The following is a 115,343-nucleotide window of genomic DNA, read 5'->3' as shown; positions in this document are numbered from 1 at the left end:
GAAACCCGCAACGTGCCGCTGGCTGGACCACCGTTCGGCGCTGATGTCTCGCCCGATTCGCCGCTCTCCGAGCTACAGGCGGCGAGGAAGGACGGACCGAGAGCCAGCGCCGCGGCGGCCGCGGCACCGCCGCCGATGAACCGCCGACGTGAGGTCCGGTTGGCGGCGAGCCGGGCGGCCAGTTCGAGGTCAATGTTCGTGGATGGCATGGCGACTGTGCCTTTCGTCGATGTGAAAGAGGGGACGGGCGAACGGAAACGGTCGATCAGGAGTCGTCGAGCATCTCTTCGAGATCTTCGGCCGTGGGGATGTCCGCCGCAGGCAATACCAGCGAGGCGTCCGGTGCCCATGACACGTGGACGCCGTCACCGGGCCGCAGCATCGGCAGGTCCTGTTCGGGACCGACGTGGGCGATGATCGTCGAATCGTCGGGCGCCACCAGCATCAGCCGCACCACCGGACCCTGGAACGTCAGATCCTTGACCGTCGCGGCCACGGTCGCGACATCTCCGGTCGGCGCGTCGACCGAAACCCGGACTCGTTCCGGCCGCACCATCAGCGTCGCGTGACCGCCTGGTTCGATCGCCGTGTCACCGGGGCGGGCCTTCAGCGTCGTCCCGAGCACTTCGACTTCGACGAAGTCGCGGTTGGTGCGGCCGGTCTGGCGGCCCGCCCACAAGTTCGCCTGTCCGATGAAGCTGGCGACGAACACCGTCGAGGGGCGGTCGTAGATCTCGGTCGGCGTGCCGATCTGGTCGACGTTGCCTGCGTTCATGACCGCGATGCGGTCACTCATCGTCAGCGCCTCTTCCTGGTCGTGGGTCACGTAGATGAACGTGATCCCGACCTCGCGCTGGATGCGCTTGAGCTCGAACTGCATGGCGTGGCGCAGCTTGAGGTCAAGCGCGCCGAGCGGTTCGTCGAGTAACAGTGCGCTCGGGTAGTTCACCAGCGCACGAGCCAGCGCGACACGCTGCTGCTGACCGCCCGACAGCTGGGCGGGCCTGCGCTCGGCGAAGTCGGTCAGGCGAACGACCTCGAGCAATTCGTCGACCCGCTTGCGCACCTCGGCCTTGTCCTTCTTGCGGCTGCGCGGTCCGTACGCAACGTTGTCCCACACGGACATGTGCGGAAAGAGCGCGTAGTGCTGAAAAACCGTATTGACGTTCCGTTTGTGCGGTGGCACCCGCGAGACGTCGACCCCCTCGAGCCGAATGGCTCCCTCGGTTGGGCTCTCGAAACCCGCGATCATCCGCAGCGTCGTCGTCTTTCCGCAGCCCGATGGACCGAGCAGCGAGAAGAACTCGCCCGAGGCGATGGAGAAGTCCGCCTCGGCGACCGCTACGTAGTCCGAGAAGCGCTTGGTGACATGGTCGATCTCGATGACCGGACCGCCCTTGGTGCGGTCGGCTGCGTGTTGTCCCGTCGATTGATCCACGGCGGTGGTGCGTGAGCCGGTCAGAGCGGATCCTCCTCAAAAACCCCCGAAGCTGTGGATAAACAATCGCCGATCATGCTGACCTTCGCAAGCGATTCCGCAACGAATTTACATTCCGACAATGGAATCCTTCGTCAACTAGGCCCGGAACCAAAAGAATCCGCTGAAACGCGCGTGCGGACCCGCGGCTGGGCGGTCTGAGCAGCCGGCTGTGTAGGTCGCGAGGATGCGCTCATGATCAGTTTCGCAGCCGTCGGCCGCGGGGTCGGGGAAATCTGATGACTCGTTTATCCCGGTGGCTTGCCCGGGTAGTGGTGAGGCATGGCAACGGTGGATGTCTCGGTTTCGTCTGATCTCAGCCCGGAGAAGGCGTGGGAGTTGGCGTCGGATCTAAGCCGGTTCGACGAGTGGCTGACCATCTTCGGCGGCTGGAAGAGCGCGGTGCCGACGGAGGTCGAGGTCGGCACCACGGTGTCGTCGACGATCAAGGTCAAAGGTTTTCGTAACGTCATCCACTGGCGCGTCACCCGGTATGACGAACCGAAAGCAATCGAGTTGGTCGGCAGAGGAAAGCCCGCCGTGTGCATCGCCCTGCGCCTGTGCGTGAAGGAGGTACCCGGCCCCTCCGAGGATGTCGCCTCCGGCTCCGTATTCCAGGTGATCGCTGACCTCACCGGCGGTCTGCTCAACACCAAGATCGGCAATCTGGTCGCCAAGGTTCTCGAATCCGACGTTCGCAGATCCGTGACGAACCTTGCGGCACTGAGGTAGTTCTCAGCCCCATTCGTGGTTCATGGCACGGGATTCGTAGCGCGCCTCGACGGATTCCGGTTCCGGGGCTCCCGCCCGCGAAACGGCGATGAGCACCATGGCCAGTCCGGCCGTCACGGCACCGCCGATGAAGATGACGAAGAAGCTGCTCTCCAGTGGCACATCCGTGCCGGCGGCCACCCTGCTGAGCAGCACCGCGACCAGCGCCGCCGCCGTGGAACTCCCGATGGTGCGTGCGATCGCGTTCATGCTCGTCGCGACGCCGGTCTCGTTGGCGTCGACCTCGCTGACGACCATCGCCGGCAGCGCGCCGTAGCCCAGGCTGATGTACGCGTTGGTGAGGATGCCCGCGACGATGACCTGCCAAGTCTGCGAATGAGCGAACGCGATGAACACGAATCCGACGATCCCCGCGACCGCCGCCACCACGAGCACCGGGCGGGCGCCGTACCGGTCGATGAATCTGCCGCTGAACAAGGCGATGAGGAACCCCACGAACACCCCGGGCAACAGGAAGACCACGCTGGCCTCCAAAACCGTCGCTCCGAAGCCGTAACCTGCTGCCTCCCTGGGTATTTGGACGAACTGCGTCAAGCCTAGGAACGCGAAGTACAACCCCACTCCCACGAAGACGGTGGCGAGGTTGGTCAACAAGATCGGGCGGCGCTTCAACATCTCGGTCGAGACGAGGGGTTGTTGGGCTCGCCGCTCCCACTTCCACCAGCCGACGAGCACTAGGACACCGCCGACGGCGCACGCGAGCGTCGCCGGCGAAGCCCAGCCCCATGACTGGCCCTGCGTCAGCGCCAGCAGGACGGCCGACAGACCAGCCGCCAGACCGAGCGCGCCGATCCAGTCGATCGTCCCGGTGACGCTGCGCGGCCGCCGGGGGACGACGAACATTGCGATCAGCATGACGACGGCGGTGAATCCGGTGGTCAGCCAGAACACCCGGTGATAGCCCGCGTCTCCGCTCATCAACAGGCCAACGACGACGAGACCGCTGCCGCCGCCGAAGCCCAGCGTGCCCGACAGCACCGCCGTCGCCGACATCAGCCGGCCCTCGGGCAATTCCTCGCGCAGGATCGCGATGCCGATCGGATAGAGCGCATATGAGGCGGCCTGCAGTACGCGGCCGACGATCAGCAGGGGCAGCGACGTCGTGGTGGCCGCCAGCAGGGATCCGACGAGGACGACCCCGAGGACGCTCAGCAGGATGGTTTTCTTGCAGTGCAGATCCGCAACGCGGCCGATCAATGGCGTTGCGGCGATGGCGGCCAGGAGGTTGGCGGTCACCGCCCAGCTGACACCCACGTCGGAGGCGCGGAGTTGGTCGGCAATGATTCCGAGCACCGGGACCACGGCGGTCTGCAGCACCGCGACCGTCAGCACCACGACGCTCAAACCCGCGACCAACAGCCTCGACCGCGTGCTGTTGTCGCCGGACGTGGTCGACCGGTTCGCGTCGGCCTCGACCACGTGGCGCTCCGATCGTTAGCTGATCTTCGGTTTCGCTTTCGATTATGTTCCTCGACCTCTGCCGGCTCATGACCGCCCGTCATGATCGAATGACCTCATGCCGGACGAGGGCGCCAGGAGCGCGCTGACCGAATCGACGTTCAGCGGTCACCGCCCCGCAAAGGCAGGGGATCTGTCGGTCGAGACACACGGGATCGCGCCGATCGGCGAGGATCAGCGATACGGAACGCCGGGACGGCTGTTCACGGTGTGGTTCGCCCCGCAGGTGAACGTGGCGAGCTTGTTCAGCGGCACGCTCGCGATCGTGCTAGGGCTCGGCTTCTGGCTGGGACTGCTGGCGATGGTGATCGGGACCGTCCTCGGCTCGATGATCGTGGGCTACCTGTCCACGTGGGGGCCGCGCACGGGAACGGGGCAGCTACCGAACGCCCGAATGGCGTTCGGCGGGGCGGTCGTGATTCCCGGTGTCCTGCAATGGCTTTCGTCGATCGCATGGACGGGACTGGTCGGACTCTTCGGCGGGGAGGCGCTACAAGCGCTGCTGGGCATCCCGTTCTGGACGGCGGTGCTGATTGTGCTCGGGGTCCAGGGCGTCGTCGGCTTTTTCGGCTACGAACTGATACACCGCGTACAGGCGGTGCTCAGCGTCGTGCTGTTCGTGACGTTCGTGGTCTTTGCAGTGAAACTCGTCGGCGGACACCAGATCATCACTCCGCCCGCGGTATCAGGAGCTGACCTTGCCGGCGCCTTCGTCCTCGAGGTGACCATCGCTTTCAGCCTCGCCGTCTCGTGGGCGAGCTATGCCGCGGATTTCAGCCGTTACCTGCCGGTGGCATCGTCGCGCATCAAAGTCTTCGGCTTCACGGTCGCCGGACTCGTGTTGTCCTACACGTTCATTCAGGGCATCGGGATCGCTGCTGCCGATGTGATCGGCGAGCACACCGCAGAAGGCATGCGCGCGGTGATGGGTGGTGGCCTGCTGGGAGCACTGGCACTGGTGATCATTGCGGTCGCATCGATCGGGTCAGGTGTCATGAACGACTACAGCGGATCACTCGCATTGCAGACCATCGGGGTCAGAGTGCGCAGGCCGGTGTCTGCGGTGATCGTCACTGCCTTGGCGTTCGCGCTGATCCTCTGGCTGAACGCCGCCGACACCGCGACACGTTTTCTGGACATCCTGCTGCTCGTCAGTTACTGGGTCCCGGCGTTCGTCGCCGTCGTCGTGATCGACTGGACGCTGCGGATCCGCGGCAGGGCAAGCCTCAACCCGGCCCAGGAGCCGACGGACAGACGCGATGCCGCGGTCGCGTTGGTGGTGTTCGTCGTGGCGTATGCGGCGGCCATCCCGTTCATGAACACGTCGTTGCTCAAAGGGCCCGTCGCGGTCGCGTGGCACGGCGCCGACATCGCCTACTACGTCAATCTGTTGGTCGCTGCTGTCCTTTACGGTGGCTACCGCTTGGTGCGCAGGCGCGGCGAATCGGGCTGACCAGTGGTGTTGATGAAGTCGTCGATCAGGTCCACCACCTCGCTGGGCCGTTCGACATGGGGGAAGTGTCCGACGCCGTCGAGCACCTCCAGCCGGCTTCCCGGGCGCGCTTCGTGGAGGGCATAGCCATGTTCGACGGGGATGATGCGGTCGTGGTCGCCCCAGATCACCATCGTGGGCAGATCGGCGGTCACATGCAGCCGGTTCAATGCGCTGACCGCCTGGCCCCGGTGGTCCACCACCGAGCGCAGCGTCCGCAGGAAGGCCTGCCGCGTCTCGCCATCCGATAGCGATGAGTAGGCGCTCCACATCTCGGCGCCGCGGGGAGACTGAATCCCGGCTGTCGACAACAACGAGCGCAGTTTGTTGCCTACCGTCAGCACCGGGCGCGGCGCGATGACCGGCAGTATCAGCTCGGCTCCCGGCGCGGACAGCATGCGCAGCGTCCAGCCGACATCGGGTCCGAGGCCGCCGCTGCTGATGAGGATGAGCCGCTCGCAGAAGTCGGGATGCTGGTAGACGAACTGCATGGCCACGCCGCCGCCCAACGACTGGCCGATGATCGTCGCCCGCTTGACCTCCAACTCGTCGAGCAGGTCCCGCAGCCACACAGCGAACGCGCCCAGCGAGTAGTCGCCCCGCGGCTTCGCGGATTGCCCGTGCCCCAGCAGGTCGGGCGCGACGACGCGATATCTCCGGGACAACTGGGGGATCACCGCGCGCCATGTCCCGCAACTGCCGGCCATTCCGTGAATCAGGACCAACGTTTCGGGGCCAGTGCCCTCATCCTGGTACGCCACGCGATCGCCATGCAGCTCGAGAAACTTCATCTCACTCATTCGAAATGGCCCCTTCTGACGTCCCGCCACTATCTACCCGAAAGCGGGGCAGGTGAAGCTGGGTCAGAATTGTGAGATCAACGCACACGGCGAGTTCTCGGTGTACGGCCCGTCACATTGGGCCGCGCTGGCGGTCTTCGTCGCGGGGGCAGTCGCCGTCGTGTGGCTCGGCCGCAGGCAGACCGAGCGCCAGGCGCGGGTGTTCGGCCGGATCGTCGGTGCGCTCACCGCGGCGATCTATGCCGCCGCGTTCGTCCACGCATTGTCCCCACCCGACGTGCGGTGGTCGGTGCCCCTGCATCTCACCGATCTGGCGACGATGGTGACCGCCTACGCCATGTGGTCGCAGCGGCAGTGGGCCTACACGTTGACCTATTACTGGGGCCTGGTACTCAGCGTGCAGGCGTTGATCTCGCCGGTGCTGACCGGTCCCGACTTTCCGCACTACCAGTTCCTGGGGTTCTGGGCGATTCATCTGCTGGTCGTCTGGGCGGCGATCTATCTCACCTGGGGCAGGGGTATGCGGCCCGGATGGCGCAGCTATCGGTTCGTGGTGGCGGTGACGTTGACGTGGCTCGCGGTCACGATGACGTTCAACAGCATCGCGGGCAGCAACTACGGCTTCCTCAACGCGAAGCCCAGCACCGCGTCATTGCTCGATGTGATGGGGCCGTGGCCCTGGTATGTGCTGGTTGGAGCCGTGCTCGTAGCGGCGATCTGGGCGGCCATGACGTGGCCGTGGGAACGGCGGCGGCGAAGTCAGGCCGATCCCTCGGAGTGCTCCTCGGCGACTTGAGCCACAGTCATACCGTCGACGAGCTTGTCCAGCGCGCTCGTCATCGTGGGGCATTCGCGGGCGGGGTGCTCCGTCGGACACTGCAGGGCATGCGTCAGGAACTGTTGCGCACCCTGCGCCTGCCTGATCACCTCGTCGAGTTGATCGATCTGTTCGCGGACGACTTCTCGCCATTGGGGAGCGGGCGCATCGAGGACGGCTGCGGCCGTGTCGAGCGAGACACCGAGCTGATGAAAGATCTTGATGAACGCGAGGCGGCGAAGGTCATCGGCACCGTACATGCGCCGGCCCGCCCGTCGCTGCTGCGGACGGACCAACCCGCGTTCGTCGTAATAGCGCAGCGCGGAGGTCGACAACCCCAGCCGGGCCGCCGCCTCGCCGATCGGAACGAGGTCCATCGCTTCTCATTTGACTTCAAGCCGACTTGAACCTGCAAGCTCGTGGGATGACCACTCCAGAAACACTCCCGGTCAACCATCACGCCGATCACCCGGGCTTTTCTGGTGTGACCGGGGCGATTGTCGGGCTGATGCTGCTGTGGATGGGACGGGCCAACGCGCGACTGGCCGTCGAGGTCACCGGAGTGTCGGCCGGTGACCGTGTCGTCGACATCGGGTGCGGTCCCGGTGGTGCGGTGCGGGAGGCCGCACGCCGCGGTGCGAGGGCGACCGGTGTCGATCCCGCTCCCGTCATGTTGCGGTTGGCCCGTACCTTCACCCGGGACGCGAGTATCGCGTGGGCCGAGGGCACCGCAGAGAGCGTGCCGCTGCCGGACGGTTCGGCGACGGTCCTGTGGTCGTTGGCGACCGTGCATCACTGGCAAAACGTCGGCATGGGCCTCGGTGAGGCACGACGGCTACTGGCGCCGAAGGGCCGTCTGCTCGCCGTCGAACGCCGGGTGCAGCGTGGTGCCACAGGTCTGGCAAGCCACGGATGGACAGAACAGCAAGCGGAATCATTTGCCGCCCAGTGCCGCACATCGGGCTTCACCGACGTGACGGTCGGCCAACACGGGCATGGCCGTCGCAGCGTTTGGACCGTGATCGCCGTCCGGCCATGAGAGATTGGGCAAGACCACCTCGGGGTAGTAACTGACGATCAGGTAAATCCGGGGCCCTTTCGGAGGTGCGCATGGCCAAGGCGAAGAGCGGCGACGGCGACGAGGAAGAACGTCAGCGGTTCGCCGATCGCGCGCTCGGGTTCCTGGAAGACGTCGTGTACTGGGCGATCGCTGTCGTGCTCATCATCGGGTCCGTCGCCCTACTCGTGGCACAGTTCAACACGATGCTGAGCTTGCGAAGCGCACCGGCCAAAACAGTCATGCTCGAGGTGCTCGACGGCCTGCTGCTGATCTTCATCTTCGTCGAACTGTTGTACGCGGTCCGCTCATGTCTCCGGTCCCGTGAGATCGTCGCGGAGCCGTTCATCATCGTCGGAATTCTGGCCTGTATCAAGGAGATCGTGGTGCTGTCCGTGGAGGCGGCAACGCTACTGAAGGATGGGCCACAGTTCTCGCGTGCGATCGTCGAGGTCGCGGTGCTCGGTGTCGCGGTACTGGTATTGGCGGTGGCTGCCTTCGTGTTGCGTGAGCGTCGACGTGACAACAGCGACCCGGCCGAAGATGATGCGCGCGACGAGGAAAAGGCCGCTTCTGGCTGAGGGGCCGCGAGGTGCCTGTGCGAGGATTCGCGAATGGCAACGGAACCGGCGCATTTCACGCAAACCGAGGATGGCGGGTTCATGCCGACCCGCTTTGCGCTGAGCCACTGGGGCGATGACCATCTGAACGGGCCCGCAGTTGTGGGGCTGTCGGCGCAGGTGCTCGAAAGCCGCTGCGGATCGCCGGACTTCATGCCCGCTCGCCTCACGGTCGACCTCTTCCGGGCGGCCCGCTCAGTGTTGACGAAGGTGGACGTGCGGGTGGTGCGTGACGGGCGCCGGGTGCGCAGTGCGGAATGCGATGTGGTCCAGGACGGTCGGGCGGTCGCGCGCGCGACGTTGATCCAGTACCGACGCTCGACGGCGCCACCCGGTGTTTTGTGGACGGCGCCGATCGCTCCTCCGTCGCCACCACCTCCCGATGATCAGATGTCGCCCTTCATCGGCAGCGATGCCGGCTGGACGCGCAGCCCGGCGGCGCATCAGAACGACTCACGCAAGAGCTTCTTCTACGGAGGCATCAATGCCGTTGCGGGGGAGCCGCTCTCGCCGTTCGTACGGGCCTCAATTGTCGCCGAGTCGACCAGCCTCGTGACCAACTTGGGCACGAAGGGTGTCGGCTACATAAACGGCGATCTGACCGTCGCGTTGTCCCGGCTGCCGGTCGACGACTGGATCTGCATCAGGGGTGATTCGCACTGCGCGTCAGACGGGGTCGCCGTTGGAACAGCCACGCTGTTCGACCACGAGGGTGCGTTCGGATCGGGGATGACCACCGCCGTCGCGAACCCGGCGGCGCAGATCGACTTCGCAAACAAGCCCTTTCCGCCGACCGGCATCAACTACGAGTAGCAACTGCGAGTGGCTACCAGCGGCTGGTGCTGCCGTGCTTACCGACTTCCGCTGAGGTCGGCGGTGTTACGGGTTTGGGCGCGACGCTGATCGGTGCCCGGGTGACGCCGATTTCCGGTTTCGGCGCTTGCGACCCCGAGCCGCCACCCGAGGACGGGTATTGGGGCCGGTACACCGGCGCGTCCGGTGCCGGTGGCGGCGGGGGAGGCGGCGGCGGCGGTGGCGGGGCGGGCTGACTGGTCAATTCGGGTGCATCGCTGGTGGACGTCGGTTGCACGCTGCTGGGCGTCGGTTCCGTCGGCGGTGTGTTCGTCGGCGCCTGCGGGCCCGGGCTGCGTAGCAGCAGGGGGATGAGTGCCAACAGCACCACAACGGCGACGACGGCCAGCAGCACGATCGGGCCGCGTCTGGTGCGATACCACGGCGTGCGGGCGGGCTTGAACGTCAGCGAGTCTGCAGGGGAGCCCGGGCGACGGTCGAGGAACGGCTTGGCATAGGAGAAGGCCCCGGCGGTCTCTTGGGTGTCGGCGTTCTCCGTCAGGTCATCGACGTATTGAGGCTCGGCGGCGGTGTAAGCGTTGGAATCGGTGTAGCCGTTGCCGTAACCGCAAGATTCGTCCTCAACCACCGGAATGGGCTCGGTGATCGGGTCGTGATGACCGTAGCCTGCGAACCCGCTGTCGGGGTCAGGCGACGAATCGTCGTCGATATCCCTTCCCCACAGGGCGATACGCTCGGCCATCCTGCGACTTTACCGTCCAGCTGCGGTCAGCCGAAATCGGGCCGGGCAGGCTGAAAACCTGTTTACAACAACGACATTCAAATGAGCACGCCGGACAATCCGCGTGACGGCGTCGGGTGCCACGTAACATACCGTGCATGAGCAGCGGGCCGGTCGACGAACAGCGTCTGCGCGACCTCAGACTGCTGCGCACAGTCCGCGACCGCATGGACCGCGAATACGCCCAGCCGCTGGACGTCGAGGCGCTCGCCCGTGGGGTGAACATGTCGGCCGGGCACCTGTCGCGCCAGTTCAAGAGCGCATACGGCGAATCGCCATACTCCTACCTGATGACCAGGCGCATCGAGCGGGCGATGGCCCTGTTGCGACGCGGCGACATGTCCGTCACCGAGGTCTGCTTCGCTGTCGGCTGTTCGTCGCTTGGCACCTTCAGCACCCGGTTCACCGAATTGGTCGGTGTTCCGCCCAGCACCTACCGGCGCGACGCCGCCGACGAGGCTGCCGGAATTCCGTCGTGCGTCGCCAAGCAGGTGACCAGACCGATCAGGAATCGAGAAGCGCCGCATTCCGCGCCGCAGCTAGCGTGACCGTCATGGACATCACGATCAACGCGAGCTTCCTCCCGCACACCGACCCAGAGCAGTCCTTGGCTTTCTATCGCGACGCACTCGGCTTCGAGGTCCGCAAGGACGTCGGATACGAGGACATGCGCTGGATCACCATCGGCCCGGCCGGCAGGCCCGACATGAACATCGTCCTCACGCCGCCCGCCGCCGATCCCGGCGTCACCGAAGACGAGCGCCGCACCATCGCCGAGATGATGGCCAAGGGCACCTACGCCAGCATCATGCTGGCCACCAACGACCTCGACGCGCTGTTCGAGCGGGTACAGGCCAGCGGCGCCGACGTCATGCAGGAACCAACCGACCAACCCTGGGGCGCCCGTGACTGCGCGTTCCGCGATCCCGCGGGCAACACCGTCCGTGTGCAGGAGCAGTCCTGACCTATGGCTCCGACGAAGTCAAAGCCGAAACAAGAGGCCGCCGACAGCCACGACCTGATCCGCGTGCACGGCGCCCGAGAGAACAACCTCAAGAATGTTCACGTCGAACTTCCCAAGCGCAGGCTCACCGTGTTCACCGGTGTCTCGGGGTCGGGAAAGAGCTCCCTGGTCTTCGACACGATCGCCGCGGAGTCGCAGCGACTGATCAACGAGACCTACAGCGCCTTCGTCCAAGGCTTCATGCCGACGCTGGCACGGCCCGAGGTCGACGTGCTCGAGGGTCTCACGACGGCGATCATCGTCGATCAGCAACGGATGGGCGCCGACCCGCGCTCCACCGTAGGCACCGCCACCGATACGGGCGCGATGTTGCGAATTCTGTTCAGCCGTCTGGGTAAGCCACACATCGGTTCACCACAAGCCTTTTCGTTCAACGTCGCCTCGATCAGCGGCGCCGGCGCCGTCACAATGGACAAGGGTGGTCGGACCGTGAAGGAGCGCCGCGAGTTCAGCGTCGTCGGCGGTATGTGCCCTCGCTGCGAGGGTCGCGGTTCACTCAACGACATCGACCTGACCGCGCTTTACGACGACACCAAGTCGCTCAACGAGGGCGCACTCACCATCCCTGGCTTCTCCATGGAGGGCTGGTACGGTCGAATCTTCAACGGCTGCGGCTTCTTCGACCCCAACAAGCCGATCAACAAGTTCACCAAGAAGGAACTGGACGCCCTGCTGCACAAGGAGGCGACCAAGCTCAAGATCGACGGCGTCAACCTCACATATCTCGGGCTGATTCCGCAGATCAAGAAATCCTTCCTCGCCAAGGATGTCGAGGCGATGCAGCCGCATATCCGCACCTTCGTAGAACGGGCGGTGACGTTCACGACGTGTCCGGACTGCGGCGGCACCCGGCTATCCGACACCGCGCGGTCGTCGAAGATCAAGGGCCGCAGCATCGCCGACGTCTACGAGATGCAGATCAGCGATCTGGCCGAATGGATCGGCGGCATCACCGACAAGTCGGTGGCCCCGCTGGTGAAGTCGTTGCAGCACACCATCGACTCCTTCGTCGAGATCGGGCTGGGGTATCTTTCGCTCGGTCGGCCGGCGGGGACCCTTTCCGGCGGTGAAGCCCAGCGTGTCAAGATGATTCGCCATCTCGGGTCGGCCTTGACCGACGTCACCTACGTCTTCGACGAACCGACGGTGGGGCTGCATCCACACGACATCGCGCGCATGAACGAGCTACTGCTGCAGTTGCGCGACAAAGGCAACACCGTCCTGGTGGTGGAGCACAAACCCGAGGTGATCGCGATTGCCGATCACATCGTCGACCTCGGTCCCGGCGCTGGTGGCGACGGCGGCCAGGTCGTCTACGAGGGCACGCTCGACGGACTGCGCAAGAGCAAGACCGTTACCGGACGCCATCTCGACGACCGCGCATCGCTCAAGGACTCGGTGCGCGCGTCGTCGGGCGCAATGGAGGTTCGCGGCGCGTCGACCCACAATCTGCAGAAGGTGGATGTCGACATCCCGCTCGGCGTGCTGTGTGTGGTCACCGGCGTCGCCGGCTCCGGCAAGAGCTCTCTGATCAGCGGCTCGATCGCGGGCCGTGACGGCGTTGTGGTGATCGACCAGACGCCGATCCGAGGGTCGCGACGGAGCAATCCCGCGACCTACACCGGCTTGCTGGACCCGATCCGCAAGGCGTTCGCCAAAGCCAACGACGTCAAACCGGCGCTGTTCAGCGCCAACTCCGAGGGCGCATGCCCGACCTGTAACGGCGCCGGGGTGATCTTCACCGAGTTGGGCGTCATGGCCACCGTCGAGTCACGGTGCGAGGAGTGTGAGGGCAAGAGGTTTCACGCGTCGGTGCTGGAGTACACGTTCGGCGGTCGCAATATCGCCGAGGTGCTGGCGATGTCGGTGGCCGACGCGCTCGCGTTCTTCGGTGACGGCGATGCCGCCAACCCGGCCGCGCACAAGATCCTGGATCGCCTCACCGACGTCGGCCTGGGCTACCTCTCGCTCGGCCAGCCCCTGACCACGCTGTCCGGTGGTGAGCGGCAGCGGCTCAAGCTCGCGTCGCAGATGGGGGACAAGGGCGACATCTATGTCCTCGATGAACCGACCTCGGGCCTGCATCTCGCCGACATCGAACAGCTGCTGGGGCTGCTGGACCGCCTTGTCGATGCCGGTCGGTCCGTGCTCGTGATCGAGCACCACCAGGCGGTCATGGCCCACGCCGACTGGATCATCGATCTCGGTCCCGGCGCCGGTCACGACGGTGGCACGGTCGTCTTCGAGGGAACGCCGGCTGACCTCGTCGCCGCGCGGTCCACGCTGACCGGCAAACATCTCGCGGATTACGTCGACGCCTGACGGAGATTCGCGGCAAGATGCCGGGCGTGGAGTTCGACGTAGAGGCGCTGCGGCAGAAATACGCCCAGGAGCGCGACCGCCGCCTGCGTCCCGACGGCATCGAGCAGTACGTCGAGATCTCAGGCGTGTTTGCCGACTTCGCGACTGATCCTTGGAGCGATCGGGACTTCACCCGCGACCCGTTGTCCGATGAGGTCGATGTCGCGATCATCGGCGCCGGGTTCGGCGGGCTGCTCACCGGGGCCCGCCTGCGCGAACTCGGTGTACACAGCATCCGGTTGATCGACAAGGCCGCCGACGTCGGAGGTACGTGGTACTGGAACCGGTACCCCGGTATCGCCTGCGACGTCGAGTCGTACGTGTACATGCCGCTGCTCGAGGAGCTTGGCTACGTTCCGACCGAAAAGTATGCGAAGGGCCCCGAGATCTTTGCGCACTGCCGCAGCATCGCCGAGCACTATGACCTGTACCGCGACATCTGCCTGCAGACCGAGGTGCAGCAGATCCGCTGGGACGCCGAACTGCAGCGTTGGATCATCGCGACCAATCACGGCGACAGCATCCGCGCCCGCTTCGTCGCGATGGCCAACGGATATCTGCAGAAGCCGAAATTGCCTGGCATCGAAGGCATCTCTGATTTCGCCGGGCACACGTTCCACACCAGCCGATGGGACTACGACTACACCGGGGCCGACCTGGCGAATCTGGCGGACAAGAAAGTCGGGATCATCGGGACCGGCGCGACCGCCATCCAGTGTGTGCCGCACCTCGCCGAGGCCGCCAAGGAACTGCTCGTCTTCCAGCGCACGCCTTCCACTGTCGACGTGCGCGGCAATCGTCCAACCGATCCGGACTGGTCGGGGTCTCTGCAAGACGGATGGCAGCGCCGTCGCATCGAGAACTTCCAGCTGCTCACCGCGGGCGGCGAAGCCGACGAGGATCTCGTCGACGACGCATGGACGAGCATCGTCAAGAAACTGTTCGTCATGCGGCAGACCCGTGTCGAGGGAATGTCCGACGAAGACCGTTTACGCGCAGTTGAATTGGCCGACTTCGCCAAGATGGAAGAGATCCGGGCCCGCGTCGATTCGATCGTGGCGGATCCCGCGACAGCAGAGGCGCTCAAACCCTGGTACGGCTACTTCTGCAAACGGCCCTGCTTTCACGACGACTACCTGCAGTCGTTCAACCGGGACAACGTGACGCTTGTCGACACAAAAGGTAAGGGCGTCGAGCGCATCACCAGCGTGGGTGTGGTGGTCGACGGCACGGAGCACAGCATCGACTGTCTGATCTTCGCAACGGGATTCGAGGTCGGCACGGACTACTCGCGGCGGACCGGCTTCGAGATCGTCGGCCGGGACGGGGTCACGATCACCGACAAATGGCACGACGGTGTGCAGACACTGCACGGCCTCGCCGTTAACGGATTCCCGAACTGCTTCATCCTGTCGATCGCGCAATCCGGGTTCACCGTCAACTTCCCGTACCTCCTTGATGTGCAAGCGCGCCACACCGCAGAGGTCATCTCGTGGGCGTTGAGCAATGACGCAGCGGAGTTGGAGGCGACGGCCGACGCCGTATCCGCATGGGTGGACACCGTGGTCGCACGTTCGGGGGCGAGCGCAGACCGCGCGAAATCCTGCACACCGGGTTACTACAACCGGGAAGGACAGGCGAACGCGAAGACGCGACAGGGCAGCTTCTTCTTCGGCACGCCAACCGAATACGCCGACATCCTCGACGCGTCGCGCGTGAACGGCGCACCGCAAGGATTCGAGATCCGCACGAGTGTCCATCGATGAGGAGGCGATACCCCATCGGTCATCTCCGAGCGTTGACCCGCCGCGGCAGATCTCCCCGGGTGGCGATCATCGGGGCCGGATTCGGCGGAATCGCCGCGGCGGTTGCGTTACGACGCAAGGGTATCGACGACATCGTGATCATCGAACGGTCCGACGGCGTCGGGGGCACGTGGCGGCAGAACACCTACCCAGGTGCGGCGTGCGACATCCAGAGCCATCTGTACTCGTTCTCGTTCGCGCCGAATCGCCGCTGGACCCGCACCTACGCCTATCAGCCCGAGATCCTCTCGTACCTCGAGTCGGTGGCCGATCGCTTCGACCTGCGTCGCCACCTGATGCTCGGGACCGGCGTGCAGAAGCTGGTCTGGAGTGAGCGGCAGAAGCACTGGGACATCGAGCTCGCCGACGGCCGGAGCCTCGTCGCGGACGCCGTCGTCAGCGCGGTGGGATTGTTCGGGGCCGCACGCTATCCCGATATCGAGGGCATCGCCGAGTTCAGCGGCGAGCTGATGCACACCTCGCAATGGGACGTGGGTGTCGACCTGACCGGAAAGCGGGTCGCGGTCGTCGGCACCGGCGCCAGCGGCGTGCAGGTCATCCCGGAAGTCGCCGCCATCGCAGAGCAGTTGACGGTCTTCCAGCGGACGCCACCGTGGATGGTGCCGAAAGAGGATCGGCCCTACAGCCCTGACGAGCTCACCCGCTTCCGCCGGATCCCGTGGGCCGCTCTACGTGAGAGGTGGCGACTGTGGAAGCTGCAGCACGACAACACGGCGTTGACACCCGACCATCCACGAATGGCCGTGGTTCAGGAGTTGTCGGAGAACTTTCTGCGCCGCCACGTCGAAGACGATGCGATGCGTGACGCTCTGACCCCGCGATATCCGTTTCGGTGCAAACGCGTCCTGCTCGGCGAGAAGTATTATCTGGCACTACAACACCCGCATGTCGACCTCGTGACAGATCCGATCCGGCGAATCACCGAGTCAGCCGTCGTCACCGAGACCGGCCGCGTCGTCGAGGTCGACGCCATCATCTTTGCGACGGGCTTCGAGACGAGCAGCTATCTCTCGGGCATCGAGGTCGTCGGGCTGGGCGGCGAAAGCCTGCATGACCGTTGGGGTCTGGATCCCCAGGCGTATCTCGGCGTCGCCGTGAGCGGCTTTCCCAATTTCTTCATGCTGTACGGACCGAACACCAACCAGGGCGCGAACTCGATCATCTATGTCCTAGAGGCCGGCGCGCGCTTGGTAGCCAGCGCGATCTGCCGGTTGGCCGGGCGCCGCGGCTATCTCGACGTGCGGCCGGACGTCGAACAGCGTTACAACGAGCAGATTTCGGCCGACCTGGAACAGACGGTCTGGACGCAGTGCGACAGCTACTACCGATCGCCCACCGGACGGATCGTGACACAGTGGCCGCACTCGGAATTGGACTACGCGAAGGCGACGTGGCGCATCCGGTCACGGGATTGGCTGCACCACACCGACGCCTAGGCTCGGGCGGTCAGCGTCCGGGCTTCTTCGGAGGCGTACGCCCCCTGGGCTGCTTGGCGGCAGGCGCTGAGCCGCGATTGGCCAGCCGTCCCAGGTGCGACACACCCGGTAGGGACGATACGGCGCCATAGACCTCGTTGCCCGTGGCGACGAGGGCTTCCAGTTGCGGCAGCACCGCGTCCATCGTTCGGATCATCGGGTCGGCCAGCGCCAAATAGCGTTCGGCACGGTCGATCGCCTGATTGAGCCGTTCCGTTGCCACCGCCAAATTCTCGATCAGATCCGGCAACTGAGCCGCGAGCTGGATCGACGCGGGCGGGATGCGTAGCGCGGCGCCGGCGGCCGACTGCGCCGTCTCCGCGGCCTCCCGCGCGGCGGCCTGCGCATTGTCCGCCGCCGCCTGCGCGGCCGCCAAGATGTCTTTCGGGCCCGGGACTTTGCTCGCCATCTGTCAACTGTGCCGCACGTTCATGGGACTGTCTGTCATTTCGCCGATCGACACGGCCGATATCTCGGAGTGAGTCCGTGGACCCGTGACCGCACTGCGATGGGCCCGATGCCGTCACTGTGACGTATTCACCTGCGGCACAATGCGAATAGGGGAGACGACCCGGAGGGTTCCTCGCCTCGAGCCCACGCAATTGGGGCGGTCAGCGGCACGTCCAAAGAGGAATCCGGCGATTGCCGGGATACTTGGAGAACTTGACACCTAGGACAAGGGGCCGCGCGTGACAGTAGTCGCCATCTATCTGGTCATCACGTTCGGTCTCGGCGGTCTGGCGATGGCGGTGCGTCTGCCGCCCCTGGTCGGGTTCCTCGCAGCGGGGTTCGCCATCAATGCCCTCAATGTGGAGGACGTGCCGCAACTGGATGTGCTGGCGGATTTGGGCGTCACGCTGCTGCTTTTCGCGATCGGCCTCAAGCTCGACGTTCGCATTCTGCTGCGCCGCGAGGTGTGGTTGACCACGTCCGTGCACATGCTGTTCAGCGTTGTGTTCGGAGGTGTCGCCATGTGGCTGGGCGCCGTAGCCGGGGTGGCGATGCTGTCCGGGCAGAGCGTGCAGACGATCGCCCTGTTGGCCTTCGCGCTGTCCTTCTCCAGCACGGTGTTCGTGGTCAAGGTTCTCGAGGAGCGCGGTGAATCGCACGCGCTCTACGGCCGCGTCGCCATCGGCATCCTGGTCATGCAGGACATCGTCGCTGTCGTGTTTCTGACCGCCACCAGCGGTCATCTGCCCAGCCCCTGGGCGCTCACATTGGTGCTGCTGTGGCCACTGACCCGATTCGCACGCAAGATCTGGAGCAGACTGGGCCACGGCGAAATGCAGTCACTGTTCGGGATCGTGATGGCGTTGGTGCCCGGGTACGCTCTGTTCTCCGCGGTGGGCCTCAAGGGTGATCTCGGCGCCTTGATCATCGGCGTGCTCCTGGCTTCGCACTCGGCGTCCTCCGAGCTGTCGCGTTCGCTGTTCCACATCAAGGAGCTGTTGCTGGTCGGGTTCTTCGTCTCGATTGGCCTGACTGGTCTGCCGGATCTGCCGACCATCGGCGTCGCATTGCTGATGGTGCTGCTTCTGCCGTTCAAGGCCGGCTGGTACGTGCTGCTGTTGGCACGCATGAAGTTGCGGTATCGCACTGCGCTGCTCGCCGGGCTCGGGCTGATGAACTACTCGGAATTCGGTTTGATCGTCGTATCGGTCGGTGTTTCCGCAGGGCTGCTGGCGGAGGCCTGGCTCGTGGAGATGTCGATCGCCGTAGCACTGAGCTTCGTCCTCGCGGCGCTGGTCAATGGTCGCGGACACCTGATGGTGGAGAAGATCGCGGCACGGCTACCCGCCCAGGACGAAAGCACCCTTGTCCCGGAGGAGCGCCCGGCCGACGCCGGCGACGCCGAGGTGGTGGTGATCGGCATGGGCCGGGTCGGGTTCGCGGCCTATCAGCGAATGACCGAGCACTACGGGTTGCGGGTGATCGGGGTTGATTACGACGGTCCCCGAGTCCAGCGACTCGCGGAGGACGGCCTGAACGTCATCGAAGGCGATGCGACCGATCTTGATTTCTGGCATCAGCTCCGGCACTCGGAGTCGGTGCGCATTGCGGTGCTCGCAATGCCGCGTCACGGCGCCAACGTCACCGCGCTGGCATGTCTGCGCGAGTCCGGTTTCGACGGCAGGGTCGCCGCGGTCGCCCGGTACGACGACGAGGTGCAGTGGGCCAAGGAGCACGGCGTCGACATCGCCTTCAATGTCTATGCCGGCGCGGGTTTGGAGCTGGCCGACCAAGTGTCCAATGACGAGGCACCCCGCAGTCCCGCTCAACCGGCTGACGATGGACCGCGAGGCGGACCGTAGTCTGTAGCTCAATAGCCTTGCACCCCAGCGCAATTCATCACAGTGACGTATTTCGCCGGGGGGCACGCTAGGTCACGGCCGCCACCTCGGCATCGGTTTTGATCTTCGCCAATGTCGCCCTCATGATGTGGCCGACGAACGGGCGGATCAGCCACCAGTACCGCAGGAATTTCCGCCGAGAGTCGGTATCGGTGGTGACGGTGCGGCATTCGTAGCTCAGCAGCGTGCTTTGGCCGTACGGTCTCACGGAGAAGTTCGCTGCGATCTTTCCCCACCCGGGATCGTTGAAGTCGCGGAACTCTGCGCGGGGCACATCGCGCCACTCGATGGCCGGTTGCCAGAATTTTCCGACGGCACCGAAGGCGATCTCGCGATCGGGTCGGTCACCCAGGAGCAGCCAGCCAGGCAGCGGCGCGGAGTCCTCGGTGAAGACCAAAGCCGGCGGCGGCGTGGCGGGCTTTCCCAGCAGGCGCGACGGAAGTCCGCGGATCCACATGGACGCCGTCAGCACCGGCGTACGAACCGAGAGGAAGTCGAGGCTTCGCGCGACGCGGTAGGTGGTCGACGGGGAAGCGCAGACAACGACGTGCTCGGCGATCGTCGTGTCGAAGCGCGGCATCGCCGACTCGATCAGAAGGCGGTCCGCGTCGACTATCGTCATGGCGCCAATCGTCGTCGTCGCCGCCGCACCAGCGGTAGGGCGTCCGGACATCATTGCAGAGGACTTCAGACCCTCACGCCGGGGAGTGGGCATTACGTCACAGTGACGTTTTGTTAGCAGGATCGTGGGTTGGTGGGGCGGAGAAGCGATGACCATCTCGGTCGGTGCACGGCCCGGGATCGGCGTCGCCGACCTCAAGTGCTAGTTGTGATATCCACGAAGGCCGTTGCCGCTCTTGACGTTCCAACTCTTGCAGTCCGGCGGCGATGCGATTCGCATATCGCGCCCCAGGGTTTGGAATTATCGCGAGAGTCTCGGGCCGAGCGCCCCATGAATGTTTCGTCACAGTGACGTATTGGTGCACGAAACGGGAGAGGAGACCCAGGGCGACGTCGCCGCGAATACGGACTCGGGACGCACCCGTGGACCAGTCGCGCCGACGACCGACATGGATACTCGTTCGGCAGCCCGACCCGCCAGATGCCGACACTCGGCACCAGGGCCCGCACTGACCAGCATCCGCATCTCGTCGCCGAGGGCGAAAATTCGGACAGCTACCAGGTTTTCCCGGATTACTCCCAACTAGTTCCGGATCGGACTGTCAGTTTGCAGATGACCGCCGCCCGCGCACTAATCTGACCGGCGCAGCAGCGATAAACTGAACACGTAGCAGCCTTGATTTTTCATTCTTTCAGCGACTGGCCCTATAGGTGGCAACGGTTTCATCGCATTCGAGCAACAGCTTTGACCGCACGCTGACGGCACATCTGTTGGCGATGCCGCAGCCTAGCTTTTCGCCAGCCGGGCGGCCAGCTCGTTTAGCGTTTTGTCTGCGCCCCACGCCGAGGCAGCGATCCACGCGAGCTCTCGCTTAGTTTGTCGATCAATGTCAGAGCCTTTATAGCCCAGATCGTGCTGGGGTTCGGCCCATGCATGCATGAACAGCGTACGAACCTGCAGTTCGAACGTATTTGGCATATCCGGGTGATCATTCCAGCCGGTCGGTTTAATATGTTCTTGGATAACTACGACGAAATGCTCCGACTCGTAGCCGAATTCATTTGGTGTGCTGGGCTCTTTGGTTTCTCGCTCGACCGCACCAAACCAGGAGTTCAGTGCTGCGCGAACCGTCTCTATGTCGTCGCGAAAGAACGTTATAACGCGGCCTGCAATTTGATCCTCAATTTCGGATAATGGCTGCTTATATTTTGAATCTAGCGACTTCGCAACGAACGAATCTACAGATTTGGCGCGGAAAGCAACACGGTCTATATGAGGCACTCCTGCCAAAGCATCAAGCGTGTTTGCTTGAAGAGTGTCGGCCAGTTCGAGCAACAATGGGTACCGCCTCACATACTGGTCGCGCACCGCGGATTCATCCACGACTTCTCACCTGCTCCCCTTCGATCTGACCTTCCACCTTCAGGTGACGGCCGGTCGGGGTGTCCGTCACCTCGACTCCGCCGTCGTCTCCCATTTCAGCAAAGGGGGCCGACACCACGATTCCGTTGTCCAGCGTGAAGCGCTTGTACTGCACGATCGCGTCAAATGTCGGGAGATCGAGGTCAAAGGCGGCGGCTGGCACCTCCGCTCCCAGGCCTGTGGTCAACGCGGCACTGGCTACTGGACCAAGAAAAGTCGAACTTACGTCATTGATTGTCCATCTGCGTCGCGGGCTAGTTCGGATCGCTGAAATCGCCGCCGACAGCTCGTCGTGCGCCTGCTGGTCGCCGGCTGTACGCGTGAAGGCCGACCGAATCGCCCTGGCTAATAGGCGTGTACCCTCCGGTCCGCTCATTTGCAGCCGAGCATCCAGATACTTCACTATCCACAGATCAGCAGCTGTGCGCTCAGTGGAACTCGCTTGAAAATCCAAAACTCTGGCCGTCAGCATCCCAGTTCTGTCATTTCGTCCCTCGAGAAATGCAACCTTACGAAGACTCGACTCCCGTATAAATGCATCGCGTACATTTAGACGCACGTTCTCTTTTGCAATATCGAGGTCAAATACTTCTTGTTGCGGGAATGTCCAAAGTAAGCATCTCCGCTTGCCAGCTGTATCAGTGTCGTGCACCGACACCAACAATAACGTGGGGGATGAGCGCTGATCCATTACCTCCGCGAGCCTCACGGCGAGTGGACCTGCAGAGTCGGCCGCGCGATCGTCACCGAAGGCGATCTCCAAAGCGGCGTCGCGGATAACATGCTGACGGGAACCTGGACTGGTGTCGACATTGAAAGAGACAACTGGCGCAGTGGCTACTTTTGAACGGTCAAACGTCGAATCAAGCGCTGTGGATAGCTCGCTTGTGATCGAGATTGCCCCACCCTCAGCGCCATTCTCCGTTTGCTTTGGAATCACGTGATAGGCATAGGCTGCTCTCAAATTGCCGACCGGCATCTTGCCTCCATATCACGCGACACAAACGAACGCGTAGGTTTCATTCATCCGGCCTGCCCCGCGGTGGCGACGATCGTGCGCCGCACGCGCTTCAAAGTATCAATCCGCGCACCCATTGGGTCGCAACTCTGGCTCCTCTTCACTCTGATTCAAATCCCGACTGATCGAACTTCAACGTTTTTGCGTTCTCCGAGACTGTACGAATCTTGTTCTCGTCAAAGCCACCCGAGTCGACTGCTTCGATCTCGATCTTCACGACGAGGTTTATGCCTTGTTCTCGGAGGTTCGCGATCACCTCATCGGCGATGTTCTTGAAGTCCATCGCAATCTTGTCCGAGCTGAGCGTTTTCACGCCGTAGAAGCGCGTGAACGCGATATCGATCGGACCAGGCTTCGGCCCGGGCGAAGGGCCAGGGACGGGTCCGGGCTCAGGACCGGGGCCAGGAGGAGGTTCGGGGGGTGCTTCGTGGTTCCGTTGTTCTACCGCGAAGTCCGGACGCACCAAGAGCAGCGAGTCCGCTGGCGTGGGAGCTGAATTCGCATCCCCTGGGATCCAGAGTCCGACGTATCGCCCAGCGTCGTCCACGCCGGTTGCAAGAGCAAACGCGTCGGTCTCCCAGATGAGCGGTAGGTCGAGGACGCCCTCCTCCAGCACTCGCCGATCTTGCAGCCGCGGCATGTACGGGTACTGGCAGTACAGGCCCCACAGGGTGCCCAACGAGACGTGGCCGTGTTTCCAGATCTGCGGCACCTTGTTGATAGCGAGGCGAACTGTGACGGCCGCCTGCCGATTCGACAGGTCACCGTCGCTACCCAGCCTTCGAGAGGCCCGTTCGGCAAGCGATTCCGACTGGCCCTCGACCTTCGTCTCGCGGACAATAAATGGTGCGCTCGCATCCGGCTGCGACGGCACAAGCGCCCACGTAAATGTTTGCAGCAGACGCGATTTCACGGTCTGGTCGGCCTGCGCCTGCCGCTGAGCCGCCTGTTTCTTCTGATTGTCGGTGAGATCGAGCGCGGCTTCGCTGGCAAGCACTAAAGTCCACCCCAGATAGTCGCGCGTTGCACTGTCAAGTTCTTCCAGTCGCGCCTCGTCAGCGGCCAGATACACCAACATATTTCGGTTGGTGCGATTCGCAGTGCCGCGCTGCTCCGTCGCCTTCTGCGCGAATGCTTTGGCCGCCGAATCAGTTCCGCGTTTGTGCGCGACTTTCGGGTGCAGGATCACCAACCGCGCCTCGTCGGTATCAGGAATGTCGGCATTCGACTCGGGGCAGACGTGGACTCCGGCGAAATCACCGCGTGTACGAGCTTGGACCTGAAGTCGGCGAACGATCTCGGCCCAAACATCCTCTTTATGGAGACGCTCAGCCTGGTCCTTCGCCGTGCGCGTGATGTTGGCCTGCAGGTCGTACCAGTACTTGCCGGAGCCGGAATAGAAGTACGTCGCACGATCTCCGAGCTGGGTCAGCGCGGAGTGGAAGTTCCCCGGGACATCACCTGGGACGGCGGTCCCGATGAATACCCGTTGGGTTTCGAGGCCTTTGTGGGCGGAGCCTATTGTGGGTGCGGCACCGAAGAACACCGTGCGGGCAAGGCGTTTGGTGAGCGAGCGCTGTCCGAAAAGCGGCTTCTCCTTGTCGATCCGCGCTGGCTCGGAGTTGGGTCCGTCGACATCAGCGTCGATGATCGCCTTCCACGAGTCCTGAAGGTACTGAGTTAGTTCTGCATTCACGTTCGCGGTCGCCAACGGGATCGACCCCGGCATGATCAACGGTGAAGCGTCATCACCGGTCCACAGCGCGTGAATCACGGTGCTCATCAACCGCAGCACACCGCGGGTGCGCTGGAATCGCTCCAGCGACGACCACTCCTCGTAGAGCCGGTCAAACAGCTCTGGGTGGATGGGATAGGTACGTTTGATGCGTTCTTCGTATGCGGTGTCTCGGGATTCGCGGGGGAAGTCGTCGGTGTACTTGCGGTACATGTCGACGTAGGCCCGCGCAGTAGCGCCGATCGAGGCTAGCGCGGCTCCGTCGGGTTGCACGAAGAGACGTTGCCGCACGATTTGGTAGGCCTCGGCTGACGAGGCTGGCCGCCATTGCTCTGCGACCCGTCGCACCACGTTTTGCAACCGCTTCAAAGCTTCTAGGCCATGCGCACCACCGACCTCTTCGGCGTTGCCCGCGACGATCTTGTCGTTGTCTTCCCCGGATTCCGACGCGGGGATCGAAATTACCAGGAGCACGCCAGGAGTGCCTTTCGCAGTCTCAGTGAGGGACTGAGCGAAGGTGAATTGATCGTCGAAGGTGCCGCCGGCCAAGTCGTCACGACCGACTAGCGACCGGGCGTAGGCAACCCATTCGTCGATCAGGATGACGGCGGGGGAGTACTTCGCCAGTAGATCGTGCAGGGCTTCGCCGGGTGTGGTCCGATCCGCGTCGGCCTTCGCAACCAAGCCGTAGGCTTCGCGGCCTCCAAGTTGCCAGGCGAGTTCACCCCAAATGGTGTTGACGTGGGTGCCGTCCTCCTTGGTCACGCCTGATGGGCTGAAATGGTTACCGACGATGGCTACCCGGTTGACTTTGGTTCCTGAATAGCCATTCTTCGTGAGCAGCTCTTGAGTCTCCTGGGGGTACTGTCCGACGGGTATCCCCGCGGCGACGTGCCAGAGTGCGAGCATCGAGTGGGTCTTGCCGCCACCAAAGTTGGTCTGCAGATTGATGACTGGAGGTGCGTTATCGTCGCGGGATAGCCGACGTACTGCGCGGCCGACGAGATCGGTCAGACCTTCGGTGAGGTAGGTGCGGCGGAAGAACTCGACGGCGTCGGCGTAACCGGAATCCTGTTCACCGCCGAAGGCGACTTTGTAGAGGTCAGCGGCGAACTCGGAAGCGGCGAAGTTGCCTGTAGCGACGTCGTGGTGCGGCGGTAGCACTTCACGCCACGGCTTCAGGCCGGCGGCCTCGGGATTGTCGACGGCGGATTTAAGTGTCTTCTTGTCGTCTTTGTCGGCGGTGACACGACGTAGGTTGAGGCGTATAACGCGGACCTCGTCGGCTTCCTTGGCGGCGCCAATCAGTTTCAGGAGCCGTTCACCAGTGTCGAGTGCGCGATAGGCGTCGTCATCTGTGAAGGTGCCGTTGTGCGCCCACGTGTTCCGGGCCTCCCGCAATTCGATCGCGTACGACTTGCCCGCTTTGCCGAGCGTCTCATCGAACGGGTACCAACTCGTCTTGAACCCGTGGGTGATGTTTGATTCGGTGAGAATTCGGAACTGCACCTGCGGGTCGAGCGGGTTATACGTCTTTTCTGACGGCGCGCCCTTCTTCCCGTCTTTTAATTGAACCAGCTTTGTCCATGCCGCTCCCAGTGCTGGATCACCTTGGCCGATAACGGACGCAATGAAGTCATCGAGCGGGGGGGCCATTGCCTGAAACATTCGGTCGATTCGGTCGCGATTGCTCAGGGCCACGTCAGTCACTCTCTTCGTCGAAGTCGAAGGCGCTTTGCGTATTTCTCACGGGCGAGTCAGCTCGCGCGGCGTCGAAAATCTCTGGCCAGCTAGTGACCAGGTTGTTAAAACTGATTGCGTCCTTGGTCCAGCCGTTGCTCTCCGAGATGCGGAACAAGAGGTGCGCGAGCTCCTTGATGAGGTCGGCGTCGACCGCACTATCAGGGCGCGTCAGCGCGACGCGCATGAACTCGCCGGCTGCTGCGATGCCTTCTCCTTCGGTTCTGTTGATCAGGTGGTGCAATACTTCCCAGTTGCTGGTGTGGAGGTCGGCGAGGATGTCGTAATCCACAGTCAGATCCGACGGTTTGATGAGTTGGACGCGGCCGGCGCGACTGGTCAGAATGCCGCCGCGGTCCATCGCATCAACAGCTGTGTTTCGAGCGTTAGCCAGATTGTTCGCGTCTCCAAATGACCCAGTGCCGTACCCATGTTGGCGATACCAGGCGATCGCGAACCGTGTCGTTGGGTCGAAATCGCCTTCTTGTTCGTTGAGCACTTGATCGAGGATCTCGTTGATCCGGGAAAGCGCCGATCGAACAGTCATCCTTGAGCCATTCGGTTCCAGGACCGCACTGTAGCGACTGAAAACTGCCATCCCCGGTCCGATGGCTGCTTGGGGCAGGTCCACCGGTGCGATCGGACCTTGTTGTAGCTTCCGCAGCGCGTCAGGTAGCTCGGACTCGAGCGCCGCAATTAGCCCACGACGATCAGTTGTCGGAGATCCCTCTGGTCGCGGACGAAGCGAAAGCACAATCGATGAAGCAAGCGCATTGGAGCCGCTCGCAATCATCCGGTAGCTCTGCTCGCTCCGGAGTGGCCACGTAGAAGTAATCTCCCAACCTGAGCGGATCATTCCCTCAAGAAGGGTTTCCCAACCCGTCGAGGACTCTCCGCCCGACGTCGTTTCACTTTGCTTGAAGGCGTAGTAAACAGTGATCGGGTAGTCAGGCGACGCGCTGGCCCGTGCTCGGGCAAACACGCGGCGGAACCCTTCCTCGAAAAACTCGCGCGCACCCTGATTGCCGTCGTGGCGATATGGGTTGGCGACTAGTTCCTCTGCCTTGGGAACCAGCATGGTCGAGAGCAGCTGCGGGTGGACGGCGCGAAGTGAGCGACGAAGCCAGATGTAGAAAAAGTCGGATAGATCGGAGTAGCCGATGTTGTCGTAATACGGTGGGTCCGTAGAAATCACAACCCCCTCGTACTGGCCGCTCGTCGCGTCGACCTGCGCAGCAATTCCACGAGCCTGAGTCGGCCCCCTCTCGAAAGCATCAGTGACCCAATCGAACTGGCTGAGGAAATTACCGGTTGACGACGAGAAGAGATTGACTTCCGCGAAGTCCCACGTCATAGGAATCGCCTGCCGGCCAAATGTGTTGCGTACTTTGCCCAGCGACGAATCCCAGCTCGCGATTGTCGAAGAACGATCGGCGGTTCGGCTGACGGCAAGTCCGAGGTAAGTTGCGACGGCGTCGGCGTAATCACGCGTCCCACCATCGGCTTCGACGAGCTCGCGCGCTTCGGCAACCAGGTCGCTGAAGGTCGTGAGGGCCACGAGTTGGCGACTTGTGAAGAGGTCCGTGAACTCGGTGAGGCCATAAGTAGGTGCCTTTAGATCACGCGGGTAGTAACCCAGCGAGCCGCTCACCGATTCCTCAGGCGTAGGGACCTCGGCTGCGCTCTCGTGCATAGGTGAGGACGGTAGGTAGACGCGCTGACGGCTACCTTCCGCGACGACAGCGACTAACTGCACCCCAAATTCATGAGCTCGGCCACGGTCACGAATGTAAGCCAGAGGTACGGCTGCCGCACACGCAAGGCACGCGGCTCCACTTCGACCAACCGTCCCCTCTGCTACTCGGCTTGGTGGGAGGTCCGGTGCCTGTCCGACACTGAAGTCGATACGAACACCGGCCGGGCTGCTTGGATCGCGGACTACCGCGGGCACAAGAAATGCCTCTTTGCCCTTTCGCCTACTCAGCCAGAAGTTTCCAACCAGAGGCATCTCCACTCCGCACGCTGGGTTGGGGCAGGTGACGGTCCTCGCCCATATCCACGCGATCACTGGGGCCTCGGATCGATCAGAAAGGACCGCCTTCGGGTACAAATGCCCGATTCTCTTTTCCGCCTCGTCGTGCATCCACTTTCCGTATGCGCGCACATCCGCCGCCAAACCTTCGGCTCCTCGCCAGTCCCGAATCTGTGAATCAGCTAGACCTGGGAATACCGGCGGTTGGTTCTTAAATCTTGGTGGGATCTCGATCAATGCCTTATTGATCAGCACTGCTACAGGGTTGAGGTCGCTCGCAAGCGCGTCTAGGCCGAGACGTTGCGCCTCAAGTGGAATAGTCCCGCCGCCAGCAAATGGGTCGAGGATGGTCGGTGGGGTGCCGTCAGTCGACTTGAGAATCTCAGCGTGGGCCTCAGCGAAGAGCGACTCATCCCATGAGTTGGTCCAAACGGCGAGCCGCTGGATCAGGGCGTGCAGACGGTCGCGCTCCTTGCGTTGAAGTTCGTCGGTTGGGAATTCATCCGGCCGGGCGCTCGGGTCATCGACAAGCTGAGCAAACAGCACGGCCCTTGCCGCCACATGTGGTCGCCGCGCCCACCACAAATGCAAAGTGCGTGGATGCGGGCGGATCGCTGGAACCTTCTCGTACGCCGCCTCCCGGTTGATCGCTTCCAGCGGAAGCGACACCTCGATCAGTTTCCGTTTGCGGACCGGGTGGGTCGCCACTACGCCGTCAGTCATCAGAATGGATTCACTCCCTTGTTCCACATCTTTGTCCAGTCGCCACGGACGCCAGTGGCGTCGAAGTCGCCGAGATCCGTTGAGGCGAACGGGTTATCGAGATAGCGAACTTCGTCGTGGGCCGTCCCTAGCGGATCGACCTTGACCAAAGCCAGCCGGTAGCGCGGTGCCGCGTTCTTGCCGACCATCACCTCGTTGTGCGTGACGAAGAAGTCCGTGGCCCCGTCTATTCGGGCCTTGACCTCGATACGGTAGGTGTCGCCGGTTGAGTCCGAGGACAGGATGTCGAATCCCTTGTTGTTGAAAGGCTGTTCGACCGGCGTGCGGCCAAGTGCTCGCTCCGTCGACATCACTAGATCAACACCACGCCGTTCGACCTCTTTGGTTTCCTTAGCATGGATTGGCGCCGACGCTGGCAGTTCACCGTCAACCAAGGCGATGGGCAAGACCAGCGCAGCGGTGACGATGCGCGGTGGCTTGGTCGACATCAGTGCCTGCTTGTCGAGCAGTTCAAGCCGGTTGCGTAGGCGCGCGTCGAGCTCGACTGCCTTGCGGTTGAGGCTTTCAGCGGACTCCTTCGGCTTTTCTCCAGCCTGCTCCTTTTCTGCGGCCACTGCAGCGTCAAGAAGCATCCGATCGCGTTCACCTTCAAGGCGTTTCACCACTAGATCGCGACACTTCGCGAGCTCTGCGGCACGACGCGGTCGCACCTCGGATAGGTATTCAGGAAGTTGGGTCGTGATGATCCAGCTGTTGGCGCGATCTTCGGCGTCGGCCAGCCAGGGGAGTTGGCGCGCGGTTGCGACGGCTGGTGTGTCGGGTGCGGCGACGCAATCGAGATAGGGTGCCGGCCCTGCAGGCGTTACGGTGCCGAGGCTGTCGACATAGGCGTAGCCGAAACGTCGGGACACCGCAGCACCGGTGGCATCGGCGACCTCTTCGACAACGCCGACGAGCAGGTGAGGCTCCTCCAGCGTCGCTGACACCAGCACGGTGCCGCTGTTTAGGGTGCCGCCAAAGTGTCGTATCGCTTCGTCCATCACTGCGTCGTGCAGCGGGTGTCCCGGTGCGAGCAGGTCGGCGCGTGCCAGCTCTTCGGAGTGCACATGTTCAAGGTCGAAGGTGACGCGGTCATACTTTGTCGCGATCGGCTGGTACTTGCTGGCTCTGATTTGTGCTGGCACGTTGGCAATTTCGTAGCGGCCTCGCTCGCGTTTGGCGATGCGACCACCGAGTCGGGTGAACGCTGCCTTGAATGCCAACTCGATGTAGTGCGGCTGGAGTCGGCGTGCGCGGGCCTCGTCCATGGCGGCGCGGAGCTTGGCGAGGTCGGCGTCGGCGAGATGGTCAGAGGCGAGCGCTCGTTCGTTGAGCAGTTCCTTGAGCCCGTCGGATACTTTGTGGTCGATGACTTCGTGCATCTTGGCGCGAACTTCGGGAAGTTCGCCATACCGGATCGCGTCCAGAAGCAGTTCCCGCAGGGGAGTCTCCGAGAATGCTTCGCCGAGGACGTCGAAGACTTTGCCGCCATAGGCTTTCCGCTGTTCTTCGATCTTGGCAAGCAGCCGGACAAAGACGTCACCTTCGCGGGTATTGCTTGCGACGATGTTCCAGAGGCGGCAGACCTCCTCCTGGCCGATGCGGTGAATACGGCCGAAGCGCTGCTCGATCCGGTTGGGGTTCCACGGCAGGTCGTAGTTGACCATCAGGTGGGCAGCTTGCAGGTTGAGGCCTTCGCCGGCGGCATCGGTGGCCAGCAGGATCTGGCAGTCCCTGTTCTTGGTGAACTCCTCGGTGATCACGCGGCGCTCTCTGCGGCGCACTCCGCCGTGGATCGCCTGCACAGCGTTGGGCTTGCCGATCAGCGTCCGAATGCGACCGGCCAGGTAGTCGAGAGTGTCGCGGTGCTCAGTGAAGATGATCAGCTTGCGCGGCCAGCCGTTCGCGTCGACGGTCAGCGCCTCGTCCTGGAGGATGTGGCTCAACTCGGTCCACTTGCGGTCGGTGCCGGAATCGCGAACCTGCTTGGCGACCGTCGTCAGGTCGGCTAGTTCGAGCAGTTCGGCATCAAGTTCCTCGACTGTCTGCGCAGCGGTGGCGGCGTCGAGCAGCTCCTCTTCGAGCTCCTCGATCTGCTCGGAGCTGTAGTCGTCAGCGTCGAGTCCTTCGACGTCGACGGTCGGCTCCCTGTCGGTGTAGGTGCCGTTGAGGATTTCGAGCTTCTTGCGCTCGAGCCGTTCAGTGCGGCGCACGAGGCTCTTGTAGATGGCCTCGGGGCTCGATGCCAGGCGGCGCTGCAGCACGGTCAGGGCGAAGCCGACCGTGTTCTTGCGTTTGCCGCCCACCCGGTCGGCACGATTCATGCCCTCGCGAACGTAGGCGGTCACCTGCTCGTAGAGCGAGTACTCCAGTTCGGTGAGTTCGTAGGGCACGGTCTCGGCGCGGCGCTCCGGAAAGAGCTTCTTCCCGTCAAAGGTCAGCAAGTCTTCTTTCACCATGCGGCGCATGATGCCGTCAGTGTTGGCGGTCTTGGTGTTCTTACCCTCGAATCGGTCGCGGTCCAGCAGGGTAAGGAACAGCTGGAAGTCCTCTTCCTTACCGGAGTGAGGAGTGGCAGTCATCAGCAACAGATGGCGCGTGATGCGGCCGAGCATCTCACCGAGCAGGAAGCGCTTTGTCTTCTCCAGCTTGCCCCCGAAATAGTGGGCACCCATCCGGTGGGCTTCGTCGACGATGATCAGGTCCCACTCAGTCTCCTTGAGCTGGGCCTGAAGCTCCTCATTGCGCGACAACTGATCCATCCGCGCGATCAGCAGCGGGTTGCTCTCGAAGACGTTGAGGTTGACGTTGGCGTCGATGAGCTGGTTGGTCAGCAGGTCGAACCGCAGCCCGAACTTGAAGAACAGTTCGTCCTGCCACTGCTCGACCAACCCGCCGGGGGCGACGATCAGGCATTGGCGCACGTCGTCGCGCAACAGCAGCTCTTTGATGTACAGGCCGGCCATGATGGTCTTACCGGCGCCGGGGTCGTCGGCGAGCAGAAACCTCAGTGGAGTTCGGGGGAGAAGCTCGCCGTAGACAGCCCTGATCTGATGAGGGAGCGGCCTGACGTCGCTGGTGGCCACGGCCAACATCGGGTCGAACAATCCGGCCAGGGTGATCCGTTGGGCCTCGGCGACCATCTTGAAGTCGGTGGCGTTGGCATCGAACGCCCGGCTGCCGGTCTGGGCGACGGTGAGGTTGTCCTGGTCCTTGCGGAACACCACCTGCTGGCCGAGGGCACCGTCGTTGGTCTTGTAGGTCAGCTCCAGAGCGTCGGTGCCGTGCCACTGGGCAAAGATCACCGTGATCACCTGCGCTGGGATCAACCCGTCGATCCGCAGGCCAGGCTTCAACTCTTCCAGCAGCACTTCTTGTCCTCCCCGGTAGATAGCTGACCCACGCTAGTCGACCTCCCCGACAATATCCGGGGTAGTCCGCGAATCGTCGCTAGGTCCGCTAATCTCCCGCAGGAAGCACGTCGTCGATCAATGGGGACCATGAGCAGCGACGCACAGCCGTCAACAGCGGCGATTGGTGATGAAGTACGAGCCTGGGTAGACGCGGCCAAGGCGGTGGCAGTCGCACGCCATGAGATTGCTAGCACGGCCGCCGCCCAATCCGCCGCGCTACGAGCACGCACCGCGAAGGCACTGCGCAACAACCGCTACCTCTGGCACGTCATCCCGCTACGCGCCGACGATCTGCCGCTTGTCCACACCATGGCTAGGGCATCCTGCCTCCCGTCAATTCATCCAGACGTCCAGCGAGAACTTGACCGGCTCACCACCGAAGTCGCGGCGGCCACGGAGGACCTGAGGAAGGTCACGGGGTTCGGTCGCCTGCTGCTGTTCGGCGGAACCCGAGACAAAGCCAATCAAGCGGCGCAGTTCCTCACCGACTACCGACGGTGGTTCCTGACTAGCGGTGTTGGACCGGCGATCGACCAGGCCAAGCCGGTCGACGATCCCCGGATCCGCGCCCTCACTGTCCGCGACGTCCTGACCGACTGGGTGGGCTTCAAACAGCAGCTACCCGACCACGGCCAAACTGCCGATCTGGTCGACTCGACGACCTTCGCGATCCTCCCGAACGCCACCGCCGTCATCCATCGTGCCGCTACTGAAGAGTCCAAGCTGCGCAAAGCCGCGGTCGACGCGGGAAACGCCGTCCGCGCCAATGAGACCGATCGCATGCTGGCCGACATGTCCGTGGAACGGCTACGCGAAGCCACCCGCGACAAGATCCGCATCGGCGCTCTCACCGACAACGGCATCACCACTGTCCTCGCTGTCTTGGCTAACGAAGGCATTCTCGAGCACTTCGACGGCATCGGGGAAACCTCCGCAACCCGCATTCGCGCAGCCGCCCGGACGCTGCGGCAGAACACCTACGACGAGATGCCGATGCGCATCGACATCAAGAACCGCACCCCAGAGCACACCGACTTCCTTCGCCGCCTGCGTGGGTGGGACGCGGCGCGTAGGGCCACCGCTTCGTCGGCGGATATGGCAATCGTCGAAGAGTTGGCACCCGTCGCAGCAGTCATCGACAACACGGTCACCCACGCCATCGTCATCCCCACCGCCTTGTCGACCGTCGCGGACTTCCGAGACGCCGTTCAGATCGTGGCCCGGGCTGCCCGAGCGATCGCCGACGCCCAAGACGCCGCGACAAGCGACGACCCCTGGGACGACTTCCTCACCCGTCCCGCGGACTACTTCGCGCTGCTCGCTGAACTCGGGTTCATGACCGAGGACGACGAGAAAGCTCATGGTGACCTGCCTACCGAAATCATCGAAGCAGTACGTGATTTCGAGCTGAAAGGCGACTACCTCACTGCATCGCTACGCGGCTATCAGAGCTTTGCGGCACGTTTCGCACTGGTCCAGCGCAAGGTCATCATCGGAGACGAGATGGGTCTGGGCAAGACCGTCGAGGCCATTGCGACGCTGGCGCACCTGCGAGCTAAGGGCGACAACAACTTCCTGGTCGTGTGCCCCGCGGCCGTAGTAACGAACTGGGTTCGCGAGGTCACCGCGAAGTCGAAATTGCCCGCACACCGTCTGCACGGTCCCGACCGACAATGGGCGGCGAAGAACTGGAAACGCAACGGCGGCGTGGGCGTCACGACCTTCGAAACGCTGCGATGGCTCAACGATGAGGTATCAGTCCCGGTGCTCGGCTGCGTGGTCGTCGACGAAGCGCACTACATCAAGAACCCCGACGCACTTCGCACGCAGAGAACCGCACAGCTCATTGACTCCTGTGAACGAGCAGTTCTGCTCACCGGCACCCCACTGGAGAACCGACTCGACGAGTTCCGCAACCTCGTCGGCTACCTCCGCCCGGACCTCGTGTTGGATGCGAACGAATTCGCGCCGAAGAAGTTTCGCCGCCAGGTAGCGCCGGCATACCTGCGCCGCAACCAAGAAGATGTCCTCACTGAGCTTCCCGAACTCGTTGAGGTCGACGAGTGGATGCCGATGTCGGGCGACGACGCCGCGGCGTACCGCTCCGCCGTGGAGCAGCGCAACTTCATGGCGATGCGCCAGGCGACGATGAAGCACGGACTCAAGTCGACCAAGATGCAACGCTTGGTCGAGATCGTTGAGGAGGCAGAGGCTAACGGCCGCCGCGTCGTTGTCTTCTCGCACTTTCTCGGTGTTCTGAGCGATGTTGTACGGTTTATGCCCGGCCGGGTCTTTGGACCACTGACCGGCTCCGTCGCCGCCAGCCAACGCCAGGAAATGGTCGACGACTTCTCCGCTGCCAACAAGGGGGCCGTGCTGGTCGCCCAAATCGTCGCTGGCGGAGTGGGTCTCAACATCCAGGCGGCCTCGGTGGTTGTGATCTGCGAACCGCAGCTCAAACCGACCACCGAGTGGCAAGCCATCGCACGGGCGCACCGCATGGGCCAGCTCGAATCCGTCCAAGTCCACCGACTTCTGTCCGACGAAGGAGTCGACCAGAGGCTTCGTGAGATTCTGGCCACCAAGAAGGAACTCTTCGAAAGCATTGCCCGCGAAAGCGAAACCGCAGCAAGCGCCCCGGAAGCCTACGACGTCACCGAGGCCGAGCTCGCACGCGACATCATCGCTGCCGAACGCGAGCGGCTTTTCGGTCAATCGGTGAAGACCGCGCCCTCGACAGCACCAAGTGAGCCACCGAAGACGTCGCCCCCGACTGAGAAGCCGACCGTATCTCGACCGGCAACGACCACAACGGAATCTGTCAGACCGACTGCACCAGCGACTCGTCACCGCGTTGTGAGACCTGGACCGCCAGTGCAGAGCTCGACTCGTTCGGAGAGCCGTGAGGACCGACCCCGTTGCGTGGTTCCAGAACGCCTTCAATCACCGGCTCCAACCAGCGATGCGCGGCCGCAGACCTCCAGCTTTGCGCCTCCCGCGCTGCAGAGGTATCCCGTTTTCTCTGAGCCTTTATCACCGATCTCGCAGACACCGGCCGACCGGGTCATCGACAACATCGTTCGCATCGTGGGTGCGGAGGGTCCTCTGACTGGGTGGCGGTTGCACCAGGTCTACCGAAAGTGCGCGACGGGCCGAGAGTCTCACGATGAGTTCTCGCGTCTGCTCAATCGGGCTATTTCAGCTGCTGAGCGGCAGCAGCGCATCGTGTCGGAAAACCCATTGAATCAGTCCGGCAACAAACCACGGACTTTCAGACTGCGGAACCAGTCATCAACCGTCGCACGCGAACTCGGCCCCCGCACGATCGATATTGTGCCTTTGAGGGAGGTGCAGCAGTACTGCCGCACCGTGTCCGCCGGCCAATCGCTATCGGCTGGCGAACTTGTGGAACGGGTGGGCAGGCTGCTCCGCAACAAGCACGTCATGAGCAAGCTTCAGAAAGCGGTGCTCGCGGCCCAGCGCATAGATCAGAAGTCCGCTGGCACACGCTCAGGTGACGCGGTGTGTCCGTCGTGCTTTACGATCCATGCCGGCGAGTGCGTTTGACTACCTTGAAATCTCAGCGCGCAAGCACCGTCGCCCAATGCTCGGCTTGTTCGGCGGCGTCGAGCAGTATTCGAGCCAGCGCTCGTGATTGTTCCGCGGACAGCGGACCATTACCAGCGATGTCAAGGTAGATCTCGACGAAGTCATGAGAGCTGAGTTCTCCGTTGGGGTGTTGAATGGCGGACAGGTGTACGCCGACGTCGTAACCCTCGACGCTTTCCTCGTTGGTATATACGATCCTGTATAGCTCGTCGCCATCCAGCTGCCAGTCGGTGCATCCTGCTGCGCCGTGGGGCAGCGCAGGTCCAACCTGATCGACTGTCGTCATCATCATCCCCTCGTGTTCTCTTGACTGCCCCTGCGCTCAAGCTTCTTGACATCCGCTGCCGCCAGTTGGCGCAGCCTCCATTCGTAGATCGGATCCGCGGCACGGTAGGGGGCGTCGCCATCCAGGACGAGTTCAAAAAGGTCGAGCGTTGCCTTGCCGCGTCTTGCTCTGTCTTTCGCGAGCAGCCGCCTGCGCCACGCCGAGTCGCTGAGCACGGTGGCCAGCCGAATGATCTCGGGATACATAGCTGCGTTGCGGCTCGCAGTGCCCGCGCCTCGTTGGGCTTCATCGGGTTGGAGTTCGGAGAGTCGGAATCCGATCGCTTCCAGCGGTCGCCAGTAGTTCCACCGCTCCACGATGTCGTACGCGTCGGTGACAGATTGCAGAATCGCGGGCCGGCCATGTTGGCGGATGAGACGTTGATGCCGCCGGTGTGCGAGCAGAATATCGGCACGTGAGGCGCCAACGATTTTGACGATCGGGCGGGTTGGGTCGGCACGAAAGGCCGTGCCGTTGAGCCACATGCTGTGGTGGACGCACACCACGTTGTCGTGGGTGGACCATACCTGCGGGAGGAAAATTCGTTGTCCGTGTCTGGACGCGCACAGTGGGCACCCGGGCCCTACCGATTCCACTTCGCGTTGCAACAACTCAGGATAGGCGTCGGTATCGCCCGCAATTCGCAGTTCGGGCAGTGCGAAGGCGAGGGCACGATCGCTCATCGACACGCAAATGGCCAGAGCGGCTCGCACCGTTGGCCCGCGGCGGCTCAGAAGTGCTTCCAGGCGAGCACGGCTGATGCCGTTCGCCTTCGCCAGACGGGCGAGGTATTCGGCAAGCACTTCGTTCGGCAGGGGCCTCACCGGACGGGGAAGTGTTGGGTTGCCGATGCTGGACGTGAGCGTAGTCATGATCGTGACCTACCCGGCCTTGGGGGCGATTGGGTGGCTGGTTGCGGCCTCCGCTGCGTGGTCGATGATGGCTGCGTCGAGTGCCTCACGCGTGATTGCGTCGTCTCCGCTGAGGATGGCCGTGATCGCCGCGACTCGGATGAGATGACTCAGACTGCTGATCGACCCACCCGTTCGTTGGTGTAGGTATTTCGAGTTGCGCGTCAGCGTGCCGTCTCGGTGCTTGTAGAGGCGCAATGCTGATTCCATTGATGCGACAAGCGATTTCCATTCGTCGTTGAATGGAAAGTTTCCCGTCTTGATCAGAACGGACCGTCCTGAGATCTGCCGGCCGCGGACTCCCGTGAACAGCCCGGAGCGCTCCACATTGATGCCCGCATAGACGAATGTGGCGGGCATGTGCTCGCTGAAGTACTTCAGATGATCGGACATGTCCTCGCCGGCGGCACTAGCAAGGTTGAGGTTGTGGATCTCGTCGACAATGACCAGTTCGGTCCGGGCCTCGGTGAGCACGTGGCACACGGCATCGGCGATGTCTGTGGTGTTGTGACGTTGCCGCGTAGGAAGTCCGAGGAAGTTGGCGAACTCTGAAGCGAGCTTGCGGGGCGAGCCTTTCGGCGGTGTCGTGATGTAGACGACAGGTATCCGGCCCTGGCCGGGATACCGGCGGCGTACGTTCTGCTCGTGGATCTTTCCGAGCAACTTTATGGTGGTGGTCTTCCCGCTCGCCCACGGCCCTGACACGATCATGGATCGGCGGGCGCCGCATTCACGTTGATTGAGCAGAGTCAACAGCCGGCCCTGGCGGGTGATGTGGCGGACCGTTGACGTCTCGATGATGACCAACTCCGAGTGGTAGGCCATGCGTCGGTCATCGAATGCGAGCTTCTCCGCACCGGTGAGCGTGCTGTAGTAATCGTGATCGGGTAGGTCAAATATTGCGGGTTTGGCGTCGACGAATCTGCGCCAACCATCAAGCGTTACTGACGGCAGCTGGCGGGGGTCGAGGTCGGGCTCGGCCGCCTGCTCATCGACGGTCATCTTCGAATCACCATGTGTCGGCCTCCTTCTCGGCGTCGAATACGGGTAGTGGGATGACGTCGGCGATATCGTCGTCCTCCGCCGGAGACAAATGGGGCGTCGGCTTTTCCTCTGCTGGTGGCACTGTGGGTGGTAACGCCGCCGCCGCCCGTGTACGCGCGATGGCTCGGCGGTCCTTTGCGGTGCGGCGACGCCGGGTCGCCGGCTCGGGCGCCACGGACGCACGTCCCAAGAGGTCCTCGACTGCGGCCGTGATCGCCTCTTGCGAGGTTCGCTGCTCTCCTCGACTTGTCTCGAGTTGACGTGCATGCTCCCACAGTGACGACCCAAACGGCTGCGGTGCGGTGTGGAGCTGCGTCCAGCAGGCCATCAGGTAGCCCTCGCCGTGGTGGTTGCGAACCCAGATGCGACTGACGTCGTAGGGGTCGTAGTGGACCTGCCACTGCGTGCCCTTGCCGGGTACCCCGGAGATCTCACCCCGCGCAGCGTCCAAGTCGTCGCTGTCGTAGGTCCGGTAGTCGATGGTGATGCCTGCGGCTGTCACCGTCCGGTACAGGCTGGGTAGGAGTGCGATGTATTGGTCGGAGGTCAACGGCGCGGGGATATATCCGCTGACGGCGAGCATGGACGCATACTTCTCGTTCGGGGTCAGCTTTCGTTGCGGGTTCAAGGGGTCCCGCAGTCCATCGTGGGGTCTGTTCTGCCAGGCGACGACGATCCATTCGTCCAGCAGATCCTGAAGCTCTTGCAGCGAGAATACTGCGTTCTGCTCGGCGTTCTTGCCTCGGTTCTCGACCGATGATCCGAGGTAGCCCGTGACGTATTGTGCGAAAAGGGTTTTGACCGATCCCAGGGTGCGTTCGACGATCGGCTTATCGGTAGGCTCGTCCTTGTGTGCAGGCTGCATGCTGATCCCGAGCGATCGGCATGCAGAGCGGAAAGTGCTGGACAGATAGACGGCGCCGTTGTCGTACACGATGTTCTCGGGAACGATGACGGGGCGGGCAGCAGCGTGCTCGAGTCTGTGGTCGACAGACCGCAGTACGTGGTAGGGCAGGACCGAGTTCGACATTCGGACGGCATCGATCCATCCTGGCCGCATCGGTTCCGGCGTCATCGATTTCGCGACAAGAAGGGATGCGTCTACTGCCTTCGTCGTAGGTCGGAGAACCGCCGCGACGATTGTGCGCGTCGCAGCGTCGACGAGGCCCGTCAGCTCCACCCGACCCCTCACCGACTCATCGAGCCGGATGCCGACATCGAACGGCGTGGTGTCGATTTGCATCCACTCCCCGGGACGGCTCGCGACGACCTTACCGAACACGCCGTCCGGCTGATGGTTCTTCGTCTGCCGGGTTCGTGCGGATCCAGTGGCGTGACGCGCTTGGGGGAGCTGTTTCATCAACCGATGAAACGTGGTGTGAGAAGGTAGTTTCACTCCGTCGCCGAACTTGTCGACCACTCGCCGGTCCACGTGCCACTTCATGGCAATCTCTGTGCGCGTCGACTGCAATTCGTTCTCGTTCAGCACCTCCAACAGCACGCCCACGTAGCGACTATCGACCCGACGGGTTGGCGAGCGCCTACGGTGAAGACGGCCGTCAACCAGCCCGGCAACGCCGGATCGTTCGTAACGCCGACGGAGTTCTTGAAAGTACTTCAGGCCCAATGGCGTTCCAGCGGCATCAAGTTCGGAGCATTTGTTGCGTTCTCGCTGTCCGAGTGATGTCGATCGAATGTCGTATCCGTTGCGCGGAGTGGTCTGCGGCGGTAAGCCGACTGGTATCCCGTCGACCACTTCGGAGATGTGGTGCTCGAGCCAGAGGACGCGCTCCTGGACCCGCCTCGGCAGCGCGGAGAAGTAGTCGGGTGGGATTGGGCGGCGACGAACGCTGGGGGATAGGACGTCGAACGAATTGTCCGCGAACAAGTCCGCAATCTTGACTGCTGCGAGCTGACCGTCCTCGCGACGTAGCTTCGCTATCATTCCGTCGATCGCCACCAGCTCGCAGAACTTGCCGTCGTAGCGACAAAAGTCGCCGATGGCGATTCTGGCCGGCTCAGCAGTCATCGTGTGGCCAACCGGATCAGCGTATGTTCACCGATCGGCGCCGAGTCGACATCGACGTCGATCTCGTGTGTCCAAAGCAGGTGATAGAGAGTGGGTAATACCAATATCGGTTCGCCCGCCGCGAGGGCGGCTTCGCCGATTGTCTTCGGGCTGTTGACCAGTAGCGAGGTCAGGTTGGTAACGACGTCCTGCCGTCGATTTCGCGGGTTCCGGTAGCCGGCGAGCCAACGCAAGTTCGCGGCTCGGATCGGAGGCTGATCTCCAACACGGCGGTAGGTCCACCCAGTACGCCCGCACAGCGCAATGGTCGATTCGAATGCCTCGCGAGCGTCACCGTCCACGAGTTGGTCTGGTCGAACATCCACGACGACGCCGTCGCCGGATCTGGTTCGGAGGAACACATCAGGTGTGTGCTGCCGCTGTTTTCCTGCGACCGAAACGAAGCGAAAAGCAAAGGGCTGTACGGATATTCCGATGATGTCTGGATCGAAGTCGGCCGCTATCAGAAAATCCCGTTCAACCCACGATTCGAATGAGATGTGCGACTCTGTAGTCGAGCACCACCACTCGCCGGTGAAGTTTTTCTGCCCCTTGTACGTCGAGGATTTGCGAATCGGCGCGCATTTCTCGAACTGCACCGACCACAGCTCGTCGGCCGGAATTTGAGCGACAGGTTCACCCTCAGCGGGCCGGTAATCAATCAGCTCGCTGTTTCGAATCTGCGCCGCCGCGCGCCCATGGGTGGGCACGTCTTTGATCGTATGGCCGAGATCGGCGAACTAGTCGTCCGACACGCCTGAATTGCCCGATATGGAGAGCCGCATCCAAATGACCGGCGATGCCCATCCACTGTCATGCTCCAATGCGGCGGTAACCCTCACCAGGCTCAGTCGGCGTTCTCCGCGAACCGATACTGCGGAGCCAGTACCTGTACGGCGTCTGCCACACCGTCGGGATAGTTGCGAGCTCGCTTGGGGTCTGGACGGGGACCAACCGACTGTGCCTCGTACAGCGACACTGCAGCCTCAGTCATGCGAATTGCGTTTCCAAAGGAGTCGAGAGTGATCGCCAGCAGTGGCGTGTCGTCGAGTTCTTCGTCGTTGAGCACGTATCCCATCAGCCACTTGAATCCGTGAACGAACCCCGAGCCCAGTGAGTAGAAGCTCTTGGCGCTACGTGGGTGCATCACGGCGTCCAACTCGGCGTCAGCCTTGCGTGGTAGTTGCTCGTCCATCCAAATCTCTGCGCCTTCAACCAATTTGAGAGGTCCGCCGCTTGGCCCGGTTATATGCTGGGCGGATAACGCCGCGATCTTGGCCTGCCGGGCAGCCACCCGTTCGCGCCGCTTCTCAAAATTAGTCAGATCGACTTCAGCCAGTGGGTCTGCTCGCGCTGCCAGAGCCTCAGCCTCAAGCCTCTCGAACTCTTCTTGCCGGCCACGTTCAGCCTTGAGGAATCCGTAGCAACGGCGAATTCGTTCATCCGTGTCCGTCTCGGAAATCAGCCAAATGGTCTTGGCCGACGATTCCATCGCAATACGGCACAGCGCCGCCGTTGCCGACGTTCGGATTTGCCCCTGTGTGAGTGCCAGCGCAATCACCTCGGCCGCCGCCGCAAGATTTTCGCATGCGTTCATGGTCGGATAGAGCGCCGTCGAGCTAACCAGATTCGTTTCATCCTCGAGTATGACTGCCGCATCGTCGAATGCGAGGCGGCTCTCGCGATGGATCGGATTGGGCCGCAGACCCCACGACAGAAGATCTTTCGCTCGTTTGGCGCGTTCACCGATGAGCCCAAGAAACATCGCTCGCATGAGCCCGTGTGCGCCGTCAGGGTACGCAGCCTTAAGCTTGTCCCAATCCACCTCCGAGAAGTCAGGCCGCGAGGCGGGGCCGCCTGGAGCGGCCGGCGGTGGCATTTTGATGCCGAAGGCCTCCGGACCGGGATCGGTCTCGGGAACCGTAAGTCGACGTTGCTTTTCGCGCTCTTGCCGGCGCCGCTTCGCCGCCATACGGTCACCACGCTTGGCCATCTGCCCGCCCTTCACCTATTCCGCCGCAGAACAAGCCCTCACAATAGGTCTCGGGTCCGACAAGGCCACCGGCCTATACGACCCAAACCGTCACAGTGACTAAACACGAGGGTGCCGGTGATGTCATCATTGACAACGTGGTTAGACGCGTCAGCCTGATCCTGAGCGAAGCCGACGAAGCGGTGATATCCCCATACCTCAGTCAGGATTCGCCCGCGGCGGAAGCTCTGCGACGATGGACCGCGCGGCAAGGGTGGATCTCAGCCGAAATTCCAATGGAAGCCGACGTGCTTCGTGCGCTGCTCAGGGCCGGGGCAGACGCACTGTATGAACAAGCCCTCGATGTTGGCTATGCCAAACTGGCCTCGGACTTTGCTGAGCTCTCTGCTGACGCGGATAGGCGTGCCGCCCGGGACCGCCATGCGCAAAGGATCCACGACAGCAATGAGGGCGGAGCGTAACCGCCACACGAGGGGGCTAATGGAGAAATCCCGACCCGACTAATACGTCACAGTGACGAATTGGTCGGGCCCGCGGACTTAACGACCGAGGGGGCGAACCTCGGGCGGAAGCTGATCACGCCACCGGCGCGGAAGCGTCACGAGATGCGACATCCAGTAGGCGAAGGAGCGGAAAGGATCATGCGCTGATTCTCGAACTAGTGAAAAAGTCGGAGATCAACTGCAAAACGACACGGACACGGACATCGATCGACCCCGTCGCGACGCGCACCGGGACTATCGCCAGCTCGACAAAGTGCCGATAAGCCACATTATGTCAACTTACTGACGCTGTGTTGATCCGCTGAATTTTCGTGTTCTGCCCCTGCCCCGCGCCTCAGCGGTGAACCGTGGATGCATCGAAACGCCTCGAGGGGCGAGAATTCAGCGAGTGCCGATCAACACCGGCGCATCGGCGACCACGCGGGGCGGAACCCTCGTCGGCGGCGCCGGTTGAACCTCCAGAACGGATCCCGAGGACAGATCTCCAACTACGTAAGGCGGAACGTTTCCGGGCGGATCCGGCTGAACCTCCAGAACGGCTCCTCCGCTTGGCAGCCTGAGGTCGTCGGGATTGATGCAGGCGCCGTTGCGCATGACGCCGCCGGCGTGCTCGCAGCAGTAGTCCGTCGGCATGTCCCGCTCCAGACATGATGCGAAGTCGGATTCTTTGTAGTCGGCATTCGCGACGGCGAGAGCCCCGAATGGGGCGGCCGCGAGGGCAAGCACACCTGCGGACATGGCGGCACGCATGATCCAACGCGAAGGCGAGGAAACTGTGATGGGGTGTTTCATGGTGATGACTCCTTGAGTTGTGTCGCGGCGTCCGGCGGAAGCCGCTTCTAGGTGATGGACGCAAGTGTCTGACGGGCGGCGTGCTTTTGTAATCGCCGCGAAGCCAGAGTCCACGCCCAAAAGGAAAGGTTTACCTATCCGGCCGGTAAGGAGCGCTGGGAATCAATTGACCGGCCGCGGACTCCTTCCCTACCGTGACCTCGGCGGCGGATTGTCGCGTTGACCCAGGCGCGCGCATTGAGCCCGGGACCAAGTCCCCGGCCTGCCAAACGATTTCACCGTTTACGCGATGGACATTCTGGGTGAGCCCGGTGAAGGCATCCAGTAGGAGGCGATGTTGCGCCCCGCTGATTCTGCGAGCTGCATCGACACATTTGTTGACGGCTTGCGGCTACGCAATGTGCGGCTGGTCGGGCTTTCGTAGGAGGTGGCTTGCCACCCATACCGCGGCGCGACTCCCCGACCGATTGGTGACGGTCACCCCAATTGACCCGCCGGCACGGTGACTCGCCTCTGTACAAAGTTCTGGCGAAGTCTCGCGCTTGTCTCGCCGGGGCCATATTCCGATCGAGCCGCCGCGCCGCGGCATGGATCACGGGTCACCCGGTTACGGGCGGCCCTGTCGGAGGGCGCACGGATTGTTCATGGCGTGTCGCTGTCCATCGGCTCGCGTTCGAACACCAACGCGGTGTTTGATCAGGACGAAATCTCGGCGGCGAGTCGACCGAGCGTGTCGGTCAGCTGATCCTCGGTCACGAGCGGGAACTTCACCTTCTCGAGCAGCTTTTTGTCGGTGACCTTGGACCAGTCGTAAGTATGGCGAACCAGCGTCTCATTAGGACCTTGCGGTTCCAGCTCCCACAGCCACTCCCACCCGGGAGGCTCGGTGCCCGCGGGCGCGGTCTTCCAGGCCAGCAGCTTGTCTTTCACGTAGCCGGACACGTGGTTATCAGTTTTGTACTCGCCACCCATATGGTCACCCTGCATGTTCATCGTGAAGACTTCGCCGACCTGTTTGATCCGATCGGCATGGTCCACACTGCGGATGAACCCAGAGCCATCGAGCACCTGGTGCCGCTCCGGATTGGAGAGTACGTCGAAGATCGCATCGACTGGCGCCTCGATGGTTCGTTCCACGGTGACCTTCTTGTTGTTGCTCATACCTTCACACTGCCCAAAACTGCCCGATCCCACACGTTGCGATCACCCCGATTCGCTACTGCTCAATGTCCGTGGGGCCGGGCTCCATGCCTGCCGGAGGTAGCAGCGTCGGATAGTGGCACACCCGATTGCCGCCCGCGCGCTTCGCCTCGTACATCGCCATGTCCGAGGTGCGGATCAGATCGTTGATGAGCTGGAGATTGTCTCTCGCTGAGTCGGTCTCGAGCGGGGCGCCCGCTGTACCGATACTCGCCGTCACCGGTAACGGAGTTCCGTCGATGGCCTGGCGTAGTCGCTCGGCCATCTTGGCTGGATTCGGAGCGGTGTCGATGTCGGCGACCACGAACTCTTCTCCACCTACCCTGCCGATCACCGCTGTGGGGCGGCAGTTCTCACGAAGCGCCGTGCTGACGTCGACCAATGCCTGATCGCCTGCGGCGTGACCGAGGGTGTCGTTGAGTTGTTTGAAGTTATCGAGATCGAGCATCGCCATCACCACGTAGATGGCAGCGGGGCCCTTGTGGAGCATCATGAGTTGGTAGACCGAGTTCTGGAACGAGCGCCGATTCAGCAGCCCGGTGAGCGAATCACGGTCAGAACCCTGCAAGTCTGTTCGCAATGTGTGCACCAACGACAGGATTCCGAACGGTACACCGATATTCAGCGATGCCAACGTGACCAGCGTTGCGATTGTCAGCGCGACGTCACCGGTGGTGGCGATCAGCCGGGATGCCATGATCGCCGCGCACAGGGTGGCCACACCGAGGTTCGCGACCACGAAGCCAGTCGTGTGGAAGTAGGCGGCGAAACCACCGATGACGGCGAAGGTCGCACACGCTCCCAACCCCGAGTACGGGTTTGAGAAGGCAAAGCACGTTGCCGCGATTGCCACCGTGGCCATCGCCGAAAAGATGACGGACTGCCGGCGTGTGGGCCAACGAAGCAACCAGAGGAAACCACCGGCCACGGCGACCACAGCCGCAGCGATGGCAAGCGCGACCCTCACGGGATTGTCCGGACCGAATGGACTCCAGATCATCACGATCGGAAGCGCAGCCGTCGTCACGGTGAAGCCAAACGTCGCGCGGCGCCAGAGCATCTGAAGCCCGCGTTCATTCAGGTAAGCGCTGAGCCAGTCGTACTGATCCGGTTGCTTCAACCATTGCCCAGCCGATCGGGCCATCGCTCACCCCCGACCAAAGTCGACCCCCAGCGATGGCTTGCTACCCGGGCGGCGATCGATATCGGCGCTACGAGCACGGTTGATCGTGGAAGGCGGTCGGACTGGATGATGACAGCGTATCGGTCCGCAATCCCCGGATGGACGGCAACGTGCGATACCGCCAGGCAAGCACAGGCGTCTGCTAGTCGGTTATGCCGCGGATGGATGAATACAGGCGGAGTACGAACTGGCGCCGGGAGTGCTCGTCACCCGCAACGGCGGTCACACTCCAGGACACAGCATCGTGCGCCTCGCGTCCGGTGGTGACGCACTCACGTTCGCCGGTGACTCGGTGTTCGCGCCGGGGTTCATAATCTCCAGTGGCACAACGGGTTCGAACACGATCCGGAGGAGTCCGCCCGCGTCCGTATCGAGCTGTTGCGCGAGCTGGCCGCGACGGGAGAGGCGATGGTGGCCACCCACCCGCCATTCCCTTCCGTCTGCCATGTGGCGACCCACGGCGACGTCTTCCGCTGCGTTCCCTCCTCCTGGGACTACTGACCAATCGTTGGACCAGCGCCGACGTGAGTCGCCGAAGCGTCCTCACGTCGGCGCCCCATCGCAACGGCGGCACATCCGGCGGCCGCCGCGGTGAGGACGTGCCAGGCGCCGTGGAACTGCCACAGGCTCTCGGGCCGGCACAGCGGGGACCCGGAACGGCCTGCCGCGTAGGCAATCAGGGCGACCGCGAGAATCCCGGCCGCAACCATCCACAGTCGCCAATGACTGCGGACGCTTCGCACGAGACCCGCAACGCACACCACTCCGAAGGCGATGATCGGCCAGTCGTGCGCAGGACCTGCCCATGTCGGCTGCGGCCCGTGATAGACGAAGCTGCCCAGGCCGACCGCGATGATAACTACTCCCGCCGCTGAGGCCAGCGCTCCCCTGCCCCGCATCGCCCAGCACAGCACCACCACCCCCGTCGCTACGTAAGCGAGGCTGGAAACTGCGAGAACAGGTTGGGCCAACGCGTGGTCCGCGACGCGCTCACAGTCCGACTGCCCGATACCCGCGAGAGCCACCAACACGTGCATGACGAATCACGGTAACCGGCCCGGCTTGCGCTAAAAGAGATCCGGCGTCTTCGGTGGGACGTCGTCGAGAAATGCGCTGATCATGGGTACCAACAACTCCGCCTCACCCGACACACCGATGTGCGACATCGCAGGCAGGACCACCAGCCGCGCGTCAGGGGCCTTCTGCAACACGCCTGTTGCCGCGGCCTCCTCGTCGCCTCCACCGCGCAGCTTGAACATGGCCAGAGCGTGTTCGAGCATCACGCCATCCGCGTCGCCGACGATGACCATCGTCTTGGCCGAGATCGCGCGCATCTCGTCTTCGGTGATCTGCTGGTCGTCAATGTTCAGGACCTTCATCTTCTCGAGGTAGGTCTCGAACGCCTTGGCATCCGGCGTGTGCGCCTTGAACGCCGTCTCGACGGGTGTACCCGCGAAGTCGCCAGCAGTCAGTTCCGCAATGGATTCGGACACCGCCGGATACCAACCTTCCTTGCGGAAGGTCGCCGACAGCGACACCAACTTGTTCACGATCGAGGGGTGGCGGATCGCCAGTTGCAGCGCCACTCCGCCGCCCTGTGAATAACCCATCACGTCCGCGCGCTGGACTCCTAAGGCGCGCAACAACTCCGCGGCGTCATCGGCGAACTGCTCGTACGACATCTCACGTGGCGTATCCGGTGTCCGGCCGTGTCCCTGTTGGTCGAACACGATCACTGTGCGATCCCTCGCGAACGCCTCAACCCATGCGGGCATCGAATCGGCGCCCATGAACGCACCGGGGATCAACAACAGGGGCGGCTTCGAGCCGACGAGCTCGCCGTATACCTCGTAATAGAGATCCAGCCCGTTGATCGGTAGCTGTCCACCGCGTGCCGGCTTCGTTCCCATCGTTCGACCTTCCGTCCCGTGTCGATCTCCTGAATGCAGACCGCCGAGTTTGGCCAAACTCATCGTCGACGACAATTGCCCTGGATACTTCTCAGAAGTTCAAGATCAGGGGGCCGTGATGCGCAAGCCATTCCACTGGGGGGCCGTCGCCATGCTGTCCGCTGCGGCTGTCGCGCTGACGGCTTATGCGCCCGCAGCGGGCGCGGACCCCTACACCCCGGCTCAGACCCGGGACAGCGCGGAGTTCGCGATCGCCGACGGTTACATCACCATGCAGGCGGTCTGCACTCCCGACCTCTCCCCTGTCTTCGAATCCGTCACCTGGGATTCGCCCGGATTCACACCAGAGGGCGGCACCGGCATGATTCATGACGCCAATCCGGACCTCGGCGGCCACTTCCAAGCCACATGGAGCGGCGAAAACTGGTCCGTCGAGTACCAGTTCTGCTGAAACACGCAGCACAATGCCCAATCGACCGTCGCCGAGCGTCACCTCTGTACCGTGACGACCGTGAATTCCACTCGTCTGTCTTCCACCCTCGCGTTCGCAGGCATTGCCGCCGCGCTCGTGACCACCCTCGCTGCGTGCGGCTCGGACTCCGAACCCGAAGCTTCATCTGCGACGTCGTCTGCCGCTGACCCCGCGGACCTGTACTCGGTCGAATCCAACATGCCGGCTCAACCGGCACCCTCGGCAGCAGCCACCACGTGCCCGACCGTGGCCCCCACCGGCGGCACTCCCGAATGGACGGTGAACGGTGCTACCGGCAATGTCGCGGTCACCGGTTCCACGGACACGACGGCTCCAGAGGTGAAGGTGGGCACGCCGTTCAGCGTGACCGAGACCCAGGTGCAGACGTTGCAGGCAGGTGACGGGCCCGTGGTCTCACCCACGGCGACGGTTTCGGTCTGCTACATGGGCGTCAACGGGCGTGACGGGTCGGTATTCGACAGCAGCTACCAGCGCGGCGCGCCCGAGCAGTTCCCGCTCACCGGCGTCGTCCCTGGCTTCCAGAAGGCCATCGCGGGACAGAAAGTCGGATCCACGGTGGCCGTCGCGATGACGTCAGCCGACGGCTACGCCGACGGTCAGCCCTCCGCCGGGATCCTGCCGGGCGACACGCTCGTCTTCGCGATCAAGATCCTCGACGCCGCGGGCTAGACACGAGTCAGCGCCCGGTAGCGCCGTCTATCTGCTCACGCAGGATGTCGGCGTGACCGGCGTGCCTGCCCGTCTCCTCGATCATGTGCACCAGGATCCATCGCATCGTCGGTGCCGACTGCGGTCGTGCTGAGCGTGGCGCCGGCATTTTCAGGTCCTCGCACGCATCGATCACCTCGTTCGCGCGGGACACCGCGTCCCGGTACGAGTTCAGCACGCTCTCGACGGTGTCCTCGGGCGTCGGCGCAAACGTCGTACTCCAGTCGCTGACGTCCTCCCCGAGGAAGTAGAACCGCTCGACAAAGCTCACGTGTTTCACCAGGCCCAGCACGCTTGTCCCCGATGGGACCCCGGCTGTGCGCACCTGCGGCTCCGGCGCTCCCTCCAGGTTGGAAATCATCGCGCGGCGCAGGTAGTTGAGGAACTCCACCAAGGTCGCCTTCTCCCCTTCGGCGGGCCGCGGAGGGCGGTGGTCGGTCTTGTCGGACATCGGCTTCCCCTCCTATGCGCCACGATCCAGGCGAGTGGCCGTTATCGTATGCCGGTGGAAGGCACGCCATTCGGTCGTTACCGGCTGATCGAGTTGCTGGGTCGCGGCGGGATGGGCGAGGTCTGGCGCGCGTACGACAGCCAGATCGATCGCGTCGTAGCTCTCAAGATGCTGCTCCCCAATCTGAGCGATGACCCCGAGTTCGAGCAGCGATTCCGCCGCGAGGTTCGTGCCGCCGCCCGGTTGGACGACCGCCACGTCGTACCGATCTACGACTTCGGTGAAATCGACGGTCGGCTGTTCGTGACGATGCGGCTGATTCCCGGCACCGACCTACACAGCCTGCTCGATGACGGGCCGCTCGAACCGCCACGTGCGGTGGCGATCATCGAGCAGATCGCCGCTGCGCTTCATGCCGCACACCAGACAGGCCTCGTTCACCGCGACGTGAAACCGTCGAACATCCTGATCGACGAGAACGACTTCGCGTATCTCATCGATTTCGGGATCGCCCGCACCGCCGAGGACGGGGTGACGCAGACCGGTGCCGCGATCGGCACGTGGGCATACATGGCACCGGAGCGCTTCAGCGCCGACCAGATCAACCCCAGCTCCGACATCTATGCGTTGGCCTGCGTCCTGTACGAGTGCCTCACCGGCCAACAGCCGTTCCCCGGCAACACCTTTGAGAAGGTCGCCAGCGGCCACATCTTCACCCCACCGCCCAGACCGTCCGAGGTCAGCCGAACCATCCCGACCGCTTTGGATGTCGTCATCGCCACCGGCCTGGCCAAGCAGCCCTCGGAGCGCTATGCCAGCGCCGTCGATATGGCCTCTGCCGCAAGGGAAGTCATCACCCGGCCGAAGCCTACGCAGGTGCCCGCGCCTACCGCATCTCCCACCTTGAGCCACAGCGCACCCTCAAGCGCACCAATGCCTGCCCAGCAGCCCTGGGCGCAACCACCACCCCACAGCGCACCGATGTTTTCGTACCCGCCCGTCAGCACACCCCACATGCAGGTGCCGACAGCGGCGCCACCGAAGCGTCGGGGACGAAACCGTGGGCTTCTGGTCGGTGCGCTGGTGTTCATCACCACCCTGATCGTTGTAGCCGGTGTCATCGCCATCGTCGAATTCACTCAGGGCGACAAGCCTGATGCCGGCGCGCCGTCCGCATCACCCAGCGGTGGCGAATTCTTGGGCACCTACACCGCCGACTACGGACCGGGCACCGACCTCGAAGGCAAACCGGTGCCGAATGCACCTGCCACAACCAGTAATTGGGGCGTCCGCTCCGAGTGCGGAGCCAGCGGTTGCGTTGCGACCGCCGCCAACGTCAGCGGCGCCGGAATGGCGTTGTTGTCGAACCTGACCTTCGATCAGCTGGGCGGAACATGGGTCGCTGTCGGCCTGGCCTCAGCGCAGTGCACCGGTGAGCAACCCGAAGAACTCTGGGTGGTGTTCACGCTCCAACCGAACCCCGACGGCACGCTGTCCGGCGAGACCATCAGGGCCTCCGCGAACGGCGCATGCGCGGCCAAACGCACCGTGAAGTTCACTCGCACCGGAGACCCCGACCCCAACAAGGTTCCCGATCCCGCGGTTCTTCCACCTCGGGTCGTCAGCCCGGCCGAAGCGCTGCACGGCAACTACCAGCAGACGACGACGTTCACGAACGGCAACCTCGTACGTGGAAAGGTCCTCTCCGCCAACACCTACTGCCTCCGCACCGGCGATCGGTGCATGAGCCTGTTCCATGCGGTCGACGGGGTCGTCACATTGATTTTCAAAGACGACAAATGGACGCGCAACGAAGCAGGCGCGACGACATGCCCCGGCGGCGGTACAGCGCAATCGACGATCACCGCCGACTATCCGATGCCTCCACAGTTGGACGACCCGATAGCGCTACTCACCGGCCGCGGACGCCAAACCATATCGGCAGGCGGGGCATGCGCCGGCGGCGGCGATTTCACCGACACGTTCGAACGCACCGGCGACAACTAGCAGCGACTCGCCCGTCGGAGCGCTGATCACAGTTGTGAATGGCAAATATCGGTCCGGGCGCGAAAAGCGCTACGCCGGCGACGGCCCGCCGGCCGTTGTAGTCCATCCCCCGATCATGCCTTGTGCGAATTAAACCGCGAGAAGGATCTGGAGACCGGACTGGGCAGCAGCCCGCGTCGTCAACAAGTAAGCTAGGCTAGACATAACGCACAAGAGCTAGTCGATGTGTCAGCGTTTGGGCCCGGCTGGACGTCGTTATGTTAACGATCATTCTTAGCAGTGCTTTCTACGAGCGCGGCGACGTCGCGCGTGTTCTGAGAGGTGTTCGAGTTGAAGTACAGGGTCGGGGCCCTCATGTCGGTAGTTCCTGCTGCGGTGGTGTTGGCCGCCCCCGCTGTGGCGGACGAAGACGAGTTCGTACGGTCGATGCAGACCACCTATGCGTTTCTCACCGATCAGCAGCTGCGGACCGAGGGCGCAAAGATCTGCAGCACTCTTCGCAGCGGCACACCCGCATCGGACGCAGTCGTCATGGTGCGAAACGATCTGGGCGTATCGATTTCTGCTGCGGGCGAAATCGTCAGCGCCGCGGTTGTTCAGCTCGACTGCTGACAACGCGCGAACGTCAACTCCGGCCGAGCCACTTCTTTGAGCTGGAGTTCTCCTGCATTGCAGGCTATTACAGCAAGCGCCCATGGTGTTGCGATCCGGTAGATAGTCGCTGATCCACGCTGATTCGTGACGTCGCCGATTTTCTGAGACGGGAATTCTGTGCCGACGCACTCGGTTGGCTCGTATTGCATCGGTCAGTGTTCGACTCGGTGTCCGACGAACGAAGAGTGTGTCCCGCCGTAATCGATAGCGGCAGGGACTGATTGGAGTGGCCAGAAATGGACTCGAAGCACGTGAAGTTCATGTTGGCGACGGCCGGTGCCGGCGCCGTGCTTGCGGCCGGGGTATTGACCTTCGCGATAGGTGACGTGAATGCGGCTGTCCCCCAGCCGGTTCCGTCTGGTGCCGGGATCACCACCGGTCAAACAGTCACGGAGACGACGGCACCGCCGTCACCGGAGACTTCGGTGGCAGTTCCACCGATCACCACGGCGCCCTACAACATTCCCACCGGCGAACCGCAATAGCGCCCTGGCGCGCCCACGGGTATAGCTGCGGGCGTCCGACATACGTGGGAAACTCGGTGACATGAGTGGAGCGCGGCGCTGGGTGTTGAGTGTCGTGTGCTGCACGCTCGCGATTGCCGGTGCCGTGGCCGGCGTCGGCGTCGGCGTCGCATGTGCGCAACCGGCGCCGATCGAACCCGTCGTACCGCAGATCCCGGGTGTCGTGACAAGCATCGTGACCGCAGACGGGCCGTTGCCGGCGTCTCCTCCGCCTCCGCCGGGCGCGCCGTCCGTGCCTGCCTAGGATTCGTACGCCCCACACGAGGCCACTACCCTGAACCCCGTGGCGAAGGTGGTATCGGTCAACCTGGCTCGTGTCCGCGCAAATCCAGATGCGCCGTCGAGGCAGACAGGTATTGACAAACGCGCGACCGACGAGGCCGTCATGGTACGAGCGCCGGGCCCGATGCGCGGTGGCCTCGGTAGCGGTCTTCTCGGTGACAGCATCGGTAACCAGAAGCTCCATGGCGGCGACGACCAAGCCGTCTACGCCTACGCCCGCGAGGATCTCGACGAATGGCAGACCCGCCTCGACCGCCCGATCTCCGACGGGATGTTCGGTGAGAACCTGACCACATTGGACGTAGAAGTGACACGGGCACGGATCGGTGAACGCTGGCGTATCGGGACGGGCGGACTGGTGCTCGAGGTGTCTGCACCGCGAACTCCATGCCGAACCTTCTCCGCGTTCCTCGATATCGACGGATGGATGAAAACTTTCACCGCCACCGCGAAACCCGGCGCATACCTGCGAGTCATCTCGCCGGGAACGGTGCAGGCCGGCGACACGATCGTGGTCGAAGATCGGCCGGACCACGACGTGACGATCGAAATGGTGTTCCGCGCCAAAATGTCGGAGCCCGACCTGCTTCCGCAGCTATTGGCCGCCGATGCGCTCTCCGCCGAGCTCAAGAACTATGTGCGCCGCCGCCTGACGCCAGCCCCACCGATGCACAACGCGGGGCCGGACGGCTAGGTCATCGATCTAACCTATTCGGATGCAGCCGGTTTGGGCCGGCGACGCGTCGCACCCCACAGTCCGACCCCGATGCCGACGACGGCTCCGCCGAGACCGATGAGCTGCTGAGAGCGGGACATCTCGTTGTGCACCCGCAACCCGCCCAGTAGGTCGGACGCATCAGCGCCACCCGATGCGAGAAACCAGCCACGGGTGTCCTTACCGCGCACCGCGGCCGTCATCATCAACCCGCCGATGAGCGCATCGCGGTAGCCCATCGAGTGCAATAGAAGCTGTGCCGTCGGGGCCGGCTCGCCGGAATCTCCCCACAGCTTGTTGGCCCGGAGCGGATCGACGAGAAACGAGATGCCCGACGCGAGGCGAATACCGCCCACGACCAGAGCTGCGCGGTCCAAAGACATGGCGTGCAGCCTATGGGAGGACAAGACTGAGCAGATGCGAATTGAGATCGTGGTGTTCGACGGATTCGACGCCCTGGACGTCGTTGCGCCGTGGGAGATCTTCGCCCGGGCGTCGACCATCGATCCCGTCCTCGATGTCGCCCTGGTCCGCGTCGACGGTCCCCCCGTGGTGTCCGCCGCGGAAGGCCTGCAACTGCACGTCGCCGACGAGTTGGGTTCCCCGGACGCATTGTTCGTGCCCGGTGGCAGCTGGGTGGGGGGAACGGACACCGGCGTGCCACGCGAGATTCGGCGCGGCACACTGCCGCGCGTCATCGCCGATATGGCGGGTTCGGTTCGGTGGGTGGCGTCGGTGTGCACGGGCGCACTTCTGCTCGGCGAGGCCGGAATCCTGGGCGGCCGCAACGCCACCACGAACCCCGCAGCGCTGGATGAGCTTTCGAAATATGGTGCGGTCCTCCGGGATAGCCGTGTCGTCGACGACGGCACCGTGGTCACCGCCGGCGCGGTGACCTCCGGTATGGACCTTGCGCTGTGGCTCGTACAACGCGAAGTCGGTGAAGCCGTCGCGACCAGGGTCGCGCAGGCCGTCGCCTACCCCACGCCGACGGACGTCTGGCGGCAACCCGATCAGAGGCCGAACTGATCGTCGATGATGCCGAGCCAGATTTGTGCCGCGTCCATGGCGACCTTCTCGCTGATGAACGCGTGCTGACTGCCGGTGTATATGTCACGAAACGCTCGTTCGAGCCGGCTGCCTTCGCGGATCGAACTCGTGCCCGCAACCAGATGCGCCCATTCCGCGCACTCCCGGGAGACATCGGTCGCGTAGACGGCGGCGACGCGCATGTCGGCGCGCAATGCAGGTGTCAACGCCTCCCCCGATGCGACGGCAGCCTCCGCGGTGGTGAACGCGTCGATCACCAACAGTCGCGCAGCACGCCACGCCGCGACATGGTGCGCGAGGCCTTTCTGGAACGTGGGCCGACTGGCCAGCGACGCCATGTCGCTCATCCGGAACTTGGTCGCCGCGAGTTCCTGGACGTCGTCGAGCATGCTCTTCGCGACACCCAACGCCCACGACGCGTGACCTGCGGCCGTGACGGGCATGAGCCCCATGCGGGTGGCCGGGGACGCGCCCCGCAGCGCGTCACGCGAAAACAAGGCGAACGTCCGGTACTCGGGGACGAAAAGGTCTTGCGCGCTGTAGTCGTAGGACCCGGTGGCCTTGAGCCCCTGCACAAACCAGCCGTCGTTGAAGGTGATCTGCTCGCGAGGGATCACCGCCACCCTCATGTCTGGGACACCTTCACTGATCCAGCGCATCTCGCCGTCGTCCATCGGGAAGAAGCCTGCCGCGACGTATTCCGCATGCCCGGTCCCCGAGCCGAAGCTCCACGCCCCGCTGAGCGTGAAGCCGCCGTCGACCGCCGTTCCCTGCCCGTTCGGGAAGAACTGTCCACCCATCGTCACGCGGTTCTGGTTGTTGGTGAACACCTCCGCGAAGCCTTCGTCGGGCAGGTAGGCCGCCGCGGCGAAGGACGACGGGAGATTCGCGATGCCGACCCACCCGAAGGAGCCGTCCTGCCAGGCCATCTCGATCCAGGTCTCGATCATCTCGGCGAACGACGGTTCCACTCCCCCGGCCTCCACCGGGTTGAACGCTGTCATCAGCCCGCTGGCCCACATCTGGTCGACGATCGCCGGTGTCAGGGTGCGTGCCCGCTCGGATTCGGCGGCCTGCTCACCTACGAGTTCGCGCATGCCTCGTGCGAGCCCGACAACTCGGTCGGCCGCGTCGATTGTGGACGTCATGTGGTGACCTTAACCGGACAACCGGCAATTTCGATACCCAACGACGCGTAATTTTTCCGGGCCATAGACTTCGCACGTGGACCTGCCACGTCTGACCATTCCCGCCCTGCTCGAGCGCAGCGCGAATGAGTTCGGCGACGAGACCTATCTGGTCACGCCGACGGACCGGCTCACCTATCTCGAGGCGCAGCAGCGGTCGGCGCGACTCGCCCGCTGGCTCCTGGCCGAGGGTGTCGGCAAGGGCTCGCGTGTCGGATTGTTCTTCGCCAACGGTGTCGACTGGGTCACCTGGTGGCTGGCCGCCTCCCGGATCGGCGCGGTGGTCGTTCCGCTGAGCACGCTGTACGCACCGGCGGAAATCGCCAAGGTGCTGCGACTCGCCGATGTCGGGATCTTGATCGCCCCCACGCAGGTGCTCACCATCGATGTCGCCGAGCGCCTCGAAGAGGCGTTGGGTGAGCTGCGCGGCCAACCCACCAGCCGGCTCGCGCTGATTGAGGCGCCGTACCTGCGCCGCATCGCGTTCACCGGGGACGCAGATCGGCACTGGGCCACCCGCTACGACGAGGCAGAACCCGAAGTGCCGCAAGACATTCTGACGGCTGTTGAAGCGGAGGTCTCGCCGGCCGATCTGGCCATCATGATCCACACGTCGGGTTCGACGGCAGACCCGAAGGGCGTGCTGCACACCCACGGCACCCTGGTACGGCAGACCTCGACATGGCCGGACGCCATCCGCGCGGTGACCGGCTCCGGCGCTGCCGCGAGGATTCTGTGCGCGATGCCGTTCTTCTGGATCGGTGGACTGCTTGCGACGACCGGCGCCCTGCACGATCCCGTCACTCTGCTCGTCATGCCACGACTCGACCCCGAGACGGCGCTGGATCTCGTCGAGCGTGAACGGGCGACGGGCATCGTCGGATGGCCCGCATTCACCCAACGGTTGCGTGAGCATCCGACCTTCGAACAACGCGACCTGTCCAGTGCGCCGATGCTCCGCGAGGGACCGCTGGACATCGCGATGACGAACGTCCCCGACGGATTCCCCGTGCACCGCACCATGTCTGAAACCGCGGGCGGATTCGGGTTCACCGAACTGCGCATCGTGGACGGTGACGGCGAACCGATCACCGACGGCCGTGTCGGAGAGCTACTCGTTCGCGGCATCGGGGTGATGGCCGGCTACAACAAGCGCGAACGGGCCGAGACATTCGACGAGGACGGTTGGTATCACACCGGCGACCGCGTCTACCGCAAGGAAGGCGATCCGCGGCTGTTCTACGTGGGCCGGACGAGCGAGCTCATCAAGGCGGCGGGCGCGAACGTGTCGCCGCTCGAGGTCGAGGCGGTGGTCGAGCGGTTCTCCGACGTTTCGCAATGCATTGTCGTCGGGATCGATGATCCGGTACGCGGCGAGGAGGTGTGCGCCGTCGTCGTGCCCGCCGGTGCGCAGATCGACGTGCAATCGCTCGCCGCGCGAACACGGGATCAGTTGTCCGCCTACAAGGTTCCCACGTACTGGGTGCTTGCCACCAGTGGGCAGATCCCCACGCTCGCGAGCGGAAAGCTCAATCGGAAGGCGCTACAGGCACTGGTCATTGACGGGACGTTGCCCCGCGCTCAGTAGGCCCTGGCGACGTAGGCGAGCGCGCCTGTGTCATCGTCGGATTCGGGCAACAACCCGTCGCTGCGCTGCAGGCACCTGACCGTCAGCCCGCCCGCGGCCAGCTCGGCTTCGCCCGCGTCTCCGACCAATTCCCACGGCACCCTGGCGACGCCTGCCTGAGCAACCTCGCGCGCTTCGTCCAACGTCGCACAGTCCACGATGACCGCGTCACGGCGGGCAGTGGCAGCCGACAGCATGTCGGACTGGATACGAGGAGCCAACTTCCGCACCTCGTCCACGACGCTGCTCAGCCCCACCGACGACTTCTCCCGGGTATCCCGGCGGAAAAGCAGCGCGGCACTGTCGGCGACGTCTCGTGGGCCCAGCTCCACGCGGATCGGCACCCCCTGCAGATCCCATTCGGTGGCACGCCAGCCGAAACCCTGAGAGCTGTTGTCGTCCAGCTTCGCTCGCATTCCGATCGCCTTCAGTTCGTCAACGAGCGCCGAAGCAGCGCGCGTGACAGCACCGTCGGACTCCTTCACGACGACCACCACGGCCTGAACGGGTGCGAGCGCCGGCGGTAGAACAAGGCCGAAATCGTCGCCGTGACACATGATCAGTCCACCGAGCATGCGCGTCGACGCACCCCACGACGTGGTCCAGCAGTGGTTCCGGGTGCCGTCGGCAGTCGAGTACGCGATCTCGAAGGCCTGACTGAACCGCTGCCCTAGCTCATGGGAGGTGCCCATCTGCAATGCCTTGGCGTCCCGCATAATTCCTTCGCAGGTCATCGTATTCGCCGCGCCGGCGAATCGCTCGCGTGCCGTCTTGCGGCCCACGATCACGGGCATGGCGAGGATGTTCCGCATGAAGTCCTCGTATACCTCGCGCAAAATCCGGCGGGCATACTGTCGTGCCTCGGGCTCGGTGGCATGGGCGGTGTGCCCCTCCTGCCACAGGAATTCGGTGGTGCGCAGGAAGATTCGGGGCCGCATCTCCCAGCGTACGACGTTGGCCCACTGATTGAGAATCAGTGGTAGGTCGCGATAGCTGTCGATCCACTTGGCCATGTACTCACCGATGACGGTTTCACTGGTCGGACGGATGGCCAGCGGCTCGGCCAGTTCCTTACCGCCGCCATGCGTCACCACGGCGAGCTCGGGACTGAATCCCTCGACGTGCTGCGCCTCGCGCTCGAAAAAGCTCATCGGGATCAGCAGTGGGAAGTACGCGTTCTGCGCCCCCGCGGCTTTGATCCGGCCGTCGACCTCGGCGTGCATGCGCTCCCACAGCACGTAGCCGTTGGGCCGGATGACGATGGTTCCGCGGGCCGGACCGTTCTCAGCCAGCTTCGCTTTGGTCAGGACATCCTGATACCACCGCGGAAAGTCGTCTTCTTGTGCCGTCAGCACCGCCATCCGCACGACCCTACTGACGGCCTGCGGCCTGCGTCGCGCGGTTTTCCGCGACGCTAGGCGATGATGCGGCTCAGGTACGGCGTCATGTTGTTGGTGCGCACCGGTGACACCGTGACGACGTCGCCGACCTCGAGCATCTGCCCGTTGCCGATGAAGAGCGCGACACTGTCCTTACCCTCGGGCCCGTAGAAGATGAGGTCTCCCGGAAGCGCTTGCGCGGGTGTGACCTTCTGGCCGACCTTGTACTGCGCGCCCGACGAGCGTGGCAGCTTCACGCCAACCCCGGCGAAGGCATAGACCATGAGGCCGGACGCGTCGAATCCGACGACGTCCGCCGCCGGGTTCAGTCCCACGACCCTGCCTTCGGGGTCGAGGCCGAGTGCGTTGGCGGTCGGGCCGCTGCCGCGGGTCGGTCCGTTGACATCGCCGCCACCGAACGAAAAGGGCACGCCCCGTTGGGCGAGTCCACGCGCGATCACCGTCTGGATCGCCTGCTGCTGACTGGCGGGCCGCGGGAACGGCTGAGCGGTCGCCAGACCGGGTGTCGCGACCAACAGCGCCAGGCTGATCGCCAAGGCGTAGATCCTTCTCATCGGACTTTTCACTTTCTCGAAATACGACGCGAACAGTGCAGGTCACCGTCGACCACAATTCGCTATCCACTTTGTACAGCCGGCACGCGGGCGCGGCCCAATTGCCGCACGGCACATGGCCAATGAGTTGTCGTACCGTGATCGAAAAGTGACCGCTCCCGACGAGCACAGAACTACCGCCCCCGCGTCCTGGACCGGCTCGGCCTCGGGGTCGGACGACCTGCGCGCCGCGGCACGTGACGCGGCCGGAGTTCCCGCAGCAGTATCCAGGCCATACTCGAGGTCTACGATTGCGAACACGTACGTGAATCGATGGTGCTGACATTGCCGCATCCCACATTGGGTGACCTCGGCGTTCCCGGCTCACCGGTGCGCCTCTCCGAGCCGACCGAACCGCGCCGGGAAGTCCCGCTTGGGCTGGGCGCCGACCAGGACGACGTGTTCACCGACTACGTGCGCGCCAGGGGCGGCGGCCGATGACCGATCGGGTTGCCGTCATCGGCGGTGGGATCGTCGGTGTGGCCATCGCGCGCGAGATCCTCATTCGGCGTCCCGACGCACGGGTGACGTTGTTCGAAAAAGAAGACCGACTGGCCGCCCATCAGACCGGGCGCAACAGTGGCGTGGTCCATGCCGGTCTCTACTACCGACCCGGTTCGAACAAGGCGGTCCTCTGCCGTCGCGGCGTCGGCCTCCTCGAAGAGTTCTGTGTGCAGCGCGGAATCCAGAACATCAAATGCGGCAAGGTCTTGGTTGCGCTCGACGAAACCGAACGTGCACGGCTTGGCGGTATCGAGGAGCGCGCACGCGCCAACGGTGTCCCCGGCGTCCGCACGATCGGACCGGAGGAACTCCGCGAGATCGAACCGCACGTCCGTGGTCTGGCCGCCTTGCACTCGCCGTCGACATCGATCGTCGACTTCGCCGAGGTGACTCGGGCGCTTGCCGACGACGCCGTCCAGGCGGGGGCGAAAGTCCTACTCGGACAGGAAGTCATCGGACTCCGCTCGACCGGCACCGAGGTCGTCGTCACCGCGCGCACGGCTGGCGGTACCTATCAGGCCGCCTTCGACCAGGTCGTCGCGTGCGGAGGGCTGCAAAGCGACCGACTCGCCGAACTCGCAGGAGACGGACCCGATCCGGTGATCATGCCGTTCCGCGGCGAGTACTACGCGCTGAAGCCGGGGCGGCGTGGCCTCGTCAACGGACTGGTGTATCCCGTCCCCGACCCGCGCTACCCATTCCTTGGAGTCCACATCACCCCGCGCGTCGATGGCGAGGTCCTGGTCGGCCCCAACGCGGTACTGGCGCTGGCGCGCGAGGGCTACAACTGGCGCACGGCTTCACGGCACGACCTCGCGGAAATCGTTCGTACACCGGCGTTCTGGCGTTTCGCCCGTCAGCATTGGCGCACCGGGATCCGCGAGATGTACGGCTCGCTGAGCAAGCGGCGGTACATCGCCGGCGCCCGCGCATACGTCCCCGAGATCCGCGACGACGATGTCGTGCCCGGCCCGGCAGGTATCCGCGCCCAAGCGCTGGACGCCGACGGAGCGTTGGTCGACGATTTTCGGATCAGCGTCCGCGACCGCATCGTATTGCTGCGCAATGCCCCTTCGCCGGCCGCGACATCGGCGCTGGCGATCGCGGAACACGTCGTATCCACCATCACCGAGAACAGGACCACGTAGACCACTGAAGGAGCGCCCCAATGGATCTCGGCATTTCCGGACGAACCGCCCTGGTGCTGGGCGCCAGCGGCGGCCTCGGCGGCGCTATCGCGACGCGCCTCGCCGCGGAAGGGGCGAACGTGGCCGCCGCAGGCCGCTCGGCCGATGCGCTGGCCAAGACCGCTGCCCGGGTGCAGGCTGCCGGCGCGAAGGCGTTGCCACTCGCGTGGGACCTCGGCGATCTCGATCGCATGGAGTATGTCGTGACGGAGGTCGAGAGCACGCTCGGGCCGATCGACATCCTGGTCAACAACACGGGCGGCCCACCGCCGACGACCGTCACCGGTCAGGAGGCCGTCGTATGGCGAACGAGTTTCGACCAGATGGTGCTGTCGGTGATCATGCTGACCGACCGCGTCCTGCCCGGGATGCGCGAGCGGCGATGGGGCCGCATCCTCACGTCGACGTCGTCGGGTGCTCTGGCCCCCATCCCCAACCTCGGCCTTTCGAACACGCTTCGGGCGAGCTTGCACGCGTGGTCCAAGACACTCGCCGACGAGGTGGGAGGCGACGGCGTGACGTCCAATGTCATTGTGCCGGGCCGGATCGAGACCGACCGGACCCGATTTCTCGACGAACGCCGGGCCGAACGGGAAGGGCGCGCCACAGAAGAGGTGATGCAAGACAGTGCGGCCACCATGGCGGTCGGACGATACGGCCGTCCCGAGGAGTACGCCGACGTCGCGGCATTTCTGTGCAGCGAAAGAGCCTCCTATGTCACGGGTTCCGTCGTACGGGTCGACGGCGGCCTGATTCGCGGGGTCACCTGATGCGTATCCGCACGGTAGCCGTCGGCGATGAACCATTCGCCTGTGTCGCCCTGCCAGACGGCCGCCTCGCCCGCATCGACCGGGTGCTGCCCGGCGGACCGTCGGACCTGTTGTCCCTCCTGGCGGGTGAACAGTTGGACGCACTCGCCGCCGCGGTGGAGACCGGGGTCGACGACGACCACTGTGTCGATCCGAATGCGTCGGTGTTGGCGCCCTGGACACGTCCGCGCAAGATCCTGGGCATCGGGCTCAACTACGGCGCGCACGCCGGCGATCTCGGCGAACAAGCGCCGCGCACCTCTCCTGCGTCGTTCATCAAGGGCGACCACACCATCGTCGGCCCCGGTGAGCCGATCATCGTCCCGCCGGGTATCGGCAAGGTGACCGCGGAAGCAGAGTTGGGTCTGGTGATCGGACGTACCTGCTACCAGGTCTCCGTCGAGGACGCGATGGCCCATGTGGCGGGCGTCGTGCCGGTGCTCGATCAGACGGCCGAGACGGTGCTGCTGGAGAACCCGCGCTATCTCACGCGGGTCAAGAACTACCCCACGTTCTTCTCCTTCGGCCCGGACCTGATCACGCTCGACGAAGTGCTGGCCCATGCGCCGCTAGCGGATCTGCGCGTCGCGACCATCCACAACGGCGCCGTGCACCGCAGGGACACCGTCTCGAGGATGACGTTCTCCCCCGCCGAACTGCTCAGCTTCCACAGCCAGGTCATGCCCTTCTACCCCGGCGACATCCTGTCCACCGGCACCCCCGGGGCGGTCGCGATCGAGCCCGGCGACGTGGTGCGTTGCGAACTCGGCGACGAGCTCGCATCGCTGACCAACCCGGTGCGGTGAACGCTAAGCTGCCGGCCGCGTCGCACGGTAATACGTGAGCCGGCCGACACCCCGATGACGTTGCGAGGCAACCGTCATGCAGTCGAAGCCGACACCACGCAGTAGCGACGGAATCGCATCGCCGAGGTTCCCCGCCGCATGTCCGCTGCGTAGGAACCGCCTGGCCACAAACCCGTCGGACGGGGTCATGTCACCCCCGATGTCGACGAGATGGAGGCTGCCGCCGGGCCGCAGAACACGAAATATCTCGCTCGCCGCCGTGGTTTTCGTTTGTTGATCCAGGTGGTGCCACATCATCGAGGACAGCACGCGGTCGAATTCGCCGTCACCGAACGGTAGGTTCTGAACATAGCCTCGTACGAACTCGATTCCGTTTCCGACGCTGACCTTGCGCTCCGCCCGAGCCAAAGCCCGCGGATCCGGGTCGAGTCCGACGACGGTCGCCCGCGGGTGTGCACGGTGTACTCGAGCCGTGAGGTTGCCGGTACCGCAACCGATTTCGAGGACGGACATCCCCTCGATGACGCCGGCCTGGTCTATGAGGTTGTTGTAGACCGTGGGCATGCCCAGCGCCCGGGTCAGCAGATCGTAGAACGGAAGCAATGCGTCACGGCCAGCCGCGGGCAGGAAGTCGTGGCCGTCTGCACCATGTGGCCGCCGCACAGAATTAGGATGATTTTCGGTCATATCCCTATGGTGAATCGTTGAGTACGAATCAAGTCGGGTGATCCTCGGCAATAATGGGACTATCTTCGGTTCACATGGCAGTGGCATCCCGACTGGTCGGACTCCGCAGCGGCGTCCCGCTGTACCGGTATCCAACCGATCCTGATACTCCGCCGGTGTCGGTGGTGCGCGCGTCGCGCGAGGCGATGGTCGACCACGGCCGACACATTCACGACTTTCCCGCGCTCTGGTACGTGCAGGCGAAGGCGCTCGTCTACGTGGCGGCGGCGGGTGAGGTCCTCGACCCAACTCAGTTGGACCGGTTCGACGGCGGTATCGGGGTGTTCTTCGACCCGGCAGCACTGGGTTCGGACGGCGACGCGGCCTGGCCGGTCTGGCGTGGCCATCCCCTGTTGTTTCCGTTTCTGCACGGTGAATCGGGCGGGTTGCTCAAGCTGACGTTGCCCACCACACGACGGGCAGCGTGGGACGCCTCGATCACCGCGATCGAAGCAGAGCTCGATGCGCGGCTGGAGGGCTACCGGCAGGCCGCCCTCGCGCATCTGCTGTTGCTGCTCATCGATCTCGCCCGGATCGCCGACGATGTGGTCGGAGACCTGCGACACCTCGGCGAACCCGTCCTCGCCGACGTCTTCGCCGTGATCGAACGCCGCCACGCCGAATCCCTGTCCCTGCGCGATGTGGCGCGTGAGGTCGGCATTACGCCCGGACACCTCACGACCATCGTCCGCCGTCGGACCGGCCGGACTGTGCAGGAATGGATCATCGACCGGCGAATGGCCGAAAGCCGGCGCCTGCTCGCCGACACCGACCTACCCATCCAGGAGGTCGCCCGACGGGTCGGCATTGCCGATCCCGGGTACTTCAGCAGGGTGTTTCGTCGCACTCACGGTTCGTCCCCCCGCACCTGGCGTGGCAGACCGTAGGCGATAACGCCATCGACACACAGGCGTCGGTCGTACTGTGAGGTATGGCCATTATCGAAGCGGATGCAGCGCCCCAGACCCCGTTTGACCGGGATGTCGCAGACACCCAGCAGTACTTCGACAGCCCGCGATTCGACGGGATCATTCGTCTCTACTCAGCCCGCCAGGTAGTCGAGCAGCGCGGCACGATCCCGACGGATTACACCGTCGCCCGTGAAGCGGCCAAGGCATTCCACCCGCGCCTGCGCGAACTGTTCGCCCAAAAGAAGAGCATCACCACCTTCGGCCCCTATTCGCCGGGCCAGGCCGTGGTCATGAAGCGGATGGGCATCGAGGGCATCTACCTCGGCGGCTGGGCGACATCGGCCAAGGGGTCGATCAGCGAAGACCCGGGACCCGACCTGGCCAGCTACCCGCTGAGTCAGGTACCCGACGAGGCCGCCGGACTGGTGCGCGCGCTGCTGACCGCGGACCGCAATCAGCAATACCTGCGGCTGCGCATGACCCCCGAACAACGCGAAGCCACCCCGGCGTACGACTACCGACCGTTCATCATCGCCGACGCCGACACGGGGCACGGCGGAGATCCCCACGTGCGCAACCTCATTCGCCGTTTCGTCGAGTCAGGGGTGCCCGGTTACCACATCGAAGACCAGCGTCCCGGTACGAAGAAGTGCGGCCACCAGGGCGGTAAGGTTCTCGTCCCCTCCGACGAACAGATCAAGCGCCTCAACACCGCGCGCTTCCAGCTCGACATCATGCGGGTGCCCGGCATCATCGTGGCCCGCACGGACGCTGAAGCCGCCAACCTTCTCGACAGCCGCGCCGACGAACGCGATCAGCCGTTCCTGCTCGGCGTCACCAACCTCAAGATCCCGTCGTACAAGGCCTGCTTCCTGGCCATGATGCGCCAGTTCCACGACGCGGGGGTCACAGATCTCAGGGGGCATCTGCTCTACGCCCTGCCCGACGGCGAGTACGCGGCCGCCGACGCATGGCTGCAGCGCCATGGCATCCAGGCCATGATCGCCGACGCCGCCAAGGAATGGCAGGACAGCGCCGACGATTCGGTCGATGCGATATTCGACCGGATCGAATCGAAGTTCGTCGACGCCTGGCAGATCGACGCCGGCCTGCAGACCTATGGCGAGGCGGTCGGCGATCTACTCGACTTCCGTGAGCGAGAGGGCGAGCCGGCCGAGACGAGTGCCGCGGACTGGCGCACGTTCGCCGCCAAGGCATCGCTGTACTCGGCGCGCCAGAAGGCCAAGGAGCTGGGCGCCGACGTCGCATGGGACTGCGAGCGGGCGAAGACACCGGAAGGCTACTACCAGATCCGTGGCGGCATCCCCTACGCGATCGCCAAATCGCTGGCCGCCGCACCGTTCGCCGACATTCTCTGGATGGAGACGAAGACCGCCGACCTCGCCGACGCCAAGCAGTTCGCCGACGCGATTCACGCCGAGTTCCCCGAGAAGATGCTGGCGTACAACCTGTCTCCCTCGTTCAACTGGGATACCACGGGCATGAGCGACGACGAGATGCGCGCTTTCCCTGAGGAACTCGGCAAGATGGGGTTTGTCTTCAACTTCATCACCTACGGCGGCCACCAGGTCGACGGTGTCGCCTGCGAGGAGTTCGCCACGTCGCTGCGGCAGGAGGGCATGCTCGCACTGGCTCGCTTGCAGCGAAAGATGCGCCTGGTCGAATCGCCCTACCGCACACCGCAAACCCTGGTCGGCGGGCCACGCAGTGACGCCGCGCTGGCCGCGTCATCGGGACGCACGGCGACCACCAAGGCCATGGGCGAAGGCTCCACCCAGCACCAGCACCTTGTGCAGACCGAGGTGCCGAAGAAGCTGCTCGAGGAGTGGCTGGCGCTGTGGAGCGACCACTATCAGCTCGGCGAGAAACTTCGGGTGCAGCTACGGCCGCGTCGCGCCGGCTCCGATGTCCTCGACTTGCAGATCCTCGGCGACGGCGAAGATCCGCTCGCCAACGTCGTGGTCGATCCCATCAAGGACCGGCACGGCCGCAACATCCTGACGGTGCGCGATCAGAACACCTTCTCCGAGAAGATGCGCAAGAAGCGATTGATGGACGTCATCCATCTCTGGCTGATCCACCGCTTCAAGCCGGAGATCGTCTATTACGTGACGCCGACCGAAGACAACATCTATCAGACCGAGAAGATGAAGTCTCACGGCATCTTCAGCAACGTGTACCAGGAGGTCGGCGAGATCATCGTCGCCGATGTGAACCAGCCGCGCATCGATGAACTCCTCGCGCCCGATCGGGAGGCGCTCAAGCGGCTGATCGCCAAGGAGGACTGAGCGGACCGCACGTCAGCCCCATGGACGTTCTCAGAACCCCAGACGAGCGATTCGACAACCTGCCCGATTATCCGTTTCCGCCGAGCTACGCCGTCGTCGAGACGCGCGGCGCACCCCCGGTGCGGATGCACTACGTCGATGCCGGGCCCGCCGACGGGCCCGTCGTCGTCCTCCTGCACGGGCAGCCGACGTGGTCGTTCATGTACCGCAATGTCATTCGGACCCTTGTGGACTCGGGAATCCGGGTCATCGCGCCGGACAACATCGGCTACGGTCGCTCCGACAAGCTCACCGACGCGACGGCCTACACGTTTCGCCGGCACGTCGACTGGACCCGGACTCTGGTCAACGGGCTCGGCCTGCGCGCGGCGACGCTGGTGGTGCAGGACTGGGGTGGGCCCATCGGGCTGAGCGTGCTGGCCCGCGAACCCGACCGGTTCGCGAGGGTCGTCGCAACGAACACCATCTTGCACACGTGCGACCCGGGGCTGGCGGGCAGGCTCGCCTGGGCGCATCACGGTGTCGACGAGGACCGGGTGTTGTTGCAGGAGACGCTGCTCGACTACGTCGCGTTGTATGCACGCGCGCCGGACATCAATCCGAGCATGTTCCTCGACGCGGTGGCCGGCCCGCTCCACGCCGACGTGCTCACGGCGTACGACGCACCCTTCCCCGACCGCAGCTACAAGGCCGGACTACGGCAGATGACCGCGCTCATCCCCCTGACACGCAACGATCCCGGTGCGGCGATCGGGCGTGACACCATGGCCGCCCTGCGGCAGTGGGAAAGGCCCTTTTTGACCGCGTATTCGGACGGCGATCCGCCAACTCGCGGGTGGGACAGGGTGTTTCAGGAGCAGGTCCCCGGAGCCCAGCGCCAGGCGCACACGATCATCACCGGCGCCGGGCATTTCATCGCAGAGCAGAAAGGTGCGGAACTGGCCGTCGTCATCGCCGAATTCATCGGCCTCACAAACTAACTCGGCGCCGGGAGCCGCAGCACCAGCCGCGCACCACCCATGGGACTGGCCTCCATGGCCGCCGTGCCGCCGTGCAGGTCCGCCTGCTGGGCCACCAGCGCAAGGCCGAGTCCTGAACCGGACCGCGCGGCCGTCGACCCACGGGAGAACCGCTCGAAGATGGCCGCGCGCTCCTCCTCCGGCACACCGGCGCCGTTGTCGTCGACGACGATCTCCACGCCCTCGCCGGAACTGACTGCGCTGAGACAGATTTCAGTTGCGCCGCCGTGCTTGACAGCGTTTGTGATGGCGTTGTCGATGACCAGCCGCAAGCCGGCGGGCAGGCCCACCATCAGCACCGTGGTCGACGACCCGAGCGAGACGGCCAGATCGGGGTAGTTGCGCATCGCGTCATGCGCTGCACGATCCAGAAGCTCGGTGATGTCGACGGGCACGAAGTCGTCGACGGTGGTCAACTCGCCCTGCGCGAGGCGCTCCAGCGCAGTGAGCGTCGCTTCGATACGGGTCTGGGTGCGCATGACGTCGGCGATCACTTCCTGGCGCTGATCGTCACGCATCTCGAGGGTGGACAGCACCTCGAGGTTGGTGCGCATAGCCGTTAGCGGAGTGCGCAATTCGTGGGAGGCCACGGCAGCGAAGTCGCGGGCTGATTCGAGTGCCGCCCTGGTGCGCTGCTGCTCGTCGCCGATGCGGGCAAGCATTCCCTCGACAGCCTCGGCGATCTCCACCGCCTCCTGCACACCGCGCACTTTGACTTCATCGGGATTGGACTGTGCGTTGATCGCGCGGGCCTGCTGAGCTAGCAGCCGGAAGGGATTGATCATGATCGACCACATCACCGAGCCGACCAGGACGGTACCGATGATCACGCCGCCGCAGATCAGCAGCACCCGCCGGTGCAGTTCGTTGATGCGGCGCTGCGTTTCGGCAATCGGAGCTCCCACCGCAATTTTCGCGTCGCCGGCGGTGAAGGTGCGGACGCGGTACTCGACGCCGCCGATGGTCGTGTTGGCGTAGCCGACGTCGAAATCCGGCAGCACCACTTCACGAGGCATCGACACGGTGACGCCTTCGACGCGCGCGGTGCGCACGACGTTGCCGTCCGGCGCCTCGGGCTGATCGGCTCCCTCCTGTTGTGCGGTTTGCAGCAGCGTGCTGATGTCGCCCAGACTGCTCACCGAATCCAGTCGGCGATCCAGCTGGCTGTACTGGTCGTTCGTCACGCCGAACCAGACCCACGCGCCGAGCGTGATCACCAAGGCGACGACCGAAAGCGCGGCGACGATGACGATCACCCGCAGTGACAGCACACGCGTCAACAGTTCGAAGACGCGTTCGCCGAGTTTCATAAGCGGACAGGCAATTGTGCCGCGATGAGCGGCGCGATCTTGTCCGCCATGTACTGGTGCCCGGCGTTGGTCGGATGCACGCCGTCGGATCCGATCAATCCGGGTTTGCCAACGAACCAGCGTTCAGCGATGGGGTCGACGAACGTCGCGCCGGCGACCCCGGCCTGATAGGAAAGTGCATCGCGAATCCGCACGAGGTTGGCGGGCGGATCGACGGTCGGCCACGGCGGCCCGATAACCAAGAACGTCGCCGATGGTGCGATGCGGCGAGCCAACTGAAAGGTGCCGTACGCCAGGATCGACAGCTGCGCGGGATCAACGTCCAGATCGTTACGGGAGCCGAAGAACACGATGAGCTCGTCATCGGGCTTGACCGTCCGCGCCGTCAGATCCTCGAACAGACTGCCCCGGTTACCTCGCGTCCCGTACCCCGCACCCCCCTCGGCGCCGATGTCCGCCGAGATCGGCATCCGATACGACGCAAGCTCGTCCCAGGCACGGGCGGTCCACCCGGTCGGGCCGAGGCCGCCGAGGTCGGTACCCGTCGTATAGGAATCGCCGACGACCGCGATGCGATTCACGGACGAGTTCAACGTCACAACATCATCGGAGCCGTTGTGGCCCATCCTTATTGGGCCCTCGCCACCCATGCTGATGAGCAACGCGAGCGCAGTCATGACCGTGACGAACCGCCTCACCGGACCAGCCTAGGACTCATTTGACCAAATCGACGTTGAAGACGCGCGAACTCATCCCGCACGGGCAGAAACCACAGATCGACGGTCCTCACGCTGACCATCGATGGTCTGCAGCCTGCCGTGGCCAGAGTCCTGGCGAGTGTCGCGGGGTGGCTTCATCATGCTGCGCATCCACTTGCGCGCGGGCTCCTCGACGAGGTGGTACAGCAGCACCGCGCCCGCGATCGCCACCGCGAACAGTGCCAGCAGCACCGCCTTGCCCGCGAGGTCGGAGCCGAGCTGCAGTTCGAACTGCAACACCATCCAATTCCATGTCGTGTGCACCAACTCGTGAACCATGTAGAGGCTGAACGAGATGTGTCCGAGGTAGACCACCGGACGAAGGGACAGCATGGCCGGTAACGTGCCCGCACCGATCGCCAGCGTCGACACCAGTGGGACGAACAGCACGTCGACCAAGCCGGCCGAGTCATGGATCGTCGGGACGGGGTTGGCGTCCAGCCAGTACAGGATGCCGACGATGGCCGCCGCGAGCAGAAGTGACGCGATACCGGCGCCCGTGCGGGCCCGATCGCTGGGTTTGAGCTTGCGCACGGCCGCGCACACCAGCGCCCCCGCGGTGAACTGCATGATGATCCGCGGCAACCAACTCCATGGTGTGTAGAACAGGCCGCTAGCCATCAGCAGCACCACCGGAGGCAGCGACGCGGCGACGGCGAGGAAGAACAGGCCCCTCGCCCGCGTCGCGCGGGCGATGCGGAAGATCACCACGACCAGCGCGCCGAACAAGAGGTATGCCAGCCATTCGGCGCTGATCGACCAGGCGGGCCCGTCCCAGCTGGTGCCATCGAAATAGGGCGCGAACCACAGCTGCACGAGCAGGAACTGCCGGACGTAGTTCATCGCCGTGAGCGATCCGGCGGCCTCTGACGGAACATGGCCGACGTTGAGCGTGAAGATGATCCAGAGTGCCGCCAGATGCATCGTCACCAGGTAGACGGGCCACACGCGCGAGAGCCTCAACCACAGGAAGTGCAGCGTGGACCGCCACGAGAAGGAGTCGCCCATCCGGTCGAGATAGTTCCACGTCAGCACGAACCCGCTGAGGATGAAGAACAGATCGACGCCCTGGGCGCCGCAGTCGAGCACCGGCGCGAGCGCCGATCTGAATCCAGGGGCGGCCTGCTCGAGCAGCGGCCGGAAGTGAAAGAGCACGACCCACACGGCGGCGACGATGCGCAATCCGGACAGGGCCTTGATCTCGCCGGTACGCACAACACTCTCTTCGTGAGGGACTCGAACAGTTGCGATCGTCTGCCGGGCGGTACGCCTCCCCGCGACCACGCTTCCGGCAGTTTGGCAGGCTACCAGTGGTGACACCGCCCCGACACACTCAGACACGCTGTGAATCGGCTGTGCAATGACCAAAATTGTTGTCGACCAGGCGCTCTGACGCGTCCGAAGGGCACTTGATCGATTGGATGATCAAAGTCGTCCGGACACGCCGATGATCAAGTCTTGACTGGTTCCAGAAAAGGGGGATGATGGTCTTCGTGCCTCCCACGACGGATTTCTCGGAGCAACTGCGCCTCGCAGACCTCCGCGTCACCCGTCCCCGCCTCGCCGTCCTCGAGGCGGTCTGTGCGCACCCGCACGCCGATACCGAGACGATCTTCTCCGCCGTGCGGCTCGGCCTTCCCGACGTATCCCGTCAAGCGGTGTACGACGTGCTCGCTGCGCTGACCGCCGCGAATCTGATTCGTCGTATCCAGCCATCGGGCTCGGTCTCGCGCTACGAGTCACGCGTCGGCGACAACCACCACCACGTCGTGTGTCGCTCGTGCGGGGTCATCGCCGACGTCGACTGCGCCGTCGGCGACACCCCCTGTCTGACACCGTCCGATCCGGACGGATCCCTTGACGGCTTCGTCCTGGACGAGGCCGAAGTCATCTACTGGGGCCTGTGCCCAGATTGTTCCGCAACGCAAACGTCGCGATCACATACGTGATCACAGCCCATTTCACCCATCGGAAGGAATGTTGTGTCTGATTCACCTGACGCCAAGCCGCCGTCACCTGAGAAGCCCACGGCGAGCAGCGGAAGCGAGAGTGAAAACCCGGTAATCGATACGCCGAAGCCGAAAGCGCACGCGCCCCGGACCAACCAGGACTGGTGGCCCGAACAGGTCGACGTGTCGAAGCTGCACGCGCGCGGCTCCTTCTCCAACCCATACGACGAGGATTTCAACTACGCCGAGGAGTTCGCCAAGCTCGATCCCGAGGCCCTCAAGGCCGACGTCATGTCGGTGATCACCACCTCTCAGGACTGGTGGCCCGCCGACTACGGCAGCTACGCCGGTCTGTTCATCCGGATGAGCTGGCACGCCGCCGGCACCTACCGGATCTACGACGGACGCGGCGGCGGCGGCGAGGGCATGCAGCGGTTCGCGCCGCTGAACAGCTGGCCGGACAATGCCAACCTCGACAAGGCACGTCGTCTGCTGTGGCCGGTCAAGCAGAAGTACGGCAACAAGATCTCCTGGGCCGACCTGCTGGTTTTCGCCGGCAACGTGGCACTGGAGTCGGCCGGCTTCGAGACCTTCGGCTTCGGTTTCGGCCGGCCCGACGTGTGGGAGCCCGTCGAGATTCTCTTCGGTGAAGAGGACGAGTGGCTGGGCACCGACAAGCGCTACTCCGGTGAGCGCGAGCTGGCCGAACCGTTCGGCGCCACCACGATGGGCCTCATCTACGTCAATCCCGAAGGCCCCGAAGGCAAGCCGGATCCGATCGCCGCTGCGGTCGACATCAAGGAAACCTTCGGCCGGATGGCCATGAACGTCGAGGAGACGGCCGCGCTGATCGTCGGTGGCCACACGCTGGGCAAGACCCACGGCGCAGGCCCGGACGAAGGTATGGGCCCCGAACCCGAGGGCGCTCCGATCGAGCAGCAGGGCCTGGGCTGGAAATGCCCGTTCGGCTCGGGCAAGGCCGGCGACACGGTCACCAGCGGACTCGAGGTGGTGTGGACGGACAAGCCCACCCAGTGGAGCAACCGCTACCTGGAGATCCTGTACGGCCACGAGTGGGAGCTGACCAAGAGTCCTGCGGGCGCATGGCAATTCGAGGCCAAGGACGCCGAGGCGATCATCCCCGATCCATTCGGTGGGCCGAACCGCAAACCGACGATGTTGGTCACCGACGTCTCCATGCGGGAGGACCCGGAGTTCGGCGCGATCACCCGTCGCTGGCTCGACCACCCCGAGGAGCTCAACGAGGCGTTCGCCAAGGCCTGGTACAAGCTGCTGCATCGCGACATGGGTCCGATCAGCCGTTACATCGGCCCTTGGGTCGCCGAGCCGCAGCTGTGGCAGGACCCGGTTCCTGCCGTCGAGGGCGAGCTGATCGACGAGTCGGACATCAAGTCGCTCAAGGCCAAGCTGCTCGACTCGGGACTGACCGTGCAGCAGTTGGTCAAGACGGCGTGGTCGTCTGCGGCCAGCTTCCGCAGCACCGACAAGCGCGGTGGTGCCAACGGTGCACGGATTCGCCTTGAGCCGCAGAAGAACTGGGAGGCCAACGAGCCGTCCGAGTTGGCCAAGGTGCTGCCGGTGCTGGAGAAGATCCAGCAGGAGTTCAACGGCGCCGGTGGCAAGAACGTATCGCTGGCCGACCTGATTGTGCTGGGCGGCTCGGCGGCGGTCGAGAAGGCGGCCAAGGACGCCGGCTTCGAGATCGATGTCCACTTCGCGCCGGGTCGCACGGACGCGACGCAGGAGGACACGGATGTGGAGTCGTTCGCGGTGCTCGAGCCGCGGTGGGACGGGTTCCGCAACTTCGTGCGTCCGGGCGAGAAGAATCCGCTGGAACAGCTGCTGATGGAGAAGGCCATCCTTCTTGGCGTGACAGCACCAGAACTGACGGCGCTGGTCGGCGGTTTGCGGGCGCTCAACGTCAACCACGGCGGCAGCAAGCACGGCGTGTTCACCGACAGGCCGGGCGTGCTCACCAACGACTTCTTCGTCAACCTGCTCGACATGAGCACGCAGTGGAAGTCGGGTACGGCGGAGAACGTCTACGAGGGTGTGGACCGCGCATCGGGTCAGCCGAAGTGGACCGCGACGGCCAATGACCTGGTGTTCGGCTCTAACTCGCAGCTGCGGGCGCTGGCCGAGCACTACGCCCAGGACGACAACAAGCAGAAGTTCGTCGAGGACTTCGTCGCCGCGTGGGTGAAAATCATGAACAACGACCGGTTCGACCTCGTCTGACCGCAACACACAACGCCCCGCGAGTCATCATGACTCGCGGGGCGTTGTGCTCGGTAAATTCTCTACCGTGAACGCACCGTTCCTGCTCCTGTCGATCCGCGGCGAGGACGAAGCCGCCGCCGACGAGTACCGGGCGTTCATGCGCTTTGCCGATCGTGACGAGACGGGCATGCACCGCATCAGCCTGACGCACGAGCCACTGGGGCTGATCGATCTCGCCGACTGGTCAGGCATCATCCTCGGCGGCGGCCCCTACAACGTCAGCGACCCGCAGGATTCGAAAACCACGACACAGCGACGCGTCGAGTCCGAGTTGTCCGCATTGCTTGGGCGCATCGTGGATGAGGATTTCCCGTTTCTCGGCTGCTGCTACGGCGTGGGCACGCTGGGTGCCGTCATCGGCGCGGGCATCGACCGCACGTACCCGGAACCGGTGGGCGGCATGTCGATCACGGTCACCGAGGCCGGTCGAGCCGACCCGCTGTTCGCCGAGTTGCCTGACGAATTCGACGCGTACGGCGGGCACAAGGAAGCCGCGGCGACGTTGCCGGACGACGCGGTGCGTCTTGCCACCTCACCGCAATGCCCGGTCCAGGCGTTCCGGGTCGGCGAGAACGTCTATGCCACGCAATTCCACCCCGAACTCGACCTCGCAGGCATCGAAACCCGCGTCGAGGCCTACAAGAATCACGGCTACTTCGCCCCCGAGTCGGCTGAGCAGCTCAAAACGGAAGCGCGGCAATGGAATGTCCGCTATCCGCATATGATTCTGCGGCGGTTCGTCGAGCGCTACGCATAAGTTCGTAGAGGTCGGGAACTCTCGGTGCATGGAGACGGTCGAATACGCACCAGGTCGGTTTGCAGATGTATACGGTGATCCCGCACAACGCACTGTCCTGATGTGGCACGGTGCGCAGGTCGATGCGCGGACAACGATGGGCCCGCTTGCCGAACGGGTTGCCGACCAGGGTGCCGGCGTCGTGGTGCCGGACTGGAATTCCCGAGCCTCAGACCGCGGTCGTGCCGACCTGCTGGGTTCGCTGAAGTTCGTCCGCGCGCAGTGGACGTCACCGATCGTCCTGGTCGGCTGGTCGCTCGGTGGAGCAGCGGCAGCGGGAGCGACGATCCACGCGACGAAGTTCGATCTCTCCTTGGCACAAACGATTTGCCTCGCGGGAGCGTTCATGGTCGCAGATTCGGTCTCCGGACAGACACTGCCCACCGACCTGACTGAGTTCGGCGCGGGTTCACCGTTCACGCTGTTACACGGCGTCGACGATGACGTCATACCGGTCGGCGTCAGCCGCGATTTCGCCGCGACTCTGCGGCGGAATGGGTGGCGCGTCGAGCTCACCGAACTGCCCACCGACCACGCTGCGATCGCGGGGGCGGCCTACGACAAGGCCGACGACCGCTATCTGCCCGCGAGCGATGCGGAGGCACTCCTCGTTGTGCAGAATGTGGCGGAGCGAATCGCCAACATCGTTAGGGCGGTGGACCTTTGAATCCGCTCAGTTGTGGACGCCACGTGTCCGGATCACACTGTTGACCAATCGTCCGATGCTTTCCAGCGGCTGCGATTCGACGATGTCGGCGCCGATGCGTTGAGCTGCACAGCGATAGTCGGAGTTGGCGAGAACGTCGTCGACTGCTGCTCGGATCCGCGCGGGAGAGGGCGCAGCGGAGCCCAGGTTCAGACCGACTCCGGTGTACGCGACGCGGGCGGCCACCTCGGCCTTATCGGATGTCTCGCCGGCGACGATCAACGGAATGCCGTACCGCAGAGCGTGCTGTACACCGCCGTAACCGCCGTTGGTGACCATGACGTCGACGTGCGGGAGGAGGGCTCCGTACGGAAGCCACTCGGCGACGAAGACGTTAGGCGGGAGTCCGGTGCCCTCGAATGGCCGTCCGGTGGTCGCCACAACGACGGTGTCCGTACCCTCCAGTGCGGCGATTGTCGCGCCGATCAGTCGGTCCTGGTCATGATTGTCGAACGTTCCCTGCGTGACATGCACAACTCTGCGCGCAGAGTGGATCTCGGGCCACCAGTCGGGCGGGTCGAATTTCGCCACCCCGTCGAGTAGTACTGGGCCGACGAAGTCGACGGTCTCCGGTAGATCCTGACGCGGGTACTCGAACGCCGGCACCGTGAGCTGGACCAGTCCATCGGCCAGCCGCGGCCAGTCCACGAGGCCAACTGGGGACGGTCGTGCTCCAAGCGCGCCGAGTGCGCGGTTCAAGGACTTCTGCACGCCGCGCAACATCACGCCCTGGACCACGCGGTGGACGCCGTCGTAGTCCATGCCCGGCCGGGGAGCCCAGGCCATGCCGAACGGCGGAGTATCCACGCTCGACAAGGTGATTGGACCGACACCGACCGTGAAAACCGCTGGCCTGGGCTGATCTCCGAGCAAGAGCGCCAGCACGCCGGTGAAGGTCAGATCAGCCAGCACGACATCGACGGGATCCTCGGCCAGCACCCGCTCAAGCGCGTCGTACTGGGCAGCCAAAGGTGCGACGAACGTCGATTCGAGTTCCGCGAGCCCATGCAGATAGCGGCGCAAGAGGTTCGGCATCGGGAGGCGCGTTGGTGGTGCCGGCGGGCGGACGCGCGCGGCCGCATCGAGGGGCACCAGGCGCAGGCCGGCACGCTCGACGTCGTCCCGAAATTCAGGAGACGACACGACGGTGACGTCGTGACCGCTTTCGCGCAGGTGGGCACCAATGCGCATCATCGGAAGAACATGGCCAGACAGCGAACTAGCGGCGACGACGATTCGCCCCAAGATGGCACCCTTCGTAGCGAGAGTCTCGTTGCAGCCACGGAGAGCCGTCGGCTACGTACTCTGTTGCCGCCAGGGGTGAAGTCTAACCTCCCGTCCGGCACTTGCTTGACCTCAACAATGGTTGAGGAAGCAGGGTGGAGTCATGGCTACTTTGACGAAGATCAACGACGATCTCTATCAGACCCGCATGGATTCACCGTTTCCCGGTTTGACCACCCACGCGTACCTGTGGCAACGGCCGGCCGGCAATGTGCTCTTCTACAGTCCGGCCAGCGACGCGGATTTCGATGCTATCGACGAACTAGGCGGCGTCCACGGCCAATATCTGTCGCACCTCGACGAGGCGGGCCCGAACCTGGCCCGCATCGCCGAACGTTTCGGTCGCCAGCTGCACGCTCCCGCAGCCGAACTGAGAGAGATTGCGCAACACGGTCGCGTCGACGTACCGCTGGAAGCTGTGCGACACGTCGACCTCAACGGTGTGGAAGTGCTTCCCACACCAGGTCATTCACCCGGAAGCACATGCTACCTGGTGACGGGCGTGGGCGGCGACCGATATCTGTTCACCGGCGACACGATCTTTCCCGCCGGTGACGGCACCTGGTCGACGTTCGTGGTGCCCGGCCGGGGTGACGCGGCAGCCATGCGGGACAGTGTGAAGCTACTCGGCACCGTGGCACCCGACCTCGTCATCTCGAGCGCTTTCGCGGGCGAGACGGCGATCGAGGCCGTCAACGCCGCGCGGTGGTCGGAGATCATCGACCAAGCGCTGGCGAGCGTGAAGTCCTAGGAGCAGCATCCGCCGGGGCCGTGGCCCTCCTCGGCGTAGGTGTCGTTCCAGCGCCACCACTTGTAGGGCGGGCCCTGCGGATAACCCTCGGGCGAGTCTTCCCAATTCTCCTGCCGCCCAAGCGCGGTCATGTCGAGCAGGTTCCAGGTGCCGACGAACACTTCGTCTCCGCGGCCGGAGATCATGTAGGTGCGGAAGACACGGTCGTTCTCGTCGCGGATGAAGGCGTTGGTGCCATGCCAGAGGTCGACACCGAAGTCCTTGTCGAAGTCATCAGTGAGCGAGAACCACGGGTGCCGCCACCCCATCTTCGCTTTCATCCGCTCCAGGTCGGGTTGCGTGGCCCGCGATACGTACACGAACGTTGTGTCGCGGGCGTTGAGATGAGCGAGATTCGGCACGTGGTCTGCCATCAATGAGCAACCCACACAGCCGTGTTCGGGCCAGCCGGGGTGCCCGGGGACATCGTCGCCGCCTGTGCCGGGTTCGATGAACGCGCGATAGACGATCAGCTGGCGTCTGCCGTCGAACAGCTCGAGAAGGCTCAGCTTGCCGTCGGGCCCGTCGAAGACGTACTCCTTGTCAACAGGTGTCCAGGGCATGCGACGCCGCTGGGCGGCCAACGCATCGCGGGCGCGTTGAACCTCTTTTTCTTTGGTGAGCATCTCCTGCAGGGCGGCGTCCCACTCCCCTGCCGACACGATCGGTGGCGTCTTCACTTCTCGTCACTCCCCTCCTCCAGCGCCGTCTTGAGATTCGACAGCTTCCACGGCCACCCCCCGGAAATGAGCTCGCGCACAGTGCTTTCAGGCGGAAAGTCGTCGTGTACGACGGTCAGCTTCACCTGACCGTCCTCGACCGGTTCGATGTCGAACGACACCTTTGACCTGCGCTCCGCTGCGGCTTTGGCGATGACCTCTTCGTCCAGCCCCAACTCCGTGAGCTCCGGCACGAACGTGTGAAAGGTGAACGCGAGCCGGCGGTACGGATCCGATTCGAGGATCACCTGCTCCGGATGCTCGATCTTGAGCTTTCGGTCCTCCCACACATACGTCGAGCCCTTCTCCCAGTCCGACGCGATCGCGTGCCCCATGTAGCGATGCGAGAACGCCGGATCGATGATCGCCTGCCACAGTCGTTCAGGAGTGGTTCGGATGTAGGTGGTGTAGACGAATGCGGCGCTATTGCTCATCGGTTCGGTCTCCAATGCGATTTTCAGATCGGCGAGTGTCTGCACCCGCGCACGGTCGTACTGGTTGATCCAGCGGTCGGCGATCGCGTTGATCGGTTCGGCGTTGAGGTAGTGCAGCTTTTCCCTGCCCTGCCACACCGTGGTGATCAGGTTGGCTGCTTCGAGCACCGCCAAGTGCTTACTGACCGACTGCCGTGCCATGGACATTTCCGCGCAAAGGTCGCGCAAGCTCTGCCCGTTGCGTGAATTGAGGCTGTCGAGCAGCAGGCGCCGACTGGGGTCGGCCAGCGCCTTGAATACCTCGTCCGTCTGTGTCATATCTGTTTATGCAGCTGTCTGGCTGCATGTCCACCATAGGCAGCCTTCCGGCTGCATGTCAATGGTCGGTTTTCACGTTGCGGTTCCTGGTGCGCGATACCCTCGGGTTCGTCGGACCATGCTTGCTCCGCAAGCTCCAACCATCAGCGACGTTGTCGTTAATTTGTTGCGGCCCAGTACTTGTCGGACCCCTCTGTTTTGATGGGGTCATGTCCTCGATCGCCGCCTCCGACGGGGCGGTCGTGCGCCCGAAGGACCGGCTGGAGGTGTTGTTCGGCGAGCTGGGTGAGCTGATGGGTCAGCGCAACGCCATCGACGCGCGCATCGTGGACATCGTGGCCGAGATGGACCACGACAACCTGGTCGGCATGACCGGGTGTCGCTCGCTCTCGGCTTTGGTGGCGTGGAAGACCGGCTCCTCGACCAGAAACGCCGGGAAGATCGCCGCGATTGCGCACCGGGCCCGACAGTTTCCGCTGTGCATGGCGGGCCTGCGCGAAGGCCGGTTGTCACTGGACCAGGTCGCCATCATCGCCGAGAAAGCCGGCGCAGGTTCTGATGGGCACTACGTGACGTTGGCCGAGGTCGCCACCGTCAGCCAACTCAACACCGCCCTCAAGGCCGAACCACCCCTGCCATCTGAACCCGACCCCTGGCGCGACACCCCACCCGAGGCCGAACCCGCACCCGAGCCGCCGCCGCGGCCCACGATCACCACCACCCACAGCGACGAGCAGACCACCACCTGGAAGATCACCCTGTCACACCTGGACGCCGCAACCTTCGACGCCGCCGTGCAGTCCCATCTGGATGCTGCGGTCGCCGCGTGGAAACGCGACCACGACACCGACACCCTGCCCGCCGCGGTAGCGTCGCCGTTTCCCACCAAGGGTGAGGCGTTCATGAGCCTGGTCGAAGCCGGCTGGGACGCCGACGCTACCCGCCGCCCCCACGGCCAGCACACCACCGTCGTGGTGCACCTCGACATCAAAGAACAGGTGGCTGCCCTGCACCTGGGGCCGTTGCTCACCGACGCCGACCGCCGATACCTCACCTGCGACGCCACCTGTGAGGTGTGGTTCCACCGCGACGGACAACCCCTCGGTGCCGGGCGCAGCACGCGCACCATCGGCCGCCGGCTACGCCGCGCCCTAGAACACCGCCACCCCACGTGTGCGGTGCCCGGCTGCGGGGCCACCCGCGGACTGCACGCCCACCACATCCAGCACTGGGAAGACGGCGGCCCCACCGACCTGGACAACCTCGTCCTGCTGTGCCCCTACCACCACCGCGCCCACCACCGCGGCGTCATCACCATCACCGGACCCGCCCCCAACATCACCGTCACCGACAGCGATGGCCGAACCCTGAGCCCGGGATCACTCGCCCGCCCACCCACCCGACCCCCACCCGACGCCGCGCCCTACCGCGGACCCACCGGCGAACGCGCCCAATGGTGGTGCTACACCCCATTCGAACCCCAACCACCATCAGACAACTAGGTGTACTGACCGTGGAGTTCGTCGAATCGCGCGAGCGCCTGTCCGCGTTGGTTGACGTCGAAGGCCTCCATGTGGATGACGCGCGTTCCGTCGAAAAGGATGAGGGTGATCGCTGGGAACTCGATGACGGCGCCTTCGGGCGTCCTGCCCTTGACGACGAGATCTGTTACCACGCCTTTGGCGGAATGGGCAAGTATCTCGACAGGCTCTGTCCTCAAGTCTGGGATGAGAGAAGCCAAGGCGCGAATCGACCGCCAATGGTCTTCGATCGTTTCGGGTTCCGCGCTGACCAGTTGCCGGTGGTTGACGTAAGTCGCACCGAATTCATTGGCCGCGATTGCGTCCCAGTCGTGCCGGTTGTACATCTCGTTCGATCGGAGTGCAGCCTCGATGACGTCAGGGTATGCAACCTCTCCCGACGCGATCCAGCGAGCGGTGAGTTCCGCGAACGCGGCATCAATGTCGTCGGGGTCGAGAACGGCGAACCAGAAGATCAATTCGTCTTTGTTGATGCTGCCGATATTCAATGCCTCGACAGCGATCGGATTACCGGCCTCGCTCTGATCGCGAAATGTCGCGCGGCCCAGCATCAGATGCTCTCCCCTGACAGCGATGGTCTCAAACTCCGCTTGCCACCCCGCGGCCGCACCGAATGTCACTGCTTGCGCGTAGTCTGGCCTGATCGACCCCGCGTCACGCAGGCCTTTCCGCCGATCTTCGTAAGTACAGTCCTCAGAAAAAAGGGCGAGGTACCTGTCAGGGTCACGCCGGTCGAAGGCATCCACCACTCGTGCGAGAACTCGCGCTAGTGCATTGTTCGGCTGAGGCCCATCAACAGTGAGTTCGTCGAAACGAGTGAGTGCCTGCTCGCGTTGGTCGAGGTCGTACGTCTCGGCGTGGACGATGCGATGACCGTCGATCAGGAGCAGTACAACAAATGGAAGATCAAACGGGACGTCATTGGTCGAGGTGCCCTTCGCGACCGTATGGATGACGATGCCAGTCGCCGAAAGTCGAAGGACGTCGGTCAACTCGAACCGCAAGTCGGGAACGAGTGACGTGAGCATGCGGAGCGAAGACATATCGTCGGCGACCGTGTCGGCGCCACCTCTTAGCTGCAGGTGATTGGTATACGTTGCGCCGGCGTGACGTGTGGCCAGTTTGTCCCACTCATGTCGATTAGCGGACTCGGCGAAAGTCTGGATTGCTTCCATTACTCCGGGGTGGCCGCACTCTCCTGATGCGATCCAGCGGGCGGTCAGCTCGGCGAGAGCGGCATCGATGTCGTCGGGGTCGAAAAGCAGGAGAGTAGAGATCAATTGGCTGACGGTGATTTCCGCGATGAATAGGGCTTCCACGACGACTGGGTGGTCGGCCTCGTCGTGATCGCGATATGTCAGGTGACAGAGCACAAGATGCGGTCCCCGATTTGCAATGCACTCGACTTCCACCTGCCAACCCGTGCCGGCCCCATCAATTACCGCACGGGCAAAGTCTGGCTTGACGAGCCCCGCGTCACGCAAGCCTTTTCGCCGATCCTCGTACCGGGCGTCGTCGGTGAAAATGGACAGATAACTGTCCACGTCGCGGCGGTTAATGGAATCAACCACGCCTGTGAGAACCCGTGTGACTGCGTTATCCGAAAGCGGCGCGGTCACATTCAGTTCCTCGAATCTGGCGAGCGCCCTATCGCGCTGTTGAGGGTCGTAGGTCTCGAGATGGGTGACGCGATCACCGTCAAGAAGTATGAGATAAATCGCCGGAACCTCAACGACAGTGCCCTCGGTCGACGTGCCTTTCAGCACCAGCCTCGCCAAAACACCCATCGCCGAGTGCGCGAAGACCTCGGCGGCTTCGACCCACAGATCGGGTACGAGTGACGCCCATAGCTGAATCGATGACAGGTAACCGGATATGTCGGCGTCGTCGAGTCCGAGCTGTCGGTGGCTTACATACGTCGCGTCGCCCAGACGATTCGCAATGGCGGCCCAGTCATGGCGATTGGCCATGTCAAAAATTCGCTGCGCAGATTGGATGACCGCGGGATGCTCGACCTCTCCCGATGCGACCCAGCGAGCGGTGAGCTCAGCAAAGGCAGAGTGAATGTCGTCAGGGTCGAAAAACACTACACACGGCACGAATTTGTCGGTGAGATCCGTGAGCGCGATCAATTCAACGGTGACTGGCAGTTCGGCATCGGCTGTGTCGCGGAACGTTTCGTGGCTCAGCGCCAAGCGGTCTCCCCTGATGGCAACCGCCTCATGTTCCAGGTGCCAACTCGTGGGCGTTCCGGACAATACCGCGGCTGCGTAATCCCCGTCGGCCGCTCCTTCATATTGCAGTCCTTTTCTGCGGTCCACGTATCGGCCGCTGGCGAGCGAAAGAAATCCGTCCACATCACGGCGGTTGTATGTATCGCAGACTTGTGCTCGCGCACGGCTCGCTGCATTCTCGAGTCGCGTTGCTGACGAACTGAGTTCGTCGAGTCTGACGAGTGCGGCGTGGATATCACCCTCGTCGAATAGTTCGAAGTGGTCGATTCGACCACGCCCAACTGTGAGGACTTGGATCATTCGCCACTCCGCATCGAATCCCTCTTTCGAGCGGCCGTACGACCTGTTGGTGACGACGGCTCCGACGTCGGTGAGTCGATGAATGCTCTCGACGTACATGGTGAGGTCCGGCACGAGATCCCACGCGGTGCGGAGGGTTTCAGCCAGATCGTTGGGATCGATTGTGACGACTGTGCGGTAGTCCAGGTGGACGACGTCCGTTATCCACGCGGGAAGTTCGTGCCGGTTGAGTCCGGAGTACATCTGCGCCACCGCAGACCAGGTGTCGCGGCATTGGGCCGCTTCCCCAGCGAGATACTGACTGTCCAGTTCCTGGAAGGCGGCGGCGATCTCATCGAGATCGAAAAGCACACTGCGGCTGATCCGTTCATCGTCCTGCGCCTCGACAACCGCCAATACCTCAGCAACGACGGGCTTGCCGGCCTCACCGCTGTCGCGACAGATGTGGCGAACCAGTGCAAGATGGCGCCCCCGGTTGGCGACAGGCTCGATCTCTACGCGCCAACTCGAGGGCCCGGTGAAAAGCAGCCCACGTACGAACTCCCGGTCAATTGGGCCGGCATTGCGCAGCCCCCGCCGCCGGTCGTCGTACTGCGCGTTGGTCGCCAACACGCCGAGGTAGCCCTCAAGATCCCCACGATTGAATGCGTCTGCGGCCCTGCCGTCCCCGCGAATCGCCGCATTATCGAGGTGTGTTGCAGGCACGCTGAGTTTGTCAAACCAAGACAGGGCCGTATCGAGATCGTGGTCGTCGAAGAGTTCACAGCGGCTGATCAATTCGCCGTCGAACATCAGAAGGGTGATCTCGCGCCATTCGGCATCGAAGCCCTCGCGCGACGTTCCCGACTCGGTGTGGGTGAACACAGCGCCAAGGTGGGTCAATCGATGCACGCTCTCGATTCGGGTGCGGACGTCCGGCGCGACCGCCCACATTGCGCTGACGTACTCGTTCATCTCACCGGGCGCAGGAACCATGGCGCGCCGGTGATCGACGTTCACCCAGTCGGTAGTCGTCTGTGACAGTTCATGCCGATTGAACCTCGCATAGGTCTGATTGACCAGCTTCCAAATGTGTGAGTGAGCCGCATCGACCCCTGCCAGGAACCTGGCGTCGAGTTCCGCCAACGCGGAGTCGATCTCGTCCGGATCGAAAAAGGCCTCATAAGCAATCATTTCGCGGTCGGACACCTCGACCACCGCGAGGACCTCCACTACGCTCGGCCCATCTGGCTCATCGATATCGCGGAATCTGCCGCGCATCAGCGCCAGGGCTTCTCCCCTAGTGGCGATGAGCTCGATAGACAGTCGCCAACTCGGGGCCGCCTCAAACAAGAGCGCACACCCGACATCCGGGTCCACGGGACCTTCGTCGCGAAGTCCCTTCCGGCGATCATCGTAATAAGCGTCCTCGTCGTGGACGGCGAGAAACCCCTCCAGATCTCGCCGGTTGTACACCTCCGAAAAACGCCGCCAAGCCCGCATCGCAGCGTTGTCGGGTCGAGGTGGCGGTTTGTTGATTTCGTCGAACCGCGCGAGCGCGGCGTCGAGGTCTTCGTCGTCGAACAGCTCGAAGCGGTTGCCTAGGTCGCCCTCGAATGTGAGTAGATGAATATCCCGCCACTCGGCGCGGAATCCCTGCGGCGACGTTCCATACGTCGAGGCCGTGATAACCGCTCCGAGATTGCTCAGCCTGTGCACTGCCGCGATATGGGCCTGAGTGTCGGGCGTGACGGTAAACGCCGCTTGGACGTAGTTTGTCAGGTCGCCGGGCTCAAACGCTGTCACCCGACGGTGGTCGATGTTCACCCAATCAGGAGTCGTCAAAGGCGGCTCATGCCGGTTGAACCTGGCGTAGCTGTCGACAACGAGTGCCCACATCTGTGCGTGGGCCGCGCCTTCGCCGGCCAGGTAGCGTGCGTCGAGTTCTGCCAACGCGGGCTCGATATCATCCGGATCGAAGAGTACGAAGTCGTGGACGAGGTCATCGGTCGCGCTCTCAGTCAGCGTCAGGACTTCGACACAAGTCGGTCGGTCAACGTCACCGAAATCGCGAAAAGTTTGACGGCTCAGACAAAGCCGCGATCCCCGAACCGCAATGTGCTCAACATCCAGCCGCCAAAGCTCTGGATACTCGAATAGCGTTTCGACCACGCGCCGACGCATTGCCCCGCCTTGGGAGTCCCGCAGTCCCATGCGTCGATCAGCAAAGTGGCCATCCGACGCCGTGAGGTCGACGAAGGCGTCCACGTCGCGGCGATTGAATGCGTCGGCAAGCCGATCCCAGATACGCGTAGTCGCGTTCTCAATGCGGGGAACCCGCGTAGTGAGTTCGTCGAATCTCGCGAGCGCAGCGTCTAGGTCGGTCTCGTCAAAGATCTCCAAACGTGTGACATGGTCGCCGTCAACGGTCATTAGCTGGATCATTCGCCACTCGGCGACGAATCCCTGATGCGATGAACCAACGGATCTATTGGTGACCACCGCGGCACGATCGCTGAGCCGATGCACAGATTCGATGTAGATACTGAGGTCTGGCGTGAGCTCTCGAGCACCGCGAATTGTCGTGTTGAGCTGGTCTGCCGGGTATCCCCGCCGGTGGTCGGTACTCACCCAATTGTCATCGGGCACGAGGCCATTCCGGTTGTATGCGGCATGGGTCTCTGCGACCGCTGACCACGTCTGCGCATACGGCGCCGCTTCGCCGGCGAGGTACCGCGCGTCGAGTTCAGCGAATGCCGCGTCGACGTCGTTTGGGTCGAACACGATATTCATGGAGATCTTGCCGGCGTCGTTGACCTCGATGACTTCGAGTACCTCGTCAAAGAAGGCCTCGGCTTGGTCATCGCTCTCCGAATAACGCGTGCGCGTCAGTATCAGTCGCTCTCCTCGCACAGCCATGATCTCGTCAGCGACACCTGTGATGCCGACATCGGTTGCTGTGCGGGCATCACGAATCATGGAATCTCCACCATGACGCATCCCACCGTTTACCGTGCGTCGGCGATCGTCAAGCGTGAAGTCTTCCGCAAGGGTGGCGCGCATGCCGTCCCAGTCACGAGCCGCGAAACATGTGCGAGCGAGCTTGAGTACACGGCCGGCAGCGTTCTCCAAGAATCTTGAACTACTGAGTTCGTCGAACTTCGCCAGCGCGGCGTCGAGGTCGGTCTCGTCGAATAACTCCGTGCGATTGAGCTTCTCGCCGTCGACCATCACCAGGCCGACCTCTCGCCACTCCGCGTAAAAGCCGGTGACCGACACCCCTCGCGTCGTACTGGTGACGACGGCCCCAAGATCATTCAGCCGATGAACCGCCTCGACATGGATTCTGTTCTGCGGTGAATCCACCCAGGAAGAGCGAACATATGTCGCCAACTCGCCTGGTGGGAATGCGCTACCTCCTCGCCGATGGTCGATGTTCACCCATTCTGGCGTCGTCGGGGGAATTTCGTGGCGGTTGAGCGCGGCATAGCCATCTTTGATGACCGACCACGTGTGTGCATGCGCGGCCGCTTCGCCGGCGATGTAGCGTTTGTCGAGTTCTTGAAATGCCGCATCGAGGTCATCAACGTCGAAGACGACCTGAGCGGTGACGCTTCCGTCTGCATCGATCTCTGCTATCGCAATGTTCTCGACGTAGAACGCACCAGGTTGCGCTTCGTAGGACGATTCTGCCCGAACTAGGAGGAGGCGCTCTCCACGGGTCGCAAGATCAGTCGAGCAAAGTGTCGGTATCCCAGCGTCGGCGGCGGATCGCATGTCCTGCAACAGGGAGTCCCGGCCGTGGCGGATCCCAGCATTCACGACGGACCGGCGATCTTCGTTGTAGAAGTCCTGCGCAAGCATTTCGGCCATCGCATCCCAGTCGCGAGCTGCGAAAGTTGCCCGGAATCGTTCAGCCACTCGGCTCGCGGTATTCCGGAGCTGTGGTGCGGGACTGCACAGCTCGTCGAACCTCGCGAGTGCCGCATCAAGCTCGGTATCGTCGAACAGCTCGCAACGATTGATTCGGCCATCCTCGACTGTCGAGATGGTGATCACCCGCCACTCGGCGTCGAATCCCTGTCCCGAGGTGTTACGCAATACTTGAGAGACCACCACCCCGTGGCTGCTCAGTCGGTGGACCGTCTCGATGTCGATACGGATCTCGGGCGCGTCATTCAAGGTGGCCTGGAGGTACACCATCATTTCACCGGGCGCGAACGCGATTGGTCGCCGGTGATCGATGCTCGCGAAGTCGGATGTCGTCGTGGGAAGTTCGTGTCGGTTGACTGCCACGAACGCATCCGCGATCACGGAATAGGTCTGCGCATATGCGGCGGCTTCGCCCGCCATGTACCGCTTGTCGAGCTCTTCAAATGCGGCATCGAGGTCGTCGATATCGAATGCGACGCCACCGCCGACTTTGTTGTCAGCGCCGACTTCGGCGATGATCAGCACCTCGATGCCGAACGCCTCGGGCCTTCTGCCGCCTGACACTCGTTGCCGTGCAAGAGCGAGGCGCTCCCCGCGAGTCGCGATGAAGTCCGCTTCGATGACCGTGACCCCGACATCGGCTACAGCGCGCATACTCGCGATCACGGCGTCGCGACCGAGTTGGATACCGGCGTTGACCACCCGCCGGCGATCGTCATGGCGGTTGTCGGGTGCGACCATTTCGGCCATCGCATCCCAGTTGCGATCTGCGAAGTGACTCAGGAAGCGTTGGTACGTGCGGCTGGCTGTGTTCTCCACCGGCTGCGGCTGTCGAAGAAGCTCGTCGAACCTCGCCAGTGCGGCGTCGAGATCCGTCTCGTCGAAGACTTCGCAGCGGCTCATTAAACCGTCCTCGACGGTGTACACGTTCACCACCCGCCACTCGGCGTAAAAGCCGTCGTGCGAAGTCCCCTGCGCCACTTGACTGACGACCGCGCCGACGTCGCTCAGTCGATGCACGGTTTCGACGAAAGTCGTCATGTCAGGTGTGAGTTCCCATGCCGCACGGAAATAGTCACTCACGTCGGCCGCCCACATGTTTGCGACTCGCCGCCGGTCGACGTACACAGAGCCCGGCGCCCGCTCGGGCAGCTCTTGTCGATTGAGCGCGGCACAATTCTCGGCAATCACCGACCAAGTGCGCGCAAGAGCAGCGCCTTCGCCCGACACATAACGGGACTCGAGTTCCTCGACAGCGGCACCAAGGTTGTCGGCGTCGAAAAGAACGAGGGCCGTGATCCTTTCGTCCGCATCGATTTCGATGACTTGAACCAGATCGATCACGCCGACCTCGGGTCGTTCTTCGTCAGCTGAATAGCGGATGTGTCCCAGCGTCAATCGCTCGCCCCGAATGGCGATGGCCCTAGGCGTAATGTGTGTCAAGCCGATCTCGGCACCGACCCGTAGATCCTCGACCACCGCATCTCGACCCCGTCGCAGGCCGGCATTCACGACGCGACGACGATCATCGATCGAAACGTCGTCAGCCAAGACCTCCGCCACCGCATCCCAGTGTCCTGCTGCGACAAGGAACTGCGCGCGCGCCTCCACTCGACTCGCGGTGTTCTCCAGTCGCGTTGCCGGGTTAGCCAGTTCGTCGAATCGGGCGAGTGCTGCATCGAGATCTGCCTCGTCGAACATCTCGCTGCGGCTAATGCGGTCACCTTCGACAATCGACAAGGTGATTTTCCGCCACTCACCCTCGAATCCCTGTTCCGTGGTTCCTTTCGCGACATGGGTGACAACTGCGCCGAAACTCGTCAGCCGATGAACGGCCACTATGTCGACCCTGACATCGGGCGTCTGGAACCACGTTGCGTGAAGGTATGGCGCTAGGTCACCGGGCGCGAGGGCTGTCGTGCTGCGGTGATCGATGTCTACCGTATCGTCAGTCCACGGAGGCAGCTCGTGTCTGTTGAACGCTGCGTAAGCCCCCGCGACAACCGACCAAACGTGTGCATTCACCGCCGCTTCACCCGAAATGTAGCGCGCGTCGAGCTCTGCGAAGGCGGCGTCCAGGTCGGCAGGTCCGAGCTCGATATGTGCGATGATCCGCTCGTCGGCGTCGATCTCGACGATGTGGAACATTTCGCTGCCGACGTCCCATTGGCGTGTATCGGGTCTTGAGGAACGAATTCGCGAGAGTGCGAGGCGCTGCCCACGGATTGCGATGACACTCAGGGCAATAGACGGCCCCGCCTCAGCAAGGGCTCGCAGGTTTGCGACAACGTCGTCGCGGCCATTCCAAGACCCTACGTTCACCACGCTACGACGGTCATCGACCAAACAGGCATCGGCCAGGGTCTCGCCTAACGCCGCCCAATCACGGGCGGTGAAATGTGCAAAGAATCGACCATCTGCTCGACTGGCCGCATTTGCCAGCTGGGTTGTAGAAGAAGAATCGAGTTCGTCGAACCGGGCTAGCGCTCTATCGAGGTCTGCCTCGTCGAACAGCTCACAGCGGTTGACCATGTCGCCGTCGACCGTCAGGAGATTGACTATCCGCCACTCGGCAGCAAAACCCTCGGCGGACGTCCCACGAGAGACCTGGGTGACAAGGGCTCCGTGATCGCGCAGAACATGCACTGTCTCAACGAAGTTGCTTAGGTCCGGCGTGAGCTCGTTAAGGGTAGTGACAATCTCCTTGAGGTCGGTTTGGGCGAGCGGCGTTCCTCGCCGGTGATCGATGCTCACCCAGTCTGCCGTCGCGACGGGCACGTCGTGACGAGCGAGCGCGTCGAAAACGCCGACGACGACCGACCAGGAGTGCGCGTACGGTGCGGCTTCGCCCGCGAGGTAGCGCGCGTCGAGCTCGGCTAAAGCGGCATTGAGATCATCTGCATCAAACGCAACGCGTCGCGCGATCCAGCCGTCGCCGTCGATCTCGACGATGTCGAGTATGTCGGTGTGGAACGCCTCAGGCCTCCGATCTCGCCCCGAGAAGCGGGTCCGAAGGAGAGCGAGGCGCATTCCGCGAACTGCGACGACTTCTGACGTCGCGTCCATGACCCCCAGGTCGACGATCGCCTGCATATTCGCGACTTCGGCATCTCGGCCATACCGGATCCCCGCGCCAATGACCTGGCGACGATCGTCATTGCACATGTCCTCGGCCAGCAGTGCTGCCATGGCAGGCCAGTCGCGGGCCGCAAAGCATTCGTCGAAGTGCTTGTTCACCCGGCTTGCCGAGTTCCCCAACTGCGGCTTCGGCCGAGTCAATTCGTCAAAGCGACGGAGTGCGGTTTCCAGATCTGCTTCGTCGAACAGTTCGTTCCAAGCCAAGTGGCCACCGTCGACCGTGAGAAGCAGCACCATTCGCCACTCCGCTTCGAAGCCCTCTGCCGCAGTCCCAGAAGATATTCCGGTGACGACTACACCGGCATCGGTCAGTCGATGCACGACCTCCACGTACGAGCGGAGGTTGGGCATGAGGTCCTTCATCCGGGCAGTAGTTAATTCTCCTGGCGCGTATCGCACTGACTTGCGGTGATCGATATTCACGACGCTCGGGTAGTCCGCTCGGTTGAACTCGGCGTACGTATCGACGATCACTGACCAGACGTGCGCATGCGGCTCGGCTTCTGATGCGAGGTAACGGGCGTCGAGTTCGGCGACGGCAGCGTCCATATCGTCTAGATCGAACGCAGTTCTTGCTACCAACAACGAATCAGCGTTTACCTCAGTAACGACGAGGACCTCAGCATCGAAGGCGTCAAGACCCTGAAACCGCATGCGACTCAGACAAAGATGGTTTCCACGCACGGCGGTCGGCACTGTCGATATTTGCGTTACACCGATCTCGGACATCGCGCGCAGATTCTTGATTTCCGTGGCTCGATCGGTGCTCGCACGGCGTAGCCCTCGGCGCCGGTCATCGGTCCGGAAGTCATCGACCAGCAGTTCACCGATCTCGTCCCAGCGACGATCGCCGAACAGTGCGTCGATCCGCTCTTCGGCTCGACTAGCGACGTTCTCCAGATGCGAGCGCTCAGGCTCTCCCCCGAGGCGCTTGTGCTGTGCGTCGAGTTCCGCTATCGCGGCGTCCATGTCCTCGAGGTCGAACCACACCTGCAGCGCGATTCGACGGTCCGCGTCGATGCCGACCACCTGTAGCCACTCATCCTGCGGCGCGCCTGGGCTCGCGTCGCCGGTGCCGACCGCCACCCGGGAAAGAGCTAAGCTCTCGCCCCGTACCGCGAGGATCAAACGGCGGAAACGTCCGAAGCGTATCCCACGCGCAAATTCTCTGGTCTTGCTTGTAAATTCGCTAGGTCGATAGTCGACTCGATCGAAGCCGACTATCTTCCGGCGACTCTCGATAGAACCGCGGGGGGCATACCGCTGCTCTACTTCGCTCCAGTCTGCGTTCTGCACGCCGGCATCAACGCGGTTAAGCACCCGCACACACTCGTTTTCCAGCCCACGCAAAGGCGCACCTTCGAGTTCTAAACGGGCGTGCACAGCCTCCATCTCGGTGATCGCGGCATCGATGTCGTCGGCATCGAACCAGATCTGCAGCGCGATTCGATCGGTGCGGTCGATACCGACCAACTGAAGCATCTCGTCCTGAGGGGCTCCCGGACTTGTGTCGGTAGTGCCAACCACCAACCTGGTGAGGGCCATCCGCTCACCCCGCACAGCGACGACATCACGCCGGAGGCGCGCTGCTCCCATTACGCGACCGAAATCTCGTGCTTGGCTCGCAAATTCACTGGGTCGATAATCGGCCGGACCAAAGCCCACTATCTTCCGACGACTCTCGATCGAACCAACGGGAGCATACTCATGCTCGAATTCGTCCCAGGCCGTGCGTTGGAGCGCAGCGTCTACGCGACGAAGCACTCGCACACACGTGTTGTCCGGCTGGACGGTGGACGGTTGCGATGCAGGTGTTGTGGCGGGGACGCGGCGGCCGAGAACCCGTCGCGCCCTTTCAACCAGTGCCGCAGCACCTTTGCGTTCAAACAGTGCGACCGCCTGTTCAGCTGCCGCGCGCGACCCGACAGTGTCATCGGCCATGGCCAACACCATCGCCAGCGTCAGACAGGCGTCACCGTGATCCACCAAAGCGTCAGTACGCTCGGCGATGCTGACGGCCTCCCCTGCCACCCGCCGAGCCTCGTCATGAGCACCAGCACGGGCGTGCAACTGAGCACGAACCGTCCGCCAGGTGATCGACGGCCTCAACGCATGGCCGGCGAGTCGCTCACTCTCCCTGCACAGTTCGTCGGCCTCGGCGTCCCGATCAAGCACCAGGCAAGTTCGCGCCAAGAAAGCCGCGGTCTCTGCGGTATCGGCGTCCAGACCCATCCTGCGAAATCCGTCATACGCCCTCCGCAGATGCGGTTCGGCAGCAGCCGGGTCGTCAGCGACCAACTCGACGATGCCTGCGAACTGGTCGACCTCCAGTAACGCGTGCCGCATGCCGAGTTCGGTGAGGGTGCGTCTGGCCGAATCGATCAGCTGCCGGCCCGCGGCCGCGCGTCCACGCATCGCATCCAGCACTCCCTGGCACCGTGTCGACGTGGCCTCCACCACCGGCGACCCCGTCGTGATGCGCAGCAGCCGAACGACATCCAGACACCGACCACCCGCGCGCGGCACCGGATTCGGTCCCCACAACGCCGCCAGCGGCGCACCCGCCAACACGGCATTCACCCGACGGTGGTCGCGCGCACGTCGTGCCGCGGTCAGCGCCTGATCCAACTCCGTTTCGCTATCAGCGATGCGGCCCAGGCGGGCCAGGCACGCAGCCCGGACCGTGTGGGCGTTCGCCTCCCCCGCAGCATCATCCAGCTCGGCCAACCGTTGTGCGGCGGCGCCTACCTCGGATTCGATCTCGTCCAAACGTTCGGGATTCGTCAGCATCGAAAGCTGGCCGTCGAAACACGTGCCCCAGGCTGACAGCCGCACCGAATCCCCTGCTGCGCGACGCAATTGCGCTACCGCACCCGCCGCCGAACCCACGTCGCCCGCCGCCAGCAGCGCCTCACAACGAGCGACGAGCAGCTCGGCTTCCAGGGCGTCGCGGTCGGGCAACTCGTCGTCGAGTTCCTCGAGCGCATGCAGTGCCCGGTCGTAGAGTTCGGCCGCGCCTTCGTATGCGAGGCGCTCGATCGCCTGATCCGCTGCGCGCCTGCAGTACTCGACCGCCTTGGCCGCGTTGCCCGCCCACGCGCATTCGAAATAGTGGTACGCCAGCTCGGCCAGCAGTTCGTCGTCGGCCCCCGACTCGGCCTCCAGCGTGGTGGCAATTTTCTGGTGCAGCCGCATCCGCCGCACCGACGCCAGCTCTGCCAGTAGCGATTGCCGAACGAGGGCGTGGTTGAACCGATATCGACCGCCCGGTTCCTCGATGACGATTCCTGCCTTGCACGCTTCGTCGAACGCGTCGATGAGGTCTTCGCCCACCACCTGCTCGACCAGCGCGAGGGGAAATCGACTACCGACGACTGCGGCGGCAGCCAACGCCTTGTTCGTCTCCGCAGGAAGTCGGGAAAGCCTGCGGCTCACCGCTTCTCGAACTCCCTGGGGCAGCGTGCTCGGGTCCCATCGGCCGCCGCTCTCAGCGACGTGCCGTAACGCCTCGATCAGAAAGAACGGGTTGCCCCCGGTAACCGAGGCCAACGCTCGCGCCAACTCGACGTCGTCGTACCCGGCTTCGGCGACGTAGGCAGTGACGTCATCCTCGTCGAGGCCACCCAGTGCGAGACGACTGGCGGAGCCGTCGCGGTGCAGGTCGGCGAGCATGGCCGCCAGCGGATGGGAGCGGTCGAGGTCGGTGCTGCGGTACGTCCCGACGATCTGCACTCGGGCGTGCTCCCCGAACCGCAGCAGGTGTCGCAGCAGCAGCAGTGTGGGTTTGGCCGCCCAATGCAGGTCATCGAGGATCAGGACGACCGGCGCACTCGCGGCCGCCATCGCCAGCAGTGCGACGACAGCGTCGAACAATGCGTAGCGTTCAGTATCCGGGTCCGAGCGTGTGGGCGTCGTCAGATCGGGCACGGTGTCGGTGAGTCGGGGCACGAGCAGAAGTAACGCCTCGATCCCGCGCATGGCGCGCAACCGGTCGGCGCCCAGGCACGGCACCAACGACCGCAACGCCTCCGCGAACGGCTGATACGCCGCGCCTAGGTCCTCGTCGCAGCGGCCGTAGAGCACGACGGCACCCTGCTCGTAGGCCAGTCGCGACCACTCGCCTGCCAACCGCGTCTTGCCCACTCCGGGTTCGCCCGAGATCAGAACGGCACGCGCACCCGCCGCCAGCGTCGACTCCCACTCCGCCAGAAGTCCCTCGAGCTCAGGAACTCGCCCGACAAACGGCCCCGGCCCGGCCAGCACCGCGGGCAGGGCCGGCCGTTCGATGGGCGTTTCCACTGCCGGTTCGACGGAATCCACGGCCGTCTCCAGCCGCAGCTCGAAGACATGCTCTGGGCGAGCGAGGTTGCGCAACTGCCGCATCCCGAGATCGGCGAGCACTACATCGTCGGACAACGTGTCGATCACGAGTTCGGCGGTCGCGCCCGAACACAGGGTCTGCCCGCCTGCGGCCAGCGATCGCAAACGGGCAGCGCGATTGACCGCCCGACCGAAGTAGTCGCCATCGCGCAACTCCACCTCACCGGTGTGCAGCGCCACCCGGATGCGCATGGGTTCAGCCAGCACCCAGGGTTCGTGGCGGATCGCCTCCTGCAGCTCGATGGCGGCAGCGGCCGCGCCCGACGGCCGATCGAAAACCGAGAACGTCGCGTCGCCCTCGCCCCGCGTCTTGACCAGGCGGCCTCCCCGTGACGTGACGACCTGTTCGACGATCTCGTCATGGCGTGCGAGCGCCGTCGCCATGGCTTCGGCGTCGGCCTCCCACGCCGCCGTGGACCCCTCGATATCGGTGAGCAGGAACGTCACCGCACGTGTGACTATCGAAAGTTGCTCCGGCACAGCAATTTCCAGCGCGACATCCTGCGCAACGATCGCTGCTTCGAGCCGACGAAGGTCTGGCCCCGGGTCGACACCGAGCTCGTCGGCGAGCATCGACCGAGCGCGCTGGTAGGCCGCAAGCGCTTCACCCTGCCTGCCCGCACGGTAAAGGGCGAGCATCAGCTGACTCCAACGCCGCTCGCGCAACGGGGCATCGGCGATCGCGGCCTCCAGCTCGCCGACGATTTCGGCGGCCCGCCCCGTCGCGAGCAGCGCGTCGACCCTGTCCTCCACCAATGCGGCGTGGCTCTCGATCCAGCGCGTCTTCTCCGACCCGCCGCGCGGCCCATCGGGCAGCTCCGGCGCGCCGCGCCACAGTGCCAACGCCTCGTCGAACCGGGCCACGGCCTGGCCTGCGTCTCCGCCCGCGAACGCGTCGCGCCCCTGCCTGGCGGCCAGCTTGTACCGGGTGGCGTCGATCTCGGTCGTGCTCAGGGTCCACCCGGTCCCCTCCGTCAGCACATAGCCGTCGCCGAGGGCGCGGCGCAGAGAAGAGATGTGGGTCTGCAGCGCCTTAACGGCGGTACGCGGCGGACGAGGACCCCAGAGCAGCTCGGCGAGGGCGTCGGCCGTGACGACGGAACCGCCGTGCAGACCGAGCATGGTGAGGACAGCGCGTGGTTTTGCGCCTGGGACAGCGACCGGCAGGCCATACTGCCGGACCTGCAGAGGCCCTAAAACCCCCAGCTCCACGAGTGAAAGCGTAGTCACGTCGCCCATCGTCAGGGCGCGGATTCAATACACGGTCAAGGATGGGTAAAGGCCGTCCGGCGGTGTGGCAGGCTCGGCATGTGGACCTGCCACAGCCCAGTCCGGACACGCCACACCTCGCCGACGTCATACCGTCCGTTCTCTCCGCGATGGGGGTCGCAGGATTCGACAGGCGGATACCGTTAGCCGCTGATATCACCGGCGCCTGCGTGCTATTGGTCGACGGACTCGGCGCGGAGTTACTCGACGAACACGCCGCCGACGCGCCCGTCATGGCCGGTCTACGCGGCCGAACGCTGCAGGTCGGCTTCCCGGCCACCACCGTCGCCGGACTCGCCGCGCTGGGCACCGGATGTCGCTCCGGCGAGCACGGCATGGTCGGATACTCCTTCCGGCTGCCCGACGTCGGCGTTGTGAACTCTTTGCGCTGGCGCATCCACCCGTGGGGCGCCGACGTGCGAGACGCTGCGCCGCCCGAGGAGGTGCAACCGATGCCGACGACGTTCGAACGGGCCGTCTCGGCGGGGGCGTCGGTCAGCGTCATCTCCGGAGCCGAATTCACCGGGTCCGGGATGACGCGCGCAGCGCTGCGCGGCGGCCAGTACATCGGCGTGCACGCGATGGGCGATCTGTCCGCGCGGGTGCGCGAGTCCGTTGCCGCCGGCGGGTTCTGCTACGCCTACCACAGCGAACTCGACATGATGGGCCACCTCTACGGTCCCGGATCGACCGCGTGGATCATGCAGCTGCGCCAGATTGACCGGCTGGTGGAATCCATCGTCGAGGGCCTGCCGTCCGGCGGACTGCTCGCAGTCGTGGCCGACCACGGGATGGTCACCGTCGGCACCGACGACGTCGACATCGACAGCGACGACTCGCTCACTGTTGGCGTGACCGATATCGGGGGCGAAGCTCGGGCGCGGCACATATATGTAGTTCCCGGCGCGGCCGACGACGTGTTGGCGACATGGCAGGCCACGCTCGCAGGTCGGGCATGGGTGGTCTCGCGCGACGAGGCTATTGCCGCCGGCTGGTTCGGCGAGCGCGTCAGCGACACGACGCGAACACGCATCGGCGATGTCGTAGCCGCTGCCCGCGGTTCTGTAGGTTTGCTGAGACGAACAGTCGAGCCCCTGGAGTCTTCGTTGATCGGCCACCATGGCTCACTGACGAGCGCCGAGCAGAGCGTCCCACTGCTACTCGCGTACGGGTGAGCGACCCTGCTCAACGTTGGACTCACTGATATAACTGGTTGCCTTGCAATGCTTTTCGTAAGTTCTGTCGAGTTCGAACAGCATCACTGCCGCGAATAGTTGCTCTCTCCAACATAAATCGCTTTCACGACGGTCACGAGCAGCAAACAAATCGGTGAATACGCCGTTTTCTGCTGGATGTTGAGTGAAGTGGCCCACCGAATTTCGGCATTGTGGTCGCGGTCACACCATATTCGGTGAACGTGGTCACAGATTTTGGTGGGTTACAAATTGCTCTGTTAACGTCCGGCGTCATGTTTGCTGTTGCAACGCTTTTGACGCTAGTCAATTCCGTGTCCGGCACGCCCTACGTCACCGGTGGGGATTCCCCGGCCGGTACCGATTGCTCGGGACTCGTCTCCTGGGTCACCAACGCGGCGACCGGACGCCCCGTCTACGGGGACCGGTTCCACACCGGGAACATCGAGCAGGCACTGCTTGCGCGTGGCTTCCAGTACGGCACGCAGCCCGGCGCGCTCAACGTGGGCTGGAACGGCGGTCACACCGCCGCGACGCTGCCCGACGGCACGCCGGTGTCGTCCGGAGAAGGCGGCGGAGTCAAGGTCGGTGGCGGCGGCGCCTATCAGTCGCAGTTCACCAACCACATGTTCCTGCCGATGCCGCCCGATCAGGTGCCACCGCCCCCCGGCGCCCCGATCGTGCTGATGAACCAGCAGGCGCCGATGCCTCCGGCACCACCGATGGCACCGCCACCGCCGCCGCCGCCCGCACCACCGATGGCCGGCCCGGTTGATCCGATGTTGGCGCCGCCTCCCCCGCCCGCACCGCCGATGGCACCGCCGCCGCCCGGCGCACCGCTGCCCCCGCCGCCGCCCGGCGCACCGCTGCCCCCACCCCCCGGTGCCCCGGCGCCACCGGCCTGACCCGAAGGGCGCGATAACGTCTGCGGCGTGATCGTGCTGCTGCCGCCGTCGGAGACCAAGCATCCTGGCGGCGACGGGCCATCACTGAGCCTGGACGCGCTGTCATACCCCGAGCTGACGCCGCTGCGCGCCGAACTCGTCTACGAGCTGGTCGAGCTCGCCGCCGACACGTCGGCGTGCAGTCGCGCACTCGGGCTCTCGGCTGCTCAACACGTCGAGATCGAGCGCAATGCCGCACTATGCGATGCGCCAACGCTCGCCGCAATCGACCGCTATACCGGCGTGCTGTACGACGCGCTCGACATCGCATCGCTGACGCGCGTCGCGGCGAGCCGTGCCCGGGCCAGGCTCGCGGTCGGATCGGCACTTTTCGGGCTACTGCGCGCCGACGATCACATACCCGCATACCGGCTCTCCGCGACATCGAAGCTGCCCGGACAGCCCGCTCTGTCGACGCGCTGGCGACCTCTGCTCGAGCCGGCGCTCGTCAGGGTCGCAGCGCACGAGCTGGTCGTCGACCTGCGGTCAGGCTCGTACGCGTCGCTCGGCAGGTTGCCCGATGCCGTGCGCGTCGATGTCGTCTCGGAGAATTCCGACGGCAAGCGCACGGTGGTCAGCCACTTCAATAAGGCGCACAAGGGACGGCTGGCCCGCGTGCTGGCCTCCACCCGATCCGAGCCTGACACCGCGGCCGCAGTAGCGACGATCGGGCGGCGCGCCGGCATGCGCATCGAACGCGAAGGCAATCACTTGACGGTAGTGGTGCCGGCTTGAGTTCTTGCGAAAGATCTTCGCCTCCAAGGCTTTCGCGTTCTAGATCGGAGCGATCAAGTCCGTCGTGTAGAACTCTGCCGGATTCTGCGAGAACCTGTCCGGGCGACTGATGAACACCCAAGCGCCTGTCGCTCCCGGCTCGATTCCGTCCTGAATAGTCACCGACCCCGCCCCGCCCCTGTCGGTATTCAACGAAGTCTGCGCGACGCCCGGATCCGCACCCCAACACGGCACCGCAGAGGACCGGGGCACTTGAATCAGCCTGACGTCGTAACGCATGTTGGGCACGGCGGTCGCGATCTGCACATCGGCGGTCAGCGTGGAACCGTCCGATCGCAACGTGCCGAGCGGCCTCCCCATCCCCGTCGGCCCGTTGTAGTCGGTCTCGCTGAAGTCGCACCGACGCAGGATCTGCGAGAACGGCAGCACGGTGCCGCCCGCTCCGGCGGCGACCCCGGCGTCGTCGGTACCGTCGGCGAACGCTGCCGCAGGAGGTGCCGCCAAAGCCATCGCTGCCGTCAGCGTCAAAATCCGCGTCGTGTGTCGCATAGTCCCGAGTAAAGCACCGATCAGCGGCGCAATGGGCAATTCCGGCCGGTCGATCGGTTGGCAGGGCCGCACCGTCGCCCTCCCGTACGGTTGAGTCATGACGGTGTTGCCGGACGTTGGAGCCGTGCGGAAGCAGCTGGGACGCAGCCTGTTCGGTTTGGTTGCGGGCCCGAACGGTCCGGCCAACCGCTCCCGCATTCACGACACACCCGGCCCGCGGTGGTTCGACGAGGATCGCCCAATTCGCCGTGTGCACGCCGACGCGTCGATGTTCGTCGGCGGGCTGCGCGCGCTGCTGTTGCAGTCCCTGCATCCGCTTGCGATGGCAGGCGTCGCCGAGCACTCCGACTACCGGGGTGACCCGTGGGGACGGCTTCAGCGCACCAGCACCTTTCTGGCCGTGACCACCTTCGGTCCTGCCGCCGACGCGCAGCGGGCGGTGGACAAGGTGCGCGGCATTCACCGGCGGGTGAGCGGTGTGGCTCCCGACGGCAGGCCCTACGCCGCCGGAGACCCGCACCTGCTCGAGTGGGTACACATCGCGGAGGTCGACAGCTTCCTGCTCGCGCACCAGCTTTACGGGGCACACCCGCTCGATCAGAGTGGCCGTGACGGATATGTGGCCGACACCGCACGCGTCGCCACGGCACTCGGTGTCATCGACCCGCCGCGGACCGAGCGGGAACTGGCCGAACGCATCGAAGCCTTCCGCCCGGAGTTGACGAGCACACAGTCGGCCCGAGAGGCCGCTCGCTACTTGTTGTTGACTCCCCCGCTGCCCGTCGTCGCGCGAGCCCCGTACGGTCTGCTCGCGGCGACGTCGGTGGCGATGTTGCCGCCATGGGCACGGCTGCCGCTGCGGCTGCCCTACTTTCCGCCGGTCGAGGCCACGCTCATCCGGCTGTCGGGCCGTGTCGTCGTCGGCGGAATCCGGTGGGCATTGACCGCGACCAGTTGAGTCAGTCCCGGCACTCGACGACGTCGTACATGCCGTCGGCGTAGAGCGAACGGATGTACTTCTTGTCGAACTTGCCGACGCTGGTCTTCGGCACCTCGTCGATGAAGGTCCACCGCTCGGGCAGCCAGAAGCGGGCCACCTTGTCGCACAGGTGCTCTCGCAGCTCCTGCGCACTGGATGACGCGTCGTTCTTGATCACAACGGCTGCCAGCGGTCGCTCCTGCCAACGCTCGTCGGGCACCGCCACCACGGCGGCCTCCAGCACCGCGGGATGTTCCATGATGCACAGCTCGAGTTCCACCGACGAGATCCACTCGCCACCCGACTTGATCACGTCCTTGGCACGGTCGGTGAGCGTGATGAACCCCTGCGGATCGATACGGCCCACGTCGCCGGTGCGCAGCCAGCCCTCGTGAAACTTCTCCGAATCGGCATTCTGGTAATACGACCCCGTGATCCAGGGCCCGCGAACCTCAAGCTCCCCCACCGCTTTACCGTCGTTCGGGAGGACCCCACCCTCGTCGTCGACAATCCTGATCTCCACTCCGCTCACTACTCGGCCTGCCGCTGCCCGCAACGTCCAGGCATCCTCGCCGGTGACTTCGGGCGGCGGTGCCGCCAGAGCGGCCAGCGGAGACGTCTCGGTCATACCCCAGGCCTGCCGAATGAGCACACCGAAGTGCTGCTCGAATTCCTTCATCATTGCCAGTGGGACAGCGGAACCTCCGCAAGCAACCATCCGCAGCGAGGAGATATCTCTTCCGGGATTGGCGTGAAGATACTGCAGCACGTCGTTCCAGATCGTGGGGACAGCCGCTGCGACGGTCGGGCGTTGCAGTTCGATCATGTCGACGAGAGGTTCGGCCTGTAGGTACTTGTCGGGCAACAGAAGGTCGGCGCCGGCCATCACCGCCGCATAGGGCTGCCCCCACGCATTGGCATGGAACATCGACGCGATTGGTAACACCCGATCACCGTCGACCAGGCCGATCGCGTTGGCTGCGCAGACACTCATCGAGTGGAGATAGGTCGATCTGTGGCTGTACACAACGCCTTTGGGGTTTCCCGTGGTACCGCTGGTGTAACACATTGCGGCGGCAGACTTCTCGTCGAGATCGGGCCAGTCATACTCGATCGGCTGTCCGTCGAGCAGTTCGTCGTAACAGATGACGTTCTTGCCCGACGCCGTAAGCGGCGCCAGATCACCGTCTCCTACCACGACCACGGTCTGCACCGTCGTCAGGTTCGGCAGCACCGCGGCGAGCACGTCGACGAGCGACACATCAACCAGCACAACGGAATCCTCGGCCTGGTTGGCAATGAAGGCGATGTGTTCACCGGCGAGCCGGATGTTCAGTGTGTGCAGTACCGCACCCATGCACGGAACGGCGAAGTACGCCTCCAGGTGCTCCTGGTTGTTCGCCATGAACGTGGCGACGCGCTGCCCAGTCGTCACGCCGAGCTGTCGCAGGCCGTGTGCGAGTTGAGCGACGCGGGTGCCGAGTTCGCCGAAGCAGATCTCGCGATAGCCGTCGGCGGTCTTGGTAATCACCTTGCGGCCGGAATACCAGGTGGTGCCGTGCCGCAGGATCCCGGTCACGGTCAGCGGAAAGTCTTGCATCGTGCTGTCCATGTCACCCCCAAGGCGCATCGGTGGGCAGGCATCCATGATTGCCGATCACCACAGCAGTTCGGGAGGAAACGCACAACGTGACCGTTAGCATCACTCGGCATGGCGCAGTACGGTTATCCGCCCATCGGGCCGCCGAAGCCCACGGCGTCCGGCGGTGACATCGCTGTCTCCGTCACGGCGCTGATCCTGACGGTGTTACTGGGCGCCGTCGCGTCGCTTTTCGGACTCTTTTCGCTCGCCTTCATCGACTCGTGTCCACCGGCGAGCTGCAGCGTGGAGGGAGCCGTCACCGCGGTCATGCTGGCTCTCGGTGTGGCCGCGGTCATCGGCGTGGTGGGCGTCGTCGTGACGGTGGTGCAACTGTTCCGCCGGAAGCGCAGCTGGCCGTTCGCGGTTGCGACGCTGGCGCTGTGCACGATCACGGTGTTTCTCGGCAGCGTCGGCTACGTGCTAGCCGTCGGATGAACCGAGGCGGCCGACCATTGGTCGAATCGCGCCTCTGACTCGGCGGAGTCACCTACCGTTTCAAGGGTGGAGATAGACCCTGCACCAGAAACTAAAGCCCCCGGCCTGGTACCGGTCGGGGCACTGCGCTCAGGGGACCCAATCACCGACGTCAACGGTGGCGGTCAGCACTACATAGTTCTGGAGTCCAAGAAACTCGGCGAAAGCTGCGTCGTTCTCGAGCTGGAATCCAAGGCCAACGACCAGCTCAGGGTGATCGAGGCATCCTTCCCCGCCGACTACGTGATGAGCCTGACGCCGCGCCATCCCATTCTGTGATCTGGCGCTAGCCGCCTGCTTCGTTGGAGACTCAGGGGAACCCCGACGAAACGGAGCACCGAATGCTGCGCGATATCCGCGAACTGACCGAATCGCCAGAGGAGTACGCGGCCGAACTGCGGAGGCGCTGGGGCGGATTGTTGAGCTACCGCTACATCGGGCGCAGTCACGCGTCGATGGATCTCGTCACCGAGGACAACACCGTCACACTGCGCCACGACATGCGTAACCCGGCCGGCGGAGTGCTGCTCGCGGTGTACGGCATCTCGGCGCCAGAGAGCGGTCATATGTCGGACCTGGAGGCGGTGCCCAACCCCGTCATCCACTCATGCCAGATCATCGACGCCGCCCGCGACGTTCGCCGAATCGAGATCATCTCCGAGGAACTCAAGGTCGGTCGCCAAATGGGGTACAGCCGCGCGAAGATCGTCGACGCGGATCGTCCCGATCGTGTGCTCGCGCTGATCGAAGGTCAGGGCGTGACGATCGGGACGCCGCCCGAGGGGCTCGAACGGATGGAGGCCAATCCCCTGGAGGTCGTTGACTCCCCCGATCTGCCTCCGCTGTGGAAGGTGTTCGGCGGCTACCGACGGCCCGACGGGAACTGGGGCCTGCCCGAGCTCGCAGCGGAAGTCGCGTCGCCCGACGCGGCGCTGCACATCGGACCCCAATTCGTCATTCTCGAGGCGGCGGCCGCCGACGCCGCGGCCATCCTTGCGGGAACCGACCGCGTCCAGGGCCTCTCGACGCACGTGATGTTCCTCGCGCGCGGCAAGGTCGGCCCGTTCCGTGTCGAGACCGAGCCGATGAACGGTGCCGACGGCATGATCGCGGTGCGCGTGCTCATGCGCGACGAGGGGAACGGCGACCGGTTGATCACGTCAGCGTCCTACCAGTTCCGCAGGGTGTAGCGGCAAGAGCGCAGACGCGGCATGCGACACTTTGGCCATGGTTGTCGCAATCGCCCGTCCCAAGCTCGAAGGCAACATCGCCGTCGGCGATGACCGCCAGATCGGATTCGCCGAATTCGGAGACCCCCAGGGGCGCGCCATTTTCTGGCTGCACGGAACGCCCGGCGCCCGCCGCCAGATCCCGATGGAAGCCCGCGTCTACGCCGAACAGCAGCACATTCGGTTGATCGGAGTGGACCGGCCGGGCATCGGCTCGTCCACTCAGCACAGCTACGACACCGTCGTCGCCTTCGCCGACGATCTGCGCACCATCGCCGACACGCTGGGCATCGACAAGTTCGTCGTCGTCGGGCTGTCGGGTGGCGGGCCGTACACGCTCGGCTGCGCGGCGGCATTGCCCGATCGCATCGTCGCCGCCGGCGTCATCGGCGGGGTCGCCCCGACCATGGGTTCAGACGCCATCACCGGGGGTCTGATGGGCAATCTCGGTACGCGGGTCGCCCCGCTGCTGCAGGTGGCCGGCACCCCTATCGGACTGCTCGCCAGCGCCATCATCCGGCTGATTCGCCCCGTCGCGTCCCCCGCCGCCGACCTGTACGGCCGGGTCTCGCCGGAAGCCGACCGCAGGCTGCTGGCCCGCCCGGAGATCAAGGCGATGTTCCTCGATGACATCCTCAACGGCAGCCGCAAGCAGATGGCGGCGCCGTTCTCCGACGTCGTCGTCTTCGCCAGGGACTGGGGTTTCCGGCTGAGCGACATCAAGGTGCCCGTCCGCTGGTGGCACGGCGACGCCGACCACATCGTGCCGTACGCGCACGGGCAGCACGTGGTGTCGCGGCTGACCGATGCCGAGCTTTATCCGATGCCCGGAGAAAGCCACCTCGCCGGACTCGGCCGAGCCGAGGAGATCCTGCACACGATGCTCAAGGTGTGGGACGAATACGACTCCTAGCGTGCCGCCCCGCGCGCGGCGCCGGGGTCGCGTTCAGCCGATCAGCGCTTGAGCCAGCCTGCGACGGTGTCCAGGTCTCTGGAGTAGGTCATGAGAAAGTCGTCGTGGTACAGCGCGCCGCCGCTGATGGCGTCGTTGCCCTGCCAGATCACGTGGACGCGTACCGGACTGCGGGTGTAGTAGTCGGCGCGGTCGGCGCCGCGGCAATGCCACCCGGCCTGGACAGCGCGCTCGGTAATCTCTTTGCGCAGGTCAGCTGCAGTCATTGGTAAGTCCTCCTGCCGAGCAGCGTACGTCATCGCGCCGGCCCGGCATCTCACGCCAGCGCGCGGCGCAACAGATGCATCGCGACGGTCGTCGACCTCTCACGGACATCGGACCGGTTGCCGGGTAGCCGCATCCTGCGCACGTCGGTGGTGCCGTCGGCGAGCTTCACGCAGAAACAGACCGTGCCCACCGGCTTGTCCTCGGAGCCGCCACCCGGCCCGGCGATCCCCGTGATCGCGATCGCGGTGTCGGCGGCAAACCGGCGTAACGCCCCCTCCGCCATCGCCTCGGCGACATCTTCCGACACCGCGCCGTGCGCTTCGATGAGTGCCGGGTCCACGCCGAGAAGTTCGGACTTGGCCTCGTTCGAGTACGACACCACTCCTCCCGCGACGTACGCCGACGACCCGGGCAGATCCGTCAGCCGTGCGGCCACCAGGCCCGCCGTGCAGGATTCGGCGGTGGCGATCGTCCGTCCGGCCAGCAGCGCCGCAACCTGGTCGTCGACGGTGGCGCCGTCCTCGGAGAAGATCTCGCCGCCATGGCGCTCGCGCAGCAGCCTCATCAGGTCGGCGTACACGGTGGCCGCGTCCGGTTCGTAGCGGGTCACCATCTCGATTTCGCCGCGCCGCAGGCAGGTGGTGATCTCGAGCCGTTCGAAGCCGCCGACGTGCGCTTCGGCCTCGCGCAGCGTGTCGGCGAGTCCCGATTCCGGCAGACCGAACATCCGCACCATCTCCTGGTGGTACGTCGTCCGGCCGGCGATCGCCGCCTGCACCGCAGGCGTTTGCAGAGCCGACGGCCACATCGGCTGCAGCTCGCGCGGCGGACCGGGCAGCACGACGACCGTCGGTTTCCCCGGTACGACGACGCCCGGGGCGGTGCCGACCGGATGGATGACATGGGCGCCCTCGGGTACCAGTGCCTGCTTGCGGTTGGCTGCGCGGACCGCCTCCAGATCGACGTTGGGGAAGCGCGCCATCAGGCGCTGCACGATGCCGGCGATCTCGACCTCAAGCTCGTTGTCCAACACCAACTCTCGGCCGCAGAACCGGGCCACCGTCGCTACCGTCATATCGTCGGCGGTCGGGCCAAGACCCCCGCTCGTGACGATGAGGTCCACACCCTCGTCGGCGAGGAACCGCAGTTGCGCCTCGATGTCGTCCGGCCGGTCCCCGCAGATGGTGATGTGCGCGAGTTCGACACCGAGCTCGAGGAGTCGGTCGGCGATCCACGGCCCGTTGCGGTCGGTCACCCTTCCGGTGAGGACTTCGGTTCCGGTCACCACGATGCCCGCGCGTGCACTCACGCCGTACGACATTACGCATCGCGGACGTGGGACACGCAGGGCGGTAATGTCGTTCCGCATGACTGCGCCGAGGTCGCTGCGGGAGCTCTTCGATCAGCTCGGCCTCGCCGAGGTCCCGTCGACCGACGACAGCGTGATCATGGAGATGCCCGTCGACGAGCGCACCGTCAACACCGCGGGCGGACTACAGGGCGGGTTGATCGCCACGATGGCCGACGTGACCGCGGGCCAACTCGCCGCCAGGGCCACGCCGTTCGGGCACGCGATCGCCACGACCGATCTCTTCATTCGCTATCTGCGGCCGATCAAGGTCGGGCCGGCCCGCGCGGTCGCGCGCATCCTGCGCACCGGCAAGCGGTCCGTCGTCGTCCAGGTGGACATCTACCGCGCCAACGACGACCAGATCGGTGCCACGGCGACGGTCAACTTCGCCGCCGTCGACTGATCGGGCGCCTATTCGGTGCGGGCCAGCACTTGACGGACGATGTCTAGCGTCGTCGCCGGGTGGAGGAAGGCGAAGCGGCCGACTGTCTCCCCCTCCCATTTGGTGGGCGGAATGAACGCCACCTCGTCCTCGTGCAGTCGCTGCGCCCACTCGTCGTAGTCAACGGCGTTCCAGCCGAGCCGGCGGAACAGCACCACGCCGAGATCCGGCTCGCGGATCAATTCCAGTTGGGGTGCGGCGTGGATCAGCTCCGCGGTCTGACGTGCGAGCGCCGCGGCGACCTCGATCGCCTGCCGATAGGCCTCCAGGCCGTACACCGCGAGGGAGAACCACAGCGGCAATCCACGCGCCCGCCGCGTGAGGTGATACGCGTAGTCCGACGGATTCCACTCACCGGTCGAGGTGTGGATGACGTCGAGATACGACGCGTCCTGAGTGTGGGTCGCCCTTGCCAGCTCGGGATCGCGATACAACAGCGCACAGCAGTCAAACGGCGTGAACAGCCATTTATGGGGATCCAGGATGAACGAGTCGGCCTGTTCCAGCCCGATGTACTTCGGCCGCAGCGACCGGGCGAAGATGCCGGAACCGCCGTAGGCACCATCGACGTGGAACCACCAACCACGTTCTCGCGCAAGCGCTCCGACGCCGGCCAGGTCGTCGATGATGCCCGCGTTGGTCGTCCCGGACGTGCACACCACAGCGGCGATGTCCTGCGCGTCGGCGGGCACCGCCGCACGGACAGTGTCGGCGGTGAGCCGGTGATCCGGCGTCTCGACCACCCATGCGTCCATCTCGAGCAGCCGCAGGGTGTTGACGATCGACGAGTGCGCATCGGATCCGACCACCACCCGCAGCCGGCCGGTCGCACCGCGCTTCTTCGTGGTCTCGCGCGCCACCGCGAGCGCCGACAGGTTCCCCGCCGAGCCTCCTGAGACGAAGCATCCACCCGATGTCGTCGGCATCCCGGCTTCGTGTGCGATCACGCGCAGCACCGAGTTCTCGGCCGCGATCGCGCCCGAGGCCTCCAGCCACGAGATGCCTTGAATCGACGCGCACGACACCAACATGTCGAACGCCAGACTCGCTTTCGTCGGCGCGGCCGGAATGAAGCCGAGGAAGCGCGGACTGTCCGCGGAGATGACGCTCGGGGCGATCACCGAGGTGTAGACGCCAAGCACCTCATCTGGCGGTCGCGGCGTCTCGCGGATCACTCCGTCAAGTCGCTCGTACAGCTCGTCGATCCCCAGCGTGCCCTTGTCGAGCGGGACCGGGCTCATGCGCAACCGGTTCTCGGCGTAGGCCAGCACGCTGCGCAGCATGTTCTCGGTGTTCTGGTCGACTTCATGCATGGCTGAAGTCTGGCACCGGTGCGCCCCGGCCGAGCGGGATTAACCCAGCGGCAGCGGCTTGTGCGGAACGTCGGTCACCAGTCCACCGTCCATGATGAACTCGGCGCCCGTCGCGAACGACGACTCGTCGCTGACCAGGAATACGACGAACGGCGCGACCTCTTCGGACTGGCCGGGCCGCCGCAGTGGCGCGGTGACCATGTCGTCGGGGAAATGCTTCGTCATCGGGGTACGAATGAAGCCTGGATGGATCGAGTTGACCCGGATGTTCTTGGGGCCCAGTTCGATCGCCGCCGACTTGGCCAGCCCGCGGACCGCCCACTTCGATGCGACGTAGGGGTGCACCATTGGCGCACCGCGCAGACCCTCGATGGACGAGACGTTGATGATCGAGCCCTCGCCCGCCTTCTTCATCTCTTCGACGACGGCCTGCATGCCCAGGAAGGTGCCCGTGAGGTTGACGTCGATGACCTGCTGCCATTTGGCCATGTCGAACTTGCCGATCTGGCCCAGCGCCACGATGGCGGCGTTGTTGACGAGCGCGGTCAACTTGCCGAACGCCTCGACGGCGACATTGACCGCCGCTTCCCACTGCTCGGCATCGGTGACGTCGAGGTGGACATAGCGCGCGGATTCGCCGAGTTCATCGGCCAGTGCCTTGCCCTCCTCGTCGAGGATGTCCCCGATGACCACTTTGCCGCCCTCGGCGACCAGCGCCCTGGCGTGAGCGGCTCCCATCCCGCGAGCTCCGCCACTGATCAGTGCCACTTTTCCGTCCACGCGTCCCATGGGGCGTCAGGTTACCGCACCACCTCGGGGAACTAGAACCTGTTCCAATTTCGGAGGGCAGCTTGCATACTGCTCGCCATGGCAATTCGCGTCGCGCTCCTCGGCACCGGCAACTGCGGCAGCCTGGCGCTCAGGCAATTGATCACCGACGCGCGCTTCGAGCTGACCGGCGTATGGGTGTCGACGGACGCCAAGGTGGGCAAGGACGCCGGCGAACTCGCCGGGCTGGATGTCCCGACGGGCGTCACCGCGACCAACGACCTCGAGGCCATCATCGCCACCAAGCCCGACTGCGTCGTGTACACCGCCATGGGTGACACGCGCCCCCGTGAGGCACTGGCCGATGTGCGCACGTTCTTGTCCGCGGGCATCAACGTCGTCGGATCGAGCGTCGGCGCGCTTCAGTACCCGTGGGGGCTGCTTCCCGACAAGGCCATCCAGAAAGTGGAAGACGCTGCGCGTGAAGGAGATTCGACCGTCTTCTTCACCGGAGTCGATCCGGGCTTCTGCACCGACCTGCTGCCTTTCGCGTTGGCCGGCACGTGTCAGAGCATCGAACAGATCCGCACGATGGAGATCGCCGACTACGCCACCTACGACGGTGAGACGGTGATGTTCGACGTGATGGGCTTCGGGAACGCGATCGGCGATCTGCCGATCCTGTATCAGCCCGGCGTGCTGTCCATCGCGTGGGGCACCGCCATCCGTCAGCTCGCCGCGGGCCTCGGTATCGAGGTCGACGAGATCCGCGATTCCGTCGAACAGGAGCCGGCTCCCGAGGACCTGCACGTCGCGGTCGGCACGATCAAGAAAGGCACCGTCGCGGCGGTCCGCTTCCTGATCGAGGGCATGGTCGGCGGCAAGCCGGTGATCGTCGTCGAGCATGTGACGCGCCTGGACCCCGATCTGCGTCCGGACTGGGCCCAGCCCGCGCATCCGGGTGGCTCGTATCGAGTCGAGATCACCGGCGAGCCGTCGTACTTCTGCGACATCGTGCCGATGAGCCGCAACGGCGGCGCCCCGTACGCGGCGATCCTGGCCGCTGCGGGCCGCATCGTGAACGCGATCCCCGACGTCGTCGCCGCGCCCGCGGGCATCCGCACCACGTTGGATATGCCGCTCGTGACCGGGAAGGGTGTCGTCGCAGCGACGTAGGCTGGGGCGCGATGACCGCGCAGCCCGTGGCCGAGGACCCCACTGCCGAGATCGCCGCAAGTGAACCGGGGTCGCACGTCGGTGCCTTTTTCGATCTCGACGGCACCCTGGTGGATGGGTTCACCGCAGCGGCGCACGCCAGTGACCGCTTCAAACGACGGCAGGCCGGCATCGGTGAGATCCTCGGGGTCTTCGAAGCGGCGATGCGTTACCGGCTTCGCCGGATGCGGTTCGAACACCTGCTGACCAGGGCGGCGGGCTATCTCCGCGGCGAGAGGCTGGCCGACCTCGATGACGTCTGCGAGCGGATCTTCGTCGACAGTCTCGCCACCCGAGTCTTTCCGGTCATGCGCGAGATCGTCGCGGCGCATCAGGAACGCGGTCACACCGTGGTGCTCACCACCTCGGCCGTGACCATCCATGCCAACCCGGTCGCCCGCTACCTCGAGATCGACCACGTGCTGTGCAACCACTTCGCGCTCGACGGTGACGGCCGCTTGACCGGTCAAATCGAGCGACCCGTCGTGTGGGGGCGGAACAAGGCCAGCGCGGCAGTGGGCTTCTGCGACGTCAATCAGGTTGACCTGCAACGCAGTTACTTCTACGCCGACGGCGACGAGGACGCGGCGTTGATGGCGATGGTCGGCAACCCCCGGCCGGTGAACCCGCGCCCGAAACTCGCCACGCTGGCCGCCGAACACGACTGGCCGGTCCTTCGCGTCGTCGGCACCGGCGGGCGACGGCGCCCGTCGCTGCGCAGGCTCGTCGGCTACGACTGACAGGCGCAGCCGTGCCGGACAAATTCAATGACATCGCCGCGGTCATCGCGACCAGGGACTACGCCGCCGCCCGCGCCTGGTACATCCGTGTCATCGGCCGCGAACCCGACCTGGAACCGATCGAAGGCGTCGGCGAGTGGCAGATCGCCGCAACCGCGTGGCTTCAAGTCGTCGAGGATCACGACCGCGCGGGCAAGACTGCGGTGCGTCTCGGGGTCGACGACCTAGGGGCGCAGATCTCGGCACTGGAGGCCGAGGGCATCGCGACCGGTGAGCTCGTGGTGATCGCCGATCTGGTCAAGGTCGTCGACGTCGCCGATCCGGACGGCAACGAGGTCTCCTTCGTCGAGGACCTGACCGGCGAATAGGCCTCATCGGCCGGCAATACCCCCCGACTGGTCACAACCGCCCGATGGCGTACTAAACTAGAACACGTTCCAATTCTTGATCCGGGCCCATCGAGGAGCAGTCATGCGCACCCCCATCTGCGACGAACTCAACATCGAGTATCCGATTTTCGCCTTCACCCATTGCCGGGACGTGGTGGTAGCCGTCAGCAAGGCCGGCGGATTCGGTGTGCTCGGCGCGGTCGGCTTCTCCCCTGAGCAGCTCGAGATCGAGCTGAAGTGGATCGACGAGAACATCGGCGACCACCCCTACGGCGTCGACATCGTCATCCCCAACAAGTACGAGGGCATGGACTCGACCGACCTCGACCCCGAGGTGCTCAAGAAGACGCTCAGCGACCTGGTGCCGCAGGAGCACATCGACTTCGCGAAGAAGGTGCTGTCCGATCACGGCGTTCCCGTCGAGCACAGCGACGACGACGCACTGCAGCTGCTCGGCTGGACCGAGGCCACCGCCACCCCGCAGGTCGAGGTCGCGCTGCAGCACCCGAAGTGCACCCTGATCGCCAACGCGCTCGGCACCCCGCCCGCCGACATGATCAAGCACATCCACGACGAAGGACGTAAGGTCGCCGCGCTGTGCGGCTCGCCGTCGCAGGCGCGCAAGCATGCCGATGCCGGTGTCGACATCATCATCGCTCAGGGCGGCGAAGCGGGCGGACACTGCGGTGAGATTGGCTCGATCGTGCTGTGGCCGCAGGTCGTCAAGGAGGTCGCACCCGTTCCCGTGCTCGCAGCGGGTGGCATCGGCAGCGGTCAACAGATCGCCGCGGCGCTGGCGCTCGGCGCGCAGGGCGCGTGGACCGGTTCGCAGTGGGTGGTGGTCGAGGAGTCCGAGCACACCCCGGTGCAACATGCCGCGTACGTCAAGGCCGAGAGCCGCGACACCGTGCGCAGCCGGTCCTTCACCGGTAAGCCCGCGCGGATGCTGCGCAACGACTGGACCGAGGCGTGGGAGAACCCGGACAACCCGAAGCCGCTCGGAATGCCGTTGCAGTACATGGTTTCCGGGATGGCGGTCGCAGCCACGCACAAGTACCCCAACGAGAGTGTCGACGTCGCGTTCAATCCGATCGGCCAGGTCGTCGGCCAGTTCACCAAGGTGGAGAAGTCCGCGGCCGTGATCGAGCGGTGGGTGCAGGAGTACCTCGAGGCGACCGCCACGCTCAACGAGCTCAATGAGGCTGCGTCTGTTTGATCGCCGCCGCGTGCGCCGGCTTTCTGATCGCCGTGCTGTGGATGGACCTGATGTTCGACAGCCAGGTCCTTCGACACCGCGACGCTGACGTCCTACCGGAGCCGGTGCTCGCGTCGATCTGCGGGTATTACCGCCGGGCCACGACGACATCGCGGCCGATGAGTCATCTGATCGCAGTGGTGATGGCGATCCTGCTGGGCGCGCTCGCCGTTCGGTTCCTCACCGGCGATGACCCTTGGTGGCTGATCGTGACAAGTGTCGTGCTGGCCGGCTTCCCGATTGCCTTGGCGATGGCGCGCACGGTTCGCAGCGCCGTTCGCCTCGGGGCGCACACCGATGATCCCGCCGAACAGTCGCGGTTGGCGCGAGCGGTGTGTGTTGACCACCTGGTGTGCCTGGCCTGCCTGTCGGGCTTTCTTGCAGTCTGGCTGACGCTCGCCGGCTGACCCCCGGCATCTCGGCCTTGTTCTGGCCCGGGAATTATGTAAGGTGTCATACATAGCCCGCCGGACGGAGGTCCACGCGCATGGTCAGTCCTCGCGAGCGGATGGTCATATCGGCCGCTCTCCTGATCCGCGAGCGCGGTGCCCACCCGACCGCCATCGCCGACGTGCTGCAGCACAGCGGAGCCCCGCGCGGATCGGCCTACCACTACTTTCCCGGCGGCCGCACTCAGCTGCTGTGCGAAGCGATCGACTACGCGGGCGAGTACATCGCGGCGAAGATCGCCAAAGCCGAATCCGGCGTCGACGCACTCGACAGGCTGTTCGCCGACTATCGAAAGCAGTTGCTGAAAAGCGACTTTCGCGCGGGGTGCCCGGTCGTCGCGGTGAGCGTGGAGGCGGGTGACCCCGCGAAGCCCGACGCCGCCACCGCGGTGATCGAACGCGCGGCCGCGGCCTTCAGTCGATGGACGGACCTCATCACCACCCGCCTGATATCGGACGGCGTCCCCAAGAAGCGCGCCGCCGAACTCGCCATGCTGACAACCACATCCGTGGAAGGCGCGATCGTCGTCGCGCGCGCATCTCGGGATGTCGCGGCTCTCGACCTCGTTCATGGCCAGCTACGCGCCCTCGTACTGGCCGAGACCTCGGAAAGGAAACCCGGAGATGACTAACCAGGACGTCGCCGCCGTAGCGGCCCCAGAAGATTGGCACCCGACCGCATGCATCCTCTGCGAATGCAATTGCGGGATCGTCGTCCAACTCGACGGCCGCAAGCTGGCGAAGATCCGCGGCGACAAAGAACATCCGGCCTCGCAGGGATACACCTGCAACAAGGCGCTACGGCTGGACCACTACCAGAACAATCGCAGCCGACTGACCTCCCCCATGCGCCGACGTCCCGACGGTAGCTACGAGGAGATCGACTGGGACACAGCGGTCACCGAGATCGCAGCGGGCTTCAAACGCATCGCCGACACCTACGGCGGCGACAAGATCTTCTACTACGGCGGCGGCGGGCAGGGTAACCATCTCGGCGGCGCGTACAGCGGCGCATTCCTCAAGGTGCTCGGCTCGCACTACCGTTCCAATGCGCTCGCCCAGGAGAAGACAGGCGAAGCGTGGGTGGACGCCCACCTCTACGGCGGCCACACGCGAGGCGAGTTCGAGCACGCCGAAGTATCGGTGTTCATCGGCAAGAACCCGTGGATGTCGCAGAGTTTCCCGCGGGCCAGAACGGTGCTCAACGACATCGCCAAAGACCCCGAGCGCGCCATGATCGTCATCGACCCGGTGATCACCGACACCGCGAAGATGGCCGATATCCACCTGCGCGTGCGACCAGGCACCGACGCGTGGGCGTTGGCGGCCCTGGTCGCTGTGGTCGTGCAGGAAGACCTGTGCGACAAGGAGTTTCTCACCGAGCATGTCAACGGTGTCGACCCCGTGCTGGAGATCCTGCGCACTGTCGACGTCGCCGACTATGCGCTACGGTGCGGCGTCGACGAGGAATCGATTCGCGCGGCGGCGCGACGGATCGGCGCCGCGACGAGCGTGTCCGTCTTCGAGGACCTCGGCATCCAACAGGCCCCCAACAGCACACTGTGCTCCTATCTCAACAAGCTGCTCTGGATCCTGACCGGAAATTTCGCGAAACGCGGTGCCCAGCATCTACATTCGTCTTTCGGCCCGCTATTCCGTCACACTCGCGACGTCGGCCGCACACCGGTCACCGGCGCCCCCGTCGTCGGCGGCCTGATCCCCAGCAATGTCGTACCCCAAGAGATGCTGGGCGATCACCCGGACCGGTTCCGAGCCATGATCGTCGAGAGCAGCAATCCCGCCCACTCGCTCGCGGATTCCAACGCGTGCCGCGAGGCGTTCAGTGCGCTGGAACTGATGGTGGTGATCGACGTCGCGATGACGGAAACCGCGCGCCTGGCCCACTACGTGCTGCCGGCGGCATCGCAGTACGAGAAGTCCGAGTCGACCTTCTTCAACCTCGAATTTCCGCACAACACCTTCCATTTGCGGCACCGGCTGATGGAGCCGCTCGAGGGAACCCTCCCCGAGCCGGAGATCTGGGCCCGTCTGGTGCGGGCGCTCGGCGTGGTCGACGACGAGGAGCTCGAACCGCTGCGGCGCGCCGCAGCCGAAGGTCGCGAAGCATTCACCGTTGCCTTCCTGCAGGCTGTCGGCGCCAGTCCGATGCTCGGCAAGGTACTCCCCTACGTGCTGTACGAAACGCTGGGACCGACTCTTCCCGAGGGGCTTTCGGGAGCCGCCGCGCTGTGGGGGCTGGCCCAGAAGGCGGCCATGACGTATCCCGAAGCGGTGCAACGGGCCGGGCACGCCGACGGCAACGCGCTGTTCGACGCGATCTTGTCGAACCGCTCCGGCGTCACGTTCACGGTGCACGAGTACGACGACGACTTCGCGTTGATCACGCACGCCGACAAGAAGATCGCACTGGGGATGCCCGAGATGCTCGACGAGATTCGCGGTCTGGCCGACGCGCAACCGCACTTCACGACACCCGACTTCCCCATCGTGCTCTCCGCTGGCGAACGTCGCGCCTACACGGCGAACGACATTTTCCGCGACCCGACCTGGCGCAAACGCGATGCCGACGGCGCGCTGAGGGTCAGCCTCGAGGACGCCGAGGCACTCGGCCTGGTCCAGGGTGCGCGGGCCCGCATCACCACCGCGGCTGGCAGCGCGGAAGCGAGCATCGAGATCAGCGAGGCGATGCTGCCGGGCCACGCGTCACTGCCCAACGGGTTCGGACTCGACTTCGTGGACGGGGAGGGTAGGGAACACGTTCCTGGTGTGGCGCCGAATGCATTGACGTCGTCTGACTGGCGTGATGCATACGCCGGCACGCCCTGGCACAAGCATGTCCCCGCTCGAATTGAAGCGGTACCCACGAGGATCGAAGCGGTGAGCACGGCCTAGTTGTACTGCCCAGGCAGGTTGGTTGAGAAAGTGTGACGACTCGCTGTAGCGGTCGT

The 115,343-nt window shown here is 64.2% G+C and carries 95 protein-coding genes and 1 pseudogene (1 of these 96 running past the window's edge); 53 read left to right on the top strand and 43 right to left on the bottom strand.

All coding sequences use genetic code 11. The features are described 5' to 3' along the window. Both M1248_RS24845 and M1248_RS24840 read right to left on the bottom strand, forming a co-directional pair. Positions 1-209, bottom strand: the start of a protein-coding gene (locus M1248_RS24845; protein WP_317150030.1) for a spermidine/putrescine ABC transporter substrate-binding protein. The gene continues 979 nt to the left of window position 1, outside the view; the window shows 209 of its 1,188 coding nt (coding positions 1-209); it begins with the start codon at positions 207-209; its stop codon lies off the left edge, out of view. A 56-nt stretch (positions 210-265) separates the two neighbouring features. Next, a complete protein-coding gene (locus tag M1248_RS24840; RefSeq protein WP_317150029.1) occupies positions 266-1,438 on the bottom strand; it encodes an ABC transporter ATP-binding protein in 1,173 nt (390 codons plus the stop codon). Between the two features lie 321 nt (positions 1,439-1,759). On the opposite strand from M1248_RS24840, the gene M1248_RS24835 reads away from it, so the two are divergent. After that, the gene (locus tag M1248_RS24835; protein ID WP_163728026.1) at positions 1,760-2,209 is read left to right on the top strand and encodes an SRPBCC family protein; all 450 of its coding nucleotides are present in this window, start codon (positions 1,760-1,762) and stop codon (positions 2,207-2,209) included. A 3-nt stretch (positions 2,210-2,212) separates the two neighbouring features. On the opposite strand, the gene M1248_RS24830 is transcribed toward M1248_RS24835, so the two are convergent. Beyond that, on the bottom strand, positions 2,213-3,688 hold the full coding sequence (locus M1248_RS24830) for an MFS transporter (RefSeq protein ID WP_317150028.1): 1,476 nt from the start codon (positions 3,686-3,688) through the stop codon (positions 2,213-2,215). 97 nt (positions 3,689-3,785) lie between these two features. Here M1248_RS24830 and M1248_RS24825 point away from each other — a divergent pair, with 97 nt between their 5' ends. Next, a complete protein-coding gene (locus tag M1248_RS24825; RefSeq protein ID WP_317150027.1) occupies positions 3,786-5,180 on the top strand; it encodes a purine-cytosine permease family protein in 1,395 nt (464 codons plus the stop codon). Here M1248_RS24825 and M1248_RS24820 read toward each other — a convergent pair. Beyond that, on the bottom strand, positions 5,144-6,019 hold the full coding sequence (locus tag M1248_RS24820) for an alpha/beta fold hydrolase (protein WP_163728034.1): 876 nt from the start codon (positions 6,017-6,019) through the stop codon (positions 5,144-5,146). The two genes, M1248_RS24825 and M1248_RS24820, sit on opposite strands and share 37 nt — an antisense overlap. A 76-nt stretch (positions 6,020-6,095) precedes the next feature. Between M1248_RS24820 and M1248_RS24815 the strand changes: the two genes are divergently transcribed. After that, positions 6,096-6,815, top strand: coding sequence for a TIGR02206 family membrane protein (locus tag M1248_RS24815; protein WP_174262227.1), 720 nt, complete (start codon positions 6,096-6,098; stop codon positions 6,813-6,815). On the opposite strand, the gene M1248_RS24810 is transcribed toward M1248_RS24815, so the two are convergent. Continuing rightward, complete coding sequence (locus tag M1248_RS24810; protein WP_163728037.1) at positions 6,779-7,213, bottom strand: MerR family transcriptional regulator; 435 nt, start codon at positions 7,211-7,213, stop codon at positions 6,779-6,781. The genes M1248_RS24815 and M1248_RS24810 overlap by 37 nt on opposite strands. Positions 7,214-7,260: 47 nt before the next feature. On the opposite strand from M1248_RS24810, the gene M1248_RS24805 reads away from it, so the two are divergent. The 3 genes from M1248_RS24805 (at position 7,261) to M1248_RS24795 (ending at position 9,326) form a co-directional block, all read left to right on the top strand. Then, entirely contained in the window at positions 7,261-7,875 is a 615-nt protein-coding gene (locus M1248_RS24805) for a class I SAM-dependent methyltransferase (protein WP_163728040.1), read from the top strand. Positions 7,876-7,946: 71 nt separating this feature from the next. Next, a complete protein-coding gene (locus M1248_RS24800; protein ID WP_163728043.1) occupies positions 7,947-8,474 on the top strand; it encodes a phosphate-starvation-inducible PsiE family protein in 528 nt (175 codons plus the stop codon). Positions 8,475-8,507: 33 nt separating this feature from the next. After that, positions 8,508-9,326, top strand: coding sequence for an acyl-CoA thioesterase domain-containing protein (locus M1248_RS24795; RefSeq protein ID WP_317150026.1), 819 nt, complete (start codon positions 8,508-8,510; stop codon positions 9,324-9,326). 13 nt (positions 9,327-9,339) lie between these two features. On the opposite strand, the gene M1248_RS24790 is transcribed toward M1248_RS24795, so the two are convergent. Further along, positions 9,340-10,068 (bottom strand): hypothetical protein, encoded by a 729-nt coding sequence (locus M1248_RS24790; protein ID WP_317150025.1) that lies wholly within the window; start codon positions 10,066-10,068, stop codon positions 9,340-9,342. A gap of 137 nt (positions 10,069-10,205) precedes the next feature. On the opposite strand from M1248_RS24790, the gene M1248_RS24785 reads away from it, so the two are divergent. From M1248_RS24785 to M1248_RS24765, 5 genes are read left to right on the top strand one after another with little or no spacing between them, the layout of a single operon-like run. Then, positions 10,206-10,655, top strand: a complete 450-nt coding sequence (locus M1248_RS24785) for a helix-turn-helix transcriptional regulator (protein ID WP_163728051.1) — start codon at positions 10,206-10,208, stop codon at positions 10,653-10,655. 5 nt (positions 10,656-10,660) lie between these two features. Next, positions 10,661-11,071, top strand: a complete 411-nt coding sequence (locus tag M1248_RS24780) for a VOC family protein (protein WP_163728054.1) — start codon at positions 10,661-10,663, stop codon at positions 11,069-11,071. 3 nt (positions 11,072-11,074) lie between these two features. Beyond that, the gene (locus M1248_RS24775; RefSeq protein ID WP_317150024.1) at positions 11,075-13,453 is read left to right on the top strand and encodes an excinuclease ABC subunit UvrA; all 2,379 of its coding nucleotides are present in this window, start codon (positions 11,075-11,077) and stop codon (positions 13,451-13,453) included. A 17-nt stretch (positions 13,454-13,470) separates the two neighbouring features. Further along, positions 13,471-15,258, top strand: a complete 1,788-nt coding sequence (locus tag M1248_RS24770; protein WP_317150023.1) for an NAD(P)/FAD-dependent oxidoreductase — start codon at positions 13,471-13,473, stop codon at positions 15,256-15,258. After that, positions 15,255-16,754, top strand: a complete 1,500-nt coding sequence (locus M1248_RS24765) for an NAD(P)/FAD-dependent oxidoreductase (RefSeq protein WP_317150022.1) — start codon at positions 15,255-15,257, stop codon at positions 16,752-16,754. Before M1248_RS24770 ends, M1248_RS24765 begins: the two co-directional genes overlap by 4 nt. A gap of 10 nt (positions 16,755-16,764) precedes the next feature. Here M1248_RS24765 and M1248_RS24760 read toward each other — a convergent pair whose 3' ends face one another. Next, the gene (locus M1248_RS24760; protein ID WP_174262031.1) at positions 16,765-17,202 is read right to left on the bottom strand and encodes a hypothetical protein; all 438 of its coding nucleotides are present in this window, start codon (positions 17,200-17,202) and stop codon (positions 16,765-16,767) included. 280 nt (positions 17,203-17,482) lie between these two features. Here M1248_RS24760 and M1248_RS24755 point away from each other — a divergent pair, with 280 nt between their 5' ends. Then, entirely contained in the window at positions 17,483-19,105 is a 1,623-nt protein-coding gene (locus tag M1248_RS24755; protein ID WP_317150021.1) for a cation:proton antiporter family protein, read from the top strand. A gap of 67 nt (positions 19,106-19,172) precedes the next feature. Here the strand turns inward: M1248_RS24755 and M1248_RS24750 are convergent, their stop codons facing one another. The 6 genes from M1248_RS24750 to M1248_RS24725 form a co-directional block, all read right to left on the bottom strand. Next, complete coding sequence (locus tag M1248_RS24750; RefSeq protein WP_317150020.1) at positions 19,173-19,766, bottom strand: hypothetical protein; 594 nt, start codon at positions 19,764-19,766, stop codon at positions 19,173-19,175. Positions 19,767-20,552: 786 nt separating this feature from the next. Continuing rightward, positions 20,553-21,149, bottom strand: a complete 597-nt coding sequence (locus M1248_RS24745; RefSeq protein ID WP_317150019.1) for a RelA/SpoT domain-containing protein — start codon at positions 21,147-21,149, stop codon at positions 20,553-20,555. Continuing rightward, complete coding sequence (locus M1248_RS24740; protein ID WP_317150018.1) at positions 21,142-22,167, bottom strand: hypothetical protein; 1,026 nt, start codon at positions 22,165-22,167, stop codon at positions 21,142-21,144. Before M1248_RS24740 ends, M1248_RS24745 begins: the two co-directional genes overlap by 8 nt. Before the next feature lie 139 nt (positions 22,168-22,306). Continuing rightward, positions 22,307-25,642 (bottom strand): Swt1 family HEPN domain-containing protein, encoded by a 3,336-nt coding sequence (locus M1248_RS24735; RefSeq protein ID WP_317150017.1) that lies wholly within the window; start codon positions 25,640-25,642, stop codon positions 22,307-22,309. 1 nt (position 25,643) lies between these two features. Then, on the bottom strand, positions 25,644-28,436 hold the full coding sequence (locus M1248_RS24730) for a DUF1156 domain-containing protein (RefSeq protein ID WP_317150016.1): 2,793 nt from the start codon (positions 28,434-28,436) through the stop codon (positions 25,644-25,646). Then, positions 28,436-31,846, bottom strand: a complete 3,411-nt coding sequence (locus M1248_RS24725) for a helicase-related protein (RefSeq protein ID WP_317150015.1) — start codon at positions 31,844-31,846, stop codon at positions 28,436-28,438. Before M1248_RS24725 ends, M1248_RS24730 begins: the two co-directional genes overlap by 1 nt. A 129-nt stretch (positions 31,847-31,975) precedes the next feature. Between M1248_RS24725 and M1248_RS24720 the strand changes: the two genes are divergently transcribed. Beyond that, positions 31,976-35,455 carry an SNF2-related protein gene (locus tag M1248_RS24720; protein ID WP_317150014.1) on the top strand — a complete coding sequence of 1,160 codons (3,480 nt, stop codon included), beginning with the start codon at positions 31,976-31,978 and terminating at the stop codon, positions 35,453-35,455. Positions 35,456-35,468: 13 nt separating this feature from the next. Here the strand turns inward: M1248_RS24720 and M1248_RS24715 are convergent, their stop codons facing one another. From M1248_RS24715 to M1248_RS24690, 6 genes are all read right to left on the bottom strand, one after another. Continuing rightward, positions 35,469-35,783 carry a hypothetical protein gene (locus M1248_RS24715; RefSeq protein WP_317150013.1) on the bottom strand — a complete coding sequence of 105 codons (315 nt, stop codon included), beginning with the start codon at positions 35,781-35,783 and terminating at the stop codon, positions 35,469-35,471. 2 nt (positions 35,784-35,785) lie between these two features. Next, on the bottom strand, positions 35,786-36,694 hold the full coding sequence (locus M1248_RS24710; protein ID WP_317150012.1) for a hypothetical protein: 909 nt from the start codon (positions 36,692-36,694) through the stop codon (positions 35,786-35,788). Positions 36,695-36,703: 9 nt separating this feature from the next. Beyond that, complete coding sequence (locus M1248_RS24705) at positions 36,704-37,735, bottom strand: ATP-binding protein (RefSeq protein WP_317150011.1); 1,032 nt, start codon at positions 37,733-37,735, stop codon at positions 36,704-36,706. A 7-nt stretch (positions 37,736-37,742) separates the two neighbouring features. Continuing rightward, entirely contained in the window at positions 37,743-39,806 is a 2,064-nt protein-coding gene (locus M1248_RS24700) for a Mu transposase C-terminal domain-containing protein (RefSeq protein WP_317150010.1), read from the bottom strand. Then, positions 39,803-40,444 (bottom strand): TnsA-like heteromeric transposase endonuclease subunit, encoded by a 642-nt coding sequence (locus tag M1248_RS24695; RefSeq protein WP_317150009.1) that lies wholly within the window; start codon positions 40,442-40,444, stop codon positions 39,803-39,805. Before M1248_RS24695 ends, M1248_RS24700 begins: the two co-directional genes overlap by 4 nt. A 248-nt stretch (positions 40,445-40,692) precedes the next feature. After that, positions 40,693-41,838, bottom strand: coding sequence for a hypothetical protein (locus tag M1248_RS24690; RefSeq protein ID WP_317150008.1), 1,146 nt, complete (start codon positions 41,836-41,838; stop codon positions 40,693-40,695). A 95-nt stretch (positions 41,839-41,933) separates the two neighbouring features. On the opposite strand from M1248_RS24690, the gene M1248_RS24685 reads away from it, so the two are divergent. Then, complete coding sequence (locus tag M1248_RS24685; RefSeq protein WP_317150007.1) at positions 41,934-42,299, top strand: hypothetical protein; 366 nt, start codon at positions 41,934-41,936, stop codon at positions 42,297-42,299. 423 nt (positions 42,300-42,722) lie between these two features. On the opposite strand, the gene M1248_RS24680 is transcribed toward M1248_RS24685, so the two are convergent. The 3 genes from M1248_RS24680 to M1248_RS24670 all read right to left on the bottom strand — a co-directional run bounded on the left by M1248_RS24680 (position 42,723) and on the right by M1248_RS24670 (position 45,477). Beyond that, positions 42,723-43,133, bottom strand: coding sequence for a hypothetical protein (locus M1248_RS24680; protein WP_163728067.1), 411 nt, complete (start codon positions 43,131-43,133; stop codon positions 42,723-42,725). A 696-nt stretch (positions 43,134-43,829) separates the two neighbouring features. Next, positions 43,830-44,294, bottom strand: coding sequence for an SRPBCC family protein (locus tag M1248_RS24675; protein WP_163728071.1), 465 nt, complete (start codon positions 44,292-44,294; stop codon positions 43,830-43,832). Between the two features lie 55 nt (positions 44,295-44,349). Further along, a complete protein-coding gene (locus M1248_RS24670) occupies positions 44,350-45,477 on the bottom strand; it encodes a GGDEF domain-containing protein (protein WP_317150006.1) in 1,128 nt (375 codons plus the stop codon). Positions 45,478-45,688: 211 nt separating this feature from the next. On the opposite strand from M1248_RS24670, the pseudogene M1248_RS24665 reads away from it, so the two are divergent. After that, positions 45,689-46,017 (top strand): annotated as a pseudogene (locus M1248_RS24665) (MBL fold metallo-hydrolase); the annotation flags it as partial. Here the strand turns inward: M1248_RS24665 and M1248_RS24660 are convergent. Both M1248_RS24660 and M1248_RS24655 read right to left on the bottom strand, forming a co-directional pair. Then, complete coding sequence (locus tag M1248_RS24660) at positions 46,011-46,553, bottom strand: hypothetical protein (protein WP_317150005.1); 543 nt, start codon at positions 46,551-46,553, stop codon at positions 46,011-46,013. The pseudogene M1248_RS24665 and the gene M1248_RS24660 overlap by 7 nt on opposite strands. A 30-nt stretch (positions 46,554-46,583) precedes the next feature. Then, complete coding sequence (locus M1248_RS24655; protein ID WP_317150004.1) at positions 46,584-47,426, bottom strand: alpha/beta hydrolase; 843 nt, start codon at positions 47,424-47,426, stop codon at positions 46,584-46,586. Positions 47,427-47,544: 118 nt separating this feature from the next. On the opposite strand from M1248_RS24655, the gene M1248_RS24650 reads away from it, so the two are divergent. After that, positions 47,545-47,877: a hypothetical protein gene (locus M1248_RS24650; protein WP_317150003.1), complete on the top strand. Its 333-nt coding sequence runs from the start codon at positions 47,545-47,547 to the stop codon at positions 47,875-47,877. Positions 47,878-47,928: 51 nt separating this feature from the next. Continuing rightward, positions 47,929-48,588: an FKBP-type peptidyl-prolyl cis-trans isomerase gene (locus tag M1248_RS24645; protein WP_232076102.1), complete on the top strand. Its 660-nt coding sequence runs from the start codon at positions 47,929-47,931 to the stop codon at positions 48,586-48,588. Between the two features lie 7 nt (positions 48,589-48,595). On the opposite strand, the gene M1248_RS24640 is transcribed toward M1248_RS24645, so the two are convergent. Further along, complete coding sequence (locus M1248_RS24640) at positions 48,596-49,078, bottom strand: DinB family protein (protein ID WP_163728085.1); 483 nt, start codon at positions 49,076-49,078, stop codon at positions 48,596-48,598. A gap of 48 nt (positions 49,079-49,126) precedes the next feature. On the opposite strand from M1248_RS24640, the gene M1248_RS24635 reads away from it, so the two are divergent. The 5 genes from M1248_RS24635 (at position 49,127) to M1248_RS24615 (ending at position 53,239) form a co-directional block, all read left to right on the top strand. Beyond that, positions 49,127-51,085: a serine/threonine-protein kinase gene (locus M1248_RS24635; RefSeq protein WP_317150002.1), complete on the top strand. Its 1,959-nt coding sequence runs from the start codon at positions 49,127-49,129 to the stop codon at positions 51,083-51,085. Between the two features lie 354 nt (positions 51,086-51,439). Beyond that, complete coding sequence (locus M1248_RS24630) at positions 51,440-51,697, top strand: DUF732 domain-containing protein (RefSeq protein WP_163728091.1); 258 nt, start codon at positions 51,440-51,442, stop codon at positions 51,695-51,697. Between the two features lie 278 nt (positions 51,698-51,975). Then, positions 51,976-52,224: a hypothetical protein gene (locus tag M1248_RS24625; protein WP_317150001.1), complete on the top strand. Its 249-nt coding sequence runs from the start codon at positions 51,976-51,978 to the stop codon at positions 52,222-52,224. A gap of 61 nt (positions 52,225-52,285) precedes the next feature. Beyond that, a complete protein-coding gene (locus M1248_RS24620) occupies positions 52,286-52,507 on the top strand; it encodes a hypothetical protein (protein WP_317150000.1) in 222 nt (73 codons plus the stop codon). Positions 52,508-52,546: 39 nt separating this feature from the next. After that, positions 52,547-53,239, top strand: coding sequence for an MOSC domain-containing protein (locus M1248_RS24615; RefSeq protein ID WP_317149999.1), 693 nt, complete (start codon positions 52,547-52,549; stop codon positions 53,237-53,239). Between the two features lie 14 nt (positions 53,240-53,253). Here the strand turns inward: M1248_RS24615 and M1248_RS24610 are convergent, their stop codons facing one another. Continuing rightward, positions 53,254-53,643 carry a DUF4267 domain-containing protein gene (locus tag M1248_RS24610; protein ID WP_317149998.1) on the bottom strand — a complete coding sequence of 130 codons (390 nt, stop codon included), beginning with the start codon at positions 53,641-53,643 and terminating at the stop codon, positions 53,254-53,256. A gap of 34 nt (positions 53,644-53,677) precedes the next feature. On the opposite strand from M1248_RS24610, the gene M1248_RS24605 reads away from it, so the two are divergent. Continuing rightward, positions 53,678-54,289, top strand: coding sequence for a DJ-1/PfpI family protein (locus tag M1248_RS24605; RefSeq protein WP_163728106.1), 612 nt, complete (start codon positions 53,678-53,680; stop codon positions 54,287-54,289). Here the strand turns inward: M1248_RS24605 and M1248_RS24600 are convergent. Beyond that, on the bottom strand, positions 54,274-55,458 hold the full coding sequence (locus tag M1248_RS24600) for an acyl-CoA dehydrogenase family protein (RefSeq protein ID WP_317149997.1): 1,185 nt from the start codon (positions 55,456-55,458) through the stop codon (positions 54,274-54,276). The genes M1248_RS24605 and M1248_RS24600 overlap by 16 nt on opposite strands. A 76-nt stretch (positions 55,459-55,534) precedes the next feature. Here M1248_RS24600 and M1248_RS24595 point away from each other — a divergent pair, with 76 nt between their 5' ends. Then, complete coding sequence (locus tag M1248_RS24595) at positions 55,535-57,085, top strand: class I adenylate-forming enzyme family protein (protein ID WP_317149996.1); 1,551 nt, start codon at positions 55,535-55,537, stop codon at positions 57,083-57,085. Here the strand turns inward: M1248_RS24595 and proS are convergent. After that, on the bottom strand, positions 57,079-58,485 hold the full coding sequence (gene proS, locus M1248_RS24590; protein WP_317149995.1) for a proline--tRNA ligase: 1,407 nt from the start codon (positions 58,483-58,485) through the stop codon (positions 57,079-57,081). The two genes, M1248_RS24595 and proS, sit on opposite strands and share 7 nt — an antisense overlap. Before the next feature lie 53 nt (positions 58,486-58,538). After that, positions 58,539-59,078 (bottom strand): NlpC/P60 family peptidoglycan-binding protein RipD, encoded by a 540-nt coding sequence (ripD, locus tag M1248_RS24585; protein WP_163690414.1) that lies wholly within the window; start codon positions 59,076-59,078, stop codon positions 58,539-58,541. A 312-nt stretch (positions 59,079-59,390) separates the two neighbouring features. Here ripD and M1248_RS24580 point away from each other — a divergent pair, with 312 nt between their 5' ends. From M1248_RS24580 to M1248_RS24565, 4 genes are read left to right on the top strand one after another with little or no spacing between them, the layout of a single operon-like run. Then, entirely contained in the window at positions 59,391-59,558 is a 168-nt protein-coding gene (locus M1248_RS24580; protein WP_163728116.1) for a hypothetical protein, read from the top strand. Continuing rightward, complete coding sequence (lhgO, locus tag M1248_RS24575) at positions 59,555-60,769, top strand: L-2-hydroxyglutarate oxidase (RefSeq protein ID WP_317149994.1); 1,215 nt, start codon at positions 59,555-59,557, stop codon at positions 60,767-60,769. Before M1248_RS24580 ends, lhgO begins: the two co-directional genes overlap by 4 nt. A 20-nt stretch (positions 60,770-60,789) precedes the next feature. Continuing rightward, positions 60,790-61,578: an SDR family oxidoreductase gene (locus M1248_RS24570; RefSeq protein ID WP_163728120.1), complete on the top strand. Its 789-nt coding sequence runs from the start codon at positions 60,790-60,792 to the stop codon at positions 61,576-61,578. Continuing rightward, entirely contained in the window at positions 61,578-62,423 is an 846-nt protein-coding gene (locus tag M1248_RS24565; RefSeq protein WP_163728122.1) for a fumarylacetoacetate hydrolase family protein, read from the top strand. Before M1248_RS24570 ends, M1248_RS24565 begins: the two co-directional genes overlap by 1 nt. Before the next feature lie 3 nt (positions 62,424-62,426). Here M1248_RS24565 and M1248_RS24560 read toward each other — a convergent pair whose 3' ends face one another. Next, the gene (locus M1248_RS24560; protein ID WP_317149993.1) at positions 62,427-63,110 is read right to left on the bottom strand and encodes a class I SAM-dependent methyltransferase; all 684 of its coding nucleotides are present in this window, start codon (positions 63,108-63,110) and stop codon (positions 62,427-62,429) included. A gap of 74 nt (positions 63,111-63,184) precedes the next feature. Here M1248_RS24560 and M1248_RS24555 point away from each other — a divergent pair, with 74 nt between their 5' ends. From M1248_RS24555 to M1248_RS24545, 3 genes are read left to right on the top strand one after another with little or no spacing between them, the layout of a single operon-like run. Further along, positions 63,185-64,036 (top strand): AraC family transcriptional regulator, encoded by an 852-nt coding sequence (locus tag M1248_RS24555; RefSeq protein WP_317149992.1) that lies wholly within the window; start codon positions 63,185-63,187, stop codon positions 64,034-64,036. A 44-nt stretch (positions 64,037-64,080) separates the two neighbouring features. Further along, a complete protein-coding gene (gene aceA, locus M1248_RS24550; RefSeq protein ID WP_163728131.1) occupies positions 64,081-66,369 on the top strand; it encodes an isocitrate lyase ICL2 in 2,289 nt (762 codons plus the stop codon). A 20-nt stretch (positions 66,370-66,389) separates the two neighbouring features. Beyond that, positions 66,390-67,349, top strand: a complete 960-nt coding sequence (locus M1248_RS24545) for a haloalkane dehalogenase (RefSeq protein WP_317149991.1) — start codon at positions 66,390-66,392, stop codon at positions 67,347-67,349. Here the strand turns inward: M1248_RS24545 and M1248_RS24540 are convergent. From M1248_RS24540 to M1248_RS24530, 3 genes are read right to left on the bottom strand one after another with little or no spacing between them, the layout of a single operon-like run. Beyond that, positions 67,346-68,698 carry a sensor histidine kinase gene (locus tag M1248_RS24540; RefSeq protein WP_163728135.1) on the bottom strand — a complete coding sequence of 451 codons (1,353 nt, stop codon included), beginning with the start codon at positions 68,696-68,698 and terminating at the stop codon, positions 67,346-67,348. The two genes, M1248_RS24545 and M1248_RS24540, sit on opposite strands and share 4 nt — an antisense overlap. Further along, positions 68,695-69,396 carry an Rv0518 family GDSL lipase gene (locus tag M1248_RS24535; protein WP_317149990.1) on the bottom strand — a complete coding sequence of 234 codons (702 nt, stop codon included), beginning with the start codon at positions 69,394-69,396 and terminating at the stop codon, positions 68,695-68,697. The genes M1248_RS24540 and M1248_RS24535 overlap by 4 nt, the downstream gene beginning before the upstream one ends. Before the next feature lie 51 nt (positions 69,397-69,447). Further along, positions 69,448-70,671, bottom strand: coding sequence for an acyltransferase (locus M1248_RS24530; RefSeq protein WP_317149989.1), 1,224 nt, complete (start codon positions 70,669-70,671; stop codon positions 69,448-69,450). A gap of 278 nt (positions 70,672-70,949) precedes the next feature. Between M1248_RS24530 and M1248_RS24525 the strand changes: the two genes are divergently transcribed. The 4 genes from M1248_RS24525 to M1248_RS24510 all read left to right on the top strand — a co-directional run bounded on the left by M1248_RS24525 (position 70,950) and on the right by M1248_RS24510 (position 75,169). Next, entirely contained in the window at positions 70,950-71,405 is a 456-nt protein-coding gene (locus tag M1248_RS24525) for a Fur family transcriptional regulator (protein ID WP_410506729.1), read from the top strand. Positions 71,406-71,438: 33 nt separating this feature from the next. Next, a complete protein-coding gene (gene katG / locus M1248_RS24520) occupies positions 71,439-73,664 on the top strand; it encodes a catalase/peroxidase HPI (protein WP_163728144.1) in 2,226 nt (741 codons plus the stop codon). Positions 73,665-73,731: 67 nt separating this feature from the next. Beyond that, on the top strand, positions 73,732-74,463 hold the full coding sequence (locus M1248_RS24515) for a glutamine amidotransferase (RefSeq protein ID WP_317149988.1): 732 nt from the start codon (positions 73,732-73,734) through the stop codon (positions 74,461-74,463). 28 nt (positions 74,464-74,491) lie between these two features. Beyond that, positions 74,492-75,169 carry an esterase gene (locus M1248_RS24510; protein ID WP_317149987.1) on the top strand — a complete coding sequence of 226 codons (678 nt, stop codon included), beginning with the start codon at positions 74,492-74,494 and terminating at the stop codon, positions 75,167-75,169. Between the two features lie 6 nt (positions 75,170-75,175). Here the strand turns inward: M1248_RS24510 and M1248_RS24505 are convergent, their stop codons facing one another. Next, on the bottom strand, positions 75,176-76,402 hold the full coding sequence (locus M1248_RS24505) for a glycosyltransferase (RefSeq protein WP_317149986.1): 1,227 nt from the start codon (positions 76,400-76,402) through the stop codon (positions 75,176-75,178). Between the two features lie 193 nt (positions 76,403-76,595). On the opposite strand from M1248_RS24505, the gene M1248_RS24500 reads away from it, so the two are divergent. After that, the gene (locus M1248_RS24500; protein WP_163728156.1) at positions 76,596-77,243 is read left to right on the top strand and encodes an MBL fold metallo-hydrolase; all 648 of its coding nucleotides are present in this window, start codon (positions 76,596-76,598) and stop codon (positions 77,241-77,243) included. On the opposite strand, the gene M1248_RS24495 is transcribed toward M1248_RS24500, so the two are convergent. After that, positions 77,240-77,962, bottom strand: coding sequence for a DUF899 domain-containing protein (locus tag M1248_RS24495; RefSeq protein WP_317149985.1), 723 nt, complete (start codon positions 77,960-77,962; stop codon positions 77,240-77,242). The two genes, M1248_RS24500 and M1248_RS24495, sit on opposite strands and share 4 nt — an antisense overlap. Next, a complete protein-coding gene (locus tag M1248_RS24490; RefSeq protein WP_317149984.1) occupies positions 77,959-78,753 on the bottom strand; it encodes an ArsR/SmtB family transcription factor in 795 nt (264 codons plus the stop codon). Before M1248_RS24490 ends, M1248_RS24495 begins: the two co-directional genes overlap by 4 nt. A gap of 209 nt (positions 78,754-78,962) precedes the next feature. Between M1248_RS24490 and M1248_RS24485 the strand changes: the two genes are divergently transcribed. After that, entirely contained in the window at positions 78,963-80,255 is a 1,293-nt protein-coding gene (locus tag M1248_RS24485) for an HNH endonuclease signature motif containing protein (protein WP_317149983.1), read from the top strand. Here the strand turns inward: M1248_RS24485 and M1248_RS24480 are convergent. After that, positions 80,252-95,470: a BTAD domain-containing putative transcriptional regulator gene (locus M1248_RS24480; RefSeq protein WP_317150032.1), complete on the bottom strand. Its 15,219-nt coding sequence runs from the start codon at positions 95,468-95,470 to the stop codon at positions 80,252-80,254. The genes M1248_RS24485 and M1248_RS24480 overlap by 4 nt on opposite strands. Positions 95,471-95,568: 98 nt before the next feature. On the opposite strand from M1248_RS24480, the gene M1248_RS24475 reads away from it, so the two are divergent. The 3 genes from M1248_RS24475 to yaaA all read left to right on the top strand — a co-directional run bounded on the left by M1248_RS24475 (position 95,569) and on the right by yaaA (position 98,399). Then, positions 95,569-96,702 (top strand): alkaline phosphatase family protein, encoded by a 1,134-nt coding sequence (locus M1248_RS24475; protein ID WP_163728167.1) that lies wholly within the window; start codon positions 95,569-95,571, stop codon positions 96,700-96,702. Between the two features lie 293 nt (positions 96,703-96,995). Then, positions 96,996-97,625 carry an NlpC/P60 family protein gene (locus M1248_RS24470; protein ID WP_317149982.1) on the top strand — a complete coding sequence of 210 codons (630 nt, stop codon included), beginning with the start codon at positions 96,996-96,998 and terminating at the stop codon, positions 97,623-97,625. A gap of 27 nt (positions 97,626-97,652) precedes the next feature. After that, the gene (gene yaaA, locus M1248_RS24465; protein WP_317149981.1) at positions 97,653-98,399 is read left to right on the top strand and encodes a peroxide stress protein YaaA; all 747 of its coding nucleotides are present in this window, start codon (positions 97,653-97,655) and stop codon (positions 98,397-98,399) included. Positions 98,400-98,438: 39 nt separating this feature from the next. Here the strand turns inward: yaaA and M1248_RS24460 are convergent, their stop codons facing one another. Further along, positions 98,439-98,948 carry a hypothetical protein gene (locus M1248_RS24460; RefSeq protein ID WP_163728179.1) on the bottom strand — a complete coding sequence of 170 codons (510 nt, stop codon included), beginning with the start codon at positions 98,946-98,948 and terminating at the stop codon, positions 98,439-98,441. Positions 98,949-99,045: 97 nt separating this feature from the next. Between M1248_RS24460 and M1248_RS24455 the strand changes: the two genes are divergently transcribed. Beyond that, positions 99,046-99,906, top strand: a complete 861-nt coding sequence (locus M1248_RS24455; protein WP_317149980.1) for an oxygenase MpaB family protein — start codon at positions 99,046-99,048, stop codon at positions 99,904-99,906. 1 nt (position 99,907) lies between these two features. Here M1248_RS24455 and M1248_RS24450 read toward each other — a convergent pair whose 3' ends face one another. Further along, positions 99,908-101,539 (bottom strand): long-chain fatty acid--CoA ligase, encoded by a 1,632-nt coding sequence (locus tag M1248_RS24450; protein ID WP_317149979.1) that lies wholly within the window; start codon positions 101,537-101,539, stop codon positions 99,908-99,910. 99 nt (positions 101,540-101,638) lie between these two features. Between M1248_RS24450 and M1248_RS24445 the strand changes: the two genes are divergently transcribed. The 4 genes from M1248_RS24445 (at position 101,639) to M1248_RS24430 (ending at position 104,185) form a co-directional block, all read left to right on the top strand. After that, positions 101,639-102,004 carry a hypothetical protein gene (locus M1248_RS24445; RefSeq protein WP_317149978.1) on the top strand — a complete coding sequence of 122 codons (366 nt, stop codon included), beginning with the start codon at positions 101,639-101,641 and terminating at the stop codon, positions 102,002-102,004. Positions 102,005-102,070: 66 nt separating this feature from the next. Next, positions 102,071-102,322 (top strand): hypothetical protein, encoded by a 252-nt coding sequence (locus M1248_RS24440; protein ID WP_317149977.1) that lies wholly within the window; start codon positions 102,071-102,073, stop codon positions 102,320-102,322. A 62-nt stretch (positions 102,323-102,384) separates the two neighbouring features. Further along, positions 102,385-103,233, top strand: coding sequence for a hypothetical protein (locus M1248_RS24435; RefSeq protein WP_317149976.1), 849 nt, complete (start codon positions 102,385-102,387; stop codon positions 103,231-103,233). 37 nt (positions 103,234-103,270) lie between these two features. Next, positions 103,271-104,185: an alpha/beta fold hydrolase gene (locus tag M1248_RS24430; RefSeq protein ID WP_163685269.1), complete on the top strand. Its 915-nt coding sequence runs from the start codon at positions 103,271-103,273 to the stop codon at positions 104,183-104,185. Between the two features lie 41 nt (positions 104,186-104,226). On the opposite strand, the gene M1248_RS24425 is transcribed toward M1248_RS24430, so the two are convergent. Together M1248_RS24425 and M1248_RS24420 are read right to left on the bottom strand one after the other, a co-directional pair. After that, positions 104,227-104,451: a hypothetical protein gene (locus M1248_RS24425; RefSeq protein ID WP_317149975.1), complete on the bottom strand. Its 225-nt coding sequence runs from the start codon at positions 104,449-104,451 to the stop codon at positions 104,227-104,229. A 50-nt stretch (positions 104,452-104,501) separates the two neighbouring features. Next, positions 104,502-105,773, bottom strand: a complete 1,272-nt coding sequence (locus M1248_RS24420) for a competence/damage-inducible protein A (protein WP_317149974.1) — start codon at positions 105,771-105,773, stop codon at positions 104,502-104,504. 46 nt (positions 105,774-105,819) lie between these two features. Between M1248_RS24420 and M1248_RS24415 the strand changes: the two genes are divergently transcribed. Continuing rightward, positions 105,820-106,206: a PaaI family thioesterase gene (locus M1248_RS24415; RefSeq protein WP_083128445.1), complete on the top strand. Its 387-nt coding sequence runs from the start codon at positions 105,820-105,822 to the stop codon at positions 106,204-106,206. A gap of 8 nt (positions 106,207-106,214) precedes the next feature. On the opposite strand, the gene M1248_RS24410 is transcribed toward M1248_RS24415, so the two are convergent. Both M1248_RS24410 and M1248_RS24405 read right to left on the bottom strand, forming a co-directional pair. After that, positions 106,215-107,558 carry a pyridoxal phosphate-dependent decarboxylase family protein gene (locus tag M1248_RS24410; protein WP_317149973.1) on the bottom strand — a complete coding sequence of 448 codons (1,344 nt, stop codon included), beginning with the start codon at positions 107,556-107,558 and terminating at the stop codon, positions 106,215-106,217. Between the two features lie 39 nt (positions 107,559-107,597). After that, complete coding sequence (locus M1248_RS24405) at positions 107,598-108,347, bottom strand: glucose 1-dehydrogenase (RefSeq protein WP_163728209.1); 750 nt, start codon at positions 108,345-108,347, stop codon at positions 107,598-107,600. Between the two features lie 78 nt (positions 108,348-108,425). On the opposite strand from M1248_RS24405, the gene M1248_RS24400 reads away from it, so the two are divergent. The 7 genes from M1248_RS24400 to M1248_RS24370 all read left to right on the top strand — a co-directional run bounded on the left by M1248_RS24400 (position 108,426) and on the right by M1248_RS24370 (position 115,287). Continuing rightward, positions 108,426-109,502 carry a diacylglycerol kinase gene (locus M1248_RS24400; RefSeq protein WP_163728212.1) on the top strand — a complete coding sequence of 359 codons (1,077 nt, stop codon included), beginning with the start codon at positions 108,426-108,428 and terminating at the stop codon, positions 109,500-109,502. Positions 109,503-109,513: 11 nt separating this feature from the next. Next, positions 109,514-110,281 (top strand): HAD family hydrolase, encoded by a 768-nt coding sequence (locus M1248_RS24395; protein ID WP_163728214.1) that lies wholly within the window; start codon positions 109,514-109,516, stop codon positions 110,279-110,281. A gap of 11 nt (positions 110,282-110,292) precedes the next feature. After that, on the top strand, positions 110,293-110,649 hold the full coding sequence (locus M1248_RS24390) for a VOC family protein (RefSeq protein ID WP_232076104.1): 357 nt from the start codon (positions 110,293-110,295) through the stop codon (positions 110,647-110,649). 103 nt (positions 110,650-110,752) lie between these two features. Further along, positions 110,753-111,886, top strand: coding sequence for a nitronate monooxygenase (locus M1248_RS24385; protein ID WP_163728217.1), 1,134 nt, complete (start codon positions 110,753-110,755; stop codon positions 111,884-111,886). After that, a complete protein-coding gene (locus tag M1248_RS24380; protein ID WP_232076105.1) occupies positions 111,883-112,332 on the top strand; it encodes a hypothetical protein in 450 nt (149 codons plus the stop codon). Before M1248_RS24385 ends, M1248_RS24380 begins: the two co-directional genes overlap by 4 nt. Before the next feature lie 80 nt (positions 112,333-112,412). Next, positions 112,413-113,006 (top strand): TetR/AcrR family transcriptional regulator, encoded by a 594-nt coding sequence (locus M1248_RS24375; protein ID WP_317149972.1) that lies wholly within the window; start codon positions 112,413-112,415, stop codon positions 113,004-113,006. Next, complete coding sequence (locus M1248_RS24370; protein WP_317149971.1) at positions 112,999-115,287, top strand: molybdopterin-dependent oxidoreductase; 2,289 nt, start codon at positions 112,999-113,001, stop codon at positions 115,285-115,287. Before M1248_RS24375 ends, M1248_RS24370 begins: the two co-directional genes overlap by 8 nt. Positions 115,288-115,343 lie beyond the last annotated feature (56 nt).

Source organism: Mycobacterium sp. 29Ha (assembly GCF_032883055.1).
Classification (GTDB): Bacteria; Actinomycetota; Actinomycetes; order Mycobacteriales; family Mycobacteriaceae; genus Mycobacterium; species Mycobacterium gallinarum.
The sequence above is the reverse complement of the archived record's forward strand: the minus strand, read 5'-3'. Positions and strand labels throughout refer to the sequence as shown.

Excerpts from the sequence above, each read along its gene's own strand:
- M1248_RS24675 (WP_163728071.1), bottom strand. The coding sequence starts at position 44,294 with ATGAGCAACAACAAGAAGGTCACCGTGGAACGAACCATCGAGGCGCCA.
- M1248_RS24805 (WP_163728040.1), top strand. The coding sequence starts at position 7,261 with ATGACCACTCCAGAAACACTCCCGGTCAACCATCACGCCGATCACCCG.
- M1248_RS24430 (WP_163685269.1), top strand. The coding sequence starts at position 103,271 with ATGGTTGTCGCAATCGCCCGTCCCAAGCTCGAAGGCAACATCGCCGTC.
- proS (WP_317149995.1), bottom strand. The coding sequence starts at position 58,485 with ATGGCGGTGCTGACGGCACAAGAAGACGACTTTCCGCGGTGGTATCAG.
- M1248_RS24750 (WP_317150020.1), bottom strand. The coding sequence starts at position 19,766 with ATGACGATAGTCGACGCGGACCGCCTTCTGATCGAGTCGGCGATGCCG.
- M1248_RS24760 (WP_174262031.1), bottom strand. The coding sequence starts at position 17,202 with ATGGCGAGCAAAGTCCCGGGCCCGAAAGACATCTTGGCGGCCGCGCAG.
- M1248_RS24470 (WP_317149982.1), top strand. The coding sequence starts at position 96,996 with ATGTTTGCTGTTGCAACGCTTTTGACGCTAGTCAATTCCGTGTCCGGC.
- M1248_RS24690 (WP_317150008.1), bottom strand. The coding sequence starts at position 41,838 with ATGGCCAAGCGTGGTGACCGTATGGCGGCGAAGCGGCGCCGGCAAGAG.
- M1248_RS24730 (WP_317150016.1), bottom strand. The coding sequence starts at position 28,436 with ATGACTGACGGCGTAGTGGCGACCCACCCGGTCCGCAAACGGAAACTG.
- M1248_RS24705 (WP_317150011.1), bottom strand. The coding sequence starts at position 37,735 with ATGACCGTCGATGAGCAGGCGGCCGAGCCCGACCTCGACCCCCGCCAG.
- M1248_RS24570 (WP_163728120.1), top strand. The coding sequence starts at position 60,790 with ATGGATCTCGGCATTTCCGGACGAACCGCCCTGGTGCTGGGCGCCAGC.
- M1248_RS24395 (WP_163728214.1), top strand. The coding sequence starts at position 109,514 with ATGACCGCGCAGCCCGTGGCCGAGGACCCCACTGCCGAGATCGCCGCA.
- M1248_RS24490 (WP_317149984.1), bottom strand. The coding sequence starts at position 78,753 with ATGACACAGACGGACGAGGTATTCAAGGCGCTGGCCGACCCCAGTCGG.
- M1248_RS24370 (WP_317149971.1), top strand. The coding sequence starts at position 112,999 with ATGACTAACCAGGACGTCGCCGCCGTAGCGGCCCCAGAAGATTGGCAC.
- M1248_RS24455 (WP_317149980.1), top strand. The coding sequence starts at position 99,046 with ATGACGGTGTTGCCGGACGTTGGAGCCGTGCGGAAGCAGCTGGGACGC.
- M1248_RS24800 (WP_163728043.1), top strand. The coding sequence starts at position 7,947 with ATGGCCAAGGCGAAGAGCGGCGACGGCGACGAGGAAGAACGTCAGCGG.
- M1248_RS24780 (WP_163728054.1), top strand. The coding sequence starts at position 10,661 with ATGGACATCACGATCAACGCGAGCTTCCTCCCGCACACCGACCCAGAG.
- M1248_RS24765 (WP_317150022.1), top strand. The coding sequence starts at position 15,255 with ATGAGGAGGCGATACCCCATCGGTCATCTCCGAGCGTTGACCCGCCGC.
- M1248_RS24670 (WP_317150006.1), bottom strand. The coding sequence starts at position 45,477 with ATGGCCCGATCGGCTGGGCAATGGTTGAAGCAACCGGATCAGTACGAC.
- M1248_RS24610 (WP_317149998.1), bottom strand. The coding sequence starts at position 53,643 with ATGTCTTTGGACCGCGCAGCTCTGGTCGTGGGCGGTATTCGCCTCGCG.
- M1248_RS24660 (WP_317150005.1), bottom strand. The coding sequence starts at position 46,553 with ATGCACGTGTTGGTGGCTCTCGCGGGTATCGGGCAGTCGGACTGTGAG.
- M1248_RS24545 (WP_317149991.1), top strand. The coding sequence starts at position 66,390 with ATGGACGTTCTCAGAACCCCAGACGAGCGATTCGACAACCTGCCCGAT.
- M1248_RS24500 (WP_163728156.1), top strand. The coding sequence starts at position 76,596 with ATGGCTACTTTGACGAAGATCAACGACGATCTCTATCAGACCCGCATG.
- M1248_RS24795 (WP_317150026.1), top strand. The coding sequence starts at position 8,508 with ATGGCAACGGAACCGGCGCATTTCACGCAAACCGAGGATGGCGGGTTC.
- M1248_RS24700 (WP_317150010.1), bottom strand. The coding sequence starts at position 39,806 with ATGACTGCTGAGCCGGCCAGAATCGCCATCGGCGACTTTTGTCGCTAC.
- ripD (WP_163690414.1), bottom strand. The coding sequence starts at position 59,078 with ATGAGAAGGATCTACGCCTTGGCGATCAGCCTGGCGCTGTTGGTCGCG.
- M1248_RS24640 (WP_163728085.1), bottom strand. The coding sequence starts at position 49,078 with ATGTCCGACAAGACCGACCACCGCCCTCCGCGGCCCGCCGAAGGGGAG.
- M1248_RS24540 (WP_163728135.1), bottom strand. The coding sequence starts at position 68,698 with ATGAAACTCGGCGAACGCGTCTTCGAACTGTTGACGCGTGTGCTGTCA.
- M1248_RS24820 (WP_163728034.1), bottom strand. The coding sequence starts at position 6,019 with ATGAGTGAGATGAAGTTTCTCGAGCTGCATGGCGATCGCGTGGCGTAC.
- M1248_RS24485 (WP_317149983.1), top strand. The coding sequence starts at position 78,963 with ATGTCCTCGATCGCCGCCTCCGACGGGGCGGTCGTGCGCCCGAAGGAC.
- M1248_RS24785 (WP_163728051.1), top strand. The coding sequence starts at position 10,206 with ATGAGCAGCGGGCCGGTCGACGAACAGCGTCTGCGCGACCTCAGACTG.
- M1248_RS24790 (WP_317150025.1), bottom strand. The coding sequence starts at position 10,068 with ATGGCCGAGCGTATCGCCCTGTGGGGAAGGGATATCGACGACGATTCG.
- M1248_RS24375 (WP_317149972.1), top strand. The coding sequence starts at position 112,413 with ATGGTCAGTCCTCGCGAGCGGATGGTCATATCGGCCGCTCTCCTGATC.
- M1248_RS24435 (WP_317149976.1), top strand. The coding sequence starts at position 102,385 with ATGCTGCGCGATATCCGCGAACTGACCGAATCGCCAGAGGAGTACGCG.
- M1248_RS24415 (WP_083128445.1), top strand. The coding sequence starts at position 105,820 with ATGACTGCGCCGAGGTCGCTGCGGGAGCTCTTCGATCAGCTCGGCCTC.
- M1248_RS24580 (WP_163728116.1), top strand. The coding sequence starts at position 59,391 with ATGGTGCTGACATTGCCGCATCCCACATTGGGTGACCTCGGCGTTCCC.
- M1248_RS24620 (WP_317150000.1), top strand. The coding sequence starts at position 52,286 with ATGAGTGGAGCGCGGCGCTGGGTGTTGAGTGTCGTGTGCTGCACGCTC.
- M1248_RS24600 (WP_317149997.1), bottom strand. The coding sequence starts at position 55,458 with ATGACGTCCACAATCGACGCGGCCGACCGAGTTGTCGGGCTCGCACGA.
- M1248_RS24810 (WP_163728037.1), bottom strand. The coding sequence starts at position 7,213 with ATGGACCTCGTTCCGATCGGCGAGGCGGCGGCCCGGCTGGGGTTGTCG.
- M1248_RS24710 (WP_317150012.1), bottom strand. The coding sequence starts at position 36,694 with ATGACTACGCTCACGTCCAGCATCGGCAACCCAACACTTCCCCGTCCG.
- lhgO (WP_317149994.1), top strand. The coding sequence starts at position 59,555 with ATGACCGATCGGGTTGCCGTCATCGGCGGTGGGATCGTCGGTGTGGCC.
- M1248_RS24410 (WP_317149973.1), bottom strand. The coding sequence starts at position 107,558 with ATGCATGAAGTCGACCAGAACACCGAGAACATGCTGCGCAGCGTGCTG.
- M1248_RS24400 (WP_163728212.1), top strand. The coding sequence starts at position 108,426 with ATGGCAATTCGCGTCGCGCTCCTCGGCACCGGCAACTGCGGCAGCCTG.
- M1248_RS24445 (WP_317149978.1), top strand. The coding sequence starts at position 101,639 with ATGGCGCAGTACGGTTATCCGCCCATCGGGCCGCCGAAGCCCACGGCG.
- M1248_RS24555 (WP_317149992.1), top strand. The coding sequence starts at position 63,185 with ATGGCAGTGGCATCCCGACTGGTCGGACTCCGCAGCGGCGTCCCGCTG.
- M1248_RS24510 (WP_317149987.1), top strand. The coding sequence starts at position 74,492 with ATGGAGACGGTCGAATACGCACCAGGTCGGTTTGCAGATGTATACGGT.
- M1248_RS24385 (WP_163728217.1), top strand. The coding sequence starts at position 110,753 with ATGCGCACCCCCATCTGCGACGAACTCAACATCGAGTATCCGATTTTC.
- M1248_RS24425 (WP_317149975.1), bottom strand. The coding sequence starts at position 104,451 with ATGACTGCAGCTGACCTGCGCAAAGAGATTACCGAGCGCGCTGTCCAG.
- M1248_RS24605 (WP_163728106.1), top strand. The coding sequence starts at position 53,678 with ATGCGAATTGAGATCGTGGTGTTCGACGGATTCGACGCCCTGGACGTC.
- M1248_RS24420 (WP_317149974.1), bottom strand. The coding sequence starts at position 105,773 with ATGTCGTACGGCGTGAGTGCACGCGCGGGCATCGTGGTGACCGGAACC.
- M1248_RS24680 (WP_163728067.1), bottom strand. The coding sequence starts at position 43,133 with ATGAAACACCCCATCACAGTTTCCTCGCCTTCGCGTTGGATCATGCGT.
- M1248_RS24450 (WP_317149979.1), bottom strand. The coding sequence starts at position 101,539 with ATGGACAGCACGATGCAAGACTTTCCGCTGACCGTGACCGGGATCCTG.
- M1248_RS24720 (WP_317150014.1), top strand. The coding sequence starts at position 31,976 with ATGAGCAGCGACGCACAGCCGTCAACAGCGGCGATTGGTGATGAAGTA.
- M1248_RS24775 (WP_317150024.1), top strand. The coding sequence starts at position 11,075 with ATGGCTCCGACGAAGTCAAAGCCGAAACAAGAGGCCGCCGACAGCCAC.
- M1248_RS24770 (WP_317150023.1), top strand. The coding sequence starts at position 13,471 with ATGCCGGGCGTGGAGTTCGACGTAGAGGCGCTGCGGCAGAAATACGCC.
- M1248_RS24505 (WP_317149986.1), bottom strand. The coding sequence starts at position 76,402 with ATGATGCGCATTGGTGCCCACCTGCGCGAAAGCGGTCACGACGTCACC.
- aceA (WP_163728131.1), top strand. The coding sequence starts at position 64,081 with ATGGCCATTATCGAAGCGGATGCAGCGCCCCAGACCCCGTTTGACCGG.
- M1248_RS24835 (WP_163728026.1), top strand. The coding sequence starts at position 1,760 with ATGGCAACGGTGGATGTCTCGGTTTCGTCTGATCTCAGCCCGGAGAAG.
- M1248_RS24405 (WP_163728209.1), bottom strand. The coding sequence starts at position 108,347 with ATGGGACGCGTGGACGGAAAAGTGGCACTGATCAGTGGCGGAGCTCGC.
- M1248_RS24655 (WP_317150004.1), bottom strand. The coding sequence starts at position 47,426 with ATGGGAACGAAGCCGGCACGCGGTGGACAGCTACCGATCAACGGGCTG.
- M1248_RS24560 (WP_317149993.1), bottom strand. The coding sequence starts at position 63,110 with ATGACCGAAAATCATCCTAATTCTGTGCGGCGGCCACATGGTGCAGAC.
- M1248_RS24625 (WP_317150001.1), top strand. The coding sequence starts at position 51,976 with ATGGACTCGAAGCACGTGAAGTTCATGTTGGCGACGGCCGGTGCCGGC.
- M1248_RS24635 (WP_317150002.1), top strand. The coding sequence starts at position 49,127 with ATGCCGGTGGAAGGCACGCCATTCGGTCGTTACCGGCTGATCGAGTTG.
- M1248_RS24630 (WP_163728091.1), top strand. The coding sequence starts at position 51,440 with ATGTCGGTAGTTCCTGCTGCGGTGGTGTTGGCCGCCCCCGCTGTGGCG.
- M1248_RS24825 (WP_317150027.1), top strand. The coding sequence starts at position 3,786 with ATGCCGGACGAGGGCGCCAGGAGCGCGCTGACCGAATCGACGTTCAGC.
- M1248_RS24650 (WP_317150003.1), top strand. The coding sequence starts at position 47,545 with ATGCGCAAGCCATTCCACTGGGGGGCCGTCGCCATGCTGTCCGCTGCG.
- M1248_RS24460 (WP_163728179.1), bottom strand. The coding sequence starts at position 98,948 with ATGCGACACACGACGCGGATTTTGACGCTGACGGCAGCGATGGCTTTG.
- M1248_RS24565 (WP_163728122.1), top strand. The coding sequence starts at position 61,578 with ATGCGTATCCGCACGGTAGCCGTCGGCGATGAACCATTCGCCTGTGTC.
- M1248_RS24740 (WP_317150018.1), bottom strand. The coding sequence starts at position 22,167 with ATGCCGGTCGGCAATTTGAGAGCAGCCTATGCCTATCACGTGATTCCA.
- M1248_RS24715 (WP_317150013.1), bottom strand. The coding sequence starts at position 35,783 with ATGACGACAGTCGATCAGGTTGGACCTGCGCTGCCCCACGGCGCAGCA.